General features: G+C 65.2%; 86 protein-coding genes, 1 tRNA gene and 2 pseudogenes. 56 read left to right on the top strand and 33 right to left on the bottom strand.

Translation table 11 applies throughout. The features are described from left to right. Together IC50_RS12230 and IC50_RS12225 are read left to right on the top strand one after the other, a co-directional pair. Nucleotides 1-402, top strand: a 402-nt coding sequence (locus tag IC50_RS12230; protein ID WP_035704515.1) for an ATP-binding protein, incomplete at its 5' end; no start/stop codon positions are given. Nucleotides 403-506: 104 nt separating this feature from the next. Further along, complete coding sequence (locus IC50_RS12225) at nt 507-1061, top strand: ActR/PrrA/RegA family redox response regulator transcription factor (protein ID WP_035704512.1); 555 nt, start codon at nt 507-509, stop codon at nt 1059-1061. Between the two features lie 129 nt (nt 1062-1190). On the opposite strand, the gene IC50_RS12220 is transcribed toward IC50_RS12225, so the two are convergent. Continuing rightward, entirely contained in the window at nt 1191-1682 is a 492-nt protein-coding gene (locus IC50_RS12220) for an MmcB family DNA repair protein (protein ID WP_035704510.1), read from the bottom strand. 198 nt (nt 1683-1880) lie between these two features. Here IC50_RS12220 and IC50_RS12215 point away from each other — a divergent pair, with 198 nt between their 5' ends. After that, nucleotides 1881-3581, top strand: a complete 1701-nt coding sequence (locus tag IC50_RS12215) for an alpha-amylase family protein (RefSeq protein WP_035704506.1) — start codon at nt 1881-1883, stop codon at nt 3579-3581. A gap of 79 nt (nt 3582-3660) precedes the next feature. Here the strand turns inward: IC50_RS12215 and IC50_RS12210 are convergent, their stop codons facing one another. Then, nucleotides 3661-5265 carry an alpha-amylase family glycosyl hydrolase gene (locus IC50_RS12210; protein WP_035704504.1) on the bottom strand — a complete coding sequence of 535 codons (1605 nt, stop codon included), beginning with the start codon at nt 5263-5265 and terminating at the stop codon, nt 3661-3663. 183 nt (nt 5266-5448) lie between these two features. Here IC50_RS12210 and IC50_RS12205 point away from each other — a divergent pair, with 183 nt between their 5' ends. Then, nucleotides 5449-6129, top strand: a complete 681-nt coding sequence (locus tag IC50_RS12205; RefSeq protein ID WP_035704502.1) for an MBL fold metallo-hydrolase — start codon at nt 5449-5451, stop codon at nt 6127-6129. Nucleotides 6130-6187: 58 nt separating this feature from the next. Here IC50_RS12205 and IC50_RS12200 read toward each other — a convergent pair whose 3' ends face one another. Continuing rightward, nucleotides 6188-6556 carry a winged helix-turn-helix transcriptional regulator gene (locus tag IC50_RS12200; RefSeq protein ID WP_035704500.1) on the bottom strand — a complete coding sequence of 123 codons (369 nt, stop codon included), beginning with the start codon at nt 6554-6556 and terminating at the stop codon, nt 6188-6190. A gap of 139 nt (nt 6557-6695) precedes the next feature. On the opposite strand from IC50_RS12200, the gene IC50_RS12195 reads away from it, so the two are divergent. Then, nucleotides 6696-6998, top strand: a complete 303-nt coding sequence (locus tag IC50_RS12195) for a hypothetical protein (protein WP_244429571.1) — start codon at nt 6696-6698, stop codon at nt 6996-6998. Between the two features lie 87 nt (nt 6999-7085). Here IC50_RS12195 and IC50_RS12190 read toward each other — a convergent pair whose 3' ends face one another. Further along, nucleotides 7086-8267, bottom strand: coding sequence for an extracellular catalytic domain type 1 short-chain-length polyhydroxyalkanoate depolymerase (locus IC50_RS12190; protein WP_035704532.1), 1182 nt, complete (start codon nt 8265-8267; stop codon nt 7086-7088). A gap of 141 nt (nt 8268-8408) precedes the next feature. Then, nucleotides 8409-9821, bottom strand: a complete 1413-nt coding sequence (locus tag IC50_RS12185; protein ID WP_035704495.1) for an MFS transporter — start codon at nt 9819-9821, stop codon at nt 8409-8411. Between the two features lie 280 nt (nt 9822-10101). On the opposite strand from IC50_RS12185, the gene IC50_RS12180 reads away from it, so the two are divergent. Both IC50_RS12180 and IC50_RS12175 read left to right on the top strand, forming a co-directional pair. After that, a complete protein-coding gene (locus tag IC50_RS12180) occupies nt 10102-11337 on the top strand; it encodes an LLM class flavin-dependent oxidoreductase (protein ID WP_035704492.1) in 1236 nt (411 codons plus the stop codon). Between the two features lie 145 nt (nt 11338-11482). Further along, entirely contained in the window at nt 11483-12859 is a 1377-nt protein-coding gene (locus IC50_RS12175; protein WP_035704491.1) for a cytochrome P450, read from the top strand. 102 nt (nt 12860-12961) lie between these two features. On the opposite strand, the gene IC50_RS12170 is transcribed toward IC50_RS12175, so the two are convergent. Continuing rightward, a complete protein-coding gene (locus IC50_RS12170; protein ID WP_035704489.1) occupies nt 12962-13801 on the bottom strand; it encodes an SDR family NAD(P)-dependent oxidoreductase in 840 nt (279 codons plus the stop codon). 179 nt (nt 13802-13980) lie between these two features. Between IC50_RS12170 and IC50_RS12165 the strand changes: the two genes are divergently transcribed. The 11 genes from IC50_RS12165 to IC50_RS12110 all read left to right on the top strand — a co-directional run bounded on the left by IC50_RS12165 (nt 13981) and on the right by IC50_RS12110 (nt 29798). Beyond that, nucleotides 13981-14946 carry a sensor histidine kinase gene (locus tag IC50_RS12165; RefSeq protein ID WP_035704487.1) on the top strand — a complete coding sequence of 322 codons (966 nt, stop codon included), beginning with the start codon at nt 13981-13983 and terminating at the stop codon, nt 14944-14946. A 309-nt stretch (nt 14947-15255) separates the two neighbouring features. Next, entirely contained in the window at nt 15256-16992 is a 1737-nt protein-coding gene (locus IC50_RS12160) for a putative bifunctional diguanylate cyclase/phosphodiesterase (protein WP_035704486.1), read from the top strand. Nucleotides 16993-17289: 297 nt separating this feature from the next. Next, nucleotides 17290-18726, top strand: a complete 1437-nt coding sequence (locus IC50_RS12155) for a sigma-54 interaction domain-containing protein (protein WP_035704484.1) — start codon at nt 17290-17292, stop codon at nt 18724-18726. Nucleotides 18727-18969: 243 nt separating this feature from the next. Next, nucleotides 18970-20994 (top strand): acyl CoA:acetate/3-ketoacid CoA transferase, encoded by a 2025-nt coding sequence (locus IC50_RS12150; RefSeq protein WP_035704483.1) that lies wholly within the window; start codon nt 18970-18972, stop codon nt 20992-20994. 107 nt (nt 20995-21101) lie between these two features. Then, nucleotides 21102-22286, top strand: coding sequence for a substrate-binding domain-containing protein (locus tag IC50_RS12145; RefSeq protein ID WP_035704530.1), 1185 nt, complete (start codon nt 21102-21104; stop codon nt 22284-22286). Between the two features lie 169 nt (nt 22287-22455). Further along, nucleotides 22456-23232 (top strand): ABC transporter ATP-binding protein, encoded by a 777-nt coding sequence (locus tag IC50_RS12140; RefSeq protein WP_035704481.1) that lies wholly within the window; start codon nt 22456-22458, stop codon nt 23230-23232. Continuing rightward, nucleotides 23229-23951 carry an ABC transporter ATP-binding protein gene (locus IC50_RS12135; RefSeq protein ID WP_035704480.1) on the top strand — a complete coding sequence of 241 codons (723 nt, stop codon included), beginning with the start codon at nt 23229-23231 and terminating at the stop codon, nt 23949-23951. Before IC50_RS12140 ends, IC50_RS12135 begins: the two co-directional genes overlap by 4 nt. Further along, a complete protein-coding gene (locus IC50_RS12130; RefSeq protein ID WP_035704478.1) occupies nt 23948-24958 on the top strand; it encodes a branched-chain amino acid ABC transporter permease in 1011 nt (336 codons plus the stop codon). Before IC50_RS12135 ends, IC50_RS12130 begins: the two co-directional genes overlap by 4 nt. Further along, nucleotides 24955-26037, top strand: a complete 1083-nt coding sequence (locus IC50_RS12125; RefSeq protein WP_193374111.1) for a branched-chain amino acid ABC transporter permease — start codon at nt 24955-24957, stop codon at nt 26035-26037. The genes IC50_RS12130 and IC50_RS12125 overlap by 4 nt, the downstream gene beginning before the upstream one ends. A 175-nt stretch (nt 26038-26212) precedes the next feature. Next, on the top strand, nt 26213-29323 hold the full coding sequence (locus tag IC50_RS12120) for a bifunctional diguanylate cyclase/phosphodiesterase (protein WP_035704472.1): 3111 nt from the start codon (nt 26213-26215) through the stop codon (nt 29321-29323). 398 nt (nt 29324-29721) lie between these two features. Beyond that, a tRNA-Arg gene (locus IC50_RS12110) sits at nt 29722-29798 on the top strand. Nucleotides 29799-29825: 27 nt separating this feature from the next. Here IC50_RS12110 and IC50_RS12105 read toward each other — a convergent pair. Together IC50_RS12105 and IC50_RS12100 are read right to left on the bottom strand one after the other, a co-directional pair. Then, entirely contained in the window at nt 29826-30035 is a 210-nt protein-coding gene (locus IC50_RS12105) for a hypothetical protein (protein WP_035704467.1), read from the bottom strand. Nucleotides 30036-30130: 95 nt separating this feature from the next. Next, nucleotides 30131-30574, bottom strand: coding sequence for a TspO/MBR family protein (locus IC50_RS12100; protein ID WP_081492423.1), 444 nt, complete (start codon nt 30572-30574; stop codon nt 30131-30133). Between the two features lie 44 nt (nt 30575-30618). Here IC50_RS12100 and dinB point away from each other — a divergent pair, with 44 nt between their 5' ends. Both dinB and IC50_RS12090 read left to right on the top strand, forming a co-directional pair. Next, complete coding sequence (dinB, locus tag IC50_RS12095) at nt 30619-31719, top strand: DNA polymerase IV (RefSeq protein ID WP_035704464.1); 1101 nt, start codon at nt 30619-30621, stop codon at nt 31717-31719. Nucleotides 31720-31816: 97 nt separating this feature from the next. Then, nucleotides 31817-33229, top strand: a complete 1413-nt coding sequence (locus IC50_RS12090) for a sensor histidine kinase (RefSeq protein WP_035704461.1) — start codon at nt 31817-31819, stop codon at nt 33227-33229. Nucleotides 33230-33348: 119 nt separating this feature from the next. Here the strand turns inward: IC50_RS12090 and IC50_RS12085 are convergent, their stop codons facing one another. The 3 genes from IC50_RS12085 to IC50_RS12075 all read right to left on the bottom strand — a co-directional run bounded on the left by IC50_RS12085 (nt 33349) and on the right by IC50_RS12075 (nt 34852). After that, complete coding sequence (locus IC50_RS12085) at nt 33349-33642, bottom strand: hypothetical protein (protein ID WP_035704459.1); 294 nt, start codon at nt 33640-33642, stop codon at nt 33349-33351. 203 nt (nt 33643-33845) lie between these two features. Next, nucleotides 33846-34139 carry a DUF1330 domain-containing protein gene (locus IC50_RS12080; protein WP_035704455.1) on the bottom strand — a complete coding sequence of 98 codons (294 nt, stop codon included), beginning with the start codon at nt 34137-34139 and terminating at the stop codon, nt 33846-33848. 26 nt (nt 34140-34165) lie between these two features. Further along, complete coding sequence (locus IC50_RS12075) at nt 34166-34852, bottom strand: DNA-3-methyladenine glycosylase I (protein ID WP_035704527.1); 687 nt, start codon at nt 34850-34852, stop codon at nt 34166-34168. 157 nt (nt 34853-35009) lie between these two features. Between IC50_RS12075 and IC50_RS12070 the strand changes: the two genes are divergently transcribed. Next, complete coding sequence (locus IC50_RS12070) at nt 35010-35837, top strand: metallophosphoesterase family protein (protein ID WP_035704453.1); 828 nt, start codon at nt 35010-35012, stop codon at nt 35835-35837. Here the strand turns inward: IC50_RS12070 and IC50_RS12065 are convergent. From IC50_RS12065 to IC50_RS12050, 4 genes are all read right to left on the bottom strand, one after another. Then, nucleotides 35776-36261, bottom strand: a complete 486-nt coding sequence (locus tag IC50_RS12065) for a Crp/Fnr family transcriptional regulator (RefSeq protein ID WP_035704450.1) — start codon at nt 36259-36261, stop codon at nt 35776-35778. The two genes, IC50_RS12070 and IC50_RS12065, sit on opposite strands and share 62 nt — an antisense overlap. A gap of 184 nt (nt 36262-36445) precedes the next feature. Continuing rightward, nucleotides 36446-37186: a di-trans,poly-cis-decaprenylcistransferase gene (locus tag IC50_RS12060; RefSeq protein WP_035704448.1), complete on the bottom strand. Its 741-nt coding sequence runs from the start codon at nt 37184-37186 to the stop codon at nt 36446-36448. Nucleotides 37187-37215: 29 nt separating this feature from the next. Further along, nucleotides 37216-37590 carry a transcriptional regulator gene (locus IC50_RS12055; protein WP_035704446.1) on the bottom strand — a complete coding sequence of 125 codons (375 nt, stop codon included), beginning with the start codon at nt 37588-37590 and terminating at the stop codon, nt 37216-37218. Next, a complete protein-coding gene (locus IC50_RS12050) occupies nt 37577-38194 on the bottom strand; it encodes a hypothetical protein (RefSeq protein ID WP_035704443.1) in 618 nt (205 codons plus the stop codon). The genes IC50_RS12055 and IC50_RS12050 overlap by 14 nt, the downstream gene beginning before the upstream one ends. 202 nt (nt 38195-38396) lie before the next feature. Between IC50_RS12050 and IC50_RS12045 the strand changes: the two genes are divergently transcribed. After that, nucleotides 38397-39644 carry a S1C family serine protease gene (locus IC50_RS12045; RefSeq protein WP_035704440.1) on the top strand — a complete coding sequence of 416 codons (1248 nt, stop codon included), beginning with the start codon at nt 38397-38399 and terminating at the stop codon, nt 39642-39644. A gap of 156 nt (nt 39645-39800) precedes the next feature. On the opposite strand, the gene IC50_RS12040 is transcribed toward IC50_RS12045, so the two are convergent. From IC50_RS12040 to IC50_RS12020, 5 genes and pseudogenes are all read right to left on the bottom strand, one after another. Further along, on the bottom strand, nt 39801-40538 hold the full coding sequence (locus tag IC50_RS12040; RefSeq protein WP_035704437.1) for a DUF899 domain-containing protein: 738 nt from the start codon (nt 40536-40538) through the stop codon (nt 39801-39803). A 16-nt stretch (nt 40539-40554) separates the two neighbouring features. Next, nucleotides 40555-40890, bottom strand: a pseudogene (locus IC50_RS12035) (SRPBCC family protein); the annotation flags it as partial. A gap of 8 nt (nt 40891-40898) precedes the next feature. After that, nucleotides 40899-41351: an ArsR/SmtB family transcription factor gene (locus IC50_RS12030; RefSeq protein ID WP_035704433.1), complete on the bottom strand. Its 453-nt coding sequence runs from the start codon at nt 41349-41351 to the stop codon at nt 40899-40901. A gap of 84 nt (nt 41352-41435) precedes the next feature. Further along, nucleotides 41436-41714 (bottom strand): DUF3551 domain-containing protein, encoded by a 279-nt coding sequence (locus IC50_RS12025; protein ID WP_035704430.1) that lies wholly within the window; start codon nt 41712-41714, stop codon nt 41436-41438. Between the two features lie 149 nt (nt 41715-41863). Then, entirely contained in the window at nt 41864-42838 is a 975-nt protein-coding gene (locus tag IC50_RS12020; protein ID WP_035704427.1) for a Bug family tripartite tricarboxylate transporter substrate binding protein, read from the bottom strand. Between the two features lie 125 nt (nt 42839-42963). Between IC50_RS12020 and IC50_RS12015 the strand changes: the two genes are divergently transcribed. Further along, nucleotides 42964-43374 (top strand): VOC family protein, encoded by a 411-nt coding sequence (locus IC50_RS12015; RefSeq protein WP_035704425.1) that lies wholly within the window; start codon nt 42964-42966, stop codon nt 43372-43374. A 257-nt stretch (nt 43375-43631) separates the two neighbouring features. After that, the gene (locus IC50_RS12010) at nt 43632-45212 is read left to right on the top strand and encodes an AMP-binding protein (RefSeq protein ID WP_035704423.1); all 1581 of its coding nucleotides are present in this window, start codon (nt 43632-43634) and stop codon (nt 45210-45212) included. Between the two features lie 118 nt (nt 45213-45330). Here IC50_RS12010 and IC50_RS12005 read toward each other — a convergent pair whose 3' ends face one another. The 3 genes from IC50_RS12005 to IC50_RS11995 all read right to left on the bottom strand — a co-directional run bounded on the left by IC50_RS12005 (nt 45331) and on the right by IC50_RS11995 (nt 49591). Continuing rightward, complete coding sequence (locus IC50_RS12005) at nt 45331-46425, bottom strand: HD-GYP domain-containing protein (RefSeq protein ID WP_035704421.1); 1095 nt, start codon at nt 46423-46425, stop codon at nt 45331-45333. A 383-nt stretch (nt 46426-46808) separates the two neighbouring features. Beyond that, nucleotides 46809-49103, bottom strand: a complete 2295-nt coding sequence (locus IC50_RS12000; RefSeq protein ID WP_035704418.1) for a xanthine dehydrogenase family protein molybdopterin-binding subunit — start codon at nt 49101-49103, stop codon at nt 46809-46811. Further along, on the bottom strand, nt 49100-49591 hold the full coding sequence (locus IC50_RS11995) for a (2Fe-2S)-binding protein (protein WP_035704416.1): 492 nt from the start codon (nt 49589-49591) through the stop codon (nt 49100-49102). Before IC50_RS11995 ends, IC50_RS12000 begins: the two co-directional genes overlap by 4 nt. A gap of 357 nt (nt 49592-49948) precedes the next feature. Here IC50_RS11995 and IC50_RS11990 point away from each other — a divergent pair, with 357 nt between their 5' ends. The 3 genes from IC50_RS11990 to IC50_RS11980 all read left to right on the top strand — a co-directional run bounded on the left by IC50_RS11990 (nt 49949) and on the right by IC50_RS11980 (nt 51910). Continuing rightward, nucleotides 49949-50713 carry an alpha/beta fold hydrolase gene (locus tag IC50_RS11990; protein WP_035704415.1) on the top strand — a complete coding sequence of 255 codons (765 nt, stop codon included), beginning with the start codon at nt 49949-49951 and terminating at the stop codon, nt 50711-50713. Nucleotides 50714-50738: 25 nt separating this feature from the next. Continuing rightward, a complete protein-coding gene (locus IC50_RS11985) occupies nt 50739-51080 on the top strand; it encodes a hypothetical protein (RefSeq protein ID WP_035704413.1) in 342 nt (113 codons plus the stop codon). Nucleotides 51081-51238: 158 nt separating this feature from the next. Next, complete coding sequence (locus tag IC50_RS11980) at nt 51239-51910, top strand: dienelactone hydrolase family protein (RefSeq protein WP_035704412.1); 672 nt, start codon at nt 51239-51241, stop codon at nt 51908-51910. Nucleotides 51911-52026: 116 nt separating this feature from the next. On the opposite strand, the gene IC50_RS11975 is transcribed toward IC50_RS11980, so the two are convergent. From IC50_RS11975 to IC50_RS11965, 3 genes are all read right to left on the bottom strand, one after another. Then, a complete protein-coding gene (locus IC50_RS11975; RefSeq protein ID WP_035704410.1) occupies nt 52027-52770 on the bottom strand; it encodes a polysaccharide biosynthesis/export family protein in 744 nt (247 codons plus the stop codon). 272 nt (nt 52771-53042) lie between these two features. Continuing rightward, the gene (gene msrA, locus IC50_RS11970) at nt 53043-53699 is read right to left on the bottom strand and encodes a peptide-methionine (S)-S-oxide reductase MsrA (protein ID WP_035704409.1); all 657 of its coding nucleotides are present in this window, start codon (nt 53697-53699) and stop codon (nt 53043-53045) included. Between the two features lie 192 nt (nt 53700-53891). Next, nucleotides 53892-54209, bottom strand: coding sequence for a hypothetical protein (locus IC50_RS11965; RefSeq protein WP_035704408.1), 318 nt, complete (start codon nt 54207-54209; stop codon nt 53892-53894). Nucleotides 54210-54613: 404 nt separating this feature from the next. On the opposite strand from IC50_RS11965, the gene rpsT reads away from it, so the two are divergent. The 11 genes from rpsT (at nt 54614) to IC50_RS11910 (ending at nt 68447) form a co-directional block, all read left to right on the top strand. After that, complete coding sequence (gene rpsT, locus IC50_RS11960; RefSeq protein WP_035704405.1) at nt 54614-54880, top strand: 30S ribosomal protein S20; 267 nt, start codon at nt 54614-54616, stop codon at nt 54878-54880. Nucleotides 54881-56116: 1236 nt separating this feature from the next. Continuing rightward, a complete protein-coding gene (dnaA, locus tag IC50_RS11955) occupies nt 56117-57526 on the top strand; it encodes a chromosomal replication initiator protein DnaA (protein ID WP_035704403.1) in 1410 nt (469 codons plus the stop codon). Nucleotides 57527-57785: 259 nt separating this feature from the next. Then, entirely contained in the window at nt 57786-58904 is a 1119-nt protein-coding gene (dnaN, locus tag IC50_RS11950; protein ID WP_035704400.1) for a DNA polymerase III subunit beta, read from the top strand. 55 nt (nt 58905-58959) lie between these two features. Beyond that, a complete protein-coding gene (locus IC50_RS11945) occupies nt 58960-59247 on the top strand; it encodes a GIY-YIG nuclease family protein (protein WP_035704397.1) in 288 nt (95 codons plus the stop codon). 46 nt (nt 59248-59293) lie between these two features. Continuing rightward, complete coding sequence (gene recF / locus IC50_RS11940; RefSeq protein WP_035704394.1) at nt 59294-60469, top strand: DNA replication/repair protein RecF; 1176 nt, start codon at nt 59294-59296, stop codon at nt 60467-60469. 70 nt (nt 60470-60539) lie between these two features. Further along, nucleotides 60540-61283 carry a hypothetical protein gene (locus IC50_RS11935; protein ID WP_035704523.1) on the top strand — a complete coding sequence of 248 codons (744 nt, stop codon included), beginning with the start codon at nt 60540-60542 and terminating at the stop codon, nt 61281-61283. Between the two features lie 330 nt (nt 61284-61613). Further along, complete coding sequence (gene gyrB / locus IC50_RS11930; protein WP_035704391.1) at nt 61614-64049, top strand: DNA topoisomerase (ATP-hydrolyzing) subunit B; 2436 nt, start codon at nt 61614-61616, stop codon at nt 64047-64049. A 362-nt stretch (nt 64050-64411) separates the two neighbouring features. Then, a complete protein-coding gene (gene murA / locus IC50_RS11925) occupies nt 64412-65707 on the top strand; it encodes a UDP-N-acetylglucosamine 1-carboxyvinyltransferase (RefSeq protein WP_035704386.1) in 1296 nt (431 codons plus the stop codon). A gap of 213 nt (nt 65708-65920) precedes the next feature. After that, entirely contained in the window at nt 65921-67315 is a 1395-nt protein-coding gene (locus tag IC50_RS11920; protein ID WP_035704383.1) for an MATE family efflux transporter, read from the top strand. Further along, nucleotides 67312-67800, top strand: coding sequence for a DUF2867 domain-containing protein (locus IC50_RS11915; RefSeq protein ID WP_035704380.1), 489 nt, complete (start codon nt 67312-67314; stop codon nt 67798-67800). Before IC50_RS11920 ends, IC50_RS11915 begins: the two co-directional genes overlap by 4 nt. Beyond that, the gene (locus tag IC50_RS11910) at nt 67797-68447 is read left to right on the top strand and encodes a 2-hydroxychromene-2-carboxylate isomerase (RefSeq protein ID WP_035704376.1); all 651 of its coding nucleotides are present in this window, start codon (nt 67797-67799) and stop codon (nt 68445-68447) included. Before IC50_RS11915 ends, IC50_RS11910 begins: the two co-directional genes overlap by 4 nt. A gap of 1 nt (nt 68448) precedes the next feature. On the opposite strand, the gene IC50_RS11905 is transcribed toward IC50_RS11910, so the two are convergent. Continuing rightward, the gene (locus tag IC50_RS11905; protein WP_035704373.1) at nt 68449-69564 is read right to left on the bottom strand and encodes an FUSC family protein; all 1116 of its coding nucleotides are present in this window, start codon (nt 69562-69564) and stop codon (nt 68449-68451) included. Between the two features lie 118 nt (nt 69565-69682). On the opposite strand from IC50_RS11905, the gene IC50_RS11900 reads away from it, so the two are divergent. Continuing rightward, nucleotides 69683-71050, top strand: coding sequence for an MmgE/PrpD family protein (locus IC50_RS11900; protein WP_035704371.1), 1368 nt, complete (start codon nt 69683-69685; stop codon nt 71048-71050). A 94-nt stretch (nt 71051-71144) separates the two neighbouring features. Here the strand turns inward: IC50_RS11900 and IC50_RS11895 are convergent, their stop codons facing one another. Then, the gene (locus IC50_RS11895; protein ID WP_035704369.1) at nt 71145-72614 is read right to left on the bottom strand and encodes a serine hydrolase domain-containing protein; all 1470 of its coding nucleotides are present in this window, start codon (nt 72612-72614) and stop codon (nt 71145-71147) included. A gap of 206 nt (nt 72615-72820) precedes the next feature. Continuing rightward, on the bottom strand, nt 72821-73873 hold the full coding sequence (locus IC50_RS11890) for an AraC family transcriptional regulator (protein WP_035704367.1): 1053 nt from the start codon (nt 73871-73873) through the stop codon (nt 72821-72823). A 296-nt stretch (nt 73874-74169) separates the two neighbouring features. Here IC50_RS11890 and IC50_RS11885 point away from each other — a divergent pair, with 296 nt between their 5' ends. Further along, the gene (locus tag IC50_RS11885) at nt 74170-75087 is read left to right on the top strand and encodes a pirin family protein (RefSeq protein ID WP_035704365.1); all 918 of its coding nucleotides are present in this window, start codon (nt 74170-74172) and stop codon (nt 75085-75087) included. 63 nt (nt 75088-75150) lie between these two features. Continuing rightward, on the top strand, nt 75151-76065 hold the full coding sequence (locus tag IC50_RS11880) for a phosphoribosylaminoimidazolesuccinocarboxamide synthase (RefSeq protein ID WP_035704362.1): 915 nt from the start codon (nt 75151-75153) through the stop codon (nt 76063-76065). 36 nt (nt 76066-76101) lie between these two features. On the opposite strand, the gene IC50_RS11875 is transcribed toward IC50_RS11880, so the two are convergent. The 3 genes from IC50_RS11875 to IC50_RS11865 form a co-directional block, all read right to left on the bottom strand. Further along, a complete protein-coding gene (locus tag IC50_RS11875) occupies nt 76102-77271 on the bottom strand; it encodes an SbmA/BacA-like family transporter (RefSeq protein WP_244429570.1) in 1170 nt (389 codons plus the stop codon). Nucleotides 77272-77344: 73 nt separating this feature from the next. Further along, a complete protein-coding gene (locus tag IC50_RS11870) occupies nt 77345-78838 on the bottom strand; it encodes an NAD-dependent succinate-semialdehyde dehydrogenase (protein WP_035704360.1) in 1494 nt (497 codons plus the stop codon). Between the two features lie 107 nt (nt 78839-78945). Beyond that, nucleotides 78946-79266, bottom strand: a complete 321-nt coding sequence (locus IC50_RS11865; protein ID WP_035704357.1) for a hypothetical protein — start codon at nt 79264-79266, stop codon at nt 78946-78948. A 352-nt stretch (nt 79267-79618) separates the two neighbouring features. Between IC50_RS11865 and IC50_RS11860 the strand changes: the two genes are divergently transcribed. Together IC50_RS11860 and IC50_RS11855 are read left to right on the top strand one after the other, a co-directional pair. Continuing rightward, nucleotides 79619-80815, top strand: a complete 1197-nt coding sequence (locus tag IC50_RS11860) for a serine hydrolase domain-containing protein (RefSeq protein ID WP_035704354.1) — start codon at nt 79619-79621, stop codon at nt 80813-80815. A gap of 187 nt (nt 80816-81002) precedes the next feature. Further along, complete coding sequence (locus IC50_RS11855; protein ID WP_035704351.1) at nt 81003-82697, top strand: AMP-binding protein; 1695 nt, start codon at nt 81003-81005, stop codon at nt 82695-82697. A 129-nt stretch (nt 82698-82826) separates the two neighbouring features. On the opposite strand, the gene IC50_RS11850 is transcribed toward IC50_RS11855, so the two are convergent. Next, nucleotides 82827-83828 (bottom strand): adenosine kinase, encoded by a 1002-nt coding sequence (locus IC50_RS11850; RefSeq protein WP_035704349.1) that lies wholly within the window; start codon nt 83826-83828, stop codon nt 82827-82829. A gap of 124 nt (nt 83829-83952) precedes the next feature. Here IC50_RS11850 and murJ point away from each other — a divergent pair, with 124 nt between their 5' ends. From murJ to IC50_RS43050, 13 genes and pseudogenes are all read left to right on the top strand, one after another. Beyond that, entirely contained in the window at nt 83953-85503 is a 1551-nt protein-coding gene (gene murJ / locus IC50_RS11845) for a murein biosynthesis integral membrane protein MurJ (protein WP_035704346.1), read from the top strand. A 73-nt stretch (nt 85504-85576) separates the two neighbouring features. Beyond that, a complete protein-coding gene (gene trpS / locus IC50_RS11840) occupies nt 85577-86629 on the top strand; it encodes a tryptophan--tRNA ligase (protein ID WP_035704518.1) in 1053 nt (350 codons plus the stop codon). Nucleotides 86630-86735: 106 nt separating this feature from the next. Beyond that, nucleotides 86736-87230, top strand: coding sequence for a universal stress protein (locus IC50_RS11835; RefSeq protein ID WP_035704343.1), 495 nt, complete (start codon nt 86736-86738; stop codon nt 87228-87230). Nucleotides 87231-87542: 312 nt separating this feature from the next. Continuing rightward, a complete protein-coding gene (locus IC50_RS11830; RefSeq protein ID WP_035704340.1) occupies nt 87543-88112 on the top strand; it encodes a NifU family protein in 570 nt (189 codons plus the stop codon). Nucleotides 88113-88299: 187 nt separating this feature from the next. After that, nucleotides 88300-88995 carry a tRNA (adenosine(37)-N6)-threonylcarbamoyltransferase complex dimerization subunit type 1 TsaB gene (gene tsaB / locus IC50_RS11825; protein ID WP_035704337.1) on the top strand — a complete coding sequence of 232 codons (696 nt, stop codon included), beginning with the start codon at nt 88300-88302 and terminating at the stop codon, nt 88993-88995. Next, a complete protein-coding gene (rimI, locus tag IC50_RS11820) occupies nt 88992-89477 on the top strand; it encodes a ribosomal protein S18-alanine N-acetyltransferase (protein WP_035704335.1) in 486 nt (161 codons plus the stop codon). The genes tsaB and rimI overlap by 4 nt, the downstream gene beginning before the upstream one ends. 38 nt (nt 89478-89515) lie before the next feature. After that, nucleotides 89516-89971 carry a Fur family transcriptional regulator gene (locus IC50_RS11815; protein WP_035704334.1) on the top strand — a complete coding sequence of 152 codons (456 nt, stop codon included), beginning with the start codon at nt 89516-89518 and terminating at the stop codon, nt 89969-89971. Nucleotides 89972-89975: 4 nt separating this feature from the next. Further along, nucleotides 89976-90656 (top strand): HAD family hydrolase, encoded by a 681-nt coding sequence (locus tag IC50_RS11810; protein ID WP_035704332.1) that lies wholly within the window; start codon nt 89976-89978, stop codon nt 90654-90656. Between the two features lie 193 nt (nt 90657-90849). Then, nucleotides 90850-92244, top strand: coding sequence for a tRNA (N6-isopentenyl adenosine(37)-C2)-methylthiotransferase MiaB (miaB, locus tag IC50_RS11805; protein ID WP_035704330.1), 1395 nt, complete (start codon nt 90850-90852; stop codon nt 92242-92244). A 64-nt stretch (nt 92245-92308) separates the two neighbouring features. Then, entirely contained in the window at nt 92309-93304 is a 996-nt protein-coding gene (locus tag IC50_RS11800) for a PhoH family protein (protein ID WP_035704328.1), read from the top strand. Nucleotides 93305-93362: 58 nt separating this feature from the next. Continuing rightward, the gene (gene ybeY / locus IC50_RS11795; protein ID WP_035704326.1) at nt 93363-93872 is read left to right on the top strand and encodes an rRNA maturation RNase YbeY; all 510 of its coding nucleotides are present in this window, start codon (nt 93363-93365) and stop codon (nt 93870-93872) included. A gap of 1 nt (nt 93873) precedes the next feature. Further along, nucleotides 93874-94992, top strand: a complete 1119-nt coding sequence (locus IC50_RS11790; protein WP_035704325.1) for a hemolysin family protein — start codon at nt 93874-93876, stop codon at nt 94990-94992. Next, nucleotides 94989-95165 (top strand): annotated as a pseudogene (locus tag IC50_RS43050) (apolipoprotein N-acyltransferase); the annotation flags it as partial. The gene IC50_RS11790 and the pseudogene IC50_RS43050, both read left to right, overlap by 4 nt.

Below are 95165 nucleotides of genomic sequence, written 5' to 3'. Positions count from 1 at the left end.
GCGGCGGAGCCGGTCGGCTCGCGCAATCCGGCGATCCTGTACGGCATCGGCAACATCATCGAGAACGCGGTCGATTTCGCCCGCACCACCGTCGAGGTGAACGCGTGGTGGAACAAGGACAATATCGAGCTTATGATCTCCGACGACGGACCGGGCATTCCGCCCGACATCCTCAACCGGATCGGCGAGCCCTATCTGTCGCGGCGCCGCACCCAGGACGATGGCGGCGGACGACGCGGCCTCGGCCTCGGCGTGTTCATCGCGTGCACCTTGCTGGAGCGCACCGGCGCCAAGGTCTCGTTTACCAATCGGACCTTTCCGGAACACGGCGCGGTGGTGCAGATCACATGGCCCAGGCAGCGTTTTGAGGCTATCGAGACGCCCGAAGAAACAATAGGATAGCCGCGACCTTGCGTCGCACGACAGGGCCGATCGACCATCGGCGGCCTTGGCACCGCGCGGTTGCGACGCCATATGTCGATGCTCTGGAGAGAGAGGACAAAACCTTGAACGCCATTGCCGAACTGAACGAACAGAGCGACCGCTCGCTGCTCATCGTGGAGGACGACAAGCCGTTTCTGGAGCGGCTGTCGCGTGCCATGGAGACACGGGGCTTTGCCGTGACATCGTGCGACACCGTCTCGGACGGACTTGCGCAGATCGGCAAGTCGGCGCCGGCATTCGCGGTGGTGGATTTGCGGCTCGGCGACGGCAACGGCCTCGACGTGGTCTCGGCGCTGAAGAAGAAGCGCCCCGACGCACGCGCGATCGTGCTGACCGGCTATGGCAACATCGCCACCGCCGTCACCGCGGTGAAGATGGGCGCGATCGATTATCTCTCCAAGCCCGCGGATGCCGACGACGTCGTCGCGGCGCTGCTCTCGACCAGCGCGGAGAAATCCGAGCTGCCGACCAATCCGATGTCGGCCGACCGCGTCCGCTGGGAGCACATCCAGCGCATCTACGAGATGTGCAACCGCAACGTCTCGGAAACGGCGCGCCGGCTCAACATGCACCGCCGCACGCTGCAGCGAATTCTGGCCAAGCGCGCGCCGCGGTAACATTGCGGTAGGGTGGATTAGCCGGAGGCGTAATCCACCATTTTCGTGCGCCGATAGGAGTGGTGGGTTACGCCGTGCAAATGCGCTTTGCGCATCCGCTCGGCTAACCCACCCTACGACACCGCACATCTACTCCCAGAAGTCCGCATGCCCCTGCGGATCGACCAGGCGGTTGATCCGCAAGGCCGCCGCCATCGCGAAACGCACCGTCATCTGCTTGCGCGTGGCGGCAGCAAGCTTGTGCTCGGGCGCCTCGCAATGCAGGTGCGCGCCATAGGCGTCGGCGATGATCAGGCCGGTGTCATCAGGGAAGATCTCGCACGGCAGATCCCGCGTGAAGGCAAAGAACAGCCGGTCGCAATGGGCGCGGTATTCGTGCCATTTCTGGTCGGCGCGCAGATCCTCGACCGACGATTTGATCTCGACGATCCAGATTTCGCCGCGCTCGTTCAGCGCCACGAGATCGGCGCGCCGGCCCGACGGCAGCGGCAATTCGCTGATGCAGGAGAAGCCGAGCGAGCGCAACAGCCGCGCCGTGCCGCGCGCGACCGCGAGCGCCGTTTCGGACTGTCGGCGGTCGGGCGGCGGAACGAGGGCGATGTTGCGGGCGGTGCTGTCCATGGCGGGGAGGATAGCCGATTCCGGTCGTGTGCACACGGCCCGTTGAGGTCAGTCGCGGCCGCATTTTTCCACTGCCGTCCCCGCGGAGTACGTAGTGACTCACCAGGCGGGGACGAAAGCGAGATGCGGGAACCTCCCCTGCCTCAGGCACTTATCACGCAGCCGCCGCACCTCGGCGGACCCCGAGGCGGCGCGCGCATGATCGACGATCTCTGGTACAAGAACGGCGTAATCTACTGCCTGTCCGTCGGTTCCTATATGGACGCCAACGGCGACGGCGTCGGCGATTTCAAGGGCCTGCTGCGCCGGCTCGACTATCTGCACGGGCTCGGCATCACCACGATCTGGCTGATGCCGTTCCAGACCTCGCCCGGCCGCGACAACGGCTATGACATCGCCGACTATTATAGCGTCGATCCCCGCTACGGCACGCTCGGCGATTTCGTCGAGTTCGCCCATGGCTGCAAGCAGCGCGGCATCCGCGTCATCATCGATCTCGTCGTCAACCACACCTCGGACCAGCACCATTGGTTCAAGGAAGCGCGGCGCGACAAGAACTCGCCTTATCGCGACTGGTACGTATGGTCCGACAAGAAGCCGGCGGGCGCCAACAAGGGCATTGTCTTTCCCGGCGTGCAGAAATCGACCTGGACGCGCGACAAGGAAGCCGGCGCCTGGTACTTCCACCGCTTCTACGATTTCCAGCCCGATCTCAACACCTCGAACCCGCATGTGCAGGCCGAGATCCTCAAGATCATGGGCTTCTGGATCCAGCTCGGCGTCTCCGGCTTCCGCATGGATGCTGTGCCGTTCGTGATCGCGACCAAGGGCGCAAAGGTGAAGAAGCCGGTCGAGCAGTACGACATGCTGCGCGCGTTTCGCGAATTCCTGCAATGGCGTCAGGGCGACGCCATCATTCTCGCAGAAGCCAACGTGCTGCCGAAGACCGACATGGAATATTTCGGCCGCGACGCCGACCGCATGCACATGATGTTCAACTTCCACGTCAACCAGCATCTGTTCTACGCGCTGGCCTCCGCCGATTCGCGCCCGCTGGCGAAGGCGCTGAAGGCGACCAAGCCGCGCCCCGCGACGGCGCAATGGGGCCTGTTCCTGCGCAATCACGACGAACTTGATCTTGGGCGTCTGACCGAGGCGCAGCGCGACACCGTGTTCAAATGCTTCGGACCCGACAAGGACATGCAGCTCTACGACCGCGGCATCCGCCGCCGCCTTGCGCCGATGCTGGGCGGCGACCGCAGGCGGCTCGAGCTCGCCTACAGCCTGATGTGCACGCTGCCGGGGACGCCCGTGATTCGCTACGGCGACGAGATCGCGATGGGTGACGATCTCTCGTTGCCCGAACGCAATTGCGCGCGCACGCCGATGCAATGGTCGACCGAGCCGCATGGCGGCTTCACCAAGAGCGACAAGCCGGCCTGCCCTGTGATCGACAAGGGGCCTTACGGCTTTGAGCACGTCAACGTCGCCAAGCAGCGCCGCGATCCGAATTCCATGCTGAACTGGACCGAGCGCATCGTCCGCATGCGCAAGGAAGTGCCGGAAGTGGGCTGGGGTGACTTCACGGTTATCCCGACGCGCGATCCCGCGGTGTTCATCATGCGCTACGATTGGCGCAACAATTCGGCGCTGTTCGTGCACAATCTCGACGAGAAGCCGCGTGAGATCGCGTTCTCGGCCGGACTAGCCGGCGATACCGGCGCGCACCTGATCAACCTGCTCGCCGAGGACCACAGCCACGCCGACAGGCGCGGCCAGCATCGCATCGTGCTGGAGCCGTATGGCTATCGCTGGTATCGCGTCGGGGGACTGGACTATCTGTTGAAGCGGAGTGACATCGACGAGACCACGGTGCGGGGGAAGAAGCACCCGCGCTGACGTGGCCGCCAGTGCATCCACACTCCCCGCTGTCGTCCCGGACAAGCGCGGCCAAGACGAGCAGATCCGGCAACGACAGCTACGTGTGAGGCGGCGCCATCACCACCCCCTCATTGCCGCGCAGGTCCAGCACGCCTTCGATCCCCTCACCTTCGCGATCCAGAAACGTCGACAGCAATATCCTGCTGCCGAAACGGACCGCGCTCGTAGTCACCGCGATCGGATCAGGACCGAGATTGAGCGCCACGATGACCGCCCTGCCTCCGGCCTCGCGGCGGTAGATCAGGAGATCGCCCTGCGCGGAGACCGGATGATAGTCGCCCGTGACCAACGGGGGACAGTTCTTCCGCAAGGCGATCAGGCCCTTGTAGAGATTGAGGATCGAGCGCGCATCGGCTTCGAGATTGGCGACGTTCTCGCGGATATGGTCCTCAGGCAGCGGCAGCCACGGCCTCACCTCGGAGAAGCCGGCGAAATTGGAGGAATCCCATTGCATCGGCGTGCGGCAGCCGTCGCGGCCGACACCGATGCCGGGCACGTTCTTCTCGAACGGGTCGCGCACGTCCTCCGGCGCGATCGCGAGCTGATGCATGCCGATCTCGTCGCCGTAGTAGAGCGTTGGCGTGCCGCGCAGCGTCAACAGCAGCATGGCCGCGACGCGGGCCTGCTCCGGCCCGACCCGGCTCGCCACGCGCGGGCGATCATGATTGCCGAGCACCCAGTTCGGCCAGGCACCGCGCGGCAGCGCCTTGTCGTAATCCTCGATGATCTTCTCGATCGAGCGCGCGCTCCAGAAGGTCGAGAGCAGCGCGAAATTGAACGGCATCTGCGCGCCGGCGAGATCGTTGCCGTAATAGGCCATGAGGCGGTGCAGCGGCAGATAGATCTCGCCGATCAGGACGCGCGCACCGTGGGAATCGGTGATGCGCCGCATCTCGGCGATCACGTCATGCACCTCCGGCTGGTCGGTCGAGTATTGCGTCAGGATCCGTTCGTTCGGCGGCCGGCCCTCGACATAATGCGGGTTGGGCGGGTTGTCGCGGAATTCGGCGTCCTTGATCAGGTGCCAGATCACGTCGACGCGAAAACCGTCGACGCCCTTGTCCAGCCAGAACCGCATCACGTCGTAGATCGCGGCGCGGACTTCGGGATTGCGCCAGTTCAGGTCCGGCTGCTGGGCGAGGAAGGCGTGATAGTAATACTGGCCCGTGGTCTCGTCGAACTGCCAGGCGCTGCCGCCGAACTCGGACAGCCAATTGTTGGGCGCGCCGCCGTCAGGCGCGGGATCGCGCCAGATGTACCAATCGCGCCTGGGATTGTCGCGCGAGGCGCGGCTCTCCACGAACCAGGGATGCTGGTCCGAGGTGTGGTTCGGCACGAGGTCGAGGATCAGCTTCAGGCCTTTGTCATGGGCGGCCGCGAGCAGCGCATCGAAATCCGCCATCGTGCCGAACAAGGGCTCGATGCCGGTATAGTCGGAGATGTCGTAGCCGAAATCCGCCATCGGCGAGGGAAAGATCGGCGACAGCCAGATCGCATCGACGCCGAGCGACTTCACGTAAGGCAGCCGCCTGAGGATGCCGGCGAGATCGCCGACGCCGTCGCCATCTGCATCCTGAAACGAGCGCGGATAGATCTGATAGAAGATGCCGTCGCGCCACCAGTTCTCGTTGCCCTGAGCCATGCCGAAAGACCACCCGAAATCTGCGCCGCGCGCGGGAGAACGCGGCAGCAACGCCCCGGTTCGAATTGGCAGGCGAATTGGGACGGCCGTGTGACGAGGGCAGCGGCTGTTCCCGAACCTCTCGCCCGAATCCTTTGCGAATCTTTTGCTTGGCGGGCCGACAAAAATCGGCATTGTGGCGCCATGACCGAGCAAACTGACTCCCAGGACTCCTCGCAACCCAAGGCGGGCGCGATCATCGTTCCCGTGACGCTATTCGAGCAGAACTGCACCATCATCTGGGACGAGCCTTCCAGGAAGGCCGTGGTGATCGATCCCGGCGGGGACGTGCCGAAGATCCTGGATGCGATCAGGCAGACCGGCGTCACCGTGGAGAAGATCTGGCTGACCCACGGCCATATCGATCATGTCGGCGGCGCGGCCGAGCTGCGCGATGCGCTGAAGGTGCCGATCGAGGGCCCGCATGTCGCGGACAAGTTCCTGCTCGACAACGTCGTCGCAAGCGGCGCGCGCTTCGGCATGACCGGCGTCCGCGATTTCGCGCCGGACCGCTGGCTCGACGAAGGCGACACAGTGTCGATCGGCGGCTTGCACTTCGACATCCTGCACTGCCCCGGCCATTCGCCCGGCAGCGTGGTGTTCTTCAACAAGGCGTTACGTTTTGCCCATGTCGGCGACGTCCTGTTCGCGGGCTCGGTCGGCCGCACCGATCTGCCCGGCGGCAGTCAAGCCACGCTGATCAACTCGATCCTGACCAAGCTGCTGCCGCTCGGCGACGATGTCGGCTTCATCTGCGGCCACGGCGCAGGCTCGAGCATCGGCCAGGAGCGGATGACGAATCCGTTCATCACCGGCGAGATGTAGCCTTCTGGTTGAGCATGATCTGATCGGAAAACCGCTTCACACTTTTCCGGATCATGCACTATTCGGCGGCGCTCGCCAGCGCCGCCGTCTCACTGAGGTGACGTTCGCCCCACTCCCGGATCGCGGCGACGACAGGCACGAAGCTCTTGCCCTTGCGGGTCAGGCGGTACTCGACCTTCGGCGGGACCTCGCCGTAATCCCTGCGGTCGATCAGGCCGCTTTGCGTCAGCGCCTTCAATTCGCGGCTGAGCACGCGCGGGGTGATCTCCGCGCTTCCACTTGTGCCGCGCAACAGTCCGCTCCTGATCTCGCCATAGCGGCGCGGGCCGTCCTTCAGGTCCCAGACGATGCGGAGCTTGTACTTGCCGCTGATCATCTTCTGAAAGGCCGCCACCGGACAGGTGCGCGCCGGGATTGCCCTTGCCATGTCGTCTCCTCCAAGCGCAGCGAGCTTGCGGGAGCATAGGAGCAGCGTCGAGAAAGTCCATACTATCAAATTTGTCCATACTTGCAGGATCGCTCGCGAAGCGCAGATGATGACGCATATGACGAACAGGGAGCGTCACATGAAGCACTTCATGATCAGCTACGAGTTCAGGAACGGCGCGACGGAAGACTGGCACCGCGAGATCGGCCGTTTCATCAAGGCGATCGACGGCGATCCGGAACTGAAAGGGCGGATCGGCTATCGTTGCCTGAAGCATCGCGACGACGGCAGCTATCTCCACCTCGCCAGCGTCACCGACGATGCCGCGCAAAAAGCGCTGCAATCGCGCGACTTCTTCAAGCACTATCAGGAGGCGACGCGGAAGGTTGCGGGCGGCGAAGTGACGGTGACGCCGATCGAATGGATCGATCAGACGGGGTAGCGCTTGTGGGCTGACGCGATTGCGCCCGCGACAAACTCGGCCGTCGTCCCGGACAAGCGCCAGCGCAGATCCGGGACGACGGCGAGGCTACTTCATCAATCCCGCGGCCGTGAGCGCGCGCGTGATGATCTGGCCGAGATCGAAGCCGCGAGCCTGCTCGCGCTTCAATTCGACCGGCTCTTCGGCGACTGCCGCGCGGATCGAGCGGGCGAGATGCGGCGCGGGCGACAGCACCGGCTTCGTTGCAGGCTTCGCTGCCGGCCTGGCTTCCGCCTTTGCGGCGTCCGGAATCCAGCCGGTAAGGCCGAAGAACTTTGCAATGTGGTAGGACGAGGAAATGCCGGCCTCGATCAGGAACGCGCCTTCCATGCCGTAACGCTGGTCGTTGTCGGCAAGACCGAGCGGCGTGCCATGCGCCATGTCGGTGATGGCATAGGACTCGACCAGCGTCTCGCCGTCCTTGTCCCACCAGGCCTGGCGCGGATAGCCATCGACATTGGTCTCCGCCATCGGCATCTCTGGCAGACTATGCAGGTCGAGCCATTGCTTGACGATCTCGTTGGCATTGCCGGGATTGACGGTGCGGTCGGCGCTGCCGTGCCACACCGAGACCTTCGGCCAGGGCCCGCGATGATCGGAGGCGCTGCGCACGAGATCGCCGAGCTCGCGCGCGGGACGCGCCGGGGAATGAAACATGCCGTCGAGCGCCTCGCGCAAATTCGAGGCGATGCCATAGGGCAGTCCGGCAATGACCGCGCCGGCCGCGAAGACTTCCGGATAGGTCGCAAGCATCACCGACGTCATGCCGCCGCCGGCCGACAGGCCGGTGATGAAGACGCGCCTTGAATCAATGCGGTGCGTCTCGATCATGTGCGCGATCATCTCGCGGATCGAATGCGCTTCGCCGCCGCCACGCACCGTGTCCTCCGGATTGAACCAGTTGAAGCAGGTGTTGCCGTTGTTGAGGCGTTGCTGCTCGGGCATCAAAAGAGCAAAGCCGTAGTGCCTTGCCAGCGTCGACCAGCCTGCGCCGAAATCGTAGGCGGCTGCCGTCTGCCCGCAGCCATGCAGCACGACGACGAGCGCGCGGGGCTTCTGCAATTGGCCCGGCACGAACGCGAACATGCGCAAGGCCCCGGGATTGTCGCCAAAGCCGATGATCTCTTCCAAGGGGCTGGCTTCATCCGCACTGCGGCCGAGCTCGGCAAAGCGCAGTCCGTCCAGCCTTGGCAGGCGTCTCAGCAGATCGATATTTTTGGCTAACGACACGGCAAGTTCCTGGTGGGCGACGTTCAACGTCCAGCCCAACCAGATAGTTGCTGCGTTGCAAAATAAAAAGACCGTGCGCTGTCAATCCCGGCGAAATCACCGGAAATCCCGCAGGATTCCACACGTATTAACCGCAGTGCCTCAACTTCGTGCCGATGCGCGGCGCATCCACGCCAGAAATGCGGCGCAAATCATCATTGATGTCACAAACAGCGCGAGCGACGCGAGGAATCCTGCGCGCGCTGATTGCAGGGCCTCGACGGCGAAGAATACCGCGCCGATTGCGGCCACTCCGGCCGCATTTCCGATCTGCGCCGTCGTGCCGTAGATGCCGGAGGCCGAGCCTGCGGCGACAGGCTTCACCGTCGAGAGCACCGCGCCCGAGAGCGGCGCCATCACCAATCCCTGGCCGTAGCCGAAGATGATCATTGTGAACGCAAGCAGGAGCGGCGAGGGCGCATCGACACCGCCCGCAACAAGCGCGAGCGCGGCGAGGCCCGCAATCTGAATCGCGCAGCCTTCGATCAACACCTCGGTGCCGCGATGACGCGCCCGCGCTGCACTGTGGCGCGAGGCCAGCACGAAGGCGAGCGCGAGCGGAATGAAGGCCATGCCGGCCGCGAGCGGCGGGATCTTCAGGCCCCGCTGCATGAACAGCGTCATCACCAGATAGAACGAGAGATTGGCGAAGAAGAAAAAGAAGGCGGCACCGACGCCGCGCAGGAAGGCGGCGTCCGCCAGCAGCGTGAGATCGATCAGCGGCATGCCGCCGGCGCTTGCGACCGCCTGCTCCAGCTTCAGGAACGCGGCGAGGATCACGCCGCCGCTTCCCATCACCACCCAGATCCACGGTGCCCAGCCGACATCGTGACCGAACAGCAGCGGGCCGATCAGGCACAACAGCCCCGCGAACAGCACCACGCCGCCCTTGATGTCGAGCTTCGTGCCGACCCGGCGCGATGCCGATGGCATGATGCGCCAGGCAGCGACGGCGATGGCGAGGCCGCAGGGCACATTGACGAAGAACACCGCGCGCCAGCCGGTGCCGGCGAGATCTAGCGTGACCAGCAGACCGCCAAGCAGGAAGCCCGCGGCGCCCGCGAGCCCGAGCACGATGCCATAGATGGCGAAGGCGCGGCTGCGCTGGCCATCGGTGAACAGCAGATGCAGCGTCGCCAGCACCTGCGGCACCATCAGCGCCGCGGTCGTGCCCTGCGCCAGCCGCGCGATGATCAGTTCCACCCCGGACTGCGCGAGGCCACACCAGAGCGACGTCAGGGTGAAGCCGAGCACGCCGGCCAGGAAGACATTCTTCGTGCCGTGGATGTCGCCGAGCCGGCCACCGGTCACGACCAGCGTGGCATAGGCGATCAGGTAGATCGCAATGATCGATTCGATCTGGGCCGGCGAGGCCTTCAGGTCGACCGCGATGGTGGGAATGGCGACGTTGACCACGAAGGCGTCGACGCCGAACATGAACTGGGCGGCCACGACGATGGCCAGCACCCACCAACGTCGCGACGAATCGATTTGTTTTGTGACGATCTGATGCATTGGCGCACGACTCTGGACTCGCGGCCCGATGATTTCAGATCGCGTACGGTGTCGCGATTACCTCACAGGTAGGGTTCGCGTGCGCTTCTTCTCTTCCCGCCGGCGGAAGGACAAGCCCGGCCATGACGGTATGGAGCGCCTGCACGCAAGTATGAGAGGAGGAAGAAGTCACACGCATGCCTGCATTCCACCACGCGGGACATCGCGCGATTGCGTTCGCTTGCCCCAGCACGTAGCCTCAGCATCTCAACAAGCAGAAAATGAAGCCGGAGAGAACGCCATGGCGCGCCTGAAGTTCGGAGCCTTCCTTGCCCCGCATCACCCGATCGGGGAGCATCCGATGCTGCAGTTCCGGCGCGATCTCGACCTGGTCGAGCAGCTGGATGCGCTCGGCTATGACGAGTTCTGGTGCGGCGAGCATCATTCCTCCGGCTGGGAGATGATCGCCTCGCCCGAGATGTTCCTGGCCGCAGCCGGCGAGCGCACCAAGCGGATCAAGCTCGGCACCGGCGTCGTCTCGCTGCCCTATCACCATCCCTTCAACGTCGCCCAGCGCATGGTGCAGCTCGACCACATGACCGGAGGCCGCGCCATCTTCGGCTCCGGACCGGGCGCGCTCGCCTCGGATGCGCACACGCTCGGGATCGATCCGATGACGCAGCGCGACCGCCAGGACGAGGCGATCGGCATCATCCGCCGCCTCTTCAACGGCGAGCGCGTCACCGCCAAGAGCGACTGGTTCACGATGAACGACGCCGCGCTCCAGATCCTGCCCTTGCAGGAGGAGATGCCGTTCGTGGTCGCCTCGCAGATCTCGCCCTCCGGCATGACGCTCGCCGGCAAATACGGCATCGGCATCATCTCGCTGGGCTCGATGACGACGCAGGGTCTGATGTCGCTGCAGCAGCAATGGCAGTTTGCCAAAGATGCCGCCAGGAAGCATGGCACCAAGGTGAACCGTGCCGACTGGCGCGTGCTGCTGACCTTCCACATCGCCGAAACCCGCGAGCAGGCGCGCCGCGAAGCAGGCGCCGGGCTGATGCGCTGGCACAACGAATACAATGTCGGAACGCTGCAGCGGCCGGGGCTCACCGCGTTCTCCTCGCCCGACGAGGCGGTCGACAAGACGGCCTTCGTCGAGGGCGCCGCGTCCACCATCGGCACGCCCGACGATCTCGTCAAAACCATCAAGAACGTGATGCAGGTCTCCGGCGGCGTCGGTGCCATCATCGGCTTCGTGCACGACTGGGCCAATCCGGAAGCGACGCGGCGCAGCTGGGACATGGTGGCGCGCTACGTCGTGCCCGAGATCAACGGCTACATCGACGGTCTGCGCAAATCGCAAAAATTCGTGATCGAGAACCGCGCGATCTTCGAGCGCGCGGGACAGGCCGTGATGGCCAAGATCATGGAGAACGAGAAGGCCGCCGAGGCGCTGAAAGTCACCGGCCCCGGCCGCGTCGCCATCCCCGCCGTCAACGCGCCGGATCTGCAGAAGGAGGCGGCGAAGCGGTAGGGACTCGTTGCGGCGAACACCCGCAATGAAGATCTCGAGCAAGTGTTACCGGCCTGTGCTAAGCTGATCGCGTCAGCCTGGCGCAGGCCGCAACAATGCCGCGGGCGCACGGATTCTGTTCGGTCAGCCAACCGGAGCAATCGTGATGTCGATGCAGAATGTGGCCGCCCCTGCGCTTCAGTTCACCCCGCCGAGACGCAATGAGCTGAGCCACATCCCCGGCGACGAAGGCTGGCCGATCATCGGCAAGACCTTTCAGGTGCTCGCCGATCCGAAGGGCCATATCGAGGCGAACGCCGCCAGATACGGCCTGGTCTACCGCACGCACTTTTTCGGCGAGACCAATGTCGTGCTGCTCGGGCCCGAGGCGAACGAGCTCGTGCTGTTCGACCAGCAAAAGCTGTTCTCGTCGACGCATGGCTGGAACAAGGTTCTTGGCCTGCTGTTCCCGCGCGGGCTGATGCTGCTCGATTTCGACGAGCACCGGCTGCATCGCAAGGCGCTGTCGGTCGCGTTCAAGTCCGGGCCGATGAAGTCCTACCTCAGCGATCTCGACCGCGGTATTTCCGCGCGCGTCGCGCAGTGGAAGGCGAAGCCCGGCGAGATGCAGCTCTATCCGGCGATGAAGCAGCTCACGCTCGATCTCGCCGCGGCCTCGTTCCTCGGCGCGGATATCGGGCCGGAGGTCGACGAGATCAACCGCGCCTTCGTCGACATGGTCGCCGCCGCCGTCGCTCCGATCCGCCGTCCCCTGCCCGGCACGCAGATGGCGCGTGGCGTTGCGGGGCGCAAGCGCATCGTCGCCTATTTCCGCGAGCAGATTCCGCTCCGCCGCGGCAATCACGGCGGCGACGATCTGTTCTCGCAGCTCTGCCGCGCCACCCATGAAGACGGCGCGTTGCTCTCGGAGCAGGACATCATCGACCACATGAGTTTCCTGATGATGGCGGCGCACGACACGCTGACCTCGTCGCTGACCTCCTTCATCGGCGAGCTCGCCGCCAATCCGCACTGGCAGGACAGGCTGCGCGCTGAGGTGCTCGCGCTCGGACTTGCCCCGGATGCGCCGAGCAGCTTCGACGATCTCGAAAAGATGCCGCTGTCGGAGATGGCGTTCAAGGAGGCGCTGCGGATCAAGCCGCCGGTGCCCTCGATGCCACGCCGCGCGATGCGCGATTTCAGCTTCAAGGGCTTTACGATCCCCGCCGGCACCGCGATCGGCGTCAATCCGCTCTACACGCACCACATGAAGGAGATCTGGCCGGAGCCGGATCGCTTCGATCCGCTGCGCTTCACCGAGGAGGCGCAGCGTGGCCGCCACCGCTTCGCCTTCGTGCCGTTCGGCGGCGGCGCGCATATGTGCCTCGGCCTGCACTTTGCCTATATGCAGGCCAAATGCTTCGCGCGGCACTTCCTGCAGAACATCGAGGTCTCGCTCGCGCCCGGCTACAAGCCGGACTGGCAGATGTGGCCGATCCCGAAGCCGCGCGACGGGTTACGGGTGACGGTGAAGGCGGCGTAGCGCCGCTCTCTGGGCTAGCGAAGCGTAACCCACCACTTCTGTCACCGCGGACACCCAAGAGGTGGATTACGCCTTCGGCTAATCCACCCTACGGCCCTGCTCCTACGCCCCCTGGTCGAACGCCTTGCGCAGGGCCACATAGCCCTGCTGCTGCTGGCTCCAGTTGCGGCCTCCGGTCATGGCGCCGTCGACGACGAGGTCATGGCCGTTGACGAAGCTGGATTCGTCGCTGGCCAGGAACACCGCGGCATGGGCGATGTCATCGGGAAGGCCGGCACGCGGGATCGGCTGCGCGGTCTTGTAGACTTCGCGCATCACCGCCGGCGTCTGCTCCGCAGCATCGGTCGAGAGCCCCAGCGCCTTGCCGAAGATGCCTGTCGCGATCGCGCCGGGCGAGATCGAGTTGACGCGGACGTTGGATTCGCCGAGCTCCATCGCCACGCATTTGGTCAAATGGATCACCGCCGCCTTGGCCGCGCTATAGACCATCGACGACGAGAAGCCGGCGAGGCGGCCGGCGATGCTGCCATTGTTGATAATGCTGCCGGAGCCCTGCTTCTTCATGTGAGGCGCGGCATGCTTCATGCCGAGCATGACGCTGCGCACCAGCGTGGCCATCGCCGCGTCGAACCGCTCGACCTCGAGGCCCTCGATGCCCCCGGTCTGCGCCGGCCCGCCGGCATTGTTGAACAGGCAATCGATCCGGCCGAATTTCTCGACCGCAAGCGCGATCAGCGCCTGCATCTGCGCTTCGACCGTGACGTCGGTCTGGCGGAAGATGCAGTTGGCCCCGAGCTGCTTCGCCAGAGCCTCGCCTTCCGGTATGCGCCGACCCGCGATCACAATTTTGGCACCTTCGGCAACGAAGACTTCCGCAGTGCGCAATCCGATCCCGCTCGTCGCCCCAGTAATCACTGCAACCTTGCCGTCCAGCCTGCCCATGGAATGTTCCTGTCTTTGAGCGATTTGATGCCAAGTGGCGAATGTCGGCCGTCGCCGTCGCCGGAGCGGCCACTATCCCTGCCCGCTTCCGACAAGGCAAGCTATGCTTATGCGGGCGGCATGCGTAACATCCTCACGGGCCGCTCGATTTTCGAACGCATATCGCAACTGGGCTGCGCATGGGGAAGCTGATCGACGAGTTCCGCAAGGGCTGGCAGGGCGCGGCGCCGCCCTCGCTCGGTCTGAGCATCTCGTTTGCGGTGATCTGCCTGTTGGGCGCGACCCTGGTCCGCTGGGGTCTCGCACAGGTTCGCCCCGACATCTACTTCACGCCGTACTTCCCAGCCGTGTTCTTTGCCGCGGCCCTGGGAGGATTCCGGATCGGTGTGGTGACGGCGCTGGTCGGCGGCGTGCTCGGTGTCGTCCTGAATTTCGGCGATGCTTTTGCCGATCGCGCGCGGTTTGCCCTGCTGGCGCTCTATTGGGCCGTCTGCGCGATAACCATCTGGGGTGTCGAGCACTATCGCACCATGCTGGCGGAGCAGCGCCGGATCTCGAGGCGCCTGATCGAGGAAGAAGAATATCGCAAGCTGCTGGTCGACGAGCTCCAGCACCGGCTGAAGAACAAGCTGTCGACGGTGCATGCCGTGCTGCACCAGGTGCTGCACGACCAGCCGCAGGTCTGGGCCCGGGTCGATCCCCGGCTGCGCTCGCTTGCCGCAACCGACGATTTGATCTCGCGGATCGACAAGGCCGGCTGCGATATCCGCGACCTCCTGATCTCGGAGCTTGGCCCCTATGGCCATGTCCGCTTCACCCTCAATGGGGAGCGATTGCTCCTGCCGCCGAAGCTCGCGGTCACGCTGTCATTGATGTTTCACGAGCTCGCTACCAATGCGGGCAAGTATGGCGCATTCTCCTCGCCGCGCGGCCTGCTGCAGGTGTCATGGACCATCAGCGACGACCGCCTGGCCATCACCTGGGACGAAACCGAGGGGCCGAGCGTCGACAAGGTGTCCGAGCCCGGCTTCGGCACCAAGCTGCTGAAATCGGCTCTGTCTGCCTTCGACGGCAGGACCGAGATCTCGTATCTGAAAACCGGGCTGCATTGCATCATGCAGTGCCGAATCCCGCGTAGCGAATAAAGCTCGATGAATCAGCCCGGGTTGCGAATCACCTCTCCCCAACAGGGAGAGATGTCGACCACGGCTCGCACAATTTCAACCAGGGCAGATGCGCAGCCGGACTCGATATGAGCGAAAGCGATAGCGCACCCTTCGCCCGCAGTTTCACTGCGTGCATTGACCCTCTGTTAATGACGATCGGGGGCGCGCGTCGCATCGTCGCAAGACACCCCCGTATTTCTCCGGAGGCCTTAACCAAACTTAAGAGGGAACCGCGCAAGATCGCGCTCATTGCAAAGGCGCGCTGAAACAACAAGATTCATGACTTCTATGAACGACAACAGATATTCCGGCGCGAACGAGGCCGAACTCGGATTTCTCAAGGAAATCGTTAGAATGCTGCCGGCAGGCCTCACCGTGCAGGACGCACATGGCGAGCTTCTGCTGGTTAACGACGCCGCCGCCGCCCAGCTCGGCATGGACGGCAGCCGTCCCTCACCCGATCTGGCGCCGCGCCGCGCCGCCTGCCTGCAGGCGCTGAGCGCCGGCCAGGCGATCGTGACCGAGGAAGCGCTTCACGTCGGCGCCGCGCGCCAGGTGCTGCTCACGACCCATCGTCCCGTTCGTCTCGCCGGACGCGAGCTCCTGATCTCGGCGTCCTCCGACATCACCGAACAGAAGAATTTCGAGGACCAGCTGTTCCGTTCGGCCTATTTCGACGAGCTGACCGGATTGCCCTCGCGGCGCGTGATCGAACATCGCGCCAACAATCTGCTCACGAAAGTCCGCGGCGGCGAGCGTTTCGCGCTGGCCTTCCTCGACGTCGACAATTTCAAGCACATCAACGACTATTACGGCCACTCCGTGGGAGACGCGTTGCTGGTCGAGCTGTCGAGGCGGCTCGGGCGCGACCTGCGCGATTCCGACATGCTGTCGCGCATCTCCGGCGACGAATTCCTGCTGCTGCTCTCCCCGATCCAGAGCCAGGAGGAAGTCGCCGAGTTCATGCAATCGACGCTGGAGCGGCTGACCGCCCCGTTCTTCATCGACCATTCGGAAGTCTTCGCCTCGACCTCGGTCGGCATCAGCCTCTATCCCGATCACGGGAGCAGCTTCGAGACGCTGCGGCAGAACGCCGACATCGCGATGTACCGGATCAAGAACAACGGCAAGGGGCTGGCCGCCTTCTTCGACGCCAGCATGGAGCGCGAGGCGCAGGCACGGATGAAGGTCGAGCAGTCGCTGCGGCTCGCCATCCTGGAAAAGCGCTTCTGCTGCGCCTTCCAGTCCAAGGTCGACATCCGCACACAGGCCGTGAAGGGCATCGAGGCCCTGGTCCGCCTGCGCGACGACCAAGGCGTGATCCAGGCACCCGGCTCGTTCATCAATCTTGCCGGCGAACTCGGGCTGATCGACGAGCTGACCCATCTCGTGCTCGCCGAGATCGTCAAGTCGATCGACCTGATCAACGACACGTTCGGCGCGGAAGCAACCATCAGCATCAACGTCGCCGCCAAGCAGGCCGGCAATCCCGAGTTCATGCGCAGCTTTGCTCGGGCGCTGGACGACACCGGCTTTCCCCAGCGCTTCATGATCGAGGTGACGGAGGACGCCTTCGTCGCCAAGAATCATTTCCAGGCCGAGATCCTGCCGATATTCCGCAAGCTCGGGGTCGGCATCTCCATCGACGATTTCGGCACCGGCTATTCCTCGCTCTCGGCGCTGGCCGACATCACCGCGGACGAGATCAAGATCGACCGCTCCTTCATCACCGACATCCATAAGCGCCCGCGCAGCCAGGGCATCCTGCGCGCGATCGAATCCCTGAGCGAAGCGCTCGGCATGACGGTGATCGCCGAGGGCCTCGAATCCTACGAGGAGCTCGCCTATCTCCAGGCGACGACCAAGATCCGCTACGCGCAGGGCTACTACTTCTCCCGGCCGATCTTCCTGGAGGAGCTGAAGCTCGCAACACCCGTCTCCAGCGAGGCGCGGGTCAGCGTGGCGAGCCGCCCCCACCAGCAGAACCGCCAGGGCTATTCGCGGGCGAGCGGGTATCGAAGGTAAGGGCAAGGCGGCGCAACAAATGCGGTCGTCGTCCCGGGGCGCGCAAAGCGCGAACCCGGGATCATAACCACAGGGCGCAGTTGCAGCGCGACGCTCCCACTCCGAGTCTTCGCCAAATTGCTCCCTGTGGGTATGGCTCCCGGATCGGCGCTCCGCCCTGGACAACGCTTCGCGTTGCCAAGAGCTGCGCTTGTCCGGGACGACGACCGAGAATGGCCGCCCTCTAAATGGTCAATTCCCCCTTTGAAATTACTGGTCTTTTGCTAATAAGCAGCCAGACTTCCCGCGAGGTACGTCATGCCCGCCTCCTCGATCAGCGATCCCGCCTATCTCCGTGCACGCGCGATGGAGACGCTGTTCGAGCGGCTGGAAAATCTCTGCGAAGGTGCAATTGCGATCGATCGCAGCGGACGCGTCGTCTACGTCAACGAGAAATATCTCGCCGCACTCGGTCTCAAGCGTACCACCGAGGCGATCGGCCGGTCGATCGAGGAGGTCATCCCGAACAGCCTGATGCGGAAGGTGGCGGAGACCGGCGAGCCGATCCTGCTCGACATTATGGAGCTCGGCGGCGAGCAGCTCGTCGTCACCCGCATGCCGATCGAGGACGAGAACGGGACGGTGATCGGCGCGATCGGATTCGTGCTCTATGATCATCTCGAAAGCCTGAAGCCTCTGCTCGCCCGCGTCGCCCAGCTCGAGAGCGACCTGCGGCTGGCGCGGCGGCAATTGTCCAACGCCCGCGCGGCGCGTTTCACCTTCGCCGATTTCGTCGGCACGACGCCGGGAATCGCTCGGGCCAAGGAGCTCGCAAGCCGTGCCGCGCGGCAGAGCGTCACGGTGCTGCTCACCGGCGAGACCGGAACGGGAAAGGAGATGCTGGCGCAGGCGATTCACAACGCCTCCTCGCGTGCGGAGAGGCCGTTCGTCAGCGTCAACGTGGCCGCGATCCCGGACACGCTGATCGAATCGGAATTCTTCGGCACGGCGCCGGGCGCCTATACCGGCGCCGACCGCAGGGGGCGCGAGGGCAAATTCCGCATTGCCGATGGCGGCACGCTGTTCCTCGACGAGATCGGCGAGATGCCGCTGCAATTGCAGGCCAAGCTGCTGCGCGTGCTCCAGGAGCGCGAGATCGAGCCGCTCGGCTCGGACAAGATCACCACGGTCGACGTCCGCGTCATCGCCGCGACCAATGTCGATCTGCGCAAACGCGTCAGCGACGGCGCATTTCGCGCCGATCTCTACTACCGTCTCAACGTGCTCTCGGTCGACCTGCCGCCGCTGCGCCACTGCCTCGACGATCTCCCTGACATCTGCGCCCGGCTGCTCGGCGACATCAGCGCGTCGGGCGACTACGTCAAGGCGAAGATCACGCCGAGCGCGCTCGCCGCGCTCGGCCGCTACGACTGGCCGGGCAATGTCCGCGAGCTCCGCAACATCCTCGAGCGCGCGCTGATCCTCAGCGATTCCGGGCGGCTGACCGGCGAGGATGTCGCGCGCATCCTCCCCGTCGGCACCGAGGTCAGGCTCGCACCGCCCGCGCGCCCGGCCGGAGCGGTGGTGCCTTATGCCGAAGCCGAGGCCGTGTTCGAGAAGCACACGCTCGAGCAGGCGCTCGCCGCCAGCAACGGCCAGATCACCGAAGCCGCCAGGATGCTGCGGATCTCGCGCGCGACCTTCTACAAGAAGCTCGCCAAGTTCGGCCTCGCCACGGGACCGGCTGCCGTCTGAGTTTCGAGACTCCCCGTGTCCGGAATCTCGGATTCCGGACACGGTGCCTGGTTACTCTTTGGCATCGGACATGCGGAAATTGCCGTAGCTTAGGCCGCTTTCCGCGAAACGACGGCATCTGGCGCGGACCTTGCTCTTTGCTGCCTTCCCTCGTGGGGAGCAAGCTGTTCCAGGACTGCTCCCCGCGATAAGATCAACGCAAAACAACAACGGCATACGGTCGAAGGGATCGGGAGGAACGCCGTGAGCCAGCACCCAGCTCTGCCGTATTTGCGCAATTCCGAGAAGGGCAAGGTCGTTTCGGCGACTGAGGCCGTCATGCTGATCCGCGACGGCGACACGGTGGCGACCGGCGGCTTCGTCGGCATCGGCTTTGCCGAGGAGATCGCCATCGCACTGGAGGAGCTCTATCTGTCCCACGAGGGGGACGCGCCCTATACACAAGGGAAGCCGCGCAACCTAACGCTGGTCTATGCGGCCGGGCAGGGCGACGGCAAGCAGCGCGGCCTCAATCATTTCGGGCATGAAGGCCTGGTGCGGCGCGTGATCGGCGGGCATTGGGGCCTTGCGCCGAAACTGCAGCAGCTCGCGATCGCAAACCAGATCGAGGCTTATAACCTCCCACAGGGCGTGATCACGCATCTGTTCCGCGACATCGCCGCGCACCGGCCCGGCCACATCACTCGCGTCGGCATGGGCACCTTCGTCGACCCGCGGCACGGCGGCGGCAAGCTCAACGCACGCACCACCGAAGACATGGTGGAGCTGATCACGCTGCGCGGCGAAGAGTGCCTGCTCTACAAGACGTTTCCGATTCACGTCGGCATCATCCGCGCCACCACGGGCGATCCCGACGGCAATCTCACCATGGAGAAGGAGGCGCTGACGCTGGAGGCGCTCGCCATCGCCATGGCGGCGCACAATTCCGGCGGCATCGTCATCGCCCAGGTCGAACGCGTGGCCGAGGCCGGCAGCCTCAATCCGCGCCAGGTCAAGATTCCCGGCATCCTCGTCGACTGCGTCGTCGTGGCAAGGCCGGAGAACCACTGGCAGACGTTCGGCACCGTATACAATCCGGCCTTCAGCAGCGAGATCCGCGTCCGCGCCGCCTCGCTGCCGGTGATGCCGATCAGCGAGCGCAAGATCATCGCCCGGCGCGCCGCCCTGGAACTGAAGGCCAACAGCGTCGTCAATCTCGGCATCGGCATGCCGGAGGGGATCGCCTCGGTCGCCAACGAGGAGCGGATCATCGATCTCATCACGATGACCGCGGAGCCGGGCGTGATCGGCGGCATCCCGGCGAGCGGCATCGATTTCGGCGCGGCGATCAACACGCAGGCGGTGATCGACCAGCCGTACCAGTTCGACTTCTACGACGGCGGCGGTCTCGATGCCGCCTTCCTCGGGCTTGCCCAGGTCGACCGCGTCGGCAACCTCAATGTCAGCAAGTTCGGGCCGAAGCTTGCCGGTGCCGGCGGCTTCATCAACATCAGCCAGAATGCCAAGGAAGTCGTCTTCGTCGGCACCTTCGGCGCAGGCAGGCAGCGCATCGCGGTGACCGACGGCAGGCTCGTCATTCTCGACGAGGCGACATCACGTAAATTCGTCGACCATGTCGAGCACGTCACCTTCAGCGGCCCGTTTGCCGCCGCGCGCAAGCAACGCACGCTCTATGTCACCGAACGCTGCGTGTTCGAGCTCAGGCCGGACGGGCTCGAACTCACCGAAGTCGCGCCCGGCATCGACATCGAGCGCGACATCCTCCGCCTGATGGATTTCAAGCCGCTGATCCCGCGCGATCCCGCAACCATGGACCAGCGCATCTTCCGCGACGGCCTCATGGATCTGCGCGAGCGCCTGCTCACCATCCCGCTCGACCAGCGCTTCACGCTGGACGAGCGGCAGAACCTGTTCTTCGTCAATCTGGAACGCTATCCGCTGCGCAGCAAGGCCGAGATCGACACCATCGCATCCATCGTCGAGGCTCGCCTGGCGCCGCTCGGACGCCGGGTCTACGCCATCGTCAATTATGACAATTTTTCCATCCTGCCGGAGCTGATGGACGATTATTCCGCCATGGTCCGCAGCCTCGTCGACCGCTTCTATTCCGGCGTATCGCGCTACACCACGTCGGGCTTCCTGCGTATCAAGCTAGGCGAAGCCCTGGAGAAACGCGGCGTGGCGCCGCACATCTTCGAGAGCGCGGAGGAAGCGCAGTCGGACTGGCGCCAGGTCGAGGCCGGCGCAGCGAGGCAGGCCCAAAAATGATGCATGCCCGCAAAGGCCAGACCGCGCCACCGGAAGGTTCAATTGCAATGTTCGCAAGCTTGTGCAAATCGCTGTTGCCGAGAAACTTCAAATCAGGAGGGACCATCGTGCGTCGATCACTCATCATAACAACAACCATTCTCGCGCTCGGCGCGGGCACCTCCGCGCAAGCCGACGATCTCAAGATCGCGCTGATCTACGGCAAGACCGGTCCGCTCGAGGCCTACGCCAAGCAGACCGAGACCGGCCTGAAGCTGGGTCTTGAATACGCCACCAAGGGCACCATGACGCTCGACGGCCGCAAGATCGTCGTCATCACCAAGGATGACCAGGGCAAGCCGGATCTGGCCAAGGCGGCGCTCGCCGAGGCCTATCAGGACGACAAGGCCGACATCGCGATCGGCACGACCTCGTCGGCTGCGGCGCTCGCGATTCTGCCGGTTGCCGAAGAGAACAAGAAGATCCTGATCGTCGAGCCCGCGGTCGCGGACCAGATTACCGGCGAGAAGTGGAATCGCTACATCTTCCGCACGGCGCGCAACTCCTCGCAGGACGCCATCTCCAACGCGGTCGCGATCGGCAAGCAGGGCGTCACCGTCGCGACGCTGGCGCAGGATTATGCGTTCGGCCGTGACGGCGTCGCCGCCTTCAAGGAGGCGCTCGCCAAGACCGGCGCGACGCTGGCCGCCGAAGAATATGCCCCGACCAACACCACGGACTTCACCGCGGTCGGCCAGCGCCTGTTCGACGCGCTGAAGGACAAGCCGGGCCGCAAGGTGATCTGGGTGATCTGGGCCGGCGCCGGCAATCCGCTGGCCAAGCTCCAGGACATGGACCCGAAGCGCTATGGCATCGAGCTCTCCACCGGCGGCAACATCCTGCCGGCGCTCGCCGCCTATAAGGGTCTGCCCGGCATGGAAGGCGCGACCTACTACTTCTATGAGATCCCGAAGAACCCGGTGAACGACTGGCTGGTCGCCGAGCACCAGAAGCGCTTCAACGCGCCGCCGGACTTCTTCACCGCGGGCGGCTTCGCCGCCGCGATGTCCGTCGTCGCCGCCGTCACCAAGGCGAAGTCGACCGACACCGAGAAGCTGATCACGGCGATGGAAGGCCTGGAGTTCGACACGCCGAAGGGCAAGATGGTGTTCCGCAAGGAAGACCATCAGGCGCTGCAGAGCATGTATCACTTCAAGGTCAAGGTCGACCCGAACGTCGCCTGGGCCGTGCTCGAGCCGGTGCGCGAGCTGAAGATCGAGGACATGAACGTTCCGATCCGCAACAAGCGCTGAGGTTTTCTTGCTTCACCTCTCCCGCTTGCGGGAGAGGCCGGGAGAGGGCTCTCACCTCTTGGGGGTTCTCGCCCGCGGAGACACCCTCTCCCCAGCCCTCCCCGCAAGCGGGGGAGGGGGCGTAGCGCGGTCGCGGATATATCGCCGTTCCATCATTCGCCGGACTCCAATGTCTCTCACCCTCGAAACCCGCGACCTCACCATTCGCTTCGGCGGCCATGTCGCGGTCAATAACGTCTCCTGCACGTTCCGCCCGGGCGAGCTCACCGCCATCGTCGGGCCGAACGGCGCCGGCAAGACCACCTATTTCAATCTGATCTCGGGCCAGCTGCGCGCTTCACACGGCAGCATCCTGTTCGACGGCTCCGACATCACCCAGCGCTCGGCGCCGATGCGCACCCGCGCGGGCCTCGGCCGCGCCTTTCAGCTCACCAATCTGTTCCCGAACCTGTCGGTGGAAGAGAACGTTCGTCTCGCGGTGCAGGCGGCCAGCGGCACCCATTACGACATGCTGCGGCCCTGGATGGTCCGCCGCGACCTGATCGCCCGTGCCGACGCCATCCTCGACCAGGTCGCGCTCGGCAGCCGCCGCGGCGTCGCCGCGACCGCGCTGTCCCATGGCGACCAGCGCAAGCTCGAAGTGGCGCTGATGATCGCGCTGGAGCCGAAAGTGTTCATGTTCGACGAGCCGACCGCCGGCATGAGCATCGACGAGGTGCCCGTCGTCCTCAACCTCATCGCACAGCTTAAGCAGGACAGGAGCAAGATCATCCTGCTCGTCGAGCACAAGATGGACGTGGTGCGCTCGCTCGCCGACCGCATCATCGTGCTGCATAACGGCCAGCTCGTCGCCGACGGCCCGCCCGCGGAAGTGATCGCCTCGCCGATCGTGCAGGAGGCCTATCTCGGCGTCGCGCCCAAGAACGCTGCAGAGAGTGCAGCATGACCGATCTCCTGAAGCTCTCCGGCGTGCACACCCATATCGGCCGCTACCATATCCTCCAGGGCATCGACCTCGCCGTCCCGCAAGGGCAGGTCACGATGCTGCTCGGCCGCAACGGCGCCGGCAAGACCACGACGCTGCGCACCATCATGGGCCTGTGGCAGGCCTCGAAGGGCGAGATCACCCTCGCCGGGATGCGCATCGAGAGTCTTGCGACGCCCGACATCGCCCGGCTCGGCGTCGGCTACGTGCCGGAGAGCATGGCGGTGTTCTCCGACCTCACGGTGAAGGAGAACCTCGTGCTCGCGGCCCGCGACGGGCCGCTCGACGACACCCAGCTCGACTGGATCTTCGGCTTCTTTCCGGCGCTGCGCCGGTTCTGGCTGTCGCGCGCGGGAAGCCTCTCGGGCGGGCAGAAGCAGATGTTGTCGATCGCGCGCGCGATCATCGAACGGCGCAAGCTGCTGCTGATCGACGAGCCGACCAAGGGGCTGGCGCCGGCGATCGTGATGGCGCTGATCGAATGCCTGAAGGAAGTCAAGCGCAAGGGCGCGACGATCCTCCTGGTCGAGCAGAATTTCTTTGCCGCCCGCGAGCTCGGCGACAACGTGCTGGTGATGGACAACGGCACCATCGTCCATCGCGGCGAGATGGCGGCGCTCGCCGCCGACGTGCCGCTGCAGGAGCGGCTGCTCGGCCTGAGTCTGGAGGCACATCAGTGACTGACCTTGCCGCAACCGATCCGCTGCCGAAGCCGAAGCGCGACATCGCGCCGATCCTGCTCCCGCTCGCGCTCGCGCTGCTCACGATTCCTCTGATCGGCTCGACCAGCTCCTGGCTGACGCTGACGGTCGCGAGCCTCGCCATGGGCATGATGATCTTCATCATGGCTTCGGGCCTGACGCTGGTGTTCGGACTGATGGACGTGCTCAATTTCGGCCATGGCGCCTTCATCGCCGTCGGCGCCTATGTCGCGACCCTGGTGCTGGCGCCGTTTGCGGCGTCCATCCAGGCGGATTCGCTGTGGATGAACCTGGCGGTGCTGGCGCCGGCCGCTCTGCTCTCGATGGCGGTCTCCGGCGCCCTCGGCCTGGTGGTCGAACGCGTGCTGATCCTGCCGGTCTATGGCCAGCATCTCAAGCAGATCCTGATGACGACCGGCGGCCTGATCGTCGCCGAGCAGACGCTCTATGCGCTGTGGGGGCCGCAGATCATCCCGATGCCGCTGCCCACCTCGCTGCGCGGCTCGTTCATCCTCGGCGACGTCGCGATCGCCAGATACCGCGTGCTGGCGATGCTGATCGGCCTTGCCGTGTTCATCGCGATCCAGCTCGTGCTCAACCGCACCAAGGTTGGCCTCCTGATCCGCGCCGGCGTCGAGAATCGCGAGATGGTGGAGGCGCTCGGCTACCGCATCCGCCGCCTGTTCCTCGGCGTGTTCATGACCGGATCGGCGCTGGCCGGCCTCGGCGGCGTGATGTGGGCGCTCTATCGCGAGCAAGTTCACGCCTCCATGAGCGACGACCTCACCGTGCTCATCTTCATCGTCGTCATCATCGGCGGCCTGGGCTCGATCGGTGGCTGCTTCATCGGCGCCATCCTGGTGGCCATGGTCGCCAATTACGGCGGCTTCCTGGTGCCGAAGCTCGCCCTCGTTTCCAACATCCTGCTGATGGTCGCCATTCTGATGTGGCGGCCGCGCGGCCTCTATGTGGTGACCAGCCGATGATGATCCTGTCAGGCGATCCACCGCGCAGCCGCGTCCTCACGCTCGTTCTCGTCGTCATCATCCTGGCGCTGGCGGCGACGCCGTTCCTGTTTCCGGGTGCCAAGGCGCTGAACGTCGCGGCCAAGATCTGCGTCTTCGCCGCGCTGGTCGCCTCCTACGACCTCCTGCTCGGCTATACCGGCTCGGTGTCGTTCGCCCACACCATGTTCTACGGCATCGGCAGCTACGCCATCGCGATCGCTCTGTACGGGCTGGGTCCGAACTGGGCCGCGGTCGCAACCGGAATCGTTGTCGGCCTGCCGCTCGCAGCCCTGCTCGCGCTCGCGATCGGCCTCTTTTCGCTGCGCGTTGCGGCGATCTTCTTCGCCATGATCACGCTCGCGGTCGCCTCCGCCTTCCAGGTGCTGGCCTCGCAGCTGTCCTGGCTGACCGGCGGCGAGGACGGACGCAGTTTTCAGCTGCCGGAGTTGCTGCGCCCCGGCACCGTGCTGGTCTCCAGGAACCTGTTCGGCTTCGAGATCAACGGCCGCATCCTGACCTACTATCTGGTGTTCGCGGTCTCGGCCATGATGATCCTCGCTCTGCTCCGCGTCGTGAACTCGCCGTTCGGGCGCGTGCTCCAGGCGATCCGCGAGAACCGCTTTCGCGCCGAGGCGCTCGGCTTCCGCACCGTCTTCCATTTGACCTACGCCAACTGCCTCGCCGCGCTCGTCGCCGCCAGCGCCGGAATTCTGAACGCGCTGTGGCTGCGCTATGCCGGTCCCGATACCTCGCTCAGCTTCTCGATCATGCTGGACATCCTGCTGATGGTCGTCATCGGCGGCATGGGCACGATCTACGGCGCGATCATCGGCGCCACCATCTTCATCCTCGCCCAGAACTATCTGCAGTCGCTGATGGGCGTCGCCTCCAGGGCGGCGGGCGAAGCCGGCCTGCCCCTGCTGCCGGGGCTGTTGCATCCCGACCGCTGGCTGCTGTGGCTCGGGCTGCTGTTCATCGCCAGCGTCTACTTCTTCCCGACCGGCGTGGTCGGACGGCTGCGCAAGGTCGGCGGCGACAAGAGCGCCGGCGCGCATTAAGCCGCGGTTAACGACGCGGCGCGGCGATCGCCGGGCGCGCCGCACAACTGCGGCGGGATTCCCGCTTCGCTGCATGCTGACGCGATCGCGCAACCGGATTAATGCTTAGGTAACTGATTTTCATAAGGTTTGCGCCATTTGTGCGGTGTATTCGTGTTCCTCCAGGGAGGGGGGAATGCGCCCAGTCTTTTCCACGGTGGCAGCCGGAATGTCTCTAGCCGCAAGGAGCGGCTGGGAGGCCTTGGTGCGGCGTGGTCCCGTCCTGTGGTTGACCCTGTGCGGCGTGTTGCTGGTCGCCGGCATCTTCGCCGTGACCGCCATGGCCGTCGGCGAGTTTCGCGAACGGACCCTCGCCAACCGCGAACGCGAGCTTGAAAACACGGTGCAGCTGATCGCACGGCACTTCGATCAGCAGTTCGAGGATTCCGACGTCGTCGCCGCCGATCTGATCGGGCAGATGAACCTGGTGGAGATCACCTCGCCGGCGACGTTCCGCGAACGCATGTCCGGACCTGCGGCGAACCAGATGCTGCGCAGCAAGATCAGCCCCGTGTCCTATCTCGGCGATATCGCGATCTACGACGCCGACGGCGAGCTGATCAACTGGTCGCGGGCCCAGCCGTTGCCCAAGATCAACGTTTCGTCGCGGGCCTACTTCCAGACATTCAAGACCAATCCGCGGTCCGAATCGGTGCTGCTGGAATCCGTCCGCAGCTTCATCCTCAACAAATGGACCACGATCGTCGCACGCCGCTTGACCGGCGCCGACGGCACCTTCCTCGGCGCGATGGTCCGCCGGATCGATCCGGACAGCTACCGGCAGTATTTCGCGTCTGTCGCGCTCGCCGAGGGCACGGCCATCTCGCTGTTCGATCGCGAAGGCAAGTTGCTGGCGCGCTATCCGCATCGCGAGGAGCTGATCGGACGGAACTTCAAGGACGCGCCGCTGATGCAGAAAGTGCTGGCCCAAGGCGGCCAGCAGACGCTCCGCGGCAAGAGCCCCGTCGATGGCGAGGCGCGGCTCGGCTCGGCGGCATCGCTGACGCACTTCCCGCTGGTCATCCTCGCTACCAACACGACAGCCGCAGCCCTTGCGGACTGGCGGCAGCAGACCGGCTTCATGGTTACGACCGCCGCGCTTTCAGCCGCCGTCATTGCGCTGATCCTGTATCTGATCATCCGCCAGATCAAACGGCAGAACCGCGACGCCCAGGAACGGCTTGAAGCGGAGCGGCTGCGGCTCGACACCGCCCTCAACAACATGTCGCAAGGGCTGATCCTGTACGACGCCGCCGGATACATCGTCACCTGCAACCGTCGCTACGCCGACATGTTCGGTCTCTCCCACGACGTCATCAAGCCCGGCTGCCACATCCGCGAGGCGATGTATCATCGCAAGGAGCGTGGCGCGTTCAGTGGCGATGTCGAGGCATTTTGCGCTGACGTCCTGAGGATCGTCGCCGAGGGTACGGTCTCCACGAGAATTCATCAGTTGCCCAACGGCCGCGCCTTCCAGGTCATCAATACACCGCTCGCCCGGGGCGGATGGGTCGCAACGATCGAAGAGATCACCGAGCGGCGCAATCTGGAGCAGGAGCGCGACCGCAACCACACATTCCTGCGCGAGATCATCGATCACATCCCCTCGCAGATCACGGTGAAGGACGCCCGAACGCGGCAATATCTGCTGATCAACCGGACCGCCGAGCAGCAATTCGGCCAATCGCGCGAAGTCATCGTCGGCAAGACGTCCTTCGATCTTTACCCGGACGAAGCCGCCAGGCTCGTCACCGAGGACGACAGCAGAGCGCTACAGGCCGCCGACGGACTGTTCAAGGACGAACATCCCTGGCAAAGCCAGACCAAGGGACTGCGCTATATCACCTCGACCCGGATCGGCATTCGGGACAGGTCCGGCGAGCCGCGCTACCTCATCAGTGTCGTCGAGGACGTCACCGAGCGGCGCTACGCCGACGAGAAGATCGCGCATATGGCGCATTACGATGCGCTGACCGACCTGCCGAACCGGACCCTGCTCCGCGAGCAGATCGAACGCGAGCTGGCGAAGATCGCGGGCGGCGATCAGTTCGCGCTGCTCTACATCGACATCGACGAATTCAAGGGCATCAACGATTCGCTCGGCCACCACGTCGGCGACGAGCTGTTGAAGTCGATCGCGGGCCGTATCCGGGGCTGCCTCAAGCAGGGCGACCTGATCGCGCGGCTCGGCGGCGACGAGTTCGCGGTCATCCAGACCGGGATCCAGTCCTCGGACGAGGTGGTGTCGTTCGTGAAGCGGATCTATGGCGTGATCCGGCAGCCCTATCATTGTCTCGGCCATCAGCTCTCCACCGACGCGAGCATCGGCATCGCGCTTGCGCCGCAGGACGGCAGCGATCTCGACCAGCTCGTCAAGAACGCCGACCTCGCGATGTACGGCGCCAAGGCCGAGGGACGTCGCACACATCGCTTCTTCGAGCCGGAAATGGATGCGAGCGCCAAGGCACGCCTGAGCATGGAGCAGGATTTGCGGCAGGCCCTGGTGGACGGCGGCTTCGAAATTCACTATCAACCGCTGGTCGACCTGCGCTCAGGCGAAGTCTCGGGCTGCGAAGCGCTGCTGCGCTGGCGCCATCCCGAACGCGGCATGGTGTCGCCGGCGGAGTTCATTCCGGTCGCCGAGGACACCGGCCTGATTACCGAGCTCGGCGACTGGGTGCTGCGCATGGCCTGCAACGAGGCCGCAACCTGGCCGACGCATATCCGCGTCGCGGTCAACGTGTCGCCGGTGCAGCTCAAATGCGATACGCTGGCGCTGCGGATCGCAGGCGCGCTCGCCGCTTCCGGACTGGATCCGCGCCGGCTCGAGCTCGAGATCACCGAAGCCGTGCTGATCCGTGACGACGAGGCGGCGCTCTCGATCCTGCATCAGCTCCGCTCGATCGGCGTGCGCATCGCGCTCGACGATTTCGGCACCGGCTACTCCTCGCTGAGCTATCTGAAGCGCTTCCCGTTCGACAAGATCAAGATCGACCGCTGCTTCGTCGCCGACATCGCGGAAGCGAGCGGCTCGCCCGTGATCGTGCAGGCGGTGGTTAACATTGCGGCCGCCAGCAGCATGACGACGGTCGCCGAGGGCGTCGAGACCGAGGCGCAGCGCGACATGCTGCGCGCGCTCGGCTGCACGCAGATGCAGGGCTATCTGTTCAGCGCGCCGAAGCCAGCCAGCGAGGTGCGAAAGCTATTCGGTTCCGGCGATGCGGCGCCCGTGGCGGCGGTGGCCTGACGGCGAAGCCAGGCAGCTCCGGCCAAAGCCGTCGACGTCGCGGACTCCTATGCGGCGGGCTGCTTCAGCATCCGGTGGTGCCGACCCTTCGTGATCGACCCGAAAGCGCCGTGTCGTGATCCGGAGCAGGGCCTGCAAGCGAGCGCCGCCTGCGCCGGCCGCATTCCCAGCGGTGCCGATGGCGGCCCGGCTGCTCGCGCCGTCGACGCGGCGCTCCATTTGGCCAGACGGCTCGGCCGCAACCGCGTCGTCTGCGCCGAACGGGGGCTTGCCGATTTCGCCGCCCTCGGCCGGGAAGCCGCGGCGGTTCCGGCCTGTTTCCGGCGCGAAGCGGCTCGAGCGCCATGCGGCGAGAACCGGTTGCCCGCCCCTCGCCAATCGGCTAAATGGACCCGACTGCACCCGTAGCTCAGCTGGATAGAGCGTTGCCCTCCGAAGGCAAAGGTCACACGTTCGAATCGTGTCGGGTGCGCCAGCTTTTGAGCCTCTCCCACGCCGGGGCCTATGTCAGCATCGAAATAATCGCCTGAATCTGATCAGAGGCGGCCGTCACCAGTCCGTCATACGACGTCTGGCCGTGTGCGGCGGCGTTGAGGATGCATTCGGCCACGGCCGCTTTCAGACCGAAGACCGATTGCTGGGCCGGCACGCTCGCCATCACGGTTTCCAGGGCCTGACGCATCGTCTGAATGAGATCGGAGCTGTATTGCATGGGCTGTCCTCCGCGGACTGATATTAGATCGCGTGCTCATGCTTGCCACTCACAAGCCTGGGATTGCTGTTCGAGATTGATTGAGAATGATCGTCTCAATTCAGACGCCAGATCGCCGCATTGAGCACGCCGGCAAATGCGACCCAGGCCGCGTAGGGCACGAACAAGGCGGCCGCCAACCTGTCTCGTGATATCTCGAGGCTGATGTAAGTCACTATCGCGACGAACAGGCAGACGAGGATGACGAGCGCGGCTCCGATCTGGTGCATCGTGAACATGACCGGAGACCACACGAAATTAAGGGCGAGTTGCGCGGCCCAGACCAGCATCGCTTTTCCCCACGGGGCACGACGATAGGTCCGCCAACCCGCCACGGCGATCATGATGTAAAGGATGGTCCAGGCCACCGGAAACGCCCAGTTCGGCGGCACGAAATCCGGCTTGGCCAGGCGCGCATACCACTCTCCGGGCAGATTGGTCGCGCCGATCAGCCAGCCGATGCCGACCACGGCGACCACGAAGACCAACAACTGAAGCATCCATCACCTCGCGCTTCTTCTTGCCCGATTGTATCATTCTTTCCATGAGCGAACCCGACACGATGACCGGCGACGCCTCGCCGGTGCGCAAGATCATCCATATCGACATGGATGCCTTCTATGCGTCGGTGGAACAGCGCGACAATCCGGAGCTGCGCGGCAAGCCGGTTGCCGTCGGAGGCTCCGCGGAACGCGGCGTCGTCGCAGCCGCGAGCTACGAGGCGCGCAAGTTCGGCGTCCGCTCGGCCATGCCGTCGGTGACAGCGAAGCGGCAATGTCCCGATCTCGTCTTCATCAAGCCGCGCTTCGAGGTCTACAAGGCGATCTCCAGGCAGATCCGCGACATCTTTGCCGAGCACACGCCCATCATCGAGCCATTGTCGCTCGACGAGGCCTATCTCGATGTGACGGAAAACCTGCAGGGCATCCCGCTGGCGCGGGACATCGCGCTGCGGATCCGCGAGAAGATCAAGGCCGAGACCGGCCTCAACGCTTCGGCGGGGATCTCGTACAACAAGTTTCTGGCCAAGCTCGCTTCCGATCATCGCAAGCCCAATGGTCAATTCGTGATCTCGCCGGAGATGGGGCCGGCTTTCGTCGAGGCGCTGCCGGTCGGCAAGTTCCACGGGGTAGGCCCGGCAACAGCTGCGAAGATGAACGCGCTCGGCCTGTTCACCGGCCGCGACATCCGCAACCAGACGCTGGAGTTCCTGAATGCGAATTTCGGCAGGTCCGGCGCCTATTACTACTGGATCTCACGTGGCGTCGACGAGCGGCCGGTGCGGGCCAACCGGATCCGCAAGTCGATCGGCGCGGAGAACACATTCTCGATCGACCTCGACGCATTCGACGTGCTGGCCGCCGAACTCAGGCCCCTCGTCGACAAGGTTTGGCGCCATTGCGAGGCGACCGGCAACCGGGGCCGCACCGTGACCCTGAAGATCAAGTTCGCCGATTTCGAGATCATCACGCGCAGCAAGTCCGCCGCAGCAGCAGTTGCGGGCCGGGACGATCTGGAGCGGCTGGCCTGCGGCCTGCTTGAAGCCGAGATGCCGCTGCCCAAGCGGGTCAGGCTGCTGGGCGTCTCGCTGTCTTCGCTGCAGGTCGGGGACGATGCGGAGCCGCAGCTGACGCTGGGTATTTGATCGGGACCGCCGGGCGAACGCGACATCTTTGTCCGCGACGCGGCTCCAAACCTGTCGTAGAGACGTCAAAACACGCCTTTTTCGCGATTGAATTGGAATGCTTGCCTTATTGATACGCCTCGGACTGCGCTTCGAAGACCGCATCGAGGAGCGGCGATTCGTCGACCAATATGTCCGGGGCAGTCTCGGATGGACGCAGATCGCGATGCTGCTCGGCGCCGCCACCTATGCCGGCTACACGCTGTGGGATTGGGTGCTCTACCCTGAAGTCGTGCCGACCACGCTCGCAATCCGTGGTGGCACGGCCGTCTTTATCCTGCTCCCGCTGACCGCGCTGCTGTCACGGCGCTGGATGAAGCCATGGGCAGAGACGATTTTCCTCGCCTATTGCGTCATTCCCGGTTGTATCCTGCCCAGCATCTATCTCGTCCTGCCATCCGGCTTCACCTTTGCCGCGCCAGGCATGATGATGATCATCCTGTTCGTCTCGACCATGCTGCCGTTGCGGATCGGTTCGCTGGCGATTTTCTGCCTGCTGTCGTGGGTGGCGCTGATCGTCGCCGAGACGTTCGCGCCGGCGCTGCCGACGGGCCTCAGATTCATCAACCATTCTCTCGTCGGCAACGCCTACGCCTTGTCGCTTTACGCCGTGGCCGCGCGCGAATATCGGGCGCGAAAGCAATTCCGGACGTCGGAGGCGCTGCAACGGGAAAAGGAACGCTCGGAGAAATCGCTGCGCGATCTGCGCGCGACCCAGGAGCAACTCGTGCAGGCGGAAAAGCTCGCCTCGCTCGGCCAATTGGTGGCTGGTGTCGCGCACGAGGTCAGCACCCCGCTCGGCATCGCCTTGACGACCTCGACCGCCATGCAGACCGATCTGCAGACAATGGCTGATGCATTGGGCGGAGCCTCGGTCCGGCGCTCCGATCTGACCAAGGGCATCGACAGGCTCAAGCAGGGGCTCAATCTGACCTTCGACAATCTGCACCGCGCATCCGAGATGGTGCACAGCTTCAGGCAGGTCGCCGTCCATCAAGCCGACGAGGACCGGCGGACCTTCGAGCTCGAGGATTGGCTGTCGGAGTTGATGTCCAAGCTCGGGCCATTGCTGTCGCATCATGGCCTGACGGTCGAGGTCCGATGCCCGGCGGGAATCAAGCTCGACAGCTACCCCGGAGCGCTTGCTCAGGTGATCAGCAATCTCGCTCTCAATACGGCGGGGCACGCTTACCCCGACAAACGAGGCGGCCGGTTTGTCATCACGGTCAGCCAACCGGATCCGGCATCAGTCCGCCTCGTCTGTGCTGATGAAGGCGTCGGGATCCCCGACGAATTGCAGGCGCATGTCTTCGATCCGTTCGTCACGACGAGTCGGAAGAGCGGCAATGCCGGCCTGGGGCTGCACATCGCCTTTAACCTGGTGGCCTCATCTCTGAACGGGCGGCTGCGGCTCGAGAGCACGACGGGTCCGGGGACTCGGATCGCCATCGAGATCCCGCTCCAGGCCTGATCCCGGCGGCCATGTTGGAGCCGCCTCGGAGGCCGAGAACAGGACGCTCGCCGGGCGTGCCTGACGGTGACGGATTTTCAGACCCGCCACCGATGAAAATCGATCCGCTCGGGGGGCGCTCAATGCTTCATAAGCTCGAACACCACGATCACCCCGGTCGGTTCGGGCTCATGCGCCATCAGGCGCGTCAGGTCGGAATCGCCCCAATCGGCGAGGCTGACGACCTCGCCGCTCTGGCGCTCGGCGCCAGGCGATCCCGTGGGCTCGAGGACCTTGAGACCCATCTCGTCGACGAAGAAGGTATGCTCGCCGAACATGCTGTTGAGCTGCGGCATGGCGGGATGTTCGTCGGGCAGCACCTGAGCGCCGAGTTGGTTGACGGTCTGCTTCACCTGTTCGGATGTGAGCTTCATGAGCTGCTCCGTTTCTGGCTCCGGTTTCATTGACCCAGGCGGAAGCATGCGTTCCTCGCGCCCTTGTCGGCCTGGCTCAAGGTCCCGAACAGGCACTGCGGACAAATGTTCCTGCAAAATGCAATTCGTGATCGCGCACGGCACCTGCCGCGCTCGCGGCACGAGATCGCCACACGATGCACACGATCTCGCTGTTCCGCGCGCTACTCGACAGCCTCGACGATCCGGATATCGCGATCCGCGCCATCACCAAGCAGGTCGTGCGCGACCTTGTAGGCTGGACTCTCATACGCCGCCTTGGCGCTCGCGACGCTGTCAAACTCGATGAGGACGACGCGCTCCATCTGGCCGAGTTCGAAGACGGCCGCGGGCAACCCGCGCGCGATCACGCGGCCACCCGCCGCTTCGATCGCCTGGCGCGATACGTTGGCATAGGCGGTCATCGCATCGGGGTTCTTGATCGCACGATAGGTCGCAACCCAATAGGCTTTCGCCATTGCTCTTCTCCAGGTTGTTGTGAGTGCTACTCGCTGCGGTTCTCGCCGACAGACAGCGCGCAGATGCGCGACAGACAGGTGTAGGGCAGACCGGTCTCCTCGGCCCAGGCGTTGAACTGCGCCTGCACCTTGGCGAGATCGCCCTTCGATTTGACCTCCTCGGCAACGTCGAGACCTGCATCGCGCAGGCAAGCGACCACGTCCCTGGACGTCACGAAACCGTCCCAGCCGACGAAGCGCAGCAGCATCTGGCCGGTGTTGCCTCCCAACCGGCTGCCGCGCTTGTTGAGGAGATCGAGCAGGCCGATCTCTTCGGACGAGGGCCACTTCGCCAGAAACTTGCCGAAGCTGCCGTGCTCCTTCGCGATCTCCTGCACGAAGGCGGCGTTGTCGCGCACCGACATGATCTTGGCGCCATTGCGCACGATGCGCGCGTCGCGCAGCAGGCCCTCCCAATAGTCTTCTGGCTGGAACATGAGCTTGGCGGGCTGGAAATGCAGGAAGGCGTGCTCGAAACCGTCCCATTTCGAATCGATCACGCTCCAGGCGAAGCCGGCGCAGAACACCCGCCTGGTCATCTCGGCGAGGATGCGGTCGTCGCCGAGCCTGGCCAGCCGCTTGAGGTCCGGCTTTGCCGGCATCAGTTTCTCCAGCGCCTTGGGCCCGCCCTTGCGTTTCTCGGCGCGGGCGCGAATGGTCTTGAAGGGGGTCATACGGGCATCCGCATTGAGGATGCCCACGACATCAGAATTCAATGAACCGGTCCAGCCCCGCGACGCTGACGCGCAGGAGCGGCCATGCTGGTCCGCTTCTTGCTTCATGAGGCCTGGAATTCCCAGACATTTTCAAGCTCTCGCCGACGGATTTTCGATGCGCTGCCTGGTCGTGGCCGACCTGCACTATTCGCTGCCCCAGCTCGACTGGCTGGTCAGCGCGGCGCCGCAGTTCGACCTCGTGATCTTCGCCGGCGATGCGCTCGACATCGGCTCGGTCGTTGACTTCCGCGCCCAGATCGTTGTGGTGAAGAAATACCTCGCGCTGCTTGCCGCGCAGACCCGCGTGATCCTCTGCTCCGGCAATCACGACCTCGACGAGCGCGACGCCGAAGGTGAGAAGATCGCGCGCTGGATTTCGGAGGTGCGCGAGCTGGGCATCGCCTGCGACGGCGACAGCCTCGGCATCGGCGACACGATGTTCACGGTATGCCCGTGGTGGGATGGGCCGCTGGTAAAGCAGCGCATCGTCGACCAGTTGCACGATGCCGCGGCCAGCCGGCCGCGACGATGGATCTGGGCACACCACGCGCCGCCGGCGGATTCACCGACTAGCTGGGGCGGCAAGCGCTTCTTCGGCGACGTCGAGCTGGTGCAATGGATCGTGCAATACCAGCCGTCGATGGTGATCTCGGGCCATGTGCATCAGTCGCCGTTCATCACCGGCGGCTCGTGGTTCGACCGGCTAGGCCGGACCTGGGTCTTCAACACCGGCCTGCAACCGGGCCGGCCGCCGACCTGTATCGTGCTGGACCTCGACGCGGACAAGGCGTTCTGGCTTGCAGCCGGCGAAGCCCAGTGGATCGACCTCAATGCGCCGCTGAAGCGCCCCGCCGCCCCGATCGAAGCGCCGCCCGACTGGCTCACATTCTTGGATCGGATTTCCGATCCGAGCCTGGCGAGACCTCAAGCGGCGGCAGGTTGATCATGCTCTGGAGCACCTCGCCGACCATGGCCAGATGCGTGCCATGGCCGGCATATTGCCGCTTGAGATCGGCGAGATAGGTGTTGGCGACATTGAGCCGCTGCGCCAGCATTTTCGCGATCAGCAGGGCCACGCCCGGCTCCTTCTCGAGGAACGAGGCTGCGTTCTCGAACTCATAGACGACCGCGTCGGAGCAGGCCCGCACGGTTGCGGTGTGCGGCTGGCCCAGCAGCACGGACATCTCGCCGAGCACTGCGCCGGGCTCGGTGACGGTGGCGACCACCATCTCGCCCTTGAGCACTTCGAGCTTGCCTTGCATCAGCACGTAGAGATGGCCGCTGGTGCCACCCTCGTTGACAATGAGCGTGCCGGCGGCGATCTGCCGCTCCGTTCCGCCGGTGCAATAATCCAGGACCGCGCGCATCGCAGAGAGCTCCTGTCGCTGGGGACCCATCGACGGAGACTAGAGCACGATCCGTGCCATGCGGCAATTCAACGAGCGTATGACGAGCGCGACAAGCACCTCGCGAGGTGGACCGACGGCCGATCTCCAAGGCCGGTATCCCGAAAGCCCCCTCTCTTCGCCAGGCCGCGCATCGCGCCGCGCGTCACACCCGGGAGAGCGAAGGCACCTCCTCCGGCACGATCGCCCGAAGGCCGCCGAAGCGGCGCTCGCGGTCGTGGAACGCGGCGAGCGCCTCGGTGAGATCGCCCGCGTCGAACTCGGGCCACATCCGCTCGGTGAAGTGCAGCTCGGCATAGGCGCCCTCCCAGAGCAGGAAGTCCGATAGCCGCTTCTCGCCGGAGGTGCGGATGATGAGATCGACGTCGCGGAGACCGGCCTCGCCGGTGACGAGCTGCGAGAACGCCTCGCGGGTGAGGCTGGTCAGCGCGGCCGCTTTGGCCGCGGCGTTGAGGATGGCGTCGCGCGCGGAATAGTCGACGGCGATGCGCAAATGCAGTGCGCCGCCAGCGGCGGTGGCCTCTTCGGCGCGATCGATCGCGGTGGCGATGCCTTCGGGCAGGCGATCGCGGCGGCCGATCACGGTCAGGCGCACGCCGTTCTTGACCAGGCTCTGCACCTCGTGGGCGAGATAGAAGCGCAGCAAGGTCATCAGTGCGGCGACCTCCGTCTTCGGCCTCCGCCAATTGTCGGCGGAGAAGGCGTAAAGCGTCAGCGTGCCGATGCCCTGCTTGGGCGCGGCCTCGACGATGCGGCGAATGGTCTCGACGCCGGCCTCGTGGCCGCGCACGCGCGACAGGCCGCGCCGCGTCGCCCATCTGCCATTGCCGTCCATGATGATGCCGACATGAAGCTTCTCGCTGCGGGACGTAAGGTCACTTTGCATTGCAAAGTCTCCAGTCAAAAAGGAGAGGATCAGGTCGAGACGATACCGAGGCGGCCGAGCGGCGGCGCGCCACGGCCGGCGGCTTTCGCCGCGTCGCGCACCAGCCGCTCGAGCACAGCGAGGTAGTCGAGGAAACGGCGGCGGCCGGCCCTGGTCAGGCGACAGGTGGTGTGCGGGCGGTTGCCCTCGTAGCCTTTGGTCACCTCGACGAGGCCGGCCTCCTGGAGCACGGCAAGGTGCCGGCTGAGATTGCCGTCGGTGAGGCCGCAGAGCTGCTTGAGGTCGCCGAATGCCAGCCCCTTGGGATGCGCCATCAGCGAAGTGAGAAGCCCGAGCCTCGCCTTCTCGTGGATCACGCGGTCGAGTCCTTCGTAAGAGAAGGGCGCGCTGTCAGTCTTCGACATCGTTGTCTCCGGAAGCGACATGCAGAATGGCCGCCATCACCGATTGCCCGATCACGAAGGGCAGGCCCATGGTCCACGGCGACAGCGTGTGGGTTCGGCTTGCGAGCACCACCACCGCGAAGCCGGACACGAAATACCAGGCGCCGGCGAGCGCGACGGTGCGCGGCAGCGAGCGGACCGAGGCAAAGATGCCGAGCGACACCAGGATCTGCCACAGGCCCGGCAGCAGCCACAGCGTCTCGCTCGCGAACTTCCACATCACCACCGCGAGCAGCACGCCAGCAACGCCTGCCGGCAGGAACTGCTCGACCGCCTGATGGATCATGGCATCGGCCAGGCCCGAATGGTGACGGCGCGAGCGCGCGCGCATCTCGATGCCGATCATCAGCCCCGAGAGCGCGGCGGCGACGAACCAGCCGCAAAAGAATCCGAGCGGCTCGCCGGTGGGATCGTCCAGCAGCCAGAATTGCAGAACCGCGGTGATGAGCGCGACGGCGCCGGTCGCCGCCATCGTCGCCGGCCCGTAGCCGCGGAAGGCGGTGCCCGCGGCGATCTGGCTGCGGATCGCCACGATATCGGCCAGCGCCTTGTCGAGATCGTGCATCGGCAACGCCAAATCCTCGTTCCACCCGAGTCTTCCGGGACTGCAGGTCCCATTACTTTGTATTGCAAAGTATACGGCGTAGCAAAGTAAAGGCAAGCCCGAATGTCGCGAAAGCCGGACCGAACCCGAACGAACAACTGGCGGTTGCGCGCCACCTATGCTCACGGATAAGATGGATCCAAAAGCGTTCCCGGGGGCTGGTATGTGGCTGAAATCGTTCGTCGTTGCGTTTGTTTTACAGGGGATGCTGGCCGGGCTCGTTCATGCGGCGGGGCCTTTCGGCACCATCCACATCGGCAACTGGAACGGCGGCGCCTTCACCAACGACTCGACGGGCGCATTCACTCACTGCGCTGCAAGCGCGCCCTACGCCAATGGCATGACTTTGCTCGTAGGTCAGGATTCAAACAATGCTTGGCTGCTCGGTTTTGCCAACCCGGCGTTTCGGTTCAAGAAGGGCGAGAACCTGACGATCGACGTGACCTTCGACGGTCAGGCCGAGGTGAGGCTCTTTGCGACCGCCTTTTCCGGGGTCATGGTCTCGGCAGTTCTGCCTACGAACGTCGCTCGTGCGTTCCAGAAGGCGAGCCTGATGGTGGCGGTGGCGAGAGGCACACCGTTCCAGTTCAGCCTGACATCGACTGCCCCTCTGATTGCCGCCGTCAGCAATTGCGTGACCCGGGTCAAGGCCGACGGGCTGGACAAGGTCGGCGATTTCACCAAGATCGCCGCCAAGCCGCAGACCGCGCCGGACAAGCAGGCGGCACCGCCGGCCGGCAGCAAACCCGCCAAAGCCAGAAGCGGCACCGGCTTCGTGGTGAGCGCAAGCGGGCACATCGTCACCAACAACCATGTGATCAACGGTTGCGTCGGCGACATCAAGGGCAATCTCACCGGCGAGGCCGCGATCACGTTGCGTGTCGTGTCGAGTGACGCGAACAACGATCTCGCCCTGTTGCAGGCGCCGGCGACGACGACATTCAAGGACTTTGCCCGAATCCGCGACCGCTCGATCCGCTCCGGCGATTCCGTCATCGCGATCGGCTTTCCTTACCATGGAATGCTGACCTCGGACTTCACCGTGACGACCGGCATCGTGAGCTCGCTCAGCGGCATGCGCAACGACACCCGCTTCCTGCAAATCAGTGCGCCCGTGCAGCCCGGCAACAGCGGGGGCCCGCTGTTCGATGCGACCGGACAGATCGTGGGCGTCGTCACCGGAAAGGTCGATGCGCTCCGCATCGCCGTGGCGACCGGCAACATTCCCGAGAACATCAACTTCGCCATCAAGACCGGCGTGCTGCGCGACTTCCTCGACAATTCCGTGGTGCCCTATCAGACCGCCGAACCAAAGGGCGAGCTCAAGACCACCGACATCGCCGCCAACGCCCGGCCCTATACGATGCTGATCTCGTGCAATGGGACGGAGCAGGCGGACGCGAAGCGGTAGCGTGAGCCGCGCCTCGATCACCGCTGTCATTCCCCGCGAAAACGGAGAATCCAGTACGCCGCGGCTTCGCAATTCAACCACGAGCGTCTCGGAGTGCCGGAAAGCCCGGGCAAGGCCGGGCGATGACACCCGTGATGGGGATTCGTGCCGGCCCCCTCACCCGTGACAGCACGCCGCCTTCGCCGCCTGCGGCTCGTACTGGTCGCGCAGGCGAACCCAGTCCATCGGATAGGGCAGCCCCTCCTCGTGACGACCGAGCGGCGTGAGGTCGAGATATTGATAGGCTGCGTTCATCATGTCGAGGCCGCGGGCGAAGCAGGAATAGGTGTGGAAGATCTCGCCGGCCTCGTCGCGGTAGAACACGCTGATTCCGGGCAGCTCCGGACCGTAGATCGCAGTCGTGCCGAAATTGTACCTGGGCTCGCCGGTCGCAATCTGCTCCTGCGAGAACGTCACGCCGTAATCGCGGTTGAAGTCGTTGCTGCCTGAGGAGACCCAGTCAAAAGTCCAGCCCATCCGCTTCTTGAAATCCTCGAGCTTTGCGCTTGGTGCCAGCGAGACCGCGACCATGGTGGTGTCGCGCGCGGCCAAGTGCGGCACCATGCGCTCGAACCCGTCGGCCCAGAACGAGCAGCTCTTGCAGGCCGCGTCCCAGTCGGGTGCGAACATCACATGCTGAACGATGAGCTGCGGACGGCCTTTGAACAGATCGCCGAGCGACACTCTGCCGTTTGGCCCGACAAATTCGTAAGCCTTGTCGACCTTGACCCAGGGCAAGGCGCGACGCTCCTCGGCGAGGCGCTCGCGGGCCGCCGTGAGCTCCTTCTCGCGCGCCAGATGGGCCTTGCGCGCGACGATCCATTGCTCGCGCGAGACGATCTGATGGTGCTGCATGACGGTCTCCCTAGCTTCAGGCGACGAAGGCATCGAGCTTGTCGAGGAACGAGCTCCAGCCGCGCCGGTGGTTGTCGCGTGCGGTTTCGTCGAAGAACTGGGCGTGATGGAAGACCATCAGGGTGCCGGCACCGTCCGGCTTCAGCGAGATCGTCACCAGCGATTCACGTTCCGGCGTCGAGTGCCAGGCCCAGGTGAAGACGAGAAGCTCGTTCGGCACCACCTCGCGATAGCGGCCGCCGGCCTCGAAATATTCACCGTCGTCACGGGTGAAGCTGAGGCGATAGCGGCCGCCGACGCGAACGTCGAGCTCGGCTTGAAGCGTCGCCGGCTTCATGTTCGGCGGCCCGAACCATTGCGCTAGCTGCGCGGCTTGCGTCCAGGCGGCGTAGACCCTTTCCGGCGGCGCGCGGAGCCGGCGCGTGAGCGTGAGGCTTGGACGTTCGGCGCGGCGTACGGCGGCATTGGCGGCGGCGTTGGCCATTTCTCATCCTCCACGAAGGCGGCGAGGCGATCGAAATTGTGCGACCAGAACTGCGCATAGCGATTGAGCCAGTTCATCGCCTGCTCCATCGGCTGCGCGGTGAGCCGGCAGGCGACCGTGCGCCCGGTCTTCTCGCGCATGATCAGGCCGGCATCCGTGAGCACCTCAAGATGCTTCATGATGGCCGGCAGCGAGACCGGAAACGGTGCGGCCAGCTCGCTCACCGTCAGGCCGTCCTGCTCGCCGAGGCGCGCCAGCAGGGCCCGCCGCGTCGGGTCGGATAGCGCCGCAAAGGTCCGGTCCAGCGTCTCGTCCCTATACTTAACCATGTGGTTTAGTATAGACGCGAGCGGAAAAGCGTCAAGCAGGAACGCGCGGGCGCAGGTCCGCACGACTGCGTGATCAGGTTGCGATCAATAGGGCGCGACAGGCCGCGTGCGGCGGTGCGGCCGCGGTTGCGGGATTCGTTGCTGGCCATAGGCGAAACGGGGATTGCGGTCGCAGTACAGCAGCCGCCCGGACACGCTGGCCTGGCATTGCTCATAGGTGCTGTAGGCGCATTCGCCGGGATAGTCGAACTCGCCGCCCTGCGCGCACCAGGGATAATCGCGCGCCGTGGCGGGGGTGCTGGCGGCGAAACCGACGAGAACCATGGTGGTCAGCGCCGGCAGCGCCAATTGCATCATGCGCATGATTCCAACTCCTCTTCGTGGTGCGAGATACGGCCCCACATATCATCAGGTTTCGTCGCGGCCTTTTATTCCAGGTCAACTGGCATCGAGCACGCAAGAAAAAGGCCCTGCCGAACGGCAGGGCCCCATTCCCGGGTATCACAAGATCGCTACTCGACCTTCAGGCCGGCGAACTCGACGACCTTCTTCCACTTCTCGGTCTCGGCCTTGATCTCCTCGCCGAACGCCTCCGGCGTCTGCCCCCGCGGCTCGCCGCCGAGCTCGACCAGGCGCTTGGCCATGTCGGGCTCCTTCATCAGCGCGTTGACCTCGGCGTTGAGCTTGGCAATGATCTCCTTCGGAGTGTTCTTCGGCGCGCCCATGCCGAACAGCGCGCTGGCCTCATAGCCCTTCACCGTGTCGGCAATCGGCTGCACGTCGGGAAGCTGCGGCGATCGCTCCGTCGTGGTGACGCCGATCGCGCGCAGCGAGCCGGAACGGATGTGCTGGATGATCGAGGGCATGTTGTCGAAGATCACCTGCACCTGGCCGCCGAGCATGTCGGTGATCGCGGGCGCAGCGCCGCGATAGGGCACGTGCTGCATCTTGCAGCCGGTCATGGCCATGAACATCTCGCCGGACAGATGCACCGAGGTGCCGTTGCCGGACGAGGCCATGTTCACCTTGCCGGGATTGGCCTTCACATATTCGATGAACTCGGCGACGTTCTTGGCCGGCACGTCCTTGTTGACGGTCATCACGTTCGGCACGCGCTGGAACGAAGCGACCGGCGCGATGTCGCGCACGAAGTTGAACTTGAGATTCTTGTAGAGCGAGGCGTTGATGTAGTTGGCCGGATTGACCAGCTGCACCGTGTAGCCGTCGGGCTCGGCATTGACGACCGATTCGGTGGCGATATTGTTGCCGGCGCCCGGCTTGTTCTCGACCACGAATTGCTGACCGAGCTTTTCCGAAAGTCGCTGGCCGATCAGCCGCGCCAGGATGTCGGTGGCCCCGCCCGGCGGATAGCCGACCACCCACTTCACCGGACGAGCCGGATAGTCGGCGGCAAGGGCCTTCGACAGCGGGGTTGCTGCAAGCGGACTGGCGGCGAGCAGGCCCAGCGCGGTACGGCGAGTGATCATCTCAAGGGTTCTCCCAGTGTTGTTCTTGAAGGCCGGATAAGTTGAAGGGAACGGCGGCGCGGTTGTAACAAAGCTTGCCGCAGGCGGAAAGTGCGCCGGGGCACATCATGACGAAAGGATGAGGCATGTCGGTCAAGGTTCACGCCCTCGATCATCTCGTGATCAATGTCAGCAATGTCGCGGTGACCGCGGAGTGGTATCGCAAGATTCTCGGCATGGAAGTCAAGCTGTTTGATCCCGGCGGCGGCAACGCGCCGCGGACTTTCCTTGAATTCGGTAACCAGAAGATCAACGTCCGGCAGCGCGATGCCGACAAGGTGGAGTGGTTCACCGCCGACCACCCGACCGCCGGCAGCGAGGATCTGTGCTTTCTCACCTCGGCCACGCCAGACGAGGTGGTGGCGCATTTGCAGGCACATGACGTCGCGATCGAGGCAGGCCCAGGCCCGAGGCAAGGCGCCTGCGGCACACTACGCTCGGTCTATTGCCGGGACCCCGATGGCAGCTTGATCGAGATTTCGTCGTACGACGAATAGCGCGCAATTCGCGCTGCTGGCCATACACTCCGACGTCAAGCCCGGGCTTGGCCCGCGCACCCACGTTCTTCGAGCGGCAAGGCGTGGATGGCCGGGTCAAGCCCGGCCATGACGAAGGAGAGAGAGCGCACACCTCACGAGGCATGGAGCACCGAAAACTCTACCCTTCCGATTTGCTTCCCGCGTCATCCGGTGGCAGGAAGACGCAATAATCCAAAGACAGCCGCCAGCAAGATGCAGGCTGCACGGGAGGACACATGCCTATTCGACAAACCGCCGCCGGATTCGTGAGCCCGTTCGACGGGCTTGACGTGCCCTGGCTCCTGAGGATGCGTGCCGAGGCACGCAGCTCACATCCATTCCTGATCTGGGCGCCGTTCGATGCGCCGGCGCGGCACTGGAGCTACGGCGAGTTTCACGAGCGGGTCGGTGCGCTCGCGGCGGGGCTGGCCAGGCGCGGCGTCAAGCCCGGCGAATATGTGCTCATTCATCTCGACAATTGCATCGAGGCGCTGCTGGCCTGGTTTGCCTGTGTCGAGCTCGGCGCTGTCGCGGTCACCACCAACACCCGCTCGGCGCCGGCCGAGATCGAATATTTCGCCGATCATTGCGGCGCGGTCGCCGCGATCACGCAGCCCGCCTATGCGGAAATCGTCGCGCAGAACTGCCGCAACATTCGCTGGATGGCGGTGACGTCGCATGACGCCGGCACCGCGCCTGCGCAGGCCGTCTCGCGCGGCGACCGTTTCGAGGCGTTGTTCGCCGACAGCGCCGACCGCCCGCAGCGCGCGACCGACCCACTGGCGCCTTGCAGCGTGCAGTACACGTCCGGCACGACGTCGCGGCCGAAAGCAGTGCTGTGGACCCATGCCAACGCACTGTGGGGCGCCAAGATCAACGCCGCGCATGAGGATCTGCATTCAAGCGACGTGCATCAGACCTATCTGCCGCTGTTCCACACCAATGCGCTGGCCTACTCAATGCTGGCGACGCTGTGGGTCGGCGGATCCTGCGTGATCCAGCCGCGCTTCTCCGCCAGCCGGTTCTGGCGCGCGGCGATCGAGCACGGCGCGACCTGGACCTCGACCATTCCGTTCTGCATGAAGGCGCTGCTCGAGCAGGAGATCCCGAAGGACCACAAATTCCGCCTGTGGGGCTCCGCCATCAACGAGCCGCCGGCCTTTGCCGCGTTCGGCATCAAGATCATCGGCTGGTGGGGCATGACCGAGACCATCACCCACGGCATCGTCGGCGAAGTCGACCAGCCCAACATCCCGATGTCGATCGGCCGTGCCGCGCCGGAGTATCAGATCCGCATCACCGATGACGAGGGCCGGCCGACCGCGGTCGGTGATACCGGCAACCTCGCGATCAAGGGCATTCCGGGCCTGTCGCTGTTCGCCGAATATCTTCACAACGACAAGGCGACGCGCGAGAGTTTTGACGAGCACGGCTTCTTTCTCACCGGCGATCGCGTCGAGCGGCTTCAGAACGGCTACGTCAAGTTCGGCGACCGCGCCAAGGACATGCTGAAGGTCGGCGGCGAGAACGTCGCGGCATCCGAGATCGAGCAGGTGATCGCGCTCGTCCCCGGCGTGCGCGAGGCCGCGGCGGTGGCGAAGAAGCACCCGATGCTGGACGAGGTGCCCGTCGTCTTCATCATCCCGCAAGGGGGCGTCGCGGGCGCTGCGCCCGATCTGCATGACAGGGTCATGGCGGCCTGCCGCAAGGGCCTCGCCGACTTCAAGATGCCGCGCGAGATAAGATTCGTCGACGACATGCCGCGCTCGACGCTGGAGAAGGTGGCGAAGGCGGAGCTCAGGAAGTTGGTGGGGTGAAGCGCGGTGCCGTAGGGTGGGCAAAGCGAAGCGTGCCCACCATTCGCTTCACGGATGTGGATGCATGGTGGGCACGGCGCGCGAAGGGCGCGCCTTTGCCCACCCTACGGCAACGGCTTCAGAACGACCCCAGCGCCACCGGGCGGAACGCCTGCAGCAGCTGCTGGTCGAGCTTGCCGCCCATGCCTTCCATCATCGTGAAGGCGCGGGAGTGGGTGAAGGGCATGCGATAGGCGCGCTTCTCCACCAGGGCGGCGTAGATGTCGACGATTGTCGTCAGCCGCACGATGTCGCTGATCTGGTTCGACGACAGGCCGTTCGGATAGCCGGAGCCGTCGAGGAACTCGTGATGATGCAGCACCACATCCAGCATCTCCGGCGGGAAGCCGCCCTGGGCGGCGAGCGCTTCATAGCCGCGGCGCGGATGCTGGCGAACCTCGGCCATCTCCTCGTCGGTAAGCTTGCCGGGCTTGTCGAGCAGCGCGGCAGGAACGAAGGCCTTGCCGACGTCGTGCAGCAGCGCGGCGCGGGTGAGGCGGCGCTGATCGTCCTCGCGCATTCCGAGATGCTGGGCGAAGGCGACGGCGAAGCCCGTGACGAACAGGCAGTGACGATAGCTGCCGACATGGTGGCAGCCGACCGTGGTGAGCCATTCGCGCAGCGAGGAATGCTTGATTGCCTTCAGAATCCTGCTCTCGGCCGCGATGACGTCGTCGAAGCTCAGGGGCACGCCGAGCGGCAGCTTCTCGAACATCTTGACCAGCACCGCGTGCGCCGCCTCGACGCCGCGATTGAGCGTCTTGCCGCGATCGGTCGCGTCATAGGCGGCGGTGTCCGAGAAGGCGGCGCGGATGCGCTGCAAGATGGCATCGGCCTGAAGCGGCCGTGAGATGGTGTCGGTGGCTCCCAGCGCCCAGGCCTGCATGGTGCCGTGGTGCAGGGCGTCCGCGAGCACGAACAGCCGCGGCATCGAACGGTAGGCATCGCCGCGCAGCTTGTTGCGGACCCGCTGCACGCTCTCGGGCGAGCGCAGGTTGATGTCGACCACGAGGCCGGAAAGATCGCGCGCCGGTTGGGCGGGGATCGCCTCCGTCGTCACCGTCGAGACGTCGCCGACCGCCTTCAAAATGCTGGCGAGCTCGCTGCTCTCGTCGCTGCGATCGGAGGCGAGCAGAAGCCGACGTTTGGCGGCGGGTTTGGCTGAGGCGTTCATGACTTCCCCAAGGCACGGGACGGGATTTGGCGTCAGCCTAAGCCGGATCAGGTTCTCTGGCCCTTAAGAGGCGTGCTCAATGGAACCCTGCGGAATTGGGTGCAATTTTACGGGTTTCGTGTCCCGGCCGGCGGGAAGTCAAAACCGCGAAAACAACCCCATGCACAGTAGAACTGCCATTGATAATAAAGGGAAATTTTTGGCTCCGACGTCTCCGTCATGGCAGGCCCGTCCCGGCCATCCACGGCCTGAGCCGGGACACGAAGAGCGTGGATGCCCGGGACAAGCCCGGGCACGACGGTGAACGCGACTGTAAAGGCTCAAAACAAATCCGCCGGAGGTTGGTCCTCCGGCGGATTGTCTCAAGCAGCCTTCATCCAACCCTACGCCTTCATGCTCGCCTTCACGGCCTCGGCCGTGATCGGCAGTGCCCGCACGCGGGCCCCTGAAGCATTGAAGATGGCGTTGCCGATGGCGGGGGCGACCACCGTCACCGCGGGCTCGCCGACGCCGGTGGCCTTCTCGCCATTGGCGATCACGGCAACCGCGATCTCCGGCGTCTGGCTCATGCGCAAGGGTGTGTAGCTATCGAAATTGGTCTGCTCGATGCCACCATCCTTCAGCGTCGCCTTCTCGTACATCGCCAGCGACAGGCCCCACAGCGCCGCGCCCTCGACCTGGGCCCGGATGTTGTCGGGATGCACCTGCGTGCCGACATCGGTTGCGACCGTGAGCTTCTTCACGGTTACGGCCCCCGACGGCGCGACGGCGACGTGTGCCACGCATGCGGTCCAGCTTGCGCTCGCGCGTTCCTGCGACGACACGCAGGCAACGCCCATGCCCTCGCCCTTCGGCAATGGCCTGGTGCCGTAGCCGGACAGCCCCATCGCGGCGAGCAGCGTGTTGCGCAGCCGCTGCGCGCCGCCGTCGTTCTTGCCGGCGCCGTCGAGCAGCGAGATGCGGAACAGCGCGGAATCCTTGCCGGTCGCAGCCGCGATCTCGTCGATCATGCTTTCGACCGCCCAGAAGGTCCAGCCCGGCGCCACCGAGCGGAGCTGCCCGGACGGTGTCGCATTGTGCGCGAGCTCGTTCTTGATCGCGCGCACATAGTGGTTGGGCACGGTGTAGAAGAAGTCCGCGCCATTGACTGTGAAGCTGTCGAGCGGCCCCTTCTTGTCGACCGAGGGCGTCAGGAAATCGGGGATTCCCCAGCGCGCGGTCGGCCAGGCCGAGACGACGTCGTGGCTGAGCGCAATCAGCTTGCCGTCAGCGTCCACGCCGGCTTTCACTTTCTGATAGGTGAGCGGACGCGAGAAATCCATCGTCATGTCGTTCTCGCGCGAATAGATCACCTTGACCGGCTTGCCGACCGCCTTCGCCGCCTGCACGGCGGGAATCATCATGTCGGCATCGAGACGCCGGCCGAAGCCGCCGCCGAGCCAATGCTGATGCATCACGACGAATTTCGGATCGATCCCGGCGGCACCCGCGGCGATCGCGCCGGAGCGCGTCGCGAACTGGTTGCCGGAATAGATGTGCAGGATGTCGCCCTTGAACTCCGCAGTGGCGTTCATCGGCTCCAGCGGCGCGTGGATGTTGATGCTGGTGGTGTACTCGGCCTCGACCACTTTCGCCGCCGTGCCGAAGGCCGCGTTGGGATCGCCATCCTTGACGAAGAACTGGCCGGAATCCTCCAGGCCTGGAAGCCGCTTGGCTTCATCCAGCAGCGACTGGCTCGACAGCTTCGCGTTCGGACCGCCGTCATAGGCGATCTTGAGCGCATCCGCCGCCTTGCGGGCGTTGGCATAGGTGTTGGCCACTGCGACGACCCAGCCGGACGTGGTACCGGTCTTGTCGTCGAGGATGACGGCCTTCATGAAGCCGGGTACCTTCTTGGCTTGACTGTCGTCGACCGATTTCACCGTGGCGCCGAAGCGCACCGGCGGGGTCACCACCTTGCCGTAGGCCATGCCCGGCAACATCACATCGATGCCGTACTTGGCCGTGCCGTTGGTTTTGGAGGGGATGTCGAGCTGCGGCACCGAGACGCCGATCATGGTGTATTGATCCGGCGTCTTCAGCTTGATCGCCTTCAACTCGTCCGGCGTGAAGGTTTTCGTCGCCTTGCCGCTTCGGACGATCTCGGCAAAGGTCATCTGCTTCTTCGACTTCGGATGCGAGATCACGGAGTCGCGGACCACGAGCTGGTCCTTGAAATAGGGCGGCAGGCCCATGGCCGCGGCGGCCGCCTCCGTCAGTGCGATGCGGCCGGCAGCGCCCGCACGGCTCATGGCATCAAAGTTCATCATGGTCGACCAGCTGCCGCCGGTGATCTGCGCGCCCAGAACGGGATCGTTGAACTTCGGATCGTTGGAGGCGAGCGATACGCGCATGTCGCTCCACTTCGCCCCCAGCTCCTCGCAGACGATCTGCGCCATGGTGGAGGCGATGTGCTGGCCCATGTCGGCCTTGCCGCAGGTCACGGTGACGAGGCCATCCGGCGAGATCGCATACCAGACGCTCGGCTCGAAATTGGCGGGCGCAGCCGCCGACGCAAAATCGATCCCGGGGACGCCGGCATAGCCGAGCACGAGGCCGGCCGCGGCAGTGCCGACGAGGAAGGAGCGGCGGCTGAGATCGGGCGCCGCGGGGGCGATGTTCTTGACGTGCTCGTTCATGTGGGCCTCCGCTCGCTGGAGGCGGTGGACGCGGTGCGCATCTCGGACGCGGCGCGCATGATCGCCTTCTGGATCCGCGAATAGGTCATGCAGCGGCAGAGATTGCCGTCCATATGCGCGACCACTTCTTCCCTGGTCGGATTGGGATTCTTCGCGAGCAGCGAGGCCGCCTGCATGATCTGCCCGGACTGGCAGTAGCCGCATTGCGGCACCTGCTCGGCGATCCACGCCTTCTGCAAGGGATGATCGCCCTTGGCGGAGAGGCCTTCGATGGTGGTGATCTTCTTGCCGGCGACGTCGCCGACCATGGTCTGGCACGAGCGCACGGCTTCGCCGTTGACGTGCACGGTGCAGGCCCCGCACAGCCCGGCACCGCAGCCGAACTTGGTGCCGGTCATCTGCAATTGCTCGCGGATCGCCCAGAGGAGCGGCGTGTCGTTCGCCGCATCCACGGACAGACTCCGCCCATTGATGGTGAGTGTTGGCATAGGCGTCTTCCCCTGCCGGTGCATGAAGCCGCTTACGGCGGCAACTTGTGCGGCAGACGCCCACCGGGCTGGCGTCAGCCTTGGCCGCGAGCATGATCGTGTTCACGCGCGGAGGCAAATGCAATCTGGAAGCAGTCGAAAAACCACGTCCGCATCTGCTCGTTGTGCGGCGCGCCAACGGCGCCGGCGCAGCTACTGGACACAACAGCGAGTGTGCCTGGCATGCGTGCCATCGCATTCAGGCGGTTTCTTCGAGGTAACTTCGCAAAGTAGAATGGAGCCGACCGCGACCCTTGCCCTCCCCTGGAGGGTGAAGCACCGAAGTCGCGGCTGGAATAAAACGAAAGGGCGGAAGCAATGCCAAGGATCGATCGGGACGGCGTCGGGATTTACTACGAAGTTCATGGCGAGGGTCCGCCGTTGCTGCTCACCCACGGCTATTCCTCGACCTCGGCGATGTGGCACGGGCAGGTCGATGCGCTCGCGAAGGATCACAAGCTGATCTTGTGGGACATGCGCGGCCACGGCCGGTCCGATTATCCCGATGATCCGAACGCGTACAGCGAAGCTCTGACCGTCGGCGACATGGCGGCGATCCTCGACGCGGTCGGTGCCGAGCGCGCCGTCATCGGCGGCCTCTCGCTCGGCGGCTACATGTCGCTCGCGTTCTATCGCGTTCATCCGGAGCGTGCCCGCGCGCTGTTGATCATCGATACCGGACCGGGCTTCAAGAAGGACGATGCGCGGCAGGCGTGGAACGCGCGGGCGCTTGCGACTGCCGACGGGCTCGACCGCGAAGGACTCGATGTCCTGAAATCGGCGACGCGCGAGCGCGCCACCGCCAGCCATCGCAACGCCAGGGGGCTGGCGCTTGCCGCGCGCGGCATGCTGACCCAGCGCGATGCGCGCGTGATCGAGTTGCTGCCCGAGATCAAGGTGCCCAGCCTGATCGTGGTCGGCGCCGACGACACCCCGTTCCTCGCCGCGTCCGACTACATGGCGGCGAAGATCCCCGGCGCACAAAAGGTCGTGATTCCCGCCGCCGGACACGCCGTCAACATCGATCAGCCCCAGGCTTTTGTTGACGCGGTCGCGCCTTTCCTGAAGAACTTGCCGGCATAGGCCGGTCAGACGAGGACTTGAAGCGATGAAGCGAGCGACGTTGGCTGCGGGCATCGTAGCGATGGTTTTCTCGGCGTCCACGCAGGCCGAGCCGTTCGGCGCCATGCCACCGCGCCAGCCCTTCGTCGCGACCTTGTCCAACAACACGCCGCTCGCCTTCGGCATGGATGCCGAGCAGACCGCGCGCGCCCTGGGCCAGCCGCTGCAATATGTCCGCGGACGTCCCGGCAACGAGATCTATCTCGCGTTGCGCAACATCGGCGGCAGCGGGCTGATCCCCTACCGCCACCGCCTGTTCCTGCAATTCCGCCACGGACGGCTGGCAGGATGGAAGGAGGACTACGGCGAGAACTGGATGTGGGAGTGAGGTGTCTCCCCTCATCCTGAGGAGCTTGCAGCAAGCGTCTCGAAGGATGAATGGCCCGGCTCTCGCGTCTCGGCCTTGCATCCTTCGAGACGCACTGACGCGCTCCTCAGGATGAGGGGAAAGAGTGGATTTCGGAACAACCAAGAAGGACAACCCGCGTGGGACAGGACATCAAGCTGACCGCTTCCGACAATTTCCAGTTCGGCGCCTATCGCGCCGATCCCGGTGGCGCGCCGAAGGGCGCGGTGGTGGTGATCCAGGAGATCTTCGGGGTCAATCATCACATCCGCTCGGTCTGCGACCGCCTCGCGGCGGAAGGCTATGTCGCGGTCGCGCCGTCGATCTTCGACCGGACGTCACCGAATTTCCAGTCGGGCTATTCGCCCGACGAGATTGCGGAGGCGCGCAAGTTCGTCGCCAATCCGGATTGGGCCGCGATGCTGCGCGACACCCAGGCGGCGATCGATGCCGTGAAGAGCGTCGGGCCCGTCGGCATCATCGGCTTCTGTCTCGGCGGCAGCATCGCCTTTGTCGCGGCGACGCGGCTGTCGGGGCTGACGGCCGCGGTCGGCTATTATGGCGGCGCGGTCGTGCGCTTTGCAGACGAGACACCGAAGGTGCCGACGCAGCTGCATTTTGGCGAGAAGGATGCCGGCATCCCGCTGACCGACGTCGAGACCATCAAGTCGAAGCGGCCCGACGTCGAGGTCTTCATCTATCCGGGCGCCCAGCACGGCTTCCATTGCGACGAGCGCGCGAGCTACGACAAGGCCAGCGCCGACATCGCCTGGCCGCGCAGCATGGCATTTTTCGCGAAGCATCTGAAATGACGCCATAAGCGTCATTCCGGGGCGGCGCGTCAGCGTCGAACTCCGGTGCGCAAAGTGCGCACCTGAGGTCTGGTGCTAGCGCACCATCCCGGAATGACGAAGTACGTCGTGCTTCGTCAGAACCAGCGCTCGCCGACGAACACGGTGTCGCCGGGATTCAAGGGCGTGCCGAGCGGCACCACGGCGCGCATGGAGCCGCCGTTCTCGGTGTGCGTGATGGTGACCATGTCGCGCTTGGCGCGCGGCGAGAAACCGCCGGCGATGGCGACGGCGCTCTCGACGGTCATGTTCGGCACGTAAGGATACTGGCCGGGCGCCGTGACTTCGCCGAGAATGAAGAACGGACGATAGGCCTCGATCTCCACCGCCACCGACGGCTCGCGGATGTAGCCGTTGCGCAGGCGCGCAGCGATCTCGCCGGCAAGACCCGCGGTGGTGCGGCCGCGCGCCGGCACGGCGCCGATCAGCGGCATGGTGATGGAGCCGCCGGCATCGATCGAATAGCTGTTGGTGAGACCTTCCTGGCCGTAGACGACCACGCGAAGCTTGTCGCCGGCGTCGAGATGATAGGAGGCGCCATTGCGCACGGGCACCGCCATCGGCGCGGCGTAGCCGACCGGCATGGGTGCGGGCGCCGAGGCAAAGGAGTTGCGCAGCGCGCCGATGGCGCCGCCGCCGTCGGCGACGACCGGCTGCGGCGCGCTGTAGGGCTGGCCATAGGCCATGGAGTCGAGATCGGCGCGCGGCTGCATCACCGCGACGGGACCGGCGGTCTGCATGCAGCCGCCAAGGGCAAGCGCAGCGGACGCTGCCAGGGACGCCGCCAAGATCGACCATCGAAACGCGCGTGCAACCGGCACCGGAACAATCCCTCGAAACGAGACGGCCCCAGTGATGCACCGGTTATGGTTAATAAAGCGTTGAGTGGGAGGGGGCGAACGGTCTCACCCACCCCTGGAGGGGGAGGGTCGATCGCGCGCAGCGCGAGCGGGGTGGGGTGATCTCTCCACCCGGGCACTGTTGGATGTGGAGGGACCGTCACCCCACCCCGCTACGCATTACGCTTCGCTGCATGCGTAGCGACCCTCCCCCTCCAGGGGAGGGTAAGCTCTCACACTTCGGCGACTTCCGTCTAAGCGCTGACGCCGACGCCGATCGGGCAGGACACGCCAGTGCCGCCCAGGCCACAATAGCCGGCGGGATTCTTCGCCAGATATTGCTGATGATAGTCCTCGGCGAAATAGAATTCGCCGACAGGCGCGATCTCGGTGGTGATGGCGCCGAGGCCCCTGGCCGCAAGTGCCTTCTGGTAGAGCGCCTTCGACTGCTCGGCCGCCTTCTTCTGCGCATCGGAACAGGTGTAGATCGCGCTTCGATATTGCGTGCCGACATCGTTGCCCTGGCGCATGCCCTGCGTCGGGTTGTGGCTCTCCCAGAAGGTCTTCAAGAGCTTGTCGTAGGACATCTTCTTCGGATCGAACACGACCAGCACAACTTCGGTGTGGGCGGTGCGGCCCGAGCAGACTTCCTCATAGCTCGGATTCGGCGTGTGACCGCCGGCGTAGCCGACGGCCGTCACGTGGACGCCGTCACCGAGCTCCCAGAACTTGCGCTCGGCGCCCCAGAAGCAGCCGAGGCCGAACACAGCCCGCTCGAGGCCGGCCGGATAAGGCGGCTGCAGCTTGGCGCCGTTGACGAAATGGGTGGTCGCGGTCGGTATGGCCTGCGCACGGCCCGGAAGCGCTTCGGTTGCGCTCGGCAATGCGATGGTCTTGCGCATGAACAGCATGATGATTGAACCTCCGAGACGAGCCGTCCGTCACCCGAGCCAGCTGGCAAACCAGGCGCTCAGGCGACGTGCTCGCGATCACGTGGTGGGGATACAGGCATCTACGCGGCAAGGGGCAGCCTTGTTACGCCGCTGCCAGCTTCAGGCTCCGTCCCGGCGGGAATTGAAGATCAATCCCGCGGGAATTGAAGATCAATCCCGGGAATAGCCGATCAACGGCTTGCGCGGGCGGAACAGGATCATCAGGAGGATGCCCAGAATGCCGAGGACGGCGAAGACCGGCTGATCCAGCACCAGGCGGATCACCGAGGTCCAGAGCCAGGGCGCCTTGGCCTCGACCCAGGTGCGGAATGCCGACTGGCTGGCCTGATTGACGTCGTTCCAGAACTGGCCGAACCGGGTGAACCTGAGGCTCTGGTCGGCCACCCAGCGGGCGCCGTCATAGACCATGAAGATGAACCCGCCGGCGAGCAGCAACAGCCCAATCAATCGGAAAAAGCCGCGGATCATGCCTCACCTACGATGGTCGTGCGATCGGACGACCTTGCGGAACGTTGCCAGCCAATAGCCGGGTGACGGCAGAAATTCAACCTCTTCAGGGCGTTACGGCGCCCATCCGGGCCGCAAAGGCCGGATTTCGAGCTCCCGAAAGCGTTGACGGTGCGAAAGACCCTCTCTATAAGGGCGCCAACTGGCGGTGGGCGCAATCCTGCCGCCGCTGTTCTTTGAGCAGTTGCAGGCACCTTGAGCTCGAAGACGCTTGGGAGCCTCAGAGACAGCCGCAAGGCTGTCGCTCATGCTCCGGGAACGGCCCAGCAACCGAACACCCTAAATCCGAGCGTCGATTACGCGGTCAAGCAAGCCGGCGCTACCCGACCAAGACGCGACCGGTACCCGCAAAGGACATTGAGACCATGGCCAACACCACTTCCGCCAAGAAAGCGACGCGCAAGATCGCCCGCCGCACCGCCGTCAACAAGTCGCGCCGCACCCAGATGCGCGGCGCCGTGCGCACCGTCGAGGAAGCCATCAAGACCGGCGATCGCGCCGCTGCCGTGAAGGCCCTCGCGACTGCCGAGCCCGCTCTGATGCGCGCCGCCCAGCGCAACATCATTCACAAGAACAACGCCAGCCGCAAAGTCTCGCGCCTCACCGCGCAGATCGCCAAGCTCGCGAAGTAATCTTCCGGCATCTTCTGATCGGTCGATCCGGTCAGCGCGTCAAACAGCCCGGCATCGCGCCGGGCTTTTTTGTTGCCTGCCATATTCACGCAAGCGGTCGCGCGAGATTCGATCTTCGCTCGGACGATTTGCATCGTCTGCGCTATTCTTCGCTCCGTAGTTCTACCGGCGGATTTTCTGCAACAGCGGAAACTTCACTGCGTTGCAAAAACCCCTGTGCTGCGGGCTCGAATTGAATCGGCGCCAACGAGAATTCTGCATACCGCAGATTCACCGAAATGCGCGTCACGGTGGAGTTACCCTGCAAAACCAGTCTCGAAAAGCGATGACCCGATAATCACTTATCGACATAGCAGCGACAAGCATTTGGAAAATTCGCCGGCACGTCGGGCGCGTGACGAATTTGTAAAAAAATTTTGGCGGTAGCCGAGAATTGTCACATGATGCGCGACATTCTGGATTCTGTGCACGGATTCAAAAACTTGCTTCGGAGCCTGTGAACAACTCGCGCGCGGCGTTAACCGAGGTCAAGTTTTTTGGTGCCTCAAGTGTGAATCAATTTCGTTGCGAGTCTTTCCGCTTAGTGTATTCCTTAAGTCGTCGGCGGCGCCCACGATCTTCAGACCAGCGCGGTTTAGGAAACGGGGCGAACGTGCAAACCGGCGGCGGTGAGCACGTAGGCGACGCTCCAACAAGCGATGTCGGTTCAAAACCCATAGCAATATGGGAATGGTAGCTCTTTGTCTGAATGTCTCCAAGCGGGATCTTCCCGCTCGCGCCAGGCGCACAGGAGAGACATCGCAACGCTACCCCGGCGCCGCAAGGTGGCGAAGTCGAGCGGACGACCAGTACATTGGGCAGGCATCCGCGACAGGAGTACGGCGCGGTTGTCTTCAGGACACGCAGGACCTTGCCGTGAGAGATCACGGCAGGACGGGGAGGTATCATGTCTTACGGACTCAACGCGGTATTGAAGCACGTTTCCTATTCCAACGATGCCGTTCCAGCTCCGTCGGATCTCCAGCCTCCCGCGTGTGACGGAGCGCCGAGTACGCGCTGACCTCGCGACCCCTCCATCCCTGGACATCGCTGATCTGACCTGCGGCGTTCGCGTCGAACGGTCGAGCCATGTCTGACGATGGACTCGCTCGAGGTCGCGCCACTTCAGGGACCGTGGCAGAAACCCTGCATGGCGCTCGCAACGCAACTATATCTCTCAAGAGAAGTTTTCTGACGATGACAATGGAACAGGATCGCTGGTCACGCGTGAAAGGGCGGCTGCGCTCGAGCGTTGGCGAGGACGTCTACACGAGCTGGTTTGCACGCATGGATCTGGAAGGCGTGCAGGATGAGAGCGTGCGGCTTTCGGTCCCGACGCGCTTCCTGAAGAGCTGGATCCAGGCCCACTATGCCGAGCGCGTGCTGTCGTGCTGGCAGGCCGAGATGCCGGAAGTGCATCGCATCGATCTCACGGTCCGGTCCGCTGTGCGCCCCGTGGTGCAGCCGAAGGAAGCACCCGCGCCGGTCGAGGCTCGCCGCCCGCCCGCGCTGGAGCTGCGCTCGACCGCGACCGCGCCGGTCTCGGCCAATCACGACGCGCTCGGCGGCTCGCCGCTCGATCCGCGCCTGACCTTCGCGAGCTTCGTCGTCGGCCGCTCCAACACGCTGGCCCATGCGGCCGCACGCCAGGTCGCCGAAGGACGGCGCGGCGATCCCGTGATGTTCAATCCGCTCTACATCCATGCCGGCGTCGGCCTCGGCAAGACGCATCTGCTTCAGGCGGTGACCTGGGCCGGCAATTCCGGAAACGAGCGCAAGGTGCTTTATCTCACCGCCGAGAAATTCATGTACGGCTTCGTCGCCGCGCTGAAGACGCAGACGGCGCTGGCCTTCAAGGAAGCGCTGCGCGGCATCGACGTGCTCGTCATCGACGATCTGCAGTTCCTGCAGGGCAAGTCGACGCAGGCCGAGTTCTGCCACACGCTGAACGCGCTGATCGACGCCGGCCGCCAGGTCGTGATCGCTGCCGACCGCCCGCCGTCCGATCTCGAAAGCCTCGATGACCGCGTGCGCTCGCGGCTCGCGGGCGGGCTCGTGGTCGAGATGGGTTCGCTCGGCGAGGAGCTGCGCCACGGCATCCTCAAGTCGCGCGTCGCGGCTGCCCGCGCCCACCATGCGACATTCGAGGTGCCTGAGGATGTGCTGCACTATCTGGCGCGCACCATCACCCATAACGGCCGCGACCTCGAAGGCGCGATCAACCGTCTGCTCGCGCATTCCAAGCTCAACAACCGGCCGGTGACGCTGGAGATGGCTGAGCACGAGGTGCGCGACCTGGTCCGGCCGCAGGAGCCCAAGCGGATCAAGATCGAGGACATCCAGCGCGTGGTGGCGCGGCAGTACAATGTCAGCCGCTCCGACCTGCTCTCCTCGCGCCGCACCGCCAATGTGGTCCGCCCGCGCCAGGTCGCGATGTATCTCGCCAAGACGCTGACCCTGCGCTCGCTGCCCGAGATCGGCCGCCGCTTCGGCGGACGCGACCACACCACCGTGCTGCACGCGGTGCGCAAGATCGAGGCGCTGGTCTCCAAGGACACCGCGCTGTCGGAGGAAGTGGAGTCGCTGAAGCGCCAGCTTCAGGAATAAACGCCTAGGCTTCCCCCTGCCCTTCTCCCGCCGCCCCGGCCAAGCCGGGGCGGCGGACTCGTTCTGGACGGTAAATCGTGGGGAACTGCCCCCGATCCCTTGAATCCGGTGGCCATCCGGGCCACCTTGCGCGGCCCTGACGGCTTTGATCATATCGGCTGGATGATCCGGCTTTCCGGGGTCTTCGGTGCCGTGGCGCGCGTCCGCCGCCCGGCCTTATCAACGCTGTGTTTTCCTTGGGGATCGGGCGAGTAGTGCAATGAAGGTTACGGTCGAACGCGCGCAACTCCTGAAATCACTGGGCCATGTCCACCGCGTGGTCGAGCGCCGCAACACGATTCCGATCCTCGGCAACGTGCTGGTGCGCGCCGAGAACGCGAAACTGTCGCTGAAGGCGACCGATCTCGACCTCGAGGTGACCGAAACGCTGCCCGCGGAAACCGCGACCGCCGGTTCCACCACCGTGCCGGCCCACATGTTCTACGACATCGTGCGCAAGCTGCCGGACGGTTCGCAGATCGTGCTGGAGGCCGACGGCGACCGCGCCGTGCTGGCGATCCGCGCCGGCCGCTCGCGTTTCACGCTGCAGACGCTGCCGGAGAACGATTTCCCGGATCTGGCCGCCGGGGACATGTCGCACTCCTTCTCGCTCGCCGCCAAGGACGTCAAGCGGCTGATCGACCGCACCCAGTTCGCGATCTCCACCGAGGAGACGCGCTACTACCTCAACGGTATCTATCTGCACGCCGCCGGCACGGCGAAGGCCGCCACCCTGCGCGGCGTCGCCACCGACGGCCACCGCCTCGCCCAGCTCGACCTGGTGCAGCCCAAGGGCGCCGAGGGCATGCCCGGCGTGATCGTGCCGCGCAAGACCGTCGGCGAGGTGCAGCGCCTGATCGAGGACACCGACGCCGAGATGACGATCGAGCTGTCGCAAGCCAAGATCCGCTTCACCATCGGCAACGTGGTGCTGACCTCGAAGCTGATCGACGGCACCTTCCCCGACTACGGCCGCGTGATCCCGCAAGGCAACGACAAGGAGCTCGTCGTCGACAAGAAGGATTTCGAGAACGCGGTCGACCGCGTCTCGACGATCTCCAGCGAGCGCGGTCGGGCGGTGAAGCTGTCGCTGTCGGCGGGCAAGCTGGTGCTGTCGGTGACCAATCCGGATTCCGGCAGCGCGACCGAAGAGCTGGAGGTCGAATACGCCTCCGACGCCCTCGATATCGGCTTCAACTCCCGCTACCTCCTCGACATCGCCGCCCAGATCGAAGGCGACGTCGCAACGCTCAAGCTCGCCGATCCCGGCTCGCCGACGCTGGTGCAGGACCGCGACGACAAGAGCGCATTGTACGTGCTGATGCCGATGCGGGTGTGAGGAATTTCTGTCTTTTCGTCATGGCCGGGCTTGACCCGGCCATCCATCAAACAAGATGACTTATTGGGTGTACATCCTCGCCAGCAAGCCCGGTGGAACACTCTACATCGGCGTCACCAACAATCTGGTCAGACGCGTCTACGAGCACCGTGAAGGCCTGGCGGACGGCTTCACCAAACGCTACGGGGTGAAGACCCTGGTCTATTTCGAGGCCCACGACACAATCGCCGCTGCCCTTCAGCGCGAAAAGAACATGAAACACTGGTCGCGCGAGTGGAAGATCGATCTGATCGTGAAGAGCAATCCCGCGTGGCAAGACCTATATGATGAAATTGTCCGCTGATGCGGGCGATGGATTGCCGGGTCAAGCCCGGCAATGACAGAGTGACATGACCCCCTCCCGCATTCATCGCCTGACGCTGACGCATTTTCGCAATTACCGGGCGGCGGGGCTCGAGACGGCGGCTGACATGGTGGCGCTGGTCGGGCCGAACGGAGCGGGCAAGACCAATTGCATCGAGGCGATCTCGTTCCTGTCGCCGGGGCGCGGCCTGCGACGGGCGACGTTGGAAGACGTCGCCGACAACCAGGGCGACGGCTCCTGGGCGGTGTCGGCGCAGGTCGAGGGCGCGCTGGGACTTGCGACGCTCGGCACCGGGATCGACGCGCCGCGGCCGGACAGCTCCGCCGGCCGGCGCTGCCGCATCGACCGCGAGCCAGTGGGGTCGGCCAGCGCCTTTGGCGACCACGTCCGCATGGTGTGGCTGACGCCGGCGATGGACGGGCTGTTCATGGGCGCAGCCTCCGAACGGCGGCGCTTCTTCGATCGCCTCGTGCTCGCCATCGACAGCGAGCATTCCAGCCGGATCAACGCACTCGAACGCTCGCTTCGCTCACGCAACCGCCTGCTGGAGGCGCGCAATTACGACGACCATTGGTGTGACGCAATCGAGCGCGAGACCGCCGAGCTTGCGGTCGCGGTCGCGGCAACGCGGGGCCAGACCGCGGCAAGGCTCACCGGCATGCTCAACGCGCGCGCGCAGGCTTCAGCCTTTCCCTCGGCGCAGATCGCGCTCGACGGCTGGATGGAGAACGCGCTGCTGACGGAGACCGCGACGTCGGTCGAGGACCGCTACCGCCAGATCCTGCGCGACAATCGCCCGCGCGACGCCATTGCCGGCCGCACCACCGACGGCCCGCATCTCACCGATCTGCAGGTCGTCTATGCGCCGAAAAGCATGCCGGCGCGCGAGGCCTCCACCGGCGAGCAGAAGGCGCTTCTGATCGGCCTCGTGCTGGCCCATGCGACGCTGGTCGCCGAGATGACGGGGATCGTGCCGCTGCTGCTGCTCGACGAGGTGGTTGCGCATCTCGATCCGAACCGCCGTGCGGCGCTGTTCGAGGAGTTGAAGACGCTCGGCGCGCAGGTGTGGCTGACCGGTGCGGATCCTGCCGCGTTCGCCGAGATCGGCGCGGACGGCGAAGTCTTTGACGTCGAGAGCGGACGAGTCTCGGCGCGAAGGCAGGCCGCCACATTGAACCCGACCGTTTCCGGCCGCGACTAGCTGCCTGTGGCTGCCGGAGGCGGCCATCGCGCAGGATCTTCAACACGCGCGATATCCTTGGAGCATGAGCATGGCGACGGTGGGGCATGGGGCGCAAGCTCCGGCACGATGGCAGCTTGTGGCGTGCGGCCTCGCTCTCATCGCAAGCTGCCTGCTCGCTGCAAGCGCCGGCGCCTTCGTGTCGAACCTGCCGCCGCTGTTCCCGGCCGCGCTCACGCTGGATCCCGACGCCAGGCTGCCTGCGCCAACCCGCTACAGCTATCGAGGGCTCCACACTACCGTGATGCCCGGCTTCGAAGCTCCGCTCCGGACCAGGCTCGAAGCCCGCGTGCCCGCAGCGCTCGGCGACGTCCTCGCCTTCTATCGAACCGAGCTTCGAAAGCTCGGCTGGCAGGAACGACAGGATGACGCGGTGGTCACCGCCGATCACGCGCGCCTCGCCTTCGTCTCTCCGATCGGGCCGGCAGCGCTGGAGCTCGATCGCAATGGCGGCAGCACCGCGGTCGATCTCGTGCAGAAGAATTCGGATGTCGCGACCCGGGCCAACGTCCTGCCCGAACCCGGCCGGGCCAAGCTGGTGTTCAGCAACATCGGCGAGAACGAAGCCGTGCTGGCGATCAACGAGCGGACTATCCTGCGCCCCGCCGGCGCCTACGCCGTCGCGCTGGACCTCGTGCCCGGCAAATATGCCTACGAGCTGGGCGTGCCGGGCCGTCCGGCCAGCACGAACATGCTCACCGTCACGGCTGGCGATACCTGGGAGCTGACGATCGGGCGCGACGGCGAGGCGTGGCCACCACTCCAGCTGTATTGAGGCGTGCTGCCTTCCGGCGCAACGTGGCGCATCGGGCTGGGCCGCGGAATGCGCCTCGCGCCGAGCCGGGCCAAAGACTGCCCGGAACCGCTTCCCCAGCCCGCAAAATCCACGCCTTTCAGACCCCAAAACAGCCCCTCGAATCGCGCTTTTTGCAGTGCCCAGAATCGCGCTCCGAAAGCCTTGAAAACCGACCTAAAAACCCTATCTACTCAAAGGGTTGCCGGGAGATACTTTGCGCTAGGCGCAAGCGGTCTTTCATGGCACAAATAGCCTCGCAAATCAGCGCCTTTTGCGCCGCTGATTCGGGCGACATCTCGAAGGCCTCTCATGACAGAACCTGCTCGGCAGCCTGCTGCCGAAAACGAGCCCTCCATCGCGAGCGACTACGGCGCGGAATCGATCCGCGTGCTCAAGGGTCTGGACGCCGTCCGCAAGCGTCCGGGCATGTATATCGGCGACACCGACGACGGCTCGGGCCTGCACCATATGGTCTACGAGGTCGTCGACAACGCGATCGACGAGGCGCTCGCGGGCCATGCCACGCGCGTCGACGTGATCCTCAATGCCGACAATTCCGTCACCGTGCGCGACGACGGCCGCGGCATTCCCGTCGACATCCACAAGGGCGAAGGCATCTCGGCGGCCGAGGTCATCATGACCCAGCTGCACGCCGGCGGAAAATTCGACCAGAACTCCTACAAGGTCTCCGGCGGCCTGCACGGCGTCGGCGTCTCCGTCGTCAACGCGCTGTCGAGCAAGCTCGGCCTGCGGATCTGGCGCGACAACAAGGAACACTATATCGAGTTCGCCCATGGCGATGCCGTCGCACCGCTGAAGGTGGTCGGCGACGCGCCGGGCAAGCGCGGCACCGAGGTGACGTTCCTGGCCTCGACCGAGACGTTCAAGAACGTCGAATATGATTTCGCCACGCTCGAGCACCGGCTGCGCGAGCTCGCCTTCCTCAATTCCGGCGTCAACATCATCCTCTCCGACATGCGCCACGCGGTCGAGAAGCGCGAGGAGATGCACTATTCCGGCGGCGTCGAGGAATTCGTCAAATATCTCGACCGCAACAAGAAGGCGCTGGTGCCGACACCGATCATGGTGCGCTCGGAGGCCAACGGCATCGGCGTCGAAGCCGCGTTGTGGTGGAACGACAGCTACCACGAGAACGTGCTGTGCTTCACCAACAACATCCCGCAGCGTGACGGCGGCACCCATCTCGCCGGTTTCCGCGGCGCGCTGACGCGCCAGGTCAACGGCTATGCCGAGGCCAATGCCAAGAAGGAAAAGATCGCGCTGACCGGCGACGATTGCCGCGAAGGCTTGACGGCCGTGCTGTCGGTGAAGGTGCCTGATCCAAAATTTTCGTCACAGACCAAGGACAAGCTGGTGTCCTCGGAAGTGCGCCCGGTGGTCGAGAACGTCCTCAACGAGGCGCTTCAGGCCTGGTTCGAGGAGCACCCGAGCGAAGCCAGGATGATCGTCGGCAAGGTGATCCAGGCGGCGGCTGCCCGTGAGGCCGCGCGAAAAGCGCGCGAGCTGACGCGCAAGAGCCCGCTCTCGGTCTCCTCGCTGCCGGGCAAGCTCGCCGACTGCCAGGAAAAGGACCCGGCCAAGTCCGAACTCTTCATCGTCGAGGGTGACTCGGCAGGCGGCAGCGCCAAGCAGGGCCGCAACCGCGAATTCCAGGCGGTGCTGCCGCTGCGCGGCAAGATCTTGAACGTCGAACGCGTCCGCCCCGACAAGATGCTGTCATCCGAGCAGATCGGCACGCTGATCACCGCGCTCGGCACCGGCATCAGCGACGAATTCTCGGTCGAGAAGCTGCGCTATCACAAGATCATCGTGATGACGGACGCCGACGTCGACGGCGCTCACATCCGCACGCTGCTGCTCACATTCTTCTACCGCCAGATGCGCGACATCATCGACGGCGGCTATCTCTATATCGCCCAGCCGCCGCTCTATAAGGTCAGCAGAGGCAAGTCCGAGCAATATCTGAAGGACGAGCGGGCGCTGGAAGACTATCTGATCGACGCCGGCCTCGACGACTGCGTCTTCGTTCCCGGCACCGGCGGCGACCGCACCGGCCGCGACCTGCGCTCGCTGGTCGACGATGCCCGCGTGGTTCGCAGCATCCTCCGCAATCTGCACAGCCGCTACAACCGCAAGGTGGTCGAGCAGGCCGCGATCACCGGCGTGCTGAACAAGTCGGTCTACGGCAACCCCGAGAACGCCACGGCCGCCGCGCAGTACATTGCCACCCGGCTGGACAGCCAGGCCGACGAGGTCGAGCGCGGCTGGGTCGGCCAATTCGTCGAGGGCCAGGGTTTCCTGTTCGAGCGCACCGTCCGCGGCGTCAAGGAAGCGGCCGTCATCGACGACGCGCTGCTCGGCTCGGCCGAAGCCCGCAAGCTCGACGAATTCGCGCCCAAGCTTCAGGACGTCTACGCGCGCTCCGGCAAGCTGCGGCGCAAGGAGGTCGAGCACGTGGTGCACGGTCCGTCCGACCTGTTCGAGGCCGTGACCGAAGCCGGCCGCAAGGGCATCACGCTGCAGCGCTACAAGGGCCTGGGCGAGATGAACCCGGAGCAACTCTGGGAGACGACGCTCGATACCGAAGTGCGCTCGCTGCTCCAGGTGAAGGTCAAGGAGGTCGACGAGGCCGACGACATCTTCACCAAGCTGATGGGCGACGTGGTCGAGCCGCGCCGCGACTTCATCCAGGAACATTCGCTGAGCGCGACGATCGACATCTAGCGCTTGCTGCTTGTGCAGCGTCATGACCGGGCCTGCCCCGGCCATCCACGTCTCGACTGCGGCGCAAGGAATGCCCGGGACGAGCCCGGGCACGACGGCTGGCAGGCCCTGAACCTCGCCACCCGCCATCGCGCGGCAGGCCTCTTCGGCCCAGCAGCGACCCACGGCCGCGACCAGTGCAGAATTGCTACCCTGCTCGATTCTCGGTAGTTTCCGCCTCCGAGGGCATGATCCGGAAAGGTGAGCAGCGGTTTTCCGAAAAGATCATGCTTAAACAACAACCTAAAGCGCGATGACGATTCATCCTAATCGCATCGCGCTTTAGGCAGCCCGCCCACCACAACAGCACAGTGAGAGACCAAGTGGCGCCCATCCAATACATCGTCGAGGGCGGTCACCGGCTCTCGGGCTCGATCGAGCCGTCCGGCAACAAGAATTCGGCGCTGCCGATCATCGCCGCCGCGCTGCTTACCGAGCATCCGGTGACGCTGGAGAACGTGCCGCGAATCCGCGACACCGAGACGCTGGTCGAGCTGATCCGCTCGGTCGGCGCGTCGGCGGAATGGACTGCCCGCAACACGCTGCAAATCCATGCCAAGAGCATCCGCGCCGCCGATCTCGACCCCGAGCTGTGCGTGCGCATCCGCGCCTCGATCCTGCTCGCGGGGCCCCTGCTCGCCCGCTGTGGCGAGGTGATGCTGCCGCCGCCGGGCGGCGATGTCATCGGCCGCCGCCGTCTGGACACCCATGTGCTGGCGCTGGAGCAATTGGGGGCAAAGGTCACCGCGACCGACCGGCTCGAATTCCGCGCGCCGAAGCTCGCCGGCGCGGACGTGTTCCTGGACGAGCCCAGCGTCACCGCGACCGAGAACGCACTTGTCGCGGCGGTCGCCGCCGACGGCGTCACCTATCTGCGCAACGCAGCCTCCGAGCCGCATGTGCAGGACCTCGCCAATTTCCTGGTCGCGCTCGGCGCGAGGATCGAGGGCATCGGCACCAACACCATGATCGTGTACGGGCCGGCGACGCTGGGGGAGGCGACCTACAGGATCCAGCCCGACCATATCGAGGTCGGCTCGCTGATCGGGCTTGCCGCCGTGACGCGCTCGCCGCTGCGCATCGTGCGCGCCGGTGTCGAGCATCTGCGCTCGATCCGCATGGGTTTCGAGCGGCTCGGCATCGTCTGCCGGATCGAAGGCGATGATCTCATCGTGCCCTCCAATCAAACCTTGAAGATCCAGGACGATTTCGGCGGGCATGTGCCCAAGCTGGAGGACCAGCCCTGGCCGGCGTTCCCCGCCGACCTGATGTCGATCGCGATCGTCACCGCCACGCAGTGCGAGGGCGTGATCCTGATGTTCGAGAAAATGTTCGAATCGCGGATGTTCTTCGTCGACAAGCTGATCGCGATGGGCGCGCGCATCGTGCTGTGCGACCCGCACCGGGCCATCATCGCCGGCCCGAGCCGCCTGCACGGCGCGACGATGACCTCGCCGGACATCCGCGCCGGAATGGCGATGCTGCTCGCGGCCGTCTGCGCCGAAGGCACCTCGACCATCAACAACGCCGACCAGATCGAGCGCGGCTATGAGCGCATCGAGGAACGGCTGAACGCGCTTGGGGCGAAGATCAAGCGCGTGCCTGAGAGGAAGAGCTGAGAACTCTTCGCCTCTCCCCGCCTGCGGGGACAGGAAGGATAGACCGCTTTCCCCCGCGCCCCGGACGCAGCGCAGCACGTCAGTGATGCGCTGCTGAGCCGGGGCCCATGCGGCGAAGAGCTGCGCCAGTGGCCTCTGGGTCCCGGCTCGCGCTTCGCGCGTCCGGGACACCTGAGCCATGTTTTCGACGTGTGGCTGTGCTATTGACCGGCCATGCTCGACACCGTGCAACATCATGCGCAGCCGCAAGCCGGCGCGCCGTCAAGCCATCTCGCGCAGGAATTCGTCGAGACCCTGCGCCTCGCCGTGCCCTTGATGCTGACGCAGCTCGGGCAGATCGCGATGATCACGACGGATCTCGCGCTGATCGGGCGGCTCGGCGAGGATGCGGTCGCCGCGGCGGCGCTGGCGCATACCGTCTATTTCGTCAGCTTCACCTTCGGGCTCGGCTTGATGTCGGCGGTGTCGCCGCTGGCGGCGCAGGCATACGGCGCCGGCGACGTCAGGCGCATCCGCCGCTCCCTGCGCGTCGGGCTGTGGGTCGCGCTCCTGATCTCGCTGCCGATGATGGCTTCGCCGCTCTATGGCGAGCAGATCCTGCTCGCGCTCGGCCAGGTGCCGCAATCGGCGGCGCTGGCGCAGCGCTATCTCAACGGCCTCGCCTGGGGCATCGCGCCGGCGCTCGGCTTCATCGCGCTGCGCAGCATGATGAGCGCGGTGAACCGGCCGCAGCCGCCGCTGTGGATCACGCTCGCGGCGATCCCGGTCAATGCCGTACTGGTCTACGCCCTGATCCATGGCGCGTCCGGCCTGCCGGAGCTCGGCCTGTTCGGCGCCGGACTTGCGACCACGACCGTCAATCTCGGCACGTTCGTCGCCGCGCTCGCCATCGCGGGGCTGCGCAAGCCATTTTCGGACTATCGCCCGCTCGCCCGGCTGTGGCGGATCGACTGGCCTCTGATGCGTCAGCTGATCGCGCTCGGCGCGCCGATCTCATTCTCGCTGCTGCTGGAATATGGCCTGTTCTCCTCGGCCGCGCTGCTGATGGGATTGATCTCGACCACCGCGATTGCCGCGCATCAGATCGCGCTGCAGGTCACCGCCGTGCTGTTCATGGTGCCGCTCGGCATCGGCATGGCGGCGACGGTACGGGTCGGTCACGCCTTCGGCCGCGGTGACCCGGCGGCCGTGCAGCGCGCCGGTCTCGTCGCCGCCGTGCTCGGTATAGCGCTGGTCTCGGCCCTGACCCTCGCCATCATCCTCGGTCGTTACGAGCTGGGCCGATTGTTCTTCGGCAGCGGTGAGGCCAGCGCGCCTACGGTCGCGCTGACCGCGACTCTGCTGCTGGTCGGCGCCACCTTCTTCATCGCCGACGGCCTCCAGACCATCGTGGGCGGCGCGCTGCGCGGCATCAACGACACCAGGATGACGCTGCTGTTCGCCGCGATCGGCTATTGGTGCATCGCTTTTCCCGTCGCCTGGGTGCTGGCATTCCACACGGGGCTGGGCGCGGTTGGCGTCTGGGTCGGATTCTCGGTCGGCACGTTCGTCTATGCCGCCCTGCTGATCTTGCGCTTCCGGATGCTGACGCGCAGACTGGCGGGATGACGACGACAGTCCGCGAAGTGAGCCCCGAAGTTCAAGCCGACGCGCTGCTGGCCGGCGCGCAGTTCATCGACGCGTTTCGCGTGGAGATCGGCGCGACCGCGATCGATGCCCGCGAGGCCTGCACCAGGATGGTGGTGGACGGGCCGCGGTGGATCGAGATGCTGCTGCGCCTGCGCAACATTCTGGTGAGGCCGTTCGGGCTGAAGACGTCGGGTGAAGGCGCACCGGCGCCCGGCGGCATGATAGGGCTGTTTCCGGTGCTGAGTGAAACGCACGAGCGCCTGGTTGCCGGCTTCGACGATTCTCATCTCGATTTCCGCATCGTGGTCGACGTTTCGGGCAACGCCGCGAGCCGTCGGGTGACCTCGACGACGCTGGTGCGGACGCATAACCTGCTCGGCAGAACCTATCTCACCGTCATCATGCCCTTCCACAAGCTGGTGGTCCGCAACATGATGGGACGGATCGTGGAGCCGGCGCGATGACCTTGTCAGTCGATCTCTTCTTCTCCTTCCGCAGCCCGTTCAGCTATCTGGCACTGCCCAAGACGCTGAAGCTGGTCGAGGATTACGACCTCGTGGTCAATCTGCGCCCGGTCTATCCGCTCGCAGTGCGCGTGCCGGGCTTCTTCAAGAAGGCCAATCCGCAATTCGCGCGCTATGTCGTGCGCGACTCCACCCGCGTGGCGGAATACGAGAAAATTCCGTTCCGCTTTCCCCGGCCTGACCCGATCGTGCAGGACATGGCGACGCTGGAGGTTGCCGCCGAGCAGCCCTACATCCACCGCCTGACCCGGCTGGGCGCCATGGCGCAGCTCGAAGGCCGCTCGCTCGACTTCACCTCCGCGATCGCGCGCGTGCTGTGGGACGGCTCGGTGGCGGGGTGGAACGAGGGCGATCATCTCGTCCGTGCCGCGGAGGCGGCCGGCTTCGATCTCGCCGCGATGGATACGGCCCTCGCAGCAGATCCGGACCGCTACGAGCAGGTGATCGCGGAGAACGAGAAGGACCACGCGGCATCAGGCCATTGGGGCGTGCCGACCTTCGTGTTCGAGAACGAGCCGTTCTTCGGCCAGGACCGCATCGATCTCCTGGTCTGGCGCATGCAAGGCAAGGGCCTGACCAAGCGGTAGCTTACTCCGCCACCCGCGCGGACTTGCCGGCCGCCGCCTCCGACCATTCGCCGACGACGCGGTCGAGGTCGCATAGATTCTGATGCATCTGCTCCAGGGAGAAACCGAGCGCGAAGAAGCGCTCGGCGGTGTCGCCGGGCTGGCCGCGAATCAGGCCGTCCTGGCGGACAGACGCGACCGCCTCGGCATAGTGCTGGAGCGCGACGTGGACGGGATGGATCGGCGGCGCACCGGCGCCTTCACGCAAGGCCGCGGCGGCGGAGCGGAGGAAGTGCGCGATCACCGTCGAGACCTCCGTCAGCGGCCCCGATAGTCGCGTCTGCACGTCGATCGGCAATGGCACGACCGTCGCCCGGCCGATCATCACGACGTCATGGCGCAGCCGCAGGATCGTTCGCAACAGCGGTCCGGTGTCCGGACCGCTCGACAGGCGCGCGGCGCGCTCGCGCTCGGCTTCGGAGCCGATCGCGTTGAGGCTGACCATGGCGGTGCCGATGCCGTCCTGGATCCGGTGCAGCGCGTCGTTGTCGCGGCCGCGCGTGAGTCCTGCGAGCAGTTCGGTGAAGGCGTCCGCGATCAGTTCGAGCAGCGTCGCCGCGCTGGCGCGGATCTGCCGCACCGCGCGCGAGGGCAGCACCAGGAACGAGACCAGCAGACCCGTGACGGCGCCGACCGCGACCTCGCTGACCCGATCGATCGCCGAGGTCATGGGATCGGAGTGATGCATGGTGGGAACCAGGAGCACGATCACCGCGGTCACCGTCGCGGCACTGAGGCTCGGATTGATCGCGGCGATGAAGGCGAGCGGCGCGACCGAGAGCACCAGAAGCCCCAGCAGGCCGGCTTCGCTGGAATAAGGGATCAGGATCGCTATGGCGCCGCCGTAGACGGCGCCGCCGATGGTGCCGAGCATGTAGTCGCGCGTCGCCTTCAGGGAGCGGCCGACGCTCATCTGGGTCACGATCAACGAGGTCAGCACCGCCCAGAGCGGCAGCAGCAGATGCAGCGCGGTGGCGATCGCATAGGCCGCAGCCGCGGCCACCGTGACCCGGATCGCCAGCCCCAATTGCGTCCGCCGCGACCTGATGTGGTCGAACAGCTCTTTTCCGAGTGCCATCGAAGTCCCGGTCCGATCCTGGAAGCCAAGCAAAAGCATGGCTGATGCCCGCAGCCCCAAGGCCGCTTGAAAGGCCAAATCAGCCCGCCTAACTTGCGCGCCAAAACGAGGAAACACGATGGCCTTTGAAACCGCAACGCTCGCCGCCTACGTCTTCAACCTGAAATACCAGGATATTCCGGCGGAGGTGCTGGATCGCGCAAAAGTGCTGACGCTGGATTTCCTCGGCAGCGCGATCCGGGCGAGGCGCGAGGCGGAATCGACCCCGTCGATGCTGAAAATGCTGGAGGCGCTGGCGCTCGACACCAGGGGCGAATCGACCGTGTTCGGCGATGCCAAAACCTGGACGCCGGCGGTCGCGGCGCTGCTCAACGGTGCGCTCGGCCATTCCCTCGACTTCGACGACACCCACGCCGATTCCTCGCTGCATCCGAGCGCGCCGGTGGTTCCGGCTGCCTTCGCCGTCGGCGAAATGGTGGGCGCGTCGGGCCGCGACGTGCTGACGGCGATCGTTGCGGGCTATGAGGTCTGCTGCCGGCTCGGCAACGCGCTCGATCCGACCTCGCATTACGCGCGCGGCTTCCATCCGACCGCGACGGCCGGCACCTATGGCGCGGCCGCGGCGGCCGGCAAGCTGTTCGGCCTCAGCGAGAAGCAGCTCATCGCCGCCTTCGGCGTCTCCGGCAGCCAGGCCGCGGGCTCGCTGCAATTTTTGGTCAACGGCGCCTGGAACAAGCGCTACCAGGTCGGCGCCGCCGCGATGAACGGCGTGATTGCCGCCACGCTGGCGCGCAACGATTTCGTCGGCGCGACCGAGTCAATTGAGGGCAAGCACGGTCTGCTTGCCGGCTACACCGACGACGCGCATCCGGACAAGGCGGTGGCCGAGCTCGGCAAGACCTACGAAACGATGAAGATCGGCGTAAAACCCTATCCGAGCTGCCGCTATACCCACGCCGCGATCGACGCGCTGATCGCGATGCGGCGCGAGCACAATCTGACGCCGGACCAGGTCAAGCGCGTCGAGATCGGCCTGCACCGCAACGGCATCACCCTGACCGGCGATGCCGCAACCAAGCGGCATCCGCGCTCGATCGTCGGCGGCCAGTTCTCGATGTTCTTCACCGGCGCGCTCGCGCTCGACCAGGGCTCGTTCGGCTGGGACGACTACAACCGGCTCGGCGACGCCGCGATCGACGCGCTCGCCGACAAGTTCGACGTGGTGCAGGACGATCGCCTCGAGGTCGGCCGCACCCATCCCTTTGGCGCGCGCGTCAGCATCACGACGGACGACGGTGTGCATGAACGGCTCTATGCGGATCCGTCCGGCGAGCCGACCTCGTTCCCCGACACGCAGGCGATGCAGCAGAAATTCCTGACGCTGGCACGCCCGGTGCTGAACGCGCGGGCGGAGAAGTTCGCCGACGCGATCATGACGCTGGAGCGGTTCGACCGCGTGACCAAGGCGACGGAATTGGGGCGGTAGGGCTCTCTTCGCCTTTCCCCGCTTGCGGGAAGAGGCCGGTATCCAAGCGCCAGCTTGGATACCGGGTGAGGGGAACTCTCCGCGAGTCCAGCTCTCACCTTCCTTGCGCAGACTCCCCCTCACCCCAACCCTCTCCCCGCAAGCGGGGAGAGGGAGAAGAGACGATGCGCGTCGCCGCCACCACATCGCGCACGAGATCGAACACGCCGTCCGCTTCCGGCGGCGCGTTCGGCGAGCGGCCGAGCCGCACGATCACCAGCTTCTCCGACGGGATCACGATGGCGTACTGTCCGATCGTGCCCTTGGCGAAGAAGGCATCGCGCGGCCAACCCTGCGCCACGCGGAACCTCGCACCAAAGCTGTCGCCCTGGTTGGTCCAGAAGCCGGCGCCGATGCCGACCCAGGCGTTTGGTGTCGGCGAGGCCGAGTAATTCACCCAACCCTCGGTGAGAATGCGCTTGCCGCCGGCGATGCCGTCATTGAGATAGAGCTGGCCGAAGCGCGCCCAATCGCGCGCGGATGCCAGCATCTCGCTCGAGCCTTCGATCGTGCCCGAGCCGTCGAGCTGAAGGACGACATGACGCATGCCGAGGGGTGCGAACAATTCGCGGCGCGCAAAGCGGAGCGCGCCTTCCGGTGTGCCGCCGGCCGCATCGCGGATCAGATGCGAGAGAATGAGCATGTTGCCGTCGTGATAGTTCCACGCCGTGCCCGGCGCGGTCTCGAGCGGGATGCTTTCGGCATAGGCCGCCATGTCCGATTCCACGAACTTCATCCGGTTCACCGGCTCGAAGGCGGAGCCGAGCGACGCCTGCAACGAGCTGCCGAGCGCAAGGCCCGCGGTGTGGCGCAGAAGCTGGTCGACCGTGATGGCATGTCGGGGATCACCGGGATCCTTCCAGGCCGCGACCGGCGCGGGGCCGTCGAGCCTCAGCTTGCCCTGGCGCACCAGCACGCCCGTCAGGGCCGAGATGACGGATTTCGTCATGGAGAAACCGAGCAGCGGCGTCTCCGGTCCAATGCCGTCGGCATAGCGCTCCGCGATGACGCGGCCCGACTTCATCACGACCACCGCGCGGGTGCGCCGGTAAGGCGGCTGCGCAGGCTCGGTGAAGGCGCGGTCGAGCGCGGCCGCAAGCTCGGGACTTTGCGGTGGCACGATCGCGGGGCCCGCGATCTCGGGCAGCAGCGCGGGTTGCCTGTCGTTTGCGGGCGGCTCGACGGCGGCGATTCCCACGCCATGGTCGAGCGTGCAGCCGAGCCCCTCGCGATAGGCCGCATGGCTGCGGCCGATGCCGAACAGCGTCACCGTGACGTCCTTGCGGACGCGATCGACCCGGTAGTCCATCGCCCAGGTGATCAGGCTCGTTCCGGGCATCGCGTCATTGGTCTCGGCGAAATTGCGCCTGACATCGAGGCCGGAGACGAACGTCTCGGAGCAGAGGATGTCGGCGACGAAGCCGGTCGCGACCTTCGGGACATCGCGGGCCCGGGCGGCGCCGAGCGCGAGGCCGGCACAGACGATGGTCGTCGTGAGGAGGGCGATCTTGCGGCGGCGGGTCACGGGCTTTCTCCGGCTTCGGGGCGAGCCGGGAGGAAGCCGGAGGTGCGGATGACGTGCTCGCCGGATTTGAAAAATGGACTGGTCGAAGTCGAAGCGGGGCTGGTCGATTCTGGAATAGGTGAGCTATTTCAGAGGTCTAGGGAAACGTTGCGGAAACAGCGATCGGCCCCTCGTCCCGCTTGCGGGAAGCGGCGAAGAACAGCCCGTCACGCCGCATTCACCTTGAGCCGCCGGTACTCCGTCGGCGTCACGCCGGTGACCGCCTTGAAAGCGCGGTTGAACGGCCCCAAAGACTGGAAGCCGGCGTCCATGGCGATGGTGATGACGGGGACCTCGGCCTGGGCGGGATCGGCGAGCGCGGCCTTGGCCTCCTCGATGCGGTGATTGTTCAGGAACATGTTGAAGTTGCGGTAGCCGAGGCGCTGATTGATCAGCCGGCGCAGCCGGTATTCGGGAATCTTCAGCCGGCCCGCCAGCACGCCGATGGTGATGTTTTCCTGGCGATAGACCCGCTCGTCCGCCATCAGCCGCATCAGTGCGTCGATCAGTTTTCGGTCGGCGGATTCATCGAATGCCGCCGGCTTGGCCATTGTCGGCGCAGCCACCGACGCCGGAAACAGATCGGCGCCATCGACGCGCATCATCGCATAGGCGATGATCGCGACGACGCAGGCGAGCGCACCGGCATTGATGGTGTCGGCGACGTCGCCGGCACTGCCGCCGATCGCAATCTGGAGCAGCGCGTTCAACCCGCCATAGAGCGCCGCAGCGCAGACGATGAAGACCCGAACGCGCCGCCGCCGCTCCACCAGATCGGCCGGCCACGAGACGATCGTCTGCCCAATCGCAAGCGCGATGAAACCGAGCACGATGAGATTGACCGCAGTCACGGAGAACCGCACGTGGCCGCTTGGTGCAATCCAGACGCACCCCGCGAAACTGAAGGTCGTCACCGCGGCCCAGACCAATCCGTGCCACCAGCGCAACCGAAACTCGTCGTCGAACAGCGCACGCGTGAACAGCCAGAACACGACGATGTTGCCTGTCGACAATGCAATCAGCGGCGCGTGCCAGCCCGCGACCAGCGAAGAGGCGCCGATGGAATAGCTCGCAGCATGCGCGGCCGAGCCCAGCGCGAACGCCGCGCCGAGCCGGGCTGCCAGCACATTGCGGAAGTCGGAGGCCAATGACGCAGCCAGCACCAGCAGCAGCGCGACGGACGCGGCGCGAAAGGCAAGCTCGGTTGCGGCAAGGGTCATCGGCTGGGGCGAACCGTCGCGGTTGAAGGCAGCCGAACATCGGTTGTTGCGCTTGCTTTTTCAAGGACCATCCTCATCCCAGGGTTAGCGCAGTTTCACTCTCCACTGTCATCGCCCGGCTCGACCGGGCGATCCAGTACACCGAGACAGCAGTGGTCGAATCGATCGGCCTCGGCGTACTGGATGCCCCGGTCAAGCCGGGGCATGACAGCGGAGTCTGGGGTGGGCTTCGTCGCGACGACGCTGCAAATTCGTGCTAGGCTCGCGTCCAACAAAGCCCAACAAGGAACCTACCCATGAGCTGGCAACCCTCCAACGATCCCGTGCTCGGCGATCCCATGTCCTGCGATGCGCTCGATCTCGTCATCGTGCCGCGCACGCGCGACCTCGGCGACGGCTTCGCCGTGCGGCGGGCGCTGCCGCATGGCAAGCGGCAGATGGTCGGGCCCTTCATCTTCTTCGACCATTTCGGACCGGTGCAGTTCGTCTCAGGCAAGGGCATGGACGTGCGGCCGCATCCGCATATCGGGCTTGCCACCGTCACCTATCTGTTCGACGGCGCGATCATGCATCGCGACAGCGAGGGCAACGTCCAGGAGATCGCGCCGGGCGCGATGAACTTGATGACGGCCGGGCGCGGCATCGCCCATTCCGAACGCACGCCGGATGCGCAGCGCGCTTCGGGACAGAAGATGCTGGGGCTGCAAAGCTGGATCGCGCTGCCGGCCGGAGCGGAAGAGATCGCGCCGTCGTTCCAGCACTACGCCGCCGGCGACCTGCCGATGATCTCCGAGCGCGATTTTACGGCACGCGTGATCGCGGGCTCGTCGTTCGGCATCGCCTCGCCCGTCACGATGGTGTCGCCCTGGTTCTACACCGAGGTCACGGCAGTCGCGGACGCCACGGTGCCGCTCGATCCTGATCATGAGGAGCGCGCGATTTACCTGGTGGACGGCGAGGTCGAGATCGCGAACGAACGTTACGAGGGGCCGCGGCTGCTGATCTTCCGGCCCGGCGACCGCATCACCGTGAAGGCGCTCAGGGCGACGCGGATGATGTTTCTCGGCGGCGATGCGCTCGAAGGCCCGCGCCACATCTGGTGGAATTTCGTCTCCTCCAGCAAGGAGCGGATCGAGCAGGCCAAGCAGGACTGGAAAACCGGCCGCTTCGCCGCAGTTCCGCAGGAACATGAGTTCATTCCGCTGCCGGAATAGGCTATTCCGGTTTCCGGCCGCGCGACCAGGCGCGGCCGGATTCCTCGTGCGAAGGCCTTGTCGATGACCACCATGCTCTCCAGCGACCTGCCCCTGCCCAAGATCGGACGCGGCAAGGTGCGCGATATCTACGCCGTCGACGAAGACCGCCTGCTGCTCGTCACCACCGACCGCATCAGCGCCTTCGACGTGGTGATGGGCGAGACCATTCCGATGAAGGGCGCGGTGCTGACGCAGATCAGCGCGTTCTGGTTCAATGAGCTCGAAGGCGTGGTGCCGCACCACATGATCAGCGCGGACACCGACGAGGTCGTCGCGGCCGTGCCGGCGTTGGAGCCGCACCGCGCCGAGATCCTCGGCCGCGCCATGCTATGCAAGCGGACCACCGTGTTTCCGATCGAATGCGTCATCCGCGGCTATCTGTCGGGCTCCGCCTGGAAGGAATATGCTGCGAGCGGCACGCTGGCCGGCGAGAAGCTGAAGGCGGACCTCGTCGAGAGCGAGAAGCTGGAGCCTGCGATCTTCAGCCCGGCGACCAAGGCCGAGAGCGGCCACGACGAGAACATCACCATCGCGAAGATGCGCGCGGTGGTCGGCGACGAGGTCGCCTACACGCTCGAGAGCATGACGCGCGCGATCTACACGCTCGGCGAGGAGCTGGCGCGCGAGCAGGGCATCATCATCGCCGACACCAAATTCGAGTTCGGCCGCGACAAGGACGGACGCATCATCCTGATCGACGAGGTGATGACGCCGGATTCCTCGCGCTTCTGGGCAGTGGATGCCTACAGGCCCGGCCAGCCGCAGGCGAGCTTCGACAAGCAGCCCCTGCGCGACTATCTCGACGTCGAGCGCCGCGCCGGCCGCTGGAACGGCGACGCCCCGCCGCCCCCACTGCCGGCCAGCGTGGTCGATGCAACCAGCAAGCGATATCTGGAAGCGTATCGGCGCGTGACGGGGAAAGAGCTGAAGATTTAGCCACCCCTTTGTCGTCCCGACGCGAGGCGCTTTGTCTCAGGCGTCCGACGGCACGATGCGGTTGGCAGGGATCGATCGATGCCCCGCATCAGCGTCGGGCGGGTGATCCGCATCCAGCGCCAGCAGGAGCTCGGCAACCCGGTTGGCGGAGGCGGTCCATTCCGCGAGCTTGGCATAATTGTCCGTGAACCAGTTGAACGCGGTCTGGACCACGACGAATGCCGCTGAAGCCTGAACCACTTCGCCCAGCGTCATCGTGTCGCCAAGGTACTTGGGGAGGCAAAGCAGGAGGCCGACCACCGGCGTCACCAGAAGCCCCGTATAAGTGACCAGCGTCATCCGCATCAATTGCCAGCAGTAGATTCGCCAGATCGCAATCACGGCTTTCAAGGCAGCGCCAACGGCGTGACGGCCGTTCATGCCGGGCTCCTGCACCACCTTGCCTTCGCCGATCTCGCGCACATGTGTTCCAATCGCCCGCAGTTCGGCTTCCATGCGCTTGTTTTCCTCGATGACCCGCGTCAGGCGGCCGGCCGTCAGCCAGATGCCGATCACCAGCAGTGCGGAATACGCGATCACGGCGAGGACGAGGTAACCGGGAATCGCAAAGGCGATTCCGTCGAAATCGATTGCCAGGCTGCCGCCGACCGACCATAGCACCCCCACGAAGGTTGCGATCGTGAGCACCGACTGAAGCAGGCCGGTGACCAGATCGATCGGGAGGTCGGTCGCGACCTTGGCATCTTCGGCGATGCGATACTCCGGTGCCTCGTGATGTCCCTGGATTGCGTTGCGCTTCGGAAGACGATCATCCGCCAGCCAGTCGCTATAGAGGCGGTTGCTCAACCACTCGCGCCAGGAACGCTGCAGGGTCATGCGCGCCCACACCGAGAACACGGTCAAGGCGATGCTCGCCGCCGCCAGCGGCAGAAACCGGAACGCCTGGGACAGAAGTTCCGCCTTGTCCTTCCGGCCAATGGCGTTGAAGAAGTCACGATTCCAGAAGTTGAGGCCGTACTGCGTCAGGAGTTGCAGGATGACGTTGACGATCAATGCGACCACCAGAAGCCACGCTGTCCACGCCGTTGGTCCGTGCCAGTATCCCGAGGCACTCTGCCAGAAGCGGCCTAAAAGCTGCTTTTCACCCGGAACGAAAGAGATCCTCGTCAGCATTCGCGAGCCGCAACCCTGCGCGCGCGCCACCATGTGATGCCGCTCGCGCCAAGCTATGCTGTCTCGCCCGGTGGCTCTTGATCTGCGTCAAGCGACGAGCCGGCGGCTACACCCCCGCCATCATCACGTATTTGATCTCGACATATTCTTCCATGCCGTGATGCGAGCCTTCTCGCCCCAGACCGCTTTCCTTGACGCCGCCGAAGGGCGCGACCTCCGTGGTGATGAGGCCGGTGTTGACGCCGACCATGCCCGACTCCAGCGCTTCGGCGACGCGCCAGACGCGGCCGAGATCGCGGGAATAGAAGTAGGAGGCGAGACCGAACGGCGAGGCGTTGCACATCGCGATGACGTCGGCTTCGTCCCTGAAGCGGATCACCGGCGCCAGCGGGCCGAAAGTCTCCTCCTGCGACACCAGGGAGTCCGGCTTGACGTCGGCCAGCACGGTCGGCTCGAAGAACGAGCGTCCGAGCTCGCTGCGCTTGCCGCCAGTGACGACCTTGGCGCCGCGCTTCACGGCATCGGCGATGTGGCGCTCGACCTTGTCGACCGCCTTCATGTTGATCAGGGGCCCTTGCGTGACGCCGCTCTCGGTGCCGTCGCCGATCTTCATCGCCGCGACCTTCTTCGACAGTTTTTGCACGAACTCGTCGTAGATCTTGTCCTGGGCATAGAGACGGTTGGCACAGACGCAGGTCTGGCCCATGTTGCGGTATTTCGAAACGATCGCACCTTCGACCGCGGCGTCGATGTCGGCGTCGTCGAACACCACGAACGGCGCATTGCCGCCGAGTTCGAGGCCGAGCCGCTTCACGCCGACCGAGGCCTGCTGATAGAGGATCTTGCCGACCGCGGTCGAGCCGGTGAAGCCGACGAAGCGCACCGCCGGATGCTCGCACAGCACCTTGCCGATCGGCGGTGCGTCACCCGTGATGATGTTGAGCACGCCCTTGGGAATGCCGGCCTTCTCGGCGAGCACGGCCAGCGCCAGCGCCGACAGCGGCGTCTCGTTGGCCGGCTTGAGCACGACGGTGCAGCCGGCCGCGAGCGCCGGCGACACCTTGCGCGTGATCATGGAGTTCGGGAAATTCCACGGCGTGATCGCACCACAAACACCGATCGGCTGCTTGATCGCGAGCAGCCGCGCATCGGGCCGCTGGGTCGGGATGGTCTCGCCATAGACGCGGCGAGCTTCCTCGGCGAAGAACTCGATATAGGCGGCGCCGATATCGACCTCGCCGAGTGCCTCGGTGAGCGGCTTGCCCTGCTCGGAGGTGAGGATCAGCGCCAGATCCTCGCGATTGGCGACGATCAGCTCGAACCATTTGCGCAAGATGTTGGAGCGCTGCTTGCCGGTGTGCCTGGCCCAGGCCGGGAAGGCGCGCTCGGCGGCTTCGACCGCCTTGGTGGCATCATCTGCCGACAATTGCGGAACCTTTGCAAGCTCGACGCCGGTCGCGGGATTGTTGACGGCAAACACCGGCGTGCCGACCCAGGCGCCGTCAATGTAGCAAGCTTCCTTCAGGAGCGACGGATCCTTCAGCCGGTCGCGCAAATCGGACCTGGCTTGCGTGGCGCGTGCGGCGGCGGTCTGGGTCATGGCGTTACTCCCTAAGGCGATCGGATCGGGCCGGAATATAGGGGCAGACGGCGCGCAATGCACCGCCCGGCAACGCACATCAGATGGGGGTTAAACTGGCAGCGGCCTTACGCCGCGCCGCTCATATAGGTCTCGCGGCGGCCGATCATGCGCTCGGCCGCGGCCTTGGCATCGGCCTTCGTGGACGTCGCGCAGGTCCGGTATTCGAGATCGGGAACGTCGGACCTGTCTCGGCGGCCGAACCATGACTTCGAGCCGACCGGCAGCAGAGCCAGCGCCTGCGCCAGATTGTCGACCGCGCCGAAGGAATAGAGTGCGCCGGTGCCGGCGATGCGGACCTCGTAAATGCCGGGCGAAATCGGCGCCTCCAGGTTGTCGCCGCGTCCCTGACGGGGATAGCGCTTCCATTCGCTCCAGGTCGAAATCATCTAAGGTCCCCCTCGCCACCCATCCACGGACGGCAACAATTTGGATCAAGTCTTAATCGGCCCATGGATTCGGACCGGGTGCTGAACGCGGCAGCTCACGAAATGTTTCAGGCGTCCGAAGACACGCGAAACAGATCGCCTGGAGCCCCATCCAGGATGAGGGCGACGCATGACCATCCACCGCAGATTGTGATGATGCATCGCCGTTCAGCCCCGTTGTCGTCCTGCGCGAGATCAAGACCGTCAAGTCACGACATCGCGACCGGTGCAGGTCCATGGATGCACTTGCCGGGCCGAGCATACGGAGGGACAATCGATCGCTTCCAACAATAATCAAACCCGAGGAAACGCCATGCAAAGCCAAGCACTCATCGATGAGATTCTGCGCCAGAAGAGCGAGACCAAGGAGATTCCGGGCGTCGTCGCCATCGCTGCCAGCGGCAACGATGTGCTGTATCAGGGCGCCTTCGGCAAGCGCGACCTGTCCAAGCCTGATGCGATGACGATCGACAGCGTGTTCTGGATCGCATCGATGACCAAAGCGGTGACATCGGCGGGCGCGATGCAGCTGGTCGAGCAGGGCAAGCTGTCGCTGGATGCGCCGATCGGCGATGTGCTGCCCGATCTCGCCAGGCCGCAGGTGCTGGAAGGCTTCGACGCCAGGGGCGAGGCAAAGCTGCGCCCGGCCAAGGGACCGATCACGCTGCGCCAGCTCATGACCCACACCGCCGGCTTCTGCTACAATATGTGGAACGGCGATCTCGCAGTCTATCTGGACAAGAACGGCATTCCCGCCATCACCACCTGCCAGAATGCGGCACTGAAGACCCCGATCATGACCGACCCCGGCACGCGCTGGGAATACGGTACCAACATCGATTTCGTCGGCAAGGCGGTGGAGGCCGTCAGCGGCAAGCGGCTCGACGCTTACTTGCGCGACAATCTGTTCAGCCCGCTTGGCATGAGCGACACGGCGTTCAAGATCACCGACGACATGCGCAAGCGCCTCGTCGGCATGCACGCGCGCGGCGAGGACGGCCAGCTGGCTTCCATGCCGTTCGAGCTCGAGCAGGAGCCGGAATTCCACATGGGTGGCGGCGGCCTGTATTCGACCGCAGCCGACTACATCAAGTTCACCCAGATGATCCTGAACAGGGGGCGCGGCAACGGCAATCAGGTGCTGAAGGCCGAGACCGTCGCGACGATGGGGCAGAATCACATCGGCGATCTCGCCATGGGCAAGATGACGACGGCGGCACCGATGTACACCAACGACGTCGATCTCTATCCGGAGCAGGTGAAGAAGTGGGGCCTCAGCTTCATGATCAACACCGCGAAGACCGCCGAAGGTCGCAGCGCCGGCAGCCTCGCTTGGGCAGGGCTCGCCAACACCTACTACTGGATCGATCCGGCGCGCGACGTCACCGGCGTGATCCTGATGCAGCTGCTGCCGTTCGCCGATGCGAAATGCCTGGAGGCGTTCGCAGGATTCGAGCGCGGGGTTTACGCCGGGCTCGATGCTGCCGGAAGCGGGCAGAAGGCGGCGTGAGGGAGAGCCGAGCTCTCTCACCACACATCATGGCCGGGCTCGTCCCGGCCATCCACGTACAACCGTGCGACACAAATACGTGTATGCCCGGACATGGACGAGCGAAGCGACGCCGTCCTTGGGACGGCTATCCCCGGGCATGACGATGGAGAGACCGTGCCGAGCATTTTGAAGAAAGGATTTCGACTTGGCCGATAAAGCGGACAGCTACGTTTGCGGCATCTCGGACGCGCCGCTGCTCGGCGACACCATCGGTCGCAGCCTCGACCAGGCGGTGCGCCGTTGGGGCGATCGCGAGGCGCTGGTTTCGCCCAGCCACGGCGTCAGATGGACCTGGAGAGAATTCGCCGAACGGGTCGATGCGCTTGCCGCGGGCTTTCTCGCGCTCGGGCTCGAACGCGGGGAGCGGATCGGCATCTGGTCGTTGAACCGGCCGGAATGGACGCTGACCCAGTTCGCCGCCGCCAAAGCCGGCCTGATCCTGGTGACGATCAATCCGGCCTACCGGCTCAGCGAGCTGGAATTCGCGCTGAAGAAGGTCGGCTGCGCGGCCATCGTCACCGCGACTGCGTTCAAGACCAGCAATTACATGGAGATGCTCAACACGCTGCTGCCGGAGCTGGCGGACGCCAGGCCCGGACGGTTGCAGGCGGCGCGATTGCCGGCCTTGCGGATGGTGATCCAGATCGGCGGCCCGGCGACCTCAGGCACTGCCGCGTTCGAGGAGGTCGCGCGCATGGGCCGGGCACAGCATCGCGAGCAGCTTGCCGTGCTCGGCGCCGCCCTGCAATTTGACGACCCCGTCAATATCCAGTTCACCAGCGGCACCACGGGTTCGCCGAAAGGCGTGACGCTGACCCACCACAACATCCTCAACAACGGCTATTTCACCGGCCGCGCGATGCGCCTGACCGAACAGGATCGCATCTGCATTCCGGTACCCCTCTATCATTGCTTCGGCATGGTGATGGGCAACCTTGCCTCGGTCACGCTCGGCACCACCATGGTCTACCCGGGCGAGGGCTTTGATCCGCTCGCGACGCTGCGTGCGGTCGAGCAGGAGAAATGCACCGCCCTGTACGGCGTGCCGACCATGTTCATCGCCGAACTCGATCACCCCGAGTTCAAGACGTTCAATTTGAAATCACTGCGCACCGGCATCATGGCCGGCGCGCCCTGCCCGATCGAGGTGATGAAGCGCGTCAACACCGAGATGAACATGCGCGAGGTCACTATCGCCTATGGCATGACCGAGACCAGCCCGGTCAGCTTCCAGAGCGCAACCGACGATCCGCTCGAGCGGCGCGTCTCCACGGTCGGCCGCATTCACCCGCATGTCGAGGTGAAGGTCGTCGATCTCGAAGGCAGGATCGTCAAGCGCGGCGAACGCGGCGAGCTCTGCACCCGCGGCTACAGCGTCATGCTGGGCTATTGGGAGGAGAAGGAAAAGACCGCCGGCGTGCTCGACGCCAATGGCTGGATGCATACCGGCGACCTCGCCACCATAGACGACGAGGGCTATTGCAACATCGTCGGCCGCATCAAGGATCTGGTGATCCGCGGCGGCGAGAATCTCTACCCGCGCGAGATCGAGGAGTTTCTGTACCGTCACCCCAAGATCCAGGACGTGCAGATTTTTGGCGTCGCAGACACCCGGTACGGCGAGGAGCTCTGCGCCTGGATTCGCGTCAGGCCGGGCGAAACGCTGACGGCCGAGGAGGTCCGCGCCTTCTGCGACGGCCAGATCGCCCACAACAAGATCCCGCGCTATGTCGAATTCGTCGATGAATTCCCGATGACGGTGACGGGAAAGATCCAGAAATTCGTGATGCGCGACGCGGTGGAGCAGCGGCTGGGATTGAAGGCGGCGAAGACGGCGTGAGCTACACCGTCATTGCGAGTTTAGCACCGGCCGAGGGCCGACCCCTCTTGATGTAATCCAGAGTCTTTCCGCTGAGACAGACTGGATTGCTTCGCTACGCTCGCAATGACGGAAAGAGTGGCGAGAGCCCTACGCGGTCAGCCCGCGCTGCTGCGCCAGCTCCTTCAGCGACACCTGCGGACGCGCGCCGATGTGCTGGATGACTTCGGCGGCTGCGAGTGCGCCGAGCTCGCCGCACTGCTTGTAGGCAAGATTGCGCGCCAGGCCATACAGGAAGCCTGCAGCGAAGAGATCGCCGGCGCCGGTGGTGTCGACCACCTTGTCGACCGGGAAGGCCGGCGCGGCAACGGCGTCTTCCACCGAGACCACCATGCAGCCCTTCTCGCTGCGGGTGACGACGCCGAGATTGACGTCGTTGCGCAGCTGCTTCAGCGCGGTGTCGAAGTCCGAGGTCATGTAGAGCGAATGCAGCTCCGACTCGTTGGCGAAGACGATGTCGACGGTGCCGTTGCGCATGAGCGAGAGAAACTCGTCGCGATAGCGGTCGACGCAGAAGGAATCCGACAGCGTCAGCGCCACCTTGCGCCTGGCGTCATGGGCGATCCTGGCCGCCTTGACGAAGGCGTCCTTGGCGTTCTTGGGGTCCCAGAGATAGCCCTCGAGATAGACGATTGCGGCGCTCGCGACCTCGGCCGGGTCGATGTCGGCGGGCGACAAATCCTGCGCCGCGCCGAGATAGGTGTTCATGGTCCGCTCGCCGTCGCCGGTGACCAGGATGTAGGAGCAGCCGGTGGCGGGGCCGTCCGTGGCGGCGGGCGTGTTGAAGGCGACGCCGGCTGAGCGGATGTCGTGGACGTAGAGCTTGCCGATCTGGTCGTCCTTGACCTTGCCGACATAGGCGGCGCGTGCCCCCAGGCTGCCGATGCCGACGATGGTGTTGGCAGCCGAGCCGCCCGAGACCTCGGTGGCCGGACCCATGTCCTTGTAGATGGCAGCCGCCCGCGCCTCGTCGATCAACGACATGCTGCCCTTCGCCATTCCGTGCCTGGCCAGAAAGGCCTCGTCGGTCCTGACCAGCACGTCGAACAGCGCGTTGCCGATGCCGAGAACGTCATATTTCACGTCAGCCATTCACCTTGATCCTGTTTGCCGGATTGCGATACCTGCGGAAATCCGCTTCCTGTCGGCCTGAAATCTGGCCCGCGGCCTATCACGACCGGGCCGGCACGGGCAAGCAACGGTATTCTCGAGAGCAATGATCCGCTCCTTCCTCACCGTCTCAACGGGAACATTGGGCTCGCGTCTGCTGGGTTTTGCCCGCGATTCCCTGATCGCGGCGCTGCTCGGCACCGGTGCCGTCGCCGACGCGTTTCTGGCGGCGTTTCAGCTCGTCAACGTGGTACGCCGGCTGCTCAGCGAGGGCGCGCTGAATGCGGCGCTGATCCCGGCCTGGCTGCGTATCAGGGACCGCGACGGAGCCGTGGCGGCGGCGGCATTCGCCGGCCGCGTGCTCGGCACGATCAGCGCGGCCCTGATCGCGATCTCGATCGGCATTGCGCTTCTGATGCCGCTGGTCATCACGGTCATCGCGCCGGGATTCCTCGGCAGCGGCACGCTCGATCTCGCGGTCCAGAACGCGCGGCTGATGCTGCCTTATCTCGCCTTCGCCGGTCCCGTCACCGTGCTGATGGGACTGCTCAATGCGCAAGGGCGCTTTGCCCTCACCGCGTTCTCGCCTCTGCTGTTCAATATCGCGCTGATCGCCGCGATCTTCATGCTGCTTGCCTGGCATGCCGACGCCGGTCTCGCTGCGTGGATGCTGGCCGCCACCGTCGGCGCTGCCGGCCTGCTGCAACTGCTGATGCTGCTGTCGCAGCAAAGCGCGCGCCTGGCGACGCCGCTGCGCGCGAGCTTCGATACGGAGATGCGCGGCTTCTTCGCCAAGGCGATTCCCGGCATGATCGCAAGCTCGGGTCCGCAATGGCTGATGGTCGCGGGCGCGATCATCGCCTCGGCGACGCCATCCGCGGTGTCCTGGCTCTATTTCGCCAACCGCCTGATCGAGCTGCCGCTCGGCATCGTCGGCGTCGCCATGGGCACGGTGCTGGTGCCGGAGCTGACGCGCGCCGTCGCTGGCTCCGATAGGGAGGCGGTGGCGCATGCCGAATCGCGCGCGCTGGAGCTGGCGACCGGGCTGGCGCTGCCCGCCACGCTCGGCCTGATCGTGCTGGCCGAGCCGATCGTGCGGCTGCTGTTCGAGCACGGCGCCTTCGGCGCCGAGGACAGCATGGCGACCGCGCACGCGCTGATGTGGCTGGCGCTGGGCCTGCCGGCGCATGTGCTGATCAAGGCGCTGTCGCCGGCCTTTTATGCCCGCAGCGACACGATGACGCCGCTGCGGGCCACGGCCAAGGGCTTTGTGGTCGCTGTCGTGCTCGCCGTCCTGCTCGGCCATGCCTTCGGCACGAGCGGGATCGCCGCCAGCATCGCGGCCGGCGCCTGGAGCAGCGCGCTCTCGCTGCTCCGCAAGGGCACGAGCGAGTTCGGCTTCTCGGTCGATGCGAGCGCCCGCAGGCGGCTGCCGCGGATCGTGCTCGCCGCTGCTGCCATGGGCACTCTGCTCTGGCTGACGGCAGGACTTGTGCCGGCAGGGGCCCATGGCTTCATCGAATTCATCGCGCTCGGCGCGCAGATCGCGGCCGGAATCGCCGTCTACGGCTTGCTGCTGCAGATCTTCGGAGCGGCTTCCTGGCGGGAAGCGATCAACGCCCTGAAGCGGCCTGCCCCGCACGACCGGCACGACTGACCTCGCGAATTGCCCTTGACGAGGCAGCGCCGCTGTTGGAAACGACGGCCAAATACCTATGGGAAGGCTGACCATGCCATTCGTTGAACGGGTCTTTTCGGGCGTCCAGCCGACGGGCAATCTGCACCTCGGCAACTATCTCGGCGCGATCGTCAACTTCGTGAAGATGCAGGAAACCCACAACTGCATCTATTGCGTCGTCGACATGCACGCGATCACGCAAGGCGTCGACGTCTGGGGCGGCCCGGCCGAGCTCACGCGCAGCACCCGCGAGGTGACCGCCGCGTTCATCGCCGCCGGCATCGATGCCAGGAAGCACATCGTGTTCAACCAGAGCCAGGTCTCGGGCCATGCCGAGCTCGCCTGGATCTTCAACTGCGTCGCCCGCATGGGCTGGCTCGGCCGCATGACCCAGTTCAAGGAGAAGGCCGGCAAGGACCGCGAGAACGCGTCGGTCGGGCTGTTCGACTATCCCGTGCTGATGGCCGCCGACATCCTGCTCTATCGCGCCACCCACGTTCCGGTCGGCGAGGATCAGAAGCAGCATCTCGAGCTCTCGCGCGACATCGCGCAGAAGTTCAACAACGATTTCGGCGATTCCATTCGTGCCCAGGGCAACAATGACGGCCTGTTCTTCCCGCTGCCGGAACCCCTGATCACGGGCCCGGCGACGCGCGTGATGAGCTTGCGCGACGGTACCAAGAAGATGTCGAAATCGGATGCCTCCGACAATTCGCGCATCAACCTCACCGACGACGCCGACACCATTGCGCAGAAGATCCGCAAGGCGAAAACCGATCCGGAGCCGCTGCCGACGGAGGAAAAGGGCCTGGAAGCCCGCCCCGAGGCCGACAATCTCGTCGGCATCTTCGCCGCGCTCTCCGGCCGCTCCAAGGCCGAGGTGCTCCGCGATTTCGGCGGCGGCCAGTTCTCCAGCTTCAAGAACGCGCTGGCGGAGCTGTGCGTCACCAAGCTCGCGCCGATCGCCGGCGAGATGAAGCGCCTCGTCGCCGACCCCGGCCATATCGACGCGATCCTCATCGACGGCTCCGACCGGGCCCGTGCCATCGCCGACGAGACCATGAAGCTCGCCAAGGACATCGTCGGCTTCATCCGCCGTCGCTAAGGCGCGCTTCGCAACACCGGCTGGCGCCACGGCGCCCGCCGCTTCGCCTCTCCCAAACATCGCGGGAGTGTGGCAGCATGCCGGTCGTGCACATTCCGGGACATGCATGACCAGCAAGCGACTTTGCTACGAGCCGGGTCACAAGCCCAAATGCCTCGTCATCGTCGACGACACCGCCGAATGGGATCGCGCGGTCTACTATGCCAGCCGCTGGGCGATCCGCGCCGGCGGCGGCGTGGTGATGCTGCGCATCATCGAGCCTGAGCAGCAGAGCCAGGAATGGCTTGGTGTGGCCGACATCATGCGCGCCGAGGCACAGGAGGCGGCGGAGGCCGCGCTCGACCGCGCCGCCGGCCGCGCCAACGGCATCGCCGCGATCACGCCGGAACGGGTGATCCGGGAAGGCGCGCCGATGGAACAGCTGCTTGCAGTGATCGATGAGGACCCCGACATCGCCATGCTGGTGCTCGCCGCCAATCCCGGCGCGGAGGGTCCGGGGCCCCTGGTCTCGCTGCTCGCGCATGAGCTGGGCACGTTCCCGGTGCCGGTGACGATCATCTCCGGCGCCCTGAGCGACCAAAGCGTGGATTCGCTGTCCTAGCGACGCTGCTTCTTACCCTCCCCTGGAGGGGGAGGGTCGGCTCATGTTGAGCGAAGCGATACATGAGACGGGGTGGGGTGACGGTCTCTCCGCCTCGAACGCTGCGCGTGGGGAGAGATCACCCCACCCCGCTCGCGCTTTGCGCGATCGACCCTCCCCCTCCAAGGTCCCTCCAAGGGAGGGTAAGTCGAGCCCAACCATTTGATTTTTATGGACTAATATCCCGGCGCCCCTTGACCGTGCGTTCCCCGTCGCCATCTGCTAGTGGATAGGCACGCGCCGGCCTTGAACCGGCGACGTCTGGAGAGAACCATGTTCATTCAAACCGAAGCCACCCCCAATCCCGCCACGCTGAAGTTCATTCCCGGCCGCGTCGTGGTCGACGGCAGCCCGATGGAATTTGCGAGCCGCGAATCGGCCACGCGTTCGCCGCTCGCCGAAAAGCTGTTCGACGTACCCGGCGTCACCGGCGTGTTCTACGGATCGGACTTCATCACCGTGACCAAGGCCGGCGGTGAATGGCAGCAGCTCAAGCCCGCGATCCTCGGCGCCATCATGGAGCACTACATGTCGGGCGCGCCGCTGCTCGCCGACGGCACGGCGCAAAGCGACACCGATCTCGACGACGGGGACGAGTTCTTCGACGAGGCCGATGCCGAGACGGTCGACATGATCAAGGACCTGATCGAGACCCGGGTGCGGCCGGCCGTCGCCAATGACGGCGGCGACATCACCTTCCGCGGCTTCAAGGACGGCATCGTCTATCTCAACATGAAGGGCGCCTGCTCCGGCTGCCCGTCATCGACCGCGACGCTGCAGCACGGCATCCAGAACCTCTTGAAGCACTTCGTGCCCGACGTGGTCGAAGTCCGGCCGATGTAACGACGAAGTTGTCATTCCGGGATGGTGCGTTGGCACCAGACCCGGAATCTCGAGATTCCGGGTTCGGTCCTACGGACCGCCCCGGAATGACGGTTGTCGGGGGCCTGCAAATCGTGCGTGATGAATGGCGGATAGGCGCTTACTTCGCTAGACTGTTCGCCATTCGCCACTCGCCATTCGCTTTTTCATGCTGATCCTCGCCATCGATACTGCGCTCGACGCCTGCGCGGCAGCCGTGCTCGACACCGAAACGGCCGAGCTGCGCGCACAGGAATCGCTGCCGATGAAGCGCGGTCATGCCGAAGCCTTGATGCCGCTGATCGCGCGGGTGATGCAATCGGCCGATCTCGGCTTCACCGCGCTCGACCGCATCGCCGTCACCGTCGGTCCCGGAAGCTTCACTGGCCTGCGCGTCGGCATTTCGGCGGCGCGCGGCCTTGCGCTCGCGGCCGCGCGGCCGGCGGTCGGCCTGACTACCTTGTCGGCCTATGCCGCCGCCGTCGTGAGCCAGAGCAGATCGGCGCCCGTGCTCTCCGCGATCGACGCGCGGCACGATCACGTCTATTTCCAGATCGTCGCCGGCGACGGCAGCCAGCGGGTGCGGCCGAAGGTCGCCCCCATCGGCGAGGCGATCGCGGCTTCCCAGTTCGGCGCGCCGCATCTGGTGGGCAATGCGGCGAACATCCTCGCCGAGCGCTGGCCGAAGGATGGACCGCAGCCTGTTGCGGTCGACGCGCAGCCCGCGCCCGATATCGGCTGGATCGCCTGGCTGGGTGCGGCGGCCAATCCCGACACCGCGCCGGCGCGGCCGTTCTATCTGAAGGCGCCAGACGCCAAGCCGGCGGCGCAGAGGCCGCTCGCAGCGCAAGCCGCAACCTCATGATGGGATGGCTGTCGGAGTGGTGGCACGGCGGCAGCGCGGTCGTCGAGCCCGCGACCTTGCGCGATGCCGCGCGGCTCGCGCAGCTGCACGGCGCATCCTTCGCGCGCGGCTGGGGCGAAGGCGAGTTCGAGAGCATGATCAGCGAGCGCAACACGCTGGTGCATCGCTTGCGTCTCGGCCGCAAGACGATCGGCTTTGCGGTGTCGCGGATCGGCGCGGACGAAGCGGAAATTCTCTCGATTGCGGTGGACGTAGCTTATCGCGGCCGCGGCCTCTCCCGCACGCTGCTGATGACCCATCTGGGCCACCTCGCCGGGCGCGGCGTGCGCACAATATTTCTCGAAGTCGAGGAAAACAACCAGCCGGCGCGGCGGCTCTACGACCGATGCGGATTCATGGTGGTCGGGCGCCGCGATCGCTACTATAAGCAGCCCAATGGGGAACAATTGAACGCCCTTCTGATGCGACGTGACTTGTCGTAACATCGGTGGCAGAAAGCGCCCGCCAGGCAGACAACGCTATGACCACACTGAAACCCTCTTCTGCATCCAAGGCGTCCGATATCGAGGCGCGCTGCGCCGCCACGGGCATGCGGATGACCGAGCAGCGCCGCGTCATCGCCCGCGTGCTCGCGGAAGCGATCGATCATCCCGACGTCGAGGAACTGTACCGGCGCTGCGTCGCGGTCGACGACAAGATCTCGATCTCGACCGTCTATCGCACCGTGAAACTGTTCGAGGATGCCGGCATCATCGAGCGCCACGATTTCCGCGAGGGCCGCGCGCGCTACGAGCAGATGCGCGACAGCCATCACGACCACCTCATCAATCTGCGCGACGGCAAGGTGATCGAGTTCACCTCCGAGGAGATCGAGAAGCTCCAGGCCGAGATCGCCCGCAAGCTCGGCTACCGTCTGGTCGATCACCGGCTCGAGCTCTATTGCGTCCCGCTCGACGACGACAAGCCGACTTCTTGATTTAGTGCCCATCGATCTCATCATCTTCGATTGCGACGGCGTGCTCGTGGACAGCGAGGTGATCTCGTGTCGCGCGCATGCGGATGTGCTGACGCGCCACGGCTATCCGATCACGTCGGATCAGGTGTTCGAGCGCTTCCTTGGCCGCTCGACGCGGCAGGCCAATCTCGAGATCGAGACCGAGCTCGGCCGCAAGCTGCCCGAGGCCTATCACGGCGATCTCCAGGACGAGCTGTTCCGATCGTTCGAGGCCGACCTCGAGGCGATCCGCGGCATCCACGATGTGCTTGATGTGGTGACTCAGCGCGTCTGCGTCGCCTCGAGCGGCTCGCACCAGCGCATGCGCGTGAGCCTGGGAAGCACGGGCCTGTACGAGCGCCTCGCGCCAAACATCTTCTCGGCCTCGCAGGTGAAGAACGGCAAGCCGGCGCCGGACCTGTTCCTGTTCGCGGCGAAGGAAATGGGCGTACCGCCCGAGCGCTGTGTCGTGATCGAGGACAGCCTCGCCGGCATTGCCGGTGCCCGCGCCGCCGGCATGACGGTGTTCGGCTTTTACGGGGGCAGCCACTGCCGCGACGGCTATGCCGAGACGCTGCGCGCGGCCGGCGCCGACCTGCTGTTTGCCGATATGCATCAGCTGCCGGAGCTGGTCCGGAGGGTCGCGACTGACGCCCTGGCGGGCTGATTATTGCCCCCTCGCGGTCATTCCGGGGCACGCGCAACGCGCGTGAACCCGGAATCTAGACGACTCAGCTCGAGATTCCGGGTTCGCGCTGGCGCGCGCCCCGGAATGACGGCCGAAAACGGCCCCCATTCGCTGGATTTTCGCCCCTCCAGCCTATATCTGAGGGCCGTCCTCCATCTCAATTCCGGGTTCCATGACGCCGCCGCGCAAGCTGCACATCAAATCATATGGCTGCCAGATGAACGTCTACGATGCCCAGCGCATGGTGGATACGCTGGCTCCGGAGGGATTCGTGGAGACGGCCAGCGCTGATGACGCCGACCTCGTCATCCTCAACACCTGCCACATCCGCGAGAAGGCTTCGGAAAAGGTCTATTCCGAGCTCGGCCGCCTGCGCGTCGCCAAGGACGAGGCTGCGCGTGGGGGCCGGGCGATGCAAATCGCGGTTGCAGGCTGCGTGGCGCAGGCCGAGGGCGAGGAGATCGTACGCCGGGCGCCGGTGGTCGACGTGGTGGTGGGACCGCAGAGCTATCATCATCTGCCGGCGCTGCTGAAGCGCGCCGGCGACGAAGGCCGCGCGATCGAAACGGAATTTCCCGCCGAGGACAAGTTCGGCTTCCTGGCCCAGCCCAAGCCCGATGCGATCCGCGCGCGCGGCATTTCCGCTTTCGTCACCGTGCAGGAAGGCTGCGACAAGTTCTGCACCTTCTGCGTCGTGCCCTATACGCGGGGCTCGGAAGTCTCGCGCCCCGTGGCGAAGATCGTCGAAGACGCGAAGCGGCTCGCCGATAACGGCGTGCGCGAGCTCACGCTGATCGGGCAGAACGTCAACGCCTATCACGGCGAGGGACCTGACGGAAAAACCTGGCCGCTCGGCAAATTGCTCGAACATCTGGCGACGATTCCCGGCGTCGCGCGGCTGCGCTATTCGACCAGCCATCCCCGCGATGTCGACGACAGCCTGATTGCAGCCCATCGCGATCTCGGTGCCCTGATGCCGTTTGTGCACCTGCCGGTGCAATCGGGCTCGGACCGCATTCTGGCGGCCATGAACCGGAAACATACCGCCGATGATTACCGGCGAGTCATCGACCGTTTCCGTACCGCGCGCCAAGACATTGCTTTTTCATCAGATTTCATCGTCGGCTTCCCGGGCGAGAGCGAGCAAGATTTTCTCGCCACCCTCGCGCTTGTCACGCAAATCAGCTACGCTGCGGCTTATTCGTTCAAATACTCCGCCCGGCCGGGAACGCCGGCCGCGGACATGCAGGAGACGGTGTCCCCCGCCGAGATGGACCAGCGATTGGAGCGGCTCCAGGAACTGATCGACAGCCAGCAATCGGCCTTCAACAAGGCCGCGATTGGCTCAACGGTCGACGTGCTGTTCGAGCGTCCGGCCCGCAAGGAGGGCCAGATCGTGGGCCGCACCGCCTACCTCCAGCCCGCCCATGTGATGGCCTCGCCCGACATCATCGGACAAGTCCTGCCGGTCCGGATCGACAGCCTCGAGCGCTACAGTTTTCTCGGTGAGCTCGTGACGCCGCTCACGGCGCGCGAACCCGCTTTATCGCAAGCCACTGGAGCCTGAACCCTTGCCCAAAAGCGCATCGGATTCGTCTTCGTTCGCTCCCAGCCGCAAATTTGACCGCGACATGCAAGTTCCGCCCGAGACCCAGGTCGTCATCGACTTCGACGACAACCGCGCCGCCTCCGCGCTGGTCGGCCCCTACGGCCAGCATCTGGCGCAGATCGAGCGTCGGCTCGGCGTCGTCGTCGATTCCAAGGGCAACCACATCACGATCGGCGGCACCCGCGACGGCTGCGATGCCGCACGCCGCGTGCTGGAGATGCTCTACGCGCAAGCCGTGAAGGGGCAGGATCTCGACCAGGGCGAGGTCGAAGGCGCAATCCGCGCCGTGATCGCGCAGGGCTCCCTGTTCGAGTTCGACGCGAAATCGGCCAAATCGACCTTCGACAGCATCAACTTACGCAAGCGCCCGGTGCGCGCGCGCACGGCCGCACAGGACTCCTACATCCGCGCGCTGAAGCGGCACGAGCTGGTGTTCGGCATCGGTCCCGCCGGCACCGGCAAGACCTGGCTCGCCGTCGCCCATGCCGCGCAGCTGTTCGAGCGCAAGGAGGTCGATCGCATCATCCTGTCGCGTCCGGCGGTGGAAGCCGGCGAGCGGCTCGGCTTCCTGCCCGGCGATCTCCGCGAGAAGGTCGACCCCTATCTTCGGCCGATCTATGATGCGCTCTACGACCTCATGGATGCGCGTATCGTCGAGCGAGCGCTCCAGACCGGCGAGATCGAGATCGCGCCGCTCGCCTTCATGCGCGGCCGCACGCTCACCAACGCCGCCATCATCCTGGACGAGGCCCAGAACACCACGTCGATGCAGATGAAGATGTTCCTGACACGTCTCGGCGAGAACAGCCGCATGATCGTGACGGGCGATCCCTCGCAGATCGACCTGCCGAACGGTCAGACCTCGGGTCTGGCCGAGGCGACGCGCCTCTTGAACGGCGTCGAGGGAATTGCCCAGGTTCATTTCAAGGCCGAGGACGTGATCCGCCACGAACTCGTGGCGCGGATCGTTGCCGCCTACGAAGGTTCGCCGCAGCGGCCCGCCACTGGTCAATCCTGACGAGGCAACACCGGACCCCGGAGGCGCGGATACGGCGCCTTTCGTCCCAGACAACACAATGTCCCATCCCAACCTTCCCATGACCGAGGTCATCGTCGTCGCCGATTGCTGGCAGCGCGAGCCTGATTCCGAAGCCGTGATCCAGCGCGCGGTGGCGGCCGCCGCCGACAGCGTCGACGAGGACGTTGCCGATGCAGAAGTGGCTGTGATGCTGACCGATGACGCCGGCATCCGCACCCTCAACAGCAACTGGCGCGGCATCGACAAGCCGACCAACGTGCTGTCGTTCCCCGCGCTCCAGCCGGAGGGCGCGTGGAAGGAAGGCGATGCGCCGCGCATGCTCGGCGACATCGCGATCGCCTACGAGACCATGCGGCGCGAGGCGGACGAGGAGCAAAAGCCGTTCGACCATCATTTGAGTCATCTCGCCGTGCACGGCTTCCTGCATCTGATCGGCTACGACCACGAGAACGAAGGCGACGCCGAGGAGATGGAAGCGCTCGAACGCGATATCCTGGCTCATCTCGGCATCCCCGATCCCTATGCCGACCGTCCGGGGACGCATTGAGATGCCGGATTCCGATCCGATCCACGACAATCCCCGCAACACGGCCAATCTGCCGGCCGTGGTGACGCCAGGCGAAGTGCTGCGCCCGACCGCGGAAGGCTGGCTGCTGCGCGCCATCCGCACGCTGTTCGGCTGGAAGGCGGGATCGGTTCGCGACGACCTCCAGGTCGTGCTCGATGCGACGACGCCCGACGACACCGGCTTCTCCGCGGTCGAGCGCACCATGCTGCGCAACATCCTCGGCCTGCACGAGCGCCGCATCGCCGACGTGATGGTGCACCGCGCCGACGTCGTCGCGGTGAAGCGGGACATCCCCCTCGGCGAGTTGATGGACCGCTTCGAGAGCGCCGGCCATTCGCGCCTCGTGGTCTACAACGAGACGCTCGACGATCCCGTCGGCATCGTCCACATCCGCGACCTGCTCGCCTTCATGACCGCGCGTGCCCGCGTGTCGGAAGCCACCAAGACCAAGCGCAAGAAGCCGCTGCCGGCCGGGCTCGACCTGCGCGCCGTCGATCTCGCGCTGCCGCTCGAGCAAGCGCGCATCATCCGCAAGCTGCTCTACGTGCCGCCGTCGATGCGGGCGATCGACCTGCTCGCGCAGATGCAGGCCACGCGCATTCACCTCGCGCTGGTGGTCGACGAATATGGCGGCAGCGACGGGCTGGTTTCGCTCGAGGACATCGTCGAGCAGATCGTCGGCGAGATCGACGACGAGCACGACAGCGACGAGCCACCCTCGATCGTGCGCCTGCCCGACAACGCCTTCATCGCCGACGCTCGCGCCAGCCTCGACGACGTCCGCTCGGTGATCGGCGAGGATTTCGTTACCGGCGAAGCCGGCGAGGACGTGGAGACGCTGGGCGGCTATCTGGTCAGCTTCGTCGGACGCCTGCCGGTGCGGGGCGAAGTGATCTCGGGCCCCGGCACCTACGAGGTCGAGGTGCTCGATGCCGATCCGCGCCGCGTCAAGCGGCTGCGCATCTCGACGCGGAAGGAACGTCCCGCGCCGCGCACCCAGCGCGAGAGCCGGCGCCGCGAGGCCGCGCCGGACGGTGGTCAGCCACCGGCCGGCGACACGCCCGCACAGCCACCGAGCGACGGGACCGGCCCGCAGTGAGTCCATTCCAGCGGCTCCGGCAGATTGCGCTTGCCATCATCCTCGCCTGGGGATGGAAGCGCGCTGTCATCGCCATGATGGCTGGGGCACTGTCGGTGCTGGCGCTGGCGCCGTTCAACCTCTTCCCGGTGCTGTTCGTCACCTTCCCGGTGCTGGTCTGGCTGATCGACGGC

This window comes from Bradyrhizobium genomosp. I (2014) (assembly GCF_000261685.1).
Taxonomy (GTDB): Bacteria; Pseudomonadota; Alphaproteobacteria; order Rhizobiales; family Xanthobacteraceae; genus Bradyrhizobium.
The sequence above is the reverse complement of the archived record's forward strand: the minus strand, read 5'-3'. Positions and strand labels throughout refer to the sequence as shown.

Excerpts from the sequence above, each read along its gene's own strand:
- IC50_RS12220 (WP_035704510.1), bottom strand. The coding sequence starts at position 1,682 with ATGGACAGCACCGCCCGCAACATCGCCCTCGTTCCGCCGCCCGACCGC.
- IC50_RS12215 (WP_035704506.1), top strand. The coding sequence starts at position 1,881 with ATGATCGACGATCTCTGGTACAAGAACGGCGTAATCTACTGCCTGTCC.
- IC50_RS12210 (WP_035704504.1), bottom strand. The coding sequence starts at position 5,265 with ATGGCTCAGGGCAACGAGAACTGGTGGCGCGACGGCATCTTCTATCAG.
- IC50_RS12205 (WP_035704502.1), top strand. The coding sequence starts at position 5,449 with ATGACCGAGCAAACTGACTCCCAGGACTCCTCGCAACCCAAGGCGGGC.
- IC50_RS12200 (WP_035704500.1), bottom strand. The coding sequence starts at position 6,556 with ATGGCAAGGGCAATCCCGGCGCGCACCTGTCCGGTGGCGGCCTTTCAG.
- IC50_RS12195 (WP_244429571.1), top strand. The coding sequence starts at position 6,696 with ATGAAGCACTTCATGATCAGCTACGAGTTCAGGAACGGCGCGACGGAA.
- IC50_RS12185 (WP_035704495.1), bottom strand. The coding sequence starts at position 9,821 with ATGCATCAGATCGTCACAAAACAAATCGATTCGTCGCGACGTTGGTGG.
- IC50_RS12180 (WP_035704492.1), top strand. The coding sequence starts at position 10,102 with ATGGCGCGCCTGAAGTTCGGAGCCTTCCTTGCCCCGCATCACCCGATC.
- IC50_RS12175 (WP_035704491.1), top strand. The coding sequence starts at position 11,483 with ATGTCGATGCAGAATGTGGCCGCCCCTGCGCTTCAGTTCACCCCGCCG.
- IC50_RS12170 (WP_035704489.1), bottom strand. The coding sequence starts at position 13,801 with ATGGGCAGGCTGGACGGCAAGGTTGCAGTGATTACTGGGGCGACGAGC.
- IC50_RS12165 (WP_035704487.1), top strand. The coding sequence starts at position 13,981 with ATGGGGAAGCTGATCGACGAGTTCCGCAAGGGCTGGCAGGGCGCGGCG.
- IC50_RS12160 (WP_035704486.1), top strand. The coding sequence starts at position 15,256 with ATGAACGACAACAGATATTCCGGCGCGAACGAGGCCGAACTCGGATTT.
- IC50_RS12155 (WP_035704484.1), top strand. The coding sequence starts at position 17,290 with ATGCCCGCCTCCTCGATCAGCGATCCCGCCTATCTCCGTGCACGCGCG.
- IC50_RS12140 (WP_035704481.1), top strand. The coding sequence starts at position 22,456 with ATGTCTCTCACCCTCGAAACCCGCGACCTCACCATTCGCTTCGGCGGC.
- IC50_RS12135 (WP_035704480.1), top strand. The coding sequence starts at position 23,229 with ATGACCGATCTCCTGAAGCTCTCCGGCGTGCACACCCATATCGGCCGC.
- IC50_RS12125 (WP_193374111.1), top strand. The coding sequence starts at position 24,955 with ATGATGATCCTGTCAGGCGATCCACCGCGCAGCCGCGTCCTCACGCTC.
- IC50_RS12120 (WP_035704472.1), top strand. The coding sequence starts at position 26,213 with ATGCGCCCAGTCTTTTCCACGGTGGCAGCCGGAATGTCTCTAGCCGCA.
- IC50_RS12105 (WP_035704467.1), bottom strand. The coding sequence starts at position 30,035 with ATGCAATACAGCTCCGATCTCATTCAGACGATGCGTCAGGCCCTGGAA.
- IC50_RS12100 (WP_081492423.1), bottom strand. The coding sequence starts at position 30,574 with ATGCTTCAGTTGTTGGTCTTCGTGGTCGCCGTGGTCGGCATCGGCTGG.
- dinB (WP_035704464.1), top strand. The coding sequence starts at position 30,619 with ATGAGCGAACCCGACACGATGACCGGCGACGCCTCGCCGGTGCGCAAG.
- IC50_RS12090 (WP_035704461.1), top strand. The coding sequence starts at position 31,817 with ATGCTTGCCTTATTGATACGCCTCGGACTGCGCTTCGAAGACCGCATC.
- IC50_RS12085 (WP_035704459.1), bottom strand. The coding sequence starts at position 33,642 with ATGAAGCTCACATCCGAACAGGTGAAGCAGACCGTCAACCAACTCGGC.
- IC50_RS12080 (WP_035704455.1), bottom strand. The coding sequence starts at position 34,139 with ATGGCGAAAGCCTATTGGGTTGCGACCTATCGTGCGATCAAGAACCCC.
- IC50_RS12075 (WP_035704527.1), bottom strand. The coding sequence starts at position 34,852 with ATGACCCCCTTCAAGACCATTCGCGCCCGCGCCGAGAAACGCAAGGGC.
- IC50_RS12070 (WP_035704453.1), top strand. The coding sequence starts at position 35,010 with ATGCGCTGCCTGGTCGTGGCCGACCTGCACTATTCGCTGCCCCAGCTC.
- IC50_RS12065 (WP_035704450.1), bottom strand. The coding sequence starts at position 36,261 with ATGCGCGCGGTCCTGGATTATTGCACCGGCGGAACGGAGCGGCAGATC.
- IC50_RS12060 (WP_035704448.1), bottom strand. The coding sequence starts at position 37,186 with ATGCAAAGTGACCTTACGTCCCGCAGCGAGAAGCTTCATGTCGGCATC.
- IC50_RS12055 (WP_035704446.1), bottom strand. The coding sequence starts at position 37,590 with ATGTCGAAGACTGACAGCGCGCCCTTCTCTTACGAAGGACTCGACCGC.
- IC50_RS12050 (WP_035704443.1), bottom strand. The coding sequence starts at position 38,194 with ATGCACGATCTCGACAAGGCGCTGGCCGATATCGTGGCGATCCGCAGC.
- IC50_RS12045 (WP_035704440.1), top strand. The coding sequence starts at position 38,397 with ATGTGGCTGAAATCGTTCGTCGTTGCGTTTGTTTTACAGGGGATGCTG.
- IC50_RS12040 (WP_035704437.1), bottom strand. The coding sequence starts at position 40,538 with ATGCAGCACCATCAGATCGTCTCGCGCGAGCAATGGATCGTCGCGCGC.
- IC50_RS12030 (WP_035704433.1), bottom strand. The coding sequence starts at position 41,351 with ATGGTTAAGTATAGGGACGAGACGCTGGACCGGACCTTTGCGGCGCTA.
- IC50_RS12025 (WP_035704430.1), bottom strand. The coding sequence starts at position 41,714 with ATGCGCATGATGCAATTGGCGCTGCCGGCGCTGACCACCATGGTTCTC.
- IC50_RS12020 (WP_035704427.1), bottom strand. The coding sequence starts at position 42,838 with ATGATCACTCGCCGTACCGCGCTGGGCCTGCTCGCCGCCAGTCCGCTT.
- IC50_RS12015 (WP_035704425.1), top strand. The coding sequence starts at position 42,964 with ATGTCGGTCAAGGTTCACGCCCTCGATCATCTCGTGATCAATGTCAGC.
- IC50_RS12010 (WP_035704423.1), top strand. The coding sequence starts at position 43,632 with ATGCCTATTCGACAAACCGCCGCCGGATTCGTGAGCCCGTTCGACGGG.
- IC50_RS12005 (WP_035704421.1), bottom strand. The coding sequence starts at position 46,425 with ATGAACGCCTCAGCCAAACCCGCCGCCAAACGTCGGCTTCTGCTCGCC.
- IC50_RS12000 (WP_035704418.1), bottom strand. The coding sequence starts at position 49,103 with ATGAACGAGCACGTCAAGAACATCGCCCCCGCGGCGCCCGATCTCAGC.
- IC50_RS11995 (WP_035704416.1), bottom strand. The coding sequence starts at position 49,591 with ATGCCAACACTCACCATCAATGGGCGGAGTCTGTCCGTGGATGCGGCG.
- IC50_RS11990 (WP_035704415.1), top strand. The coding sequence starts at position 49,949 with ATGCCAAGGATCGATCGGGACGGCGTCGGGATTTACTACGAAGTTCAT.
- IC50_RS11985 (WP_035704413.1), top strand. The coding sequence starts at position 50,739 with ATGAAGCGAGCGACGTTGGCTGCGGGCATCGTAGCGATGGTTTTCTCG.
- msrA (WP_035704409.1), bottom strand. The coding sequence starts at position 53,699 with ATGCTGTTCATGCGCAAGACCATCGCATTGCCGAGCGCAACCGAAGCG.
- IC50_RS11965 (WP_035704408.1), bottom strand. The coding sequence starts at position 54,209 with ATGATCCGCGGCTTTTTCCGATTGATTGGGCTGTTGCTGCTCGCCGGC.
- rpsT (WP_035704405.1), top strand. The coding sequence starts at position 54,614 with ATGGCCAACACCACTTCCGCCAAGAAAGCGACGCGCAAGATCGCCCGC.
- dnaA (WP_035704403.1), top strand. The coding sequence starts at position 56,117 with ATGACAATGGAACAGGATCGCTGGTCACGCGTGAAAGGGCGGCTGCGC.
- dnaN (WP_035704400.1), top strand. The coding sequence starts at position 57,786 with ATGAAGGTTACGGTCGAACGCGCGCAACTCCTGAAATCACTGGGCCAT.
- IC50_RS11945 (WP_035704397.1), top strand. The coding sequence starts at position 58,960 with ATGACTTATTGGGTGTACATCCTCGCCAGCAAGCCCGGTGGAACACTC.
- recF (WP_035704394.1), top strand. The coding sequence starts at position 59,294 with ATGACCCCCTCCCGCATTCATCGCCTGACGCTGACGCATTTTCGCAAT.
- IC50_RS11935 (WP_035704523.1), top strand. The coding sequence starts at position 60,540 with ATGGCGACGGTGGGGCATGGGGCGCAAGCTCCGGCACGATGGCAGCTT.
- gyrB (WP_035704391.1), top strand. The coding sequence starts at position 61,614 with ATGACAGAACCTGCTCGGCAGCCTGCTGCCGAAAACGAGCCCTCCATC.
- IC50_RS11920 (WP_035704383.1), top strand. The coding sequence starts at position 65,921 with ATGCTCGACACCGTGCAACATCATGCGCAGCCGCAAGCCGGCGCGCCG.
- IC50_RS11915 (WP_035704380.1), top strand. The coding sequence starts at position 67,312 with ATGACGACGACAGTCCGCGAAGTGAGCCCCGAAGTTCAAGCCGACGCG.
- IC50_RS11910 (WP_035704376.1), top strand. The coding sequence starts at position 67,797 with ATGACCTTGTCAGTCGATCTCTTCTTCTCCTTCCGCAGCCCGTTCAGC.
- IC50_RS11905 (WP_035704373.1), bottom strand. The coding sequence starts at position 69,564 with ATGGCACTCGGAAAAGAGCTGTTCGACCACATCAGGTCGCGGCGGACG.
- IC50_RS11900 (WP_035704371.1), top strand. The coding sequence starts at position 69,683 with ATGGCCTTTGAAACCGCAACGCTCGCCGCCTACGTCTTCAACCTGAAA.
- IC50_RS11890 (WP_035704367.1), bottom strand. The coding sequence starts at position 73,873 with ATGACCCTTGCCGCAACCGAGCTTGCCTTTCGCGCCGCGTCCGTCGCG.
- IC50_RS11885 (WP_035704365.1), top strand. The coding sequence starts at position 74,170 with ATGAGCTGGCAACCCTCCAACGATCCCGTGCTCGGCGATCCCATGTCC.
- IC50_RS11880 (WP_035704362.1), top strand. The coding sequence starts at position 75,151 with ATGACCACCATGCTCTCCAGCGACCTGCCCCTGCCCAAGATCGGACGC.
- IC50_RS11875 (WP_244429570.1), bottom strand. The coding sequence starts at position 77,271 with ATGGTGGCGCGCGCGCAGGGTTGCGGCTCGCGAATGCTGACGAGGATC.
- IC50_RS11870 (WP_035704360.1), bottom strand. The coding sequence starts at position 78,838 with ATGACCCAGACCGCCGCCGCACGCGCCACGCAAGCCAGGTCCGATTTG.
- IC50_RS11865 (WP_035704357.1), bottom strand. The coding sequence starts at position 79,266 with ATGATTTCGACCTGGAGCGAATGGAAGCGCTATCCCCGTCAGGGACGC.
- IC50_RS11860 (WP_035704354.1), top strand. The coding sequence starts at position 79,619 with ATGCAAAGCCAAGCACTCATCGATGAGATTCTGCGCCAGAAGAGCGAG.
- IC50_RS11850 (WP_035704349.1), bottom strand. The coding sequence starts at position 83,828 with ATGGCTGACGTGAAATATGACGTTCTCGGCATCGGCAACGCGCTGTTC.
- murJ (WP_035704346.1), top strand. The coding sequence starts at position 83,953 with ATGATCCGCTCCTTCCTCACCGTCTCAACGGGAACATTGGGCTCGCGT.
- trpS (WP_035704518.1), top strand. The coding sequence starts at position 85,577 with ATGCCATTCGTTGAACGGGTCTTTTCGGGCGTCCAGCCGACGGGCAAT.
- IC50_RS11835 (WP_035704343.1), top strand. The coding sequence starts at position 86,736 with ATGACCAGCAAGCGACTTTGCTACGAGCCGGGTCACAAGCCCAAATGC.
- IC50_RS11830 (WP_035704340.1), top strand. The coding sequence starts at position 87,543 with ATGTTCATTCAAACCGAAGCCACCCCCAATCCCGCCACGCTGAAGTTC.
- tsaB (WP_035704337.1), top strand. The coding sequence starts at position 88,300 with ATGCTGATCCTCGCCATCGATACTGCGCTCGACGCCTGCGCGGCAGCC.
- rimI (WP_035704335.1), top strand. The coding sequence starts at position 88,992 with ATGATGGGATGGCTGTCGGAGTGGTGGCACGGCGGCAGCGCGGTCGTC.
- IC50_RS11815 (WP_035704334.1), top strand. The coding sequence starts at position 89,516 with ATGACCACACTGAAACCCTCTTCTGCATCCAAGGCGTCCGATATCGAG.
- miaB (WP_035704330.1), top strand. The coding sequence starts at position 90,850 with ATGACGCCGCCGCGCAAGCTGCACATCAAATCATATGGCTGCCAGATG.
- IC50_RS11800 (WP_035704328.1), top strand. The coding sequence starts at position 92,309 with ATGCAAGTTCCGCCCGAGACCCAGGTCGTCATCGACTTCGACGACAAC.
- ybeY (WP_035704326.1), top strand. The coding sequence starts at position 93,363 with ATGTCCCATCCCAACCTTCCCATGACCGAGGTCATCGTCGTCGCCGAT.
- IC50_RS11790 (WP_035704325.1), top strand. The coding sequence starts at position 93,874 with ATGCCGGATTCCGATCCGATCCACGACAATCCCCGCAACACGGCCAAT.